The 100,093-nt window shown below is 71.2% G+C and carries 84 protein-coding genes, 3 tRNA genes and 5 pseudogenes; 37 read left to right on the top strand and 55 right to left on the bottom strand.

The genetic code is table 11. From position 1 onward, the window contains the following. The 5 genes and pseudogenes from VIW71_RS09740 to VIW71_RS09760 form a co-directional block, all read right to left on the bottom strand. Positions 1-977 (bottom strand): annotated as a pseudogene (locus tag VIW71_RS09740) (transcription-repair coupling factor); the annotation flags it as partial. A 234-nt stretch (positions 978-1,211) separates the two neighbouring features. Next, positions 1,212-3,779 (bottom strand): ABC transporter permease, encoded by a 2,568-nt coding sequence (locus VIW71_RS09745; RefSeq protein ID WP_331621674.1) that lies wholly within the window; start codon positions 3,777-3,779, stop codon positions 1,212-1,214. Then, positions 3,776-4,597 (bottom strand): ABC transporter ATP-binding protein, encoded by an 822-nt coding sequence (locus tag VIW71_RS09750; protein ID WP_331621675.1) that lies wholly within the window; start codon positions 4,595-4,597, stop codon positions 3,776-3,778. The genes VIW71_RS09745 and VIW71_RS09750 overlap by 4 nt, the downstream gene beginning before the upstream one ends. Positions 4,598-4,746: 149 nt before the next feature. Next, complete coding sequence (locus VIW71_RS09755; protein WP_331621676.1) at positions 4,747-5,268, bottom strand: SUKH-3 domain-containing protein; 522 nt, start codon at positions 5,266-5,268, stop codon at positions 4,747-4,749. Then, positions 5,265-5,774, bottom strand: a complete 510-nt coding sequence (locus tag VIW71_RS09760) for a YwqJ-related putative deaminase (protein ID WP_331621677.1) — start codon at positions 5,772-5,774, stop codon at positions 5,265-5,267. The genes VIW71_RS09755 and VIW71_RS09760 overlap by 4 nt, the downstream gene beginning before the upstream one ends. Positions 5,775-6,295: 521 nt before the next feature. On the opposite strand from VIW71_RS09760, the gene VIW71_RS09765 reads away from it, so the two are divergent. The 4 genes from VIW71_RS09765 (at position 6,296) to VIW71_RS09780 (ending at position 10,945) form a co-directional block, all read left to right on the top strand. Then, positions 6,296-6,436: a hypothetical protein gene (locus VIW71_RS09765; RefSeq protein WP_331621678.1), complete on the top strand. Its 141-nt coding sequence runs from the start codon at positions 6,296-6,298 to the stop codon at positions 6,434-6,436. Between the two features lie 117 nt (positions 6,437-6,553). Next, entirely contained in the window at positions 6,554-7,564 is a 1,011-nt protein-coding gene (locus VIW71_RS09770) for an SMI1/KNR4 family protein (protein ID WP_331621679.1), read from the top strand. Positions 7,565-7,572: 8 nt separating this feature from the next. Further along, positions 7,573-9,792 carry an SUKH-4 family immunity protein gene (locus VIW71_RS09775; RefSeq protein ID WP_331621680.1) on the top strand — a complete coding sequence of 740 codons (2,220 nt, stop codon included), beginning with the start codon at positions 7,573-7,575 and terminating at the stop codon, positions 9,790-9,792. Between the two features lie 226 nt (positions 9,793-10,018). Next, positions 10,019-10,945 (top strand): DivIVA domain-containing protein, encoded by a 927-nt coding sequence (locus tag VIW71_RS09780; RefSeq protein ID WP_331621681.1) that lies wholly within the window; start codon positions 10,019-10,021, stop codon positions 10,943-10,945. 193 nt (positions 10,946-11,138) lie between these two features. Here VIW71_RS09780 and VIW71_RS09785 read toward each other — a convergent pair whose 3' ends face one another. Further along, on the bottom strand, positions 11,139-12,482 hold the full coding sequence (locus VIW71_RS09785; protein ID WP_331621682.1) for a sensor histidine kinase: 1,344 nt from the start codon (positions 12,480-12,482) through the stop codon (positions 11,139-11,141). Between the two features lie 309 nt (positions 12,483-12,791). Here VIW71_RS09785 and ppc point away from each other — a divergent pair, with 309 nt between their 5' ends. Then, a complete protein-coding gene (gene ppc / locus VIW71_RS09790) occupies positions 12,792-15,533 on the top strand; it encodes a phosphoenolpyruvate carboxylase (protein ID WP_331621683.1) in 2,742 nt (913 codons plus the stop codon). Positions 15,534-15,642: 109 nt separating this feature from the next. Here the strand turns inward: ppc and VIW71_RS09795 are convergent, their stop codons facing one another. Then, positions 15,643-16,245 (bottom strand): TetR family transcriptional regulator, encoded by a 603-nt coding sequence (locus VIW71_RS09795; protein WP_414720715.1) that lies wholly within the window; start codon positions 16,243-16,245, stop codon positions 15,643-15,645. 82 nt (positions 16,246-16,327) lie between these two features. Then, the gene (locus VIW71_RS09800) at positions 16,328-17,311 is read right to left on the bottom strand and encodes an acyl-CoA desaturase (RefSeq protein ID WP_331621685.1); all 984 of its coding nucleotides are present in this window, start codon (positions 17,309-17,311) and stop codon (positions 16,328-16,330) included. 239 nt (positions 17,312-17,550) lie between these two features. Here VIW71_RS09800 and VIW71_RS09805 point away from each other — a divergent pair. The 6 genes from VIW71_RS09805 (at position 17,551) to VIW71_RS09830 (ending at position 22,754) form a co-directional block, all read left to right on the top strand. Continuing rightward, positions 17,551-17,622: transfer RNA gene (locus VIW71_RS09805), tRNA-Gln, on the top strand. 189 nt (positions 17,623-17,811) lie between these two features. Continuing rightward, positions 17,812-19,314, top strand: a complete 1,503-nt coding sequence (gene glmU, locus VIW71_RS09810; protein WP_331621687.1) for a bifunctional UDP-N-acetylglucosamine diphosphorylase/glucosamine-1-phosphate N-acetyltransferase GlmU — start codon at positions 17,812-17,814, stop codon at positions 19,312-19,314. A gap of 141 nt (positions 19,315-19,455) precedes the next feature. Then, the gene (locus VIW71_RS09815; RefSeq protein WP_331621688.1) at positions 19,456-20,433 is read left to right on the top strand and encodes a ribose-phosphate diphosphokinase; all 978 of its coding nucleotides are present in this window, start codon (positions 19,456-19,458) and stop codon (positions 20,431-20,433) included. Positions 20,434-20,694: 261 nt separating this feature from the next. Next, positions 20,695-21,294: a 50S ribosomal protein L25/general stress protein Ctc gene (locus VIW71_RS09820; RefSeq protein WP_331621689.1), complete on the top strand. Its 600-nt coding sequence runs from the start codon at positions 20,695-20,697 to the stop codon at positions 21,292-21,294. A gap of 250 nt (positions 21,295-21,544) precedes the next feature. Further along, entirely contained in the window at positions 21,545-22,138 is a 594-nt protein-coding gene (gene pth / locus VIW71_RS09825; RefSeq protein WP_331621691.1) for an aminoacyl-tRNA hydrolase, read from the top strand. Positions 22,139-22,259: 121 nt separating this feature from the next. Next, positions 22,260-22,754 carry a hypothetical protein gene (locus tag VIW71_RS09830; protein WP_331621692.1) on the top strand — a complete coding sequence of 165 codons (495 nt, stop codon included), beginning with the start codon at positions 22,260-22,262 and terminating at the stop codon, positions 22,752-22,754. Between the two features lie 144 nt (positions 22,755-22,898). On the opposite strand, the pseudogene VIW71_RS09835 reads toward VIW71_RS09830, so the two are convergent. Further along, positions 22,899-23,251 (bottom strand): annotated as a pseudogene (locus tag VIW71_RS09835) (glyoxalase); the annotation flags it as partial. Then, positions 23,248-24,099, bottom strand: coding sequence for a trans-aconitate 2-methyltransferase (locus VIW71_RS09840; protein ID WP_331621693.1), 852 nt, complete (start codon positions 24,097-24,099; stop codon positions 23,248-23,250). The pseudogene VIW71_RS09835 and the gene VIW71_RS09840, both read right to left, overlap by 4 nt. 140 nt (positions 24,100-24,239) lie before the next feature. On the opposite strand from VIW71_RS09840, the gene VIW71_RS09845 reads away from it, so the two are divergent. Continuing rightward, complete coding sequence (locus tag VIW71_RS09845; protein WP_331621695.1) at positions 24,240-24,737, top strand: MarR family winged helix-turn-helix transcriptional regulator; 498 nt, start codon at positions 24,240-24,242, stop codon at positions 24,735-24,737. Here VIW71_RS09845 and VIW71_RS09850 read toward each other — a convergent pair. The 14 genes from VIW71_RS09850 to rsmI form a co-directional block, all read right to left on the bottom strand. After that, a complete protein-coding gene (locus VIW71_RS09850; RefSeq protein ID WP_331621696.1) occupies positions 24,696-25,493 on the bottom strand; it encodes a response regulator transcription factor in 798 nt (265 codons plus the stop codon). The two genes, VIW71_RS09845 and VIW71_RS09850, sit on opposite strands and share 42 nt — an antisense overlap. Positions 25,494-25,794: 301 nt before the next feature. Further along, entirely contained in the window at positions 25,795-26,052 is a 258-nt protein-coding gene (locus VIW71_RS09855; protein ID WP_331621698.1) for a type B 50S ribosomal protein L31, read from the bottom strand. A 53-nt stretch (positions 26,053-26,105) separates the two neighbouring features. Beyond that, entirely contained in the window at positions 26,106-26,270 is a 165-nt protein-coding gene (rpmG, locus tag VIW71_RS09860; protein WP_331621699.1) for a 50S ribosomal protein L33, read from the bottom strand. A 102-nt stretch (positions 26,271-26,372) separates the two neighbouring features. Then, the gene (gene galK, locus VIW71_RS09865) at positions 26,373-27,509 is read right to left on the bottom strand and encodes a galactokinase (RefSeq protein WP_331621700.1); all 1,137 of its coding nucleotides are present in this window, start codon (positions 27,507-27,509) and stop codon (positions 26,373-26,375) included. After that, positions 27,509-28,471 (bottom strand): UDP-glucose 4-epimerase GalE, encoded by a 963-nt coding sequence (gene galE / locus VIW71_RS09870; protein ID WP_414720716.1) that lies wholly within the window; start codon positions 28,469-28,471, stop codon positions 27,509-27,511. The genes galK and galE overlap by 1 nt, the downstream gene beginning before the upstream one ends. Positions 28,472-28,476: 5 nt before the next feature. Beyond that, positions 28,477-29,550: a galactose-1-phosphate uridylyltransferase gene (gene galT / locus VIW71_RS09875; RefSeq protein WP_331621702.1), complete on the bottom strand. Its 1,074-nt coding sequence runs from the start codon at positions 29,548-29,550 to the stop codon at positions 28,477-28,479. Between the two features lie 220 nt (positions 29,551-29,770). After that, on the bottom strand, positions 29,771-30,445 hold the full coding sequence (locus tag VIW71_RS09880) for a helix-turn-helix transcriptional regulator (RefSeq protein WP_331621703.1): 675 nt from the start codon (positions 30,443-30,445) through the stop codon (positions 29,771-29,773). A gap of 250 nt (positions 30,446-30,695) precedes the next feature. Then, positions 30,696-32,456: a PQQ-binding-like beta-propeller repeat protein gene (locus VIW71_RS09885; protein ID WP_331621704.1), complete on the bottom strand. Its 1,761-nt coding sequence runs from the start codon at positions 32,454-32,456 to the stop codon at positions 30,696-30,698. A 105-nt stretch (positions 32,457-32,561) separates the two neighbouring features. Beyond that, positions 32,562-34,352 carry an ABC-F family ATP-binding cassette domain-containing protein gene (locus VIW71_RS09890; protein WP_331621705.1) on the bottom strand — a complete coding sequence of 597 codons (1,791 nt, stop codon included), beginning with the start codon at positions 34,350-34,352 and terminating at the stop codon, positions 32,562-32,564. 302 nt (positions 34,353-34,654) lie between these two features. Continuing rightward, positions 34,655-35,560: a 4-(cytidine 5'-diphospho)-2-C-methyl-D-erythritol kinase gene (locus VIW71_RS09895; protein ID WP_331621706.1), complete on the bottom strand. Its 906-nt coding sequence runs from the start codon at positions 35,558-35,560 to the stop codon at positions 34,655-34,657. A 117-nt stretch (positions 35,561-35,677) separates the two neighbouring features. Beyond that, positions 35,678-36,538 carry a 16S rRNA (adenine(1518)-N(6)/adenine(1519)-N(6))-dimethyltransferase RsmA gene (rsmA, locus tag VIW71_RS09900; RefSeq protein WP_331621707.1) on the bottom strand — a complete coding sequence of 287 codons (861 nt, stop codon included), beginning with the start codon at positions 36,536-36,538 and terminating at the stop codon, positions 35,678-35,680. A gap of 147 nt (positions 36,539-36,685) precedes the next feature. Then, the gene (locus VIW71_RS09905; protein ID WP_331621708.1) at positions 36,686-37,609 is read right to left on the bottom strand and encodes a TatD family hydrolase; all 924 of its coding nucleotides are present in this window, start codon (positions 37,607-37,609) and stop codon (positions 36,686-36,688) included. 75 nt (positions 37,610-37,684) lie between these two features. Continuing rightward, positions 37,685-38,125, bottom strand: a complete 441-nt coding sequence (locus VIW71_RS09910) for a hypothetical protein (protein ID WP_331621709.1) — start codon at positions 38,123-38,125, stop codon at positions 37,685-37,687. 255 nt (positions 38,126-38,380) lie between these two features. After that, on the bottom strand, positions 38,381-39,241 hold the full coding sequence (gene rsmI, locus VIW71_RS09915) for a 16S rRNA (cytidine(1402)-2'-O)-methyltransferase (RefSeq protein ID WP_331621710.1): 861 nt from the start codon (positions 39,239-39,241) through the stop codon (positions 38,381-38,383). Between the two features lie 149 nt (positions 39,242-39,390). On the opposite strand from rsmI, the gene VIW71_RS09920 reads away from it, so the two are divergent. After that, positions 39,391-41,115 (top strand): dolichyl-phosphate-mannose--protein mannosyltransferase, encoded by a 1,725-nt coding sequence (locus VIW71_RS09920; protein WP_414720713.1) that lies wholly within the window; start codon positions 39,391-39,393, stop codon positions 41,113-41,115. Positions 41,116-41,208: 93 nt separating this feature from the next. Here the strand turns inward: VIW71_RS09920 and VIW71_RS09925 are convergent. Beyond that, positions 41,209-41,478: pseudogene (locus VIW71_RS09925) on the bottom strand (SDR family oxidoreductase); the annotation flags it as partial. 87 nt (positions 41,479-41,565) lie between these two features. Beyond that, complete coding sequence (locus VIW71_RS09930) at positions 41,566-42,744, bottom strand: serine hydrolase domain-containing protein (RefSeq protein ID WP_331621712.1); 1,179 nt, start codon at positions 42,742-42,744, stop codon at positions 41,566-41,568. Positions 42,745-43,157: 413 nt separating this feature from the next. On the opposite strand from VIW71_RS09930, the gene VIW71_RS09935 reads away from it, so the two are divergent. Next, complete coding sequence (locus tag VIW71_RS09935; protein ID WP_331621713.1) at positions 43,158-46,868, top strand: S41 family peptidase; 3,711 nt, start codon at positions 43,158-43,160, stop codon at positions 46,866-46,868. Positions 46,869-46,989: 121 nt separating this feature from the next. On the opposite strand, the gene VIW71_RS09940 is transcribed toward VIW71_RS09935, so the two are convergent. The 5 genes from VIW71_RS09940 to VIW71_RS09960 form a co-directional block, all read right to left on the bottom strand. Then, entirely contained in the window at positions 46,990-48,168 is a 1,179-nt protein-coding gene (locus tag VIW71_RS09940) for a DUF3103 family protein (RefSeq protein WP_331621714.1), read from the bottom strand. 307 nt (positions 48,169-48,475) lie between these two features. Then, positions 48,476-48,706 carry a hypothetical protein gene (locus VIW71_RS09945; protein ID WP_331621715.1) on the bottom strand — a complete coding sequence of 77 codons (231 nt, stop codon included), beginning with the start codon at positions 48,704-48,706 and terminating at the stop codon, positions 48,476-48,478. A 105-nt stretch (positions 48,707-48,811) separates the two neighbouring features. Next, entirely contained in the window at positions 48,812-49,714 is a 903-nt protein-coding gene (locus VIW71_RS09950) for an SDR family oxidoreductase (protein ID WP_331621716.1), read from the bottom strand. After that, positions 49,711-50,778, bottom strand: coding sequence for an alpha/beta fold hydrolase (locus VIW71_RS09955; protein ID WP_331621717.1), 1,068 nt, complete (start codon positions 50,776-50,778; stop codon positions 49,711-49,713). Before VIW71_RS09955 ends, VIW71_RS09950 begins: the two co-directional genes overlap by 4 nt. Continuing rightward, positions 50,775-52,280: a flavin-containing monooxygenase gene (locus VIW71_RS09960; protein WP_331621718.1), complete on the bottom strand. Its 1,506-nt coding sequence runs from the start codon at positions 52,278-52,280 to the stop codon at positions 50,775-50,777. Before VIW71_RS09960 ends, VIW71_RS09955 begins: the two co-directional genes overlap by 4 nt. A gap of 572 nt (positions 52,281-52,852) precedes the next feature. Here VIW71_RS09960 and VIW71_RS09965 point away from each other — a divergent pair. The 4 genes from VIW71_RS09965 (at position 52,853) to VIW71_RS09980 (ending at position 55,587) form a co-directional block, all read left to right on the top strand. Continuing rightward, positions 52,853-53,119, top strand: a complete 267-nt coding sequence (locus VIW71_RS09965) for a DUF2630 family protein (protein WP_331621719.1) — start codon at positions 52,853-52,855, stop codon at positions 53,117-53,119. After that, complete coding sequence (locus VIW71_RS09970; protein WP_331621721.1) at positions 53,116-53,430, top strand: GNAT family N-acetyltransferase; 315 nt, start codon at positions 53,116-53,118, stop codon at positions 53,428-53,430. Before VIW71_RS09965 ends, VIW71_RS09970 begins: the two co-directional genes overlap by 4 nt. 130 nt (positions 53,431-53,560) lie before the next feature. Then, positions 53,561-55,084, top strand: a complete 1,524-nt coding sequence (locus tag VIW71_RS09975) for an AlkA N-terminal domain-containing protein (RefSeq protein WP_331621722.1) — start codon at positions 53,561-53,563, stop codon at positions 55,082-55,084. Further along, entirely contained in the window at positions 55,081-55,587 is a 507-nt protein-coding gene (locus VIW71_RS09980) for a methylated-DNA--[protein]-cysteine S-methyltransferase (protein ID WP_331621723.1), read from the top strand. The genes VIW71_RS09975 and VIW71_RS09980 overlap by 4 nt, the downstream gene beginning before the upstream one ends. A 104-nt stretch (positions 55,588-55,691) precedes the next feature. On the opposite strand, the gene VIW71_RS09985 is transcribed toward VIW71_RS09980, so the two are convergent. The 3 genes and pseudogenes from VIW71_RS09985 to VIW71_RS09995 all read right to left on the bottom strand — a co-directional run. After that, positions 55,692-58,406 carry a YfhO family protein gene (locus VIW71_RS09985; RefSeq protein WP_331621724.1) on the bottom strand — a complete coding sequence of 905 codons (2,715 nt, stop codon included), beginning with the start codon at positions 58,404-58,406 and terminating at the stop codon, positions 55,692-55,694. A gap of 259 nt (positions 58,407-58,665) precedes the next feature. Beyond that, positions 58,666-59,262, bottom strand: a complete 597-nt coding sequence (locus VIW71_RS09990; protein WP_331621758.1) for a TetR/AcrR family transcriptional regulator — start codon at positions 59,260-59,262, stop codon at positions 58,666-58,668. 219 nt (positions 59,263-59,481) lie between these two features. Continuing rightward, positions 59,482-60,111: pseudogene (locus tag VIW71_RS09995) on the bottom strand (zinc-binding alcohol dehydrogenase family protein); the annotation flags it as partial. 107 nt (positions 60,112-60,218) lie between these two features. On the opposite strand from VIW71_RS09995, the gene VIW71_RS10000 reads away from it, so the two are divergent. Then, positions 60,219-60,575, top strand: coding sequence for a winged helix-turn-helix transcriptional regulator (locus VIW71_RS10000; RefSeq protein WP_331621725.1), 357 nt, complete (start codon positions 60,219-60,221; stop codon positions 60,573-60,575). A gap of 165 nt (positions 60,576-60,740) precedes the next feature. On the opposite strand, the gene VIW71_RS10005 is transcribed toward VIW71_RS10000, so the two are convergent. The 7 genes from VIW71_RS10005 to galU form a co-directional block, all read right to left on the bottom strand. Beyond that, a tRNA-Ala gene (locus VIW71_RS10005) sits at positions 60,741-60,814 on the bottom strand. A 91-nt stretch (positions 60,815-60,905) separates the two neighbouring features. After that, positions 60,906-61,913 carry a hypothetical protein gene (locus tag VIW71_RS10010; protein WP_331621726.1) on the bottom strand — a complete coding sequence of 336 codons (1,008 nt, stop codon included), beginning with the start codon at positions 61,911-61,913 and terminating at the stop codon, positions 60,906-60,908. Positions 61,914-62,030: 117 nt separating this feature from the next. Further along, entirely contained in the window at positions 62,031-62,651 is a 621-nt protein-coding gene (locus VIW71_RS10015) for a GNAT family N-acetyltransferase (protein ID WP_331621759.1), read from the bottom strand. Further along, a complete protein-coding gene (locus tag VIW71_RS10020) occupies positions 62,648-63,259 on the bottom strand; it encodes a MogA/MoaB family molybdenum cofactor biosynthesis protein (RefSeq protein ID WP_331621727.1) in 612 nt (203 codons plus the stop codon). The genes VIW71_RS10015 and VIW71_RS10020 overlap by 4 nt, the downstream gene beginning before the upstream one ends. Beyond that, on the bottom strand, positions 63,256-63,738 hold the full coding sequence (gene moaC / locus VIW71_RS10025) for a cyclic pyranopterin monophosphate synthase MoaC (RefSeq protein ID WP_331621728.1): 483 nt from the start codon (positions 63,736-63,738) through the stop codon (positions 63,256-63,258). Before moaC ends, VIW71_RS10020 begins: the two co-directional genes overlap by 4 nt. A gap of 90 nt (positions 63,739-63,828) precedes the next feature. Then, positions 63,829-65,151: a gephyrin-like molybdotransferase Glp gene (gene glp, locus VIW71_RS10030; protein WP_331621729.1), complete on the bottom strand. Its 1,323-nt coding sequence runs from the start codon at positions 65,149-65,151 to the stop codon at positions 63,829-63,831. Next, positions 65,148-66,056 (bottom strand): UTP--glucose-1-phosphate uridylyltransferase GalU, encoded by a 909-nt coding sequence (galU, locus tag VIW71_RS10035; RefSeq protein WP_331621730.1) that lies wholly within the window; start codon positions 66,054-66,056, stop codon positions 65,148-65,150. The genes glp and galU overlap by 4 nt, the downstream gene beginning before the upstream one ends. An 81-nt stretch (positions 66,057-66,137) precedes the next feature. On the opposite strand from galU, the gene VIW71_RS10040 reads away from it, so the two are divergent. Beyond that, on the top strand, positions 66,138-66,731 hold the full coding sequence (locus VIW71_RS10040) for a 5-formyltetrahydrofolate cyclo-ligase (RefSeq protein WP_331621731.1): 594 nt from the start codon (positions 66,138-66,140) through the stop codon (positions 66,729-66,731). 87 nt (positions 66,732-66,818) lie between these two features. Here VIW71_RS10040 and VIW71_RS10045 read toward each other — a convergent pair whose 3' ends face one another. Further along, entirely contained in the window at positions 66,819-69,533 is a 2,715-nt protein-coding gene (locus VIW71_RS10045; RefSeq protein ID WP_331621732.1) for a penicillin acylase family protein, read from the bottom strand. Between the two features lie 179 nt (positions 69,534-69,712). Here VIW71_RS10045 and VIW71_RS10050 point away from each other — a divergent pair, with 179 nt between their 5' ends. From VIW71_RS10050 to VIW71_RS10070, 5 genes are all read left to right on the top strand, one after another. Continuing rightward, the gene (locus VIW71_RS10050; RefSeq protein ID WP_331621760.1) at positions 69,713-71,206 is read left to right on the top strand and encodes a potassium/proton antiporter; all 1,494 of its coding nucleotides are present in this window, start codon (positions 69,713-69,715) and stop codon (positions 71,204-71,206) included. Between the two features lie 464 nt (positions 71,207-71,670). Beyond that, positions 71,671-71,982: an FmdB family zinc ribbon protein gene (locus tag VIW71_RS10055; RefSeq protein WP_331621733.1), complete on the top strand. Its 312-nt coding sequence runs from the start codon at positions 71,671-71,673 to the stop codon at positions 71,980-71,982. 99 nt (positions 71,983-72,081) lie between these two features. After that, on the top strand, positions 72,082-72,939 hold the full coding sequence (locus VIW71_RS10060; RefSeq protein WP_331621734.1) for an S-methyl-5'-thioadenosine phosphorylase: 858 nt from the start codon (positions 72,082-72,084) through the stop codon (positions 72,937-72,939). Positions 72,940-73,439: 500 nt separating this feature from the next. Further along, positions 73,440-73,724, top strand: a complete 285-nt coding sequence (locus VIW71_RS10065; protein WP_331621735.1) for a hypothetical protein — start codon at positions 73,440-73,442, stop codon at positions 73,722-73,724. A 102-nt stretch (positions 73,725-73,826) separates the two neighbouring features. Then, positions 73,827-74,186 carry an MscL family protein gene (locus VIW71_RS10070; RefSeq protein WP_331621736.1) on the top strand — a complete coding sequence of 120 codons (360 nt, stop codon included), beginning with the start codon at positions 73,827-73,829 and terminating at the stop codon, positions 74,184-74,186. A 184-nt stretch (positions 74,187-74,370) separates the two neighbouring features. On the opposite strand, the gene VIW71_RS10075 is transcribed toward VIW71_RS10070, so the two are convergent. Then, positions 74,371-74,634: a hypothetical protein gene (locus tag VIW71_RS10075; protein ID WP_331621737.1), complete on the bottom strand. Its 264-nt coding sequence runs from the start codon at positions 74,632-74,634 to the stop codon at positions 74,371-74,373. A gap of 113 nt (positions 74,635-74,747) precedes the next feature. Here VIW71_RS10075 and VIW71_RS10080 point away from each other — a divergent pair, with 113 nt between their 5' ends. Continuing rightward, on the top strand, positions 74,748-75,914 hold the full coding sequence (locus VIW71_RS10080; protein WP_331621738.1) for a PLP-dependent cysteine synthase family protein: 1,167 nt from the start codon (positions 74,748-74,750) through the stop codon (positions 75,912-75,914). Between the two features lie 289 nt (positions 75,915-76,203). Here VIW71_RS10080 and VIW71_RS10085 read toward each other — a convergent pair whose 3' ends face one another. Further along, the gene (locus VIW71_RS10085; protein ID WP_331621739.1) at positions 76,204-76,965 is read right to left on the bottom strand and encodes a VIT1/CCC1 transporter family protein; all 762 of its coding nucleotides are present in this window, start codon (positions 76,963-76,965) and stop codon (positions 76,204-76,206) included. A 117-nt stretch (positions 76,966-77,082) separates the two neighbouring features. Further along, positions 77,083-78,078 (bottom strand): sigma-70 family RNA polymerase sigma factor, encoded by a 996-nt coding sequence (locus VIW71_RS10090; RefSeq protein WP_331621740.1) that lies wholly within the window; start codon positions 78,076-78,078, stop codon positions 77,083-77,085. A gap of 196 nt (positions 78,079-78,274) precedes the next feature. Here VIW71_RS10090 and VIW71_RS10095 point away from each other — a divergent pair. From VIW71_RS10095 to VIW71_RS10105, 3 genes and pseudogenes are all read left to right on the top strand, one after another. Then, positions 78,275-78,729: pseudogene (locus tag VIW71_RS10095) on the top strand (GNAT family N-acetyltransferase); the annotation flags it as partial. Between the two features lie 61 nt (positions 78,730-78,790). Next, positions 78,791-79,573, top strand: a complete 783-nt coding sequence (locus tag VIW71_RS10100; RefSeq protein WP_331621741.1) for a dioxygenase — start codon at positions 78,791-78,793, stop codon at positions 79,571-79,573. 20 nt (positions 79,574-79,593) lie between these two features. Next, positions 79,594-80,199: a hypothetical protein gene (locus tag VIW71_RS10105; RefSeq protein ID WP_331621742.1), complete on the top strand. Its 606-nt coding sequence runs from the start codon at positions 79,594-79,596 to the stop codon at positions 80,197-80,199. A 190-nt stretch (positions 80,200-80,389) separates the two neighbouring features. On the opposite strand, the gene VIW71_RS10110 is transcribed toward VIW71_RS10105, so the two are convergent. The 3 genes from VIW71_RS10110 to VIW71_RS10120 form a co-directional block, all read right to left on the bottom strand. Further along, positions 80,390-81,898 carry an MFS transporter gene (locus tag VIW71_RS10110; RefSeq protein WP_331621743.1) on the bottom strand — a complete coding sequence of 503 codons (1,509 nt, stop codon included), beginning with the start codon at positions 81,896-81,898 and terminating at the stop codon, positions 80,390-80,392. Positions 81,899-82,157: 259 nt separating this feature from the next. Further along, positions 82,158-82,859: a TetR/AcrR family transcriptional regulator gene (locus VIW71_RS10115; protein ID WP_414720717.1), complete on the bottom strand. Its 702-nt coding sequence runs from the start codon at positions 82,857-82,859 to the stop codon at positions 82,158-82,160. Positions 82,860-83,066: 207 nt separating this feature from the next. Next, on the bottom strand, positions 83,067-84,602 hold the full coding sequence (locus VIW71_RS10120) for an MFS transporter (protein WP_331621745.1): 1,536 nt from the start codon (positions 84,600-84,602) through the stop codon (positions 83,067-83,069). Between the two features lie 749 nt (positions 84,603-85,351). Here VIW71_RS10120 and VIW71_RS10125 point away from each other — a divergent pair. Continuing rightward, entirely contained in the window at positions 85,352-86,680 is a 1,329-nt protein-coding gene (locus VIW71_RS10125; RefSeq protein ID WP_331621746.1) for a hypothetical protein, read from the top strand. A 183-nt stretch (positions 86,681-86,863) separates the two neighbouring features. Here VIW71_RS10125 and VIW71_RS10130 read toward each other — a convergent pair whose 3' ends face one another. Further along, positions 86,864-87,475 (bottom strand): FMN reductase, encoded by a 612-nt coding sequence (locus VIW71_RS10130; RefSeq protein WP_331621747.1) that lies wholly within the window; start codon positions 87,473-87,475, stop codon positions 86,864-86,866. Continuing rightward, positions 87,472-88,569, bottom strand: coding sequence for an LLM class flavin-dependent oxidoreductase (locus VIW71_RS10135; protein ID WP_331621748.1), 1,098 nt, complete (start codon positions 88,567-88,569; stop codon positions 87,472-87,474). Before VIW71_RS10135 ends, VIW71_RS10130 begins: the two co-directional genes overlap by 4 nt. Positions 88,570-89,297: 728 nt before the next feature. On the opposite strand from VIW71_RS10135, the gene VIW71_RS10140 reads away from it, so the two are divergent. Next, positions 89,298-89,370 (top strand) — tRNA-Arg (locus VIW71_RS10140). A gap of 47 nt (positions 89,371-89,417) precedes the next feature. On the opposite strand, the gene VIW71_RS10145 is transcribed toward VIW71_RS10140, so the two are convergent. Then, complete coding sequence (locus tag VIW71_RS10145) at positions 89,418-91,097, bottom strand: site-specific integrase (protein ID WP_331621749.1); 1,680 nt, start codon at positions 91,095-91,097, stop codon at positions 89,418-89,420. Beyond that, a complete protein-coding gene (locus tag VIW71_RS10150) occupies positions 91,094-91,747 on the bottom strand; it encodes a helix-turn-helix domain-containing protein (RefSeq protein WP_331621750.1) in 654 nt (217 codons plus the stop codon). The genes VIW71_RS10145 and VIW71_RS10150 overlap by 4 nt, the downstream gene beginning before the upstream one ends. Before the next feature lie 94 nt (positions 91,748-91,841). Here VIW71_RS10150 and VIW71_RS10155 point away from each other — a divergent pair, with 94 nt between their 5' ends. The 4 genes from VIW71_RS10155 (at position 91,842) to VIW71_RS10170 (ending at position 96,441) form a co-directional block, all read left to right on the top strand. After that, on the top strand, positions 91,842-92,090 hold the full coding sequence (locus tag VIW71_RS10155) for a hypothetical protein (protein WP_331621751.1): 249 nt from the start codon (positions 91,842-91,844) through the stop codon (positions 92,088-92,090). A gap of 229 nt (positions 92,091-92,319) precedes the next feature. Then, entirely contained in the window at positions 92,320-93,756 is a 1,437-nt protein-coding gene (locus tag VIW71_RS10160; RefSeq protein ID WP_414720714.1) for a DUF3631 domain-containing protein, read from the top strand. Positions 93,757-93,941: 185 nt separating this feature from the next. Beyond that, complete coding sequence (locus VIW71_RS10165; protein WP_331621752.1) at positions 93,942-94,697, top strand: MobC family plasmid mobilization relaxosome protein; 756 nt, start codon at positions 93,942-93,944, stop codon at positions 94,695-94,697. Next, positions 94,687-96,441 carry a relaxase/mobilization nuclease domain-containing protein gene (locus VIW71_RS10170; RefSeq protein ID WP_331621753.1) on the top strand — a complete coding sequence of 585 codons (1,755 nt, stop codon included), beginning with the start codon at positions 94,687-94,689 and terminating at the stop codon, positions 96,439-96,441. The genes VIW71_RS10165 and VIW71_RS10170 overlap by 11 nt, the downstream gene beginning before the upstream one ends. A gap of 115 nt (positions 96,442-96,556) precedes the next feature. On the opposite strand, the gene VIW71_RS10175 is transcribed toward VIW71_RS10170, so the two are convergent. The 3 genes from VIW71_RS10175 to VIW71_RS10185 are packed head-to-tail and all read right to left on the bottom strand — an operon-like array spanning position 96,557 to position 99,081. Next, on the bottom strand, positions 96,557-97,339 hold the full coding sequence (locus VIW71_RS10175; RefSeq protein WP_331621754.1) for a WbqC family protein: 783 nt from the start codon (positions 97,337-97,339) through the stop codon (positions 96,557-96,559). Next, the gene (locus VIW71_RS10180) at positions 97,302-97,970 is read right to left on the bottom strand and encodes a YdcF family protein (protein ID WP_331621755.1); all 669 of its coding nucleotides are present in this window, start codon (positions 97,968-97,970) and stop codon (positions 97,302-97,304) included. The genes VIW71_RS10175 and VIW71_RS10180 overlap by 38 nt, the downstream gene beginning before the upstream one ends. 13 nt (positions 97,971-97,983) lie before the next feature. Next, positions 97,984-99,081, bottom strand: a complete 1,098-nt coding sequence (locus VIW71_RS10185) for a hypothetical protein (RefSeq protein WP_331621762.1) — start codon at positions 99,079-99,081, stop codon at positions 97,984-97,986. A 166-nt stretch (positions 99,082-99,247) separates the two neighbouring features. Between VIW71_RS10185 and VIW71_RS10190 the strand changes: the two genes are divergently transcribed. Both VIW71_RS10190 and VIW71_RS10195 read left to right on the top strand, forming a co-directional pair. Then, entirely contained in the window at positions 99,248-99,676 is a 429-nt protein-coding gene (locus VIW71_RS10190) for a hypothetical protein (RefSeq protein ID WP_331621756.1), read from the top strand. Continuing rightward, positions 99,673-100,092, top strand: coding sequence for an ATP-binding protein (locus tag VIW71_RS10195; protein ID WP_331621757.1), 420 nt, complete (start codon positions 99,673-99,675; stop codon positions 100,090-100,092). Before VIW71_RS10190 ends, VIW71_RS10195 begins: the two co-directional genes overlap by 4 nt. Position 100,093: the final 1 nt, after the last annotated feature.

Consider the following 100,093-nt stretch of genomic DNA (forward strand, 5'->3'; position numbering starts at 1 on the left):
GCCCAGGACGCGGCCAGGAACTCCTCGCTGGTCGCGACCAGGTCGTGGGCGCGGGCCCGGGCACGCTCCGGGTCGAGCACGACCACGTGGGTGTCGACGGGCAGCAGGTCGACCAGCAGCTCCATGTCGTCCACGAGCGCCGGGGCGAGCGACTCCATCCCCTCGACGGCGATGCCCGCGGCCAGCTTGTCGGTCAGCTCGACGAGCTGCGGGTGCTCGCGGCCCAGGGCCGCGGCGCGTGCGCACACCTCGTCGGTGAGCAGCAGCTCGCGGCAGGGTGGTGCCCACAGCCGCTCGACGGCCTCGAGGGTGCGCTGGTCGGCCACCGCGAAGGCGCGGATCTCCTCGACGTCGTCGCCCCAGAACTCCACCCGCAGCGGGTGCTCCTCGGTCGGCGGGAAGACGTCCAGGATGCCGCCGCGCACCGCGAACTCGCCGCGCTTCTCGACCAGCTCCACCCGCGCGTACGCGGCTGCCGCCAGGCCGTCCACCACGCTGCCGAGGTCCGCGCTCTGCCCGCTCCTCAAGAACACCGGCTCCAGGTCGCCCAGCCCCTTGACCTGCGGTTGCAGCACGGAACGGATCGGGGCCACCACGACCTGCACCGGTCCGGCCGCCGGGTCGTCGGCCCGCGGGTGGGCGAGGCGGCGCAGGACGGCCAGGCGCCGGCCCACGGTGTCGCTGCGCGGGGAGAGCCGCTCGTGCGGCAGTGTCTCCCACGCCGGGTACTCCACCACCCCGTCCGGGGGCAGCAGCGAGCGCAGCGCGGCGGCCAGGTCCTCGGCCTCCCGGCCGGTCGCGGTCACCGCGAGTACGGTACGGCGGGCGCGGGCGGCCAGCGCCGCGATCGCCAGCGGACGGGCGGCGGGCGGCCCGACGAGGTCCACCCGTGGCCGGGCGCCGGACGCGGCGGCCTCCACCGCCTCCGCGAGGGCGGCGTCCTCGACGACGACGTCGACCAGACCGTTCAGACTCATGAGGTTCCGTCCCGGGGAATGAGCACATGGGGGGCGCCGCCCCGAGAGGGCAACGCGAACCGCCCGACACGTGTCACGGGCCGGGAGAGGTCCAGCCTACGACGTACCGCCGACACTCAGCGCCGGGACGGCCGTACGACCCCGCGCACGACCGTCCCGGTACGGGGCCCGGCCCCCGTTGCTCCCCGTACGGTCCCTGCCCCGGCCCTGCCCCCGCCTCACAGGGCGATACGCCTAGTCCGTCGCGATCGCGTTCAGCACGTTCATCCGCGCCGCCCGGAACGCCGGCAGCAGCGCCGCCAGCAGCCCGACCACCGCCGAGGCGATGAAGACCGTCACGATCGTGGACCACGGGACGCGGAGGATGCCGAGCCCCTGGGAGGCGAGCACCTGCTGGCCGGTGGCGCCCCAGCCCAGGCCCAGGCCCAGGCCGACGACCGCGCCGAACAGGGCGATCACCACCGACTCCAGGCGGATCATCCGCCGCAGCTGCCGCCGCGACATGCCGATCGCCCGCAGCAGGCCGATCTCCCGGGTGCGCTCGACCACCGACAGGGCGAGGGTGTTCACCACGCCCAGGACGGCGACGATGATCGCGAGGCCGAGCAGCGCGTAGATCATGTAGAGCAGCTGGTTGACCTGCTTGTGGATCAGCTCCTTGTAGTCCGACTGGTCGCGGACCGTGAGCTGCGGGTAGTCCTTGACCGCTGCGGCGAGCGACGCGGCGGCCTGCTTCTGCTCACCGTCCACGGCCTTGGCGAACACGAACAGGTCGAGCGGCTGCCTGTCCGCCGGGAGGTACCGCCGGGCGGTGGCGATGTCGGTGTAGAGGGCGCCGTGGTCGACGGCGGTGTCGTCGCTGGTGATGGCGTTGACCGTGAGCCTGGCGGGCCGGCCGCCGATCATCGTCACGGTCAGCTCGTCACCGATCGCGATGCCGTGGTCCTTGGCGTACCCCTCGTTGACGGACATCGCGTCCTTGGCGTAGGCGTCGGTGAGCCTGCCCTCGACGGTCTTCAGGCGCAGGTCGTCGGCGTAGCTGGGGCTGACCGCGCTGAGCTGCTTGGTGCTCGTCGTGCCGTCGGGGTTGCTGATCCGGGCGCTGACGCCGGCGTACTCGGTGAAGTGCTCGATGTGGGAGGCGGACTTGATCGCCGTGACGAGGGCCGGGGTCAGCGGCTGCTGGCCGTCGGGCTGGAGGATGAAGTCCGCGCCGACCGACTTGTCGAGCTGGTCGTCCGCGGAGGCCACCATCGAGGAGGCGACCACCGACATGCCGGCCACCAGCGCCAGGCCGATCATCAGTGCGGAGGCAGTGGCTCCGGTACGGCGGGGGTTGCGCAGGGCGTTGCGCTCGGCGAGCCGGCCGACGGGGCCGAAGAACCGCAGGACGACCGCGCTCACCGCGGTCACGATCGCACCGGCCAGCAGCGGGCCGACGATCACGAAGCCGATCAGGGTGAGCAGCACGCCCAGGCCCAGCAGGCCGCCGCCCGCGGACGCCCCGCCCGCCTGCCCGGCGCCGGCCAGGGCGAGCGCGCCGGCCGCGCTGACCAGGACGCCGATCGCGGCACGGATCCGGCCCGCCCTGCCGTCGGCGGGGGTGCCCGCGTCCCGCAGCGCGGCCATCGGGGAGATCTTCCCGGCCCGGCGGGCGGGAATGTACGCGGAGATCACCGTGACGACGACGCCGATGGCCAGACCGACGACCGGGGTGGTGGCCCTGATGGTCAGCTGGGAGGTGTCGAGGTGCATGCCGGCCTTGCCCATCAGCTTCATCAGGCCGACGGCCAGACCGATGCCGCCGCCGATACCGAGCACCGAGCCGGTGACGCCGAGCAGGACCGCCTCGATCAGCACCGACCGGTTGACCTGCCGGCGGCTGGAGCCCAGGGCCCGCATCAGGCCGATCTCACGGGTGCGCTGGGCGACCAGCATCGAGAAGGTGTTGACGATCAGGAAGACGCCGACCAGGACGGAGATGCCGGCGAAGCCGAGCATCGCGTACTTCATGAAGTTCAGGAAGCCGCCGACGTCGTCCTGGCCCTTCTTCTTGGTCTCGGCCGCGGTGTCGACGGTGTAGCCGCCGCCGATGGCCGCCTTGACCGCTGACTGGAGCTGCTCGTCGGTGACGCCCTTGGCTGCGGTCAGGCCGAAGCCGGTGTACGCGTCGGTCCGGCCGAGCAGCCCGGTCTGGGCGGTGGCGGTGTCGACGTAGATCACGGCGGCGCCGGGGTTGGTGGTCTTGAAGGTCGCGATGCCGGAGACGGTGACGTCGAAGTCGCCGGGCGCCGCGATGATCCGCAGGGTGTCGCCGAGCCCCAGATGGTGCTTGCCGGCGGTGTCCGCGTCCAGCACCGCCTCGGCCGGGCCGCGCGGGGGGTGGCCGGAGGAGATGTCGACCGCCCTGGTCTCGGTCGGGTCCCAGTTGCTGACGAAGGTGGGGGCGCCGGAGGACGGGCTGATGCTCTTGTTGTTCTTCGCGTCGGCGACCGTGACGTACTCGCTGGTGACGTCGGGGACAGAGGCGGCGGCCCCCGGCAGGCGGGTCAGCGTGCGCTGGAGCGAGGCCGGTACGGAGTCGGGCACGCCGGTCTTCTGCGCGTTGTCGACCTCCTTGGCGCTGATGGTGACGTCGGAGGCGGTGGAGCCGAAGAGCCGGTCGAAGGTGGCGGTCATGGTGTCGGTGAACACCAGCGTGCCGCAGACGAACGCCACCGAGAGCAGGACGGCGATCATGGAGAGCGCCATCCGGCCCTTGTGCGCGAGGAAGTTGCGCACCGAGGTCTTCAGGACGGTCACGACGTCCTCCCTCGACCGTCGAAGGAGCCGACGGTCCGGGAGTCGTCGCCCGAGAAACGCAGCATGCGCTCGAGGACGGACTCCGCGGTCGGACTGGCCATCTCGTCCACGATCCGGCCGTCCGCCAGGTACAGCACGCGGTCGGCGTAGGAGGCCGCGACCGGGTCGTGGGTCACCATCACGATCGTCTGGCCGAGTTCGTCCACCGACGTGCGCAGGAAGCCGAGCACCTCGGCGCCGGCCCGCGAGTCAAGGTTCCCGGTCGGTTCGTCGCCGAAGATGATCTCGGGGCGGGCGGCGAGCGCCCGGGCCACCGCCACGCGCTGCTGCTGGCCGCCGGAGAGCTGGGTCGGGCGGTGGCCCAGGCGGTCGCCGAGACCGACCGTCTCCACCACGCGGTCCAGCCAGTCGCGGTCCACCTTGCGGCCGGCGATGTCCATCGGCAGCGTGATGTTCTCCGCCGCGTTCAGCGTCGGCAGCAGGTTGAACGACTGGAAGATGAAGCCGATCTTGTCGCGTCGCAACTGGGTGAGCTTCTTGTCCTTCAGACCGGTGATCTCGGTGTCACCGATCCAGATCTGGCCCTCGGTGACCGTGTCCAGACCGGCCAGGCAGTGCATCAGGGTGGACTTGCCGGAACCGGAGGGGCCCATGATCGCGGTGAAGCGGCCCCGCGCGATGTCGACGTCCACGCTGTCCAGTGCGAGCACCCGGGTCTCGCCGGAGCCGTACGCCTTGGTCACCGCGCGGCCCGCCGCTGCAACGGCCGAACGTTCTTCGCTGCCCCCGGCCTTGGAAGGCGTCACTGCCGTTGTCACTCGTCACTCCTGGTGTCTCGGACTGCTCGATGTACGGGGGTAGTGTCCCCATCCCGCCCTATGACCGTATGGACCGGGCGAGGCGGGATCGTCATCCGCCGGTACGAACCGGGGGCCGCCGGAAGTAGGTGTCTCCCCCTAGGGGTCTGCTACCTCGGGCTGGTACCGGCGTCGGGGTGCAGGGTCAGGCGGACCGGCTGGACGCCGCCCACCAGGTCGGTGAGGGAGCGGTCGATGTCGGGGCCGGCGTACCAGTCGCCGGTGTGGTCGATCGTGTAGACCCGGCCCTCCGTGTCGATGGCGAGCAGCGCGCCGGAGCCGGGTTCCTCGCCGAGCGGGCTGATCTCGGTCTCCAGGGCACGGCCGAGGTCGCCGAAGGTACGGGCCAGGTACAGGCCGCTCATCGGGTCCACGACGACGCCGGAGGGCGCGATCTGGCGGCCGGGCCCGGCGGCGCCCGGGATGGCGAGGCCGCCGAACTCGGCCCACGCCTCGACCGCGGCCGGGAACACCGCGTGCCGGTGGCCGCCGGGCGACACGTACGCGCGCAGCCGGTCGGCCCACTCCTCGGCCTGCTTGATGTCCCAGCGGCCCGGCCGCCACCCCGCGGCGCGCAGCGCGGCGTCCACGCCGGCCGGGAAACGGGTGCCGCCCGCCATGCCGGTGGTCATGCCCCTGCCGCGCCGGGATCGACGGGCCGCACGCCGAAGTGGGCGAGCAGCGGGCCGCAGGAGCGGCAGGGCGGGGCGTAGGCGCCGTGGGCGGGGTCGCCGTCCTCACGGATCCGGCGGGCCGTCAGTTTCGCGCCGCGCAGCGCCTTGCGGGCCTCGGACTGGGTGAGCGGCCTGCGGGAGGCCCGTTTGCTGCGGCTCGCCTCGACGGCGGTCAGGTGGCGGGAGATCAGCACCGCTTCCGGACAGCGCCCGGTGAACCGCTCGCGCTGGCCGACCGGCAGTGCGTCCAGGAACTCCCGCACGATCGGGTGGAGATCGGGCGGCTGCTCGCCCTTCGAACCGGTGCAGGTCAGCACCTCGTCGCGGATGGAGAGCGCGGCTGCGACCGCGGGCAGGATGCTGTCCCTGCGGTGCCGCAGGGGCGGCGGGCCCGCGGGGTCCCGTGCGGTGCTCCAGCTCAGCCTGGGGTCGGCGACCCCCGCCGCCGGTGGGTGAGTCGTCATGGTGTGCGCGCATCCCTCCATCCGCCCGCCGGGGCGGGCGATCCCCCGTGTGCCGATCAGACTGCCAAACGCGCGGTCGGCTGGGGAAGCGGAACACGGTCTCCCATCCCTCCCGTGTGGGCCATGTCACCGTCGCGTGACGGAATGGCGGGGGGTGGGCACAGGACGTACACAGCCACCCGTACGAGGGGTACGGCGGGCACCGCGCTGGCGTACCGCCCGGCGTACGGGAAGGACCCGCAGTCGGCCCGCGACGCGGGTCCCCCCACCCGCCGAACCAGGGAAGGTGACCCATGCGCAAGACCCTCGTACGCCCCTCCCGTCCGCGCGTCACGCCTGCGCACGCCCCCGTCCGCACCCCGCACGTCCGCGTACCCGTATGCGTGACGCCTGTCCGGCCGCCGCGGCGCTGACCGGTCTGCTGCTCGCCGCCGCCCGCTTCTCCGGCTCCTCGGAGGACCAGCGGCGACCAGCAGGTCACCTGCACCGTCGCCGACGCCGCGACCGGGCCGGCCGGCGTCGTGCTGGTCACCGTCGTCCGCACCGGCGAGACCACCGCCGCGTACGAGACGCCGCGCGCGGACCACCGGCCGCCCACCCTGCGCCCGGACATCCCGCGCACGCAGTCCGCGAAGCTCCGCGAGGCAGCGAGGGGCGACTGAGCCCGGGGCCGCGGGCGCACGACGCTGACCTGGCGGGACGGGGGACGGGGCGGGTGCCGGGGTGGCCGGACCCCCTAGGCTGTCGTCATCAGCCAGACGCAGCAGGGGGCAACCGCCATGACGACAGGTCGGCAAGGGCTGGGAGCACCTCCCGGCCCCGGGGCCGGGGGACAGTCCGCGCCACCCAACGCGGCCTACGCCGGACAGGTCGTGCACTTTCCCGATCCGGTACGGGCGGCCCGGCACCCGCGGGGCGTACGGGTGGACGACCGCGGCTACCCCGACTTCTCGCCGTACGCGCGGGCGGCGGCCGAGATCGCCGAACCCCCGGAGGGCTTCGGCGTGGACGAACTGCGGCTGACCGACTACGTGTCCGCGAACGCCGCCCTGCACGCGGCCGGCCACGAACTGTGGGGCAGCCTGACCCCGGTGGCCACCCCGCACGGCTGGACCTGGCACCACGTCCACGGCACGCGCCGCCTCGAACTGATCCCTGTCGAGGTCAAGGCGCTGCTGCGGCACCACGGCGGTCTGGCGACCTCGACCGCCGACCAGGGCAAGCGCGGCACCCGGCCGCTCCAGGAGACCCGGCCGGTGCACTTCCGGCTGCCCAAGGAACCCGTCTCCGTCACCGAGACGCAGGTGCGCGACGTGGAGGAGGAGTTGGGGTACCGGCTGCCCGGCGCGTACCGCACCTTCCTCAAGGCGGCCGGCGGCTGCGCGCCCAAGGGCGTCGCGCTCGACCCGGAGCTCGGACTCCTGGTCGACCAGCCCTTCTTCACCGTCCGCGAGGACGCCGCCGTCAACGACCTGGTCTACGTCAACAAGTGCCTGCGCGACCACCTCACCAAGGAGTACCTGGCGATCGCGTATGTGCAGGGCGGCGTGCTCGCCGTCAAGGTGAAGGGCGAGCGGACCGGTTCCGTCTGGTTCTGCGCGTACGACGACGCGCGGGACGGCGATCGCTGGGACACCCCGGCGGACCGCGTCGCCGAACTGCTGCTGCCGTGCGGCGACACGCTCGACGCCTTCCTGCTCCGGCTCGCGGGCAATCCGCCCGAGCTGGAGACGGTGGCGAACCTGATGGTCGACGGCGGTTTCGCCGAGGCCGTACCGGTGGAGGGGTGAGGCGGCCGATGGTCACTTTCGCACAGGCGCAGGAGCGGGCCGAACGCTGGGTCAACGCGGACGTCCCGGCGTACCAGACCCGCGAGGTCCGGGTCCGCGAGTTCGATCTCGGCTTCGTGGTCTGGTCCGAGGCGCGGGAGGACGGGCCGTCCTCCGACGACGGCGCGGTCCGCGTCGTGATCGCCCGCGACAGCGGCGAGGCCACGCTCTGGCCGGGCCTGCCCATCGGCGAGCTGATCCGCCGTTACGAGGAGGAGTACGGCCCCGTCCCCAGCGACGCCGTCCCCGAACCGCCGCAGCGCGTCGACCTGGAGGCGACCTCCTTCCTGCTGAGCCCCCCGCAGTGGCTCCAGGACGCGGCGGACCGCATCGGCATCCCGGACCGGCGAAACCCGGCGGAGGACGGGGGCTCTGACGCGCCGTCCGGTTCCGGCGGGCTTTCCGGCGCGCCCTCCACGGGCGCCGGTACGCCTTCGGGCGCGGGGTCCGGGGTGGGTTACGGCACCGGCCCCGGTACGGACGAGGGCTCGGCAGCGGCGGCGGGTGCGGCGCGGGACGCGGAGCCCGACAGGGACAGCTGGGCCGGAAAGACGGTCAGCGACTCGGGGGAAGGGCAGTCCGTCGCCGTACCCGCGACCGTGTTCGCCCCGCCGCTCATCGGTGCGGACGAGCCGGAGGACGCACCCCCGGGCGCCGAGGCGAAGACGGAGCTGCTGCCGGGCGGCAGTGGGCTGCCGAGGACCGTGCTCGCTCCGGCGGAGGAGCCGGCGGTGCCGGCACCGGGGGCGGCGGGACCCGGGGCGCCGAATCCCGGCGTGCCGCACACCGTCGGCGGTTCGCCGTACCCGCCGCCGGCCGGGGCCCCCGTACCGCTGCCGCCGCCGGCCGGGGTGCGGCCCGGGGCCGCGGACATCGCGGACCTGGAGACGGCCAGGGCGGCGCCGCGCGGCAGCGTGCCACCGCCCGCCGGTGCGCCGGTCCGCAGCCCGGACGCGCCTCCACCGCCGCCCGGGCCGGGACCGCACTACGCGGCGACGATGCTCGCCGGACCCACCGTCCCGCCACCACCCGGAACCGGCACTCCCCCGCCGCCCCCCGGGCCGGTGGCTCCCGGCGCACCCGGCGACCCCCACTACGCCGCCACCATGCTCGCCGGACCCACCGGTGCGCCGCCGCCTCCGCCTTCCGGGGCGATGGCGCCGCCACCGCCGCCCGCGTACGGCTACCCGCAGCCGGTGAGCGTGCCGACCGTCGGCCCCGGCTACATGGCGGTCCTCCGCTACCGCGGCCAGGACGGCAGCGAGCAGCAGCTCATCCGGCGGTCCGCGCCGGGCACTCCGCATCCGGAATGGCAGATCCTGCACGAGCTGCGGTCGCTGCACGTACGGCCCGAGCAGGTGCTCGAGCTGCACACCGAACTGGAGTCGTGCGACCTGCCCGGCGGCTACTGCACGCGGATGATCCGCGAGACCTGGCCGCAGGTGCGGATCAGCCACACCGCGCCCTACGGCCGGGACCACGCGGGCCGACGGCAGGGCGTGCGGCATCTGCTCACCCACCAGGGCGAGCTGCACCAGGTGGCGGGCGCGCCGGCCCGCCCGCAGCCGCAGCGGGTGCCGATGCCGGACCCGCACACGGTGCTGCGGGTGCCGCCGGTGCCGCTGGACGTGATCGGGCAGGAGCTGGCGGGGGCGTTCGGACCGCAGGGCGTCTTCCGGTTCGACCAGCGGGCGGTCGCCCGGCAGGGCGTGCCGGACATCGTCGCGCAGACCCTGGTGTGGGCGGGGCTCCCGGTGGACTTCGGACCGTTCTTCTGGGCACAGGCCCAGCCGGGCCAGCCGGTGCCGACCCTGGCCGAACTCGCGGCCCAGCGGGGCGTCCAGCCGGCCGCGGACGCAGGCTCGTACCTCGTCATGGGCAATGACTTCGGCCGCCAGCTGTGCGTGCAGTACGGCACCGCGCACATCGTGGCGGTGCCGTTGGAGGCGGGGCCGGGCGGTCAGCCGGTGGCGCCGCAGTTCGTCAACTCCAGCCTGCCGGAGTTCGCCCGCTGCCTGGCGCTGCTGGGCCGGATGTGGCGGCTGCGGATCGGGCTGACGCCGGACCAGGCCGGTCGCTGGACAGTCGACTTCCAGGCGCAGCTCGCCGCGCAGGACCCGGCGGCGATCGCGTCGCCGGACAACTGGTGGTCGGTGCTGATCGAGCAGATGTGGGACGGGCTGTTGTAACGGCGGCGGCTGCGTACGGCTGCGGGCCGGACGGAGGGGAGACCCTTCCGTCCGGCCCGCAGCAGTTTTCCCGCCCGCGCAGTTTTTCCCGCCCGCAGCAGTTTTCGGGGTAGGAGAAAGGTCGGAGTGTCGACGCCCTTACAATTCGGACATAAGCGAAAAATAGCTATCGCAGAACGGCCATGACCCGGAGCGGCCCGACGGCGGACGACGAGGGGCGAAAGCGATGAGCAGTAATACGACCGCGGCGGCGGCACGCGGGCGGTTCGACAGCGTGCGCGGGCGCGGCTACCGCCCCGAGCAGGTGGACCGATTCCTGGACGAGTTGTCCGAGGACCGGGACGCCGCATGGGAGCGGGCCGCCCGGCTGACCGTACTCGCCAACGAGATGGAGGCGGAGTGCGCGGCGCTGCGGCAGCAGGTGGAGGCGCTGGGCGCGACCGCCTTCGACGCGCTCGGGCCCGGCGCGCAGGAGCTGCTGCGGCTGGTCGAGGAGGAGGCCGCGGCGGTACGGGACCACGCCGAGGCCGAGGCACAGCACGCGCGGGACGCTGCGGAGACCGCCCGCCGCACCCTCCAGGACGAGGCGCGCGCGGCGGCCTCCGCACGGCTCGCCGCGGCGGAGCGCCAGGCCGAACAGGTGCTGGACGAGGCGTGCGCCCGCGCCGCGGAGATCCTCGGCGAGGCGCGGGAGGAGGCGCAGGCGGTCCGCGGCGACGCCCAGCGAGCGCTGGAGGCGATGCGCCAGCACGTCGACCGCGACCTCCATGCGGCCGAGCAGGACCGGCGCGCGCGGCTGGAGGCCCTGCAGCACGAACTCGCCGAGCGCGAGGCGGGCGTCGACAGCAGGCTCGCGGACCTGCTCGCCGACGCGGAACGGCGGCTGGAGGAGGCCCACCGCGAGCGCGCCGCGGCGGAGGACGCGTTGCGCGCGGAGCAGAACGAGGCGGAGGAGCGCGCCGCGGCCCTCCTCGCCGAGGCCCGCGTCCAGGAGGAGCGGGTACGCCGGGAGGCGGAGCGCTCCTTGCGGGAACACGAGCAGCACCGCGACGAGATCCGGGCCCACCTCTCCCACATCCGCACCACCCTCGCGTCACTGACCGGCCGCACCTTCCCGGATCCCCACCCGGGCCCGGCTGACGACTCCCCCTGACCCGCGTGTGACGGCACGGGGGCGGCGCCCCGCCCCGCGGGGTCGTTCCCACCCCCGCACCCGTGCGCATCGGACGTGCCGGCTCTTTGCCGGGTCCCGTCACTCGTCCCTTCCCACTCGTCCGCACAGGTGGTGCGGGTACTGCGGGCGCTGCGGGCGGGAACGCTCCCGCGCCGCGGCCGAAGGCGGTGCGTCAGTCGCCCCGGAGAGGGATCGGGAGCATCGCGGAGACGCGGAAGCCGCCTTCCGGAGTGGGGCCCGCGGCGAAGCCGCCACCGTGGGCGGTGACGCGTTCGCGCATGCCGAGCAGGCCGTGACCGCCGCTGGGAAGCGGTGTCGGCGAGGACCCGTCGGAAGGACCGTTGGTGATGAGCACCGCGATCTCCGCGTCGCGGTAGGCGAGCCGTACGTGCGCCTTCGCCCCCGCCGCGTGCTTGTGCACGTTGGTGAGCGCTTCCTGGACCACCCGGTAGACCGTCGCCTCCACCCGCGGCCCGCACGGCCGCTCCTCCCCCTCGACGGTCAGCTGCACGCTGATCCCGGCCGCCTGCGACTCCTCCACCAGCGCCGCGAGCTGGTCCAGGCCGGGCCCGTCGTCGGGCTCGGGTCCGGGCGCGGGCCCGAGCCCCGACCCGGCGGTCCCCAGCGCGGGACGTGGTCCGGTCACCACCGCCGGCACCGTGGGCGCCGCCTGGGACGCCGTCCGCAGGACGCCCAGCATCTGACGGAGTTCGGTGAGCGCCTGGCGCCCCATGTCGCCCAGCAGCTCCGCGCTCGCGGACGCCTTCTGCGGGTCCTTCAGGGCCACCGCCTTGAGCGCCGCCGCGTGCACCACCATCAGGCTGACCCGGTGCGCCACCACGTCGTGCATCTCGCGGGCGATCCGGGTGCGTTCGTCGGCGCGGGCCCGCTCGGCCCGCTCCAGCGCCTTCTCCGCGAGGAGTTCCAGTTCCCGTTCGAGCCCGTCGGCCCGCTCCCGCAGGCTCTCCACCAGTCGGCGCCGGGCCCGTACGTACAGCCCGAGGAGCACAGGCGGGGCGGTGAGGCCGATCGCCATCAGGGCGGCGACGATCAAGGTGACCGGCACCGACATGGTGTCGGCGTCGCTGGAGTCGCGCAGGTCGTCCTGGAAGTTGAGGAAGGCGACCAGCATGGTGCCGAAACCGTTCATCCCGGCGAGCGCCGCGGTGATCCGGCGGGGCACCTCGGAGGCGGCCAGCGTGTAGAGGCCGACCAGCGACAGACAGATCCCCATCTGCGCCGGGGTCACCGCGATACCGACCAGCACCACGGCCACCGGCCAGCGCCGCCGCAGCAGCAGCACCGAGCCGACCAGCACCCCCAGCAGCGCCCCCGCGCCCGGCACGATCCCCGTCTTGTCCGCGAAGGTGGCCCCCTCGAACGCCGCCTCCACCGCCGAGAACGCGGCCAGACCCGCGTCCAGCACGAAACCGCGCCGCCTCGTCCACCACCACCAGCCGGCGCGGGGCCGTCCTCCAGCCCCGTCGTCCGGTACGTCCGCCCCCCTCGTACTCATGGCGTCCAGACTAGGCGGTACGTCCCACGGCGTACGGGCCCCGCCCACGTGTCCACCACGGTCTCGGCCGACGCCCGGCCGAGGTCCTGCCCGGCGTCCCGGCGGACGTCCTGCCCGGCGTCCCGGCCGACGCCTCCACCCGGGCCTGGGCCCGGGGCCGCGCGCCCCTGTCCGCCCCTGGTGTCCGCCAGGTGGGCTGGCGGTCTCGCGTGCAGGACGTCGACCTATCCTGGACCGGTCGGACAGCGAAGTCCGTGCCCACACCGCTGTACGCCGTCGCCACCGTCCCTGCATCGAGGAGCCGCACCTGTGAGCAGCGCCGACATCGCCCCGGCCGCCCCGGACGCCAGTACCGCCCTGCGAGCCGACATCCGGCGCCTGGGCGAACTGCTGGGCGGCACCCTGGTGAGACAGGAGGGCAAGGACCTCCTCGATCTCGTGGAGAAGGTGCGCGCCCTGACCCGCAGCGACGGCGAGGCCGCCGCCGCGCTGCTGGGCGAGACCGATCTGGAGACCGCCGCGAAGCTGGTCCGGGCCTTCTCCACCTACTTCCACCTCGCGAACGTCACCGAGCAGGTGCACCGGGGCCGCGCGCTGCGGGGCCGCCGCGCCCGCGAGGGCGGCCTGCTCGCCCAGACCGCCGACCTGCTGAAGGAGGGCGACCCCGAGCACGTACGCGAGACCGTCAAGCGCCTCAACGTGCGGCCGGTCTTCACCGCGCACCCCACCGAGGCCGCCCGCCGTTCGGTGCTGAACAAGCTGCGCCGGATCGCCGAGCTGCTGGAGGAGACCGACCGCGAGAGCGGCGACCGGCGCCGCACCGACCTGCGGCTGGCCGAGAACATCGACCTGCTGTGGCAGACCGACGAGCTGCGGGTGGTGCGCCCCGAGCCGGCCGACGAGGCCCGCAACGCCATCTACTACCTGGACGAGCTGCACGCCGGCGCGGTCGGCGCCGTCCTGGAGGAGCTGGCAGCCGAGCTGGAGCGGGTCGGGGTGCCGCTGCCGCCCCAGACCCGCCCGCTGACCTTCGGCACCTGGATCGGCGGCGACCGCGACGGCAACCCCAACGTGACGCCCGAGGTCACCTGGGAGGTGCTGATCCTCCAGCACGAGCACGGCATCACCGACGCGCTGGAACTGGTCGACCAGCTGCGCGGCGCCCTGTCCAACTCCATCCGCAACTCCGGCGCGAGCCAGGAACTGCTGGACTCCCTGTCCAACGACCTGGTCGCCCTGCCGGAGATCAGCCCGCGCTACAAGCGGCTGAACGCCGAGGAGCCGTACCGGCTCAAGGCCACCTGCATCCGGCAGAAGCTCGTCAACACCCGGGAACGCCTGGCCGGCGGCACTCCGCACGTCCCCGGCCGCGACTACCTGGGCACCGCCGAGCTGCTGCACGACCTCCGGCTCATCCAGGACTCCCTGCGCGCCCACCGCGGCGGGCTGATCGCCGACGGCCGGATGGACCGTACGATCCGCACCCTGTCGGCGTTCGGGCTCCAGCTCGCGACGATGGACGTGCGCGAGCACGCCGAGGCCCACCACCACGCGCTGGGACAGCTCTTCGACCGGCTCGGCGAGGAGTCCTGGCGGTACGCGGACATGCCACGCGACTACCGGCGCAAGCTGCTCGCCAAGGAGCTGCGCTCGCGCCGCCCGCTGGCCTCGACCCCGGCGCCGCTGGACGAGGCGGGCGCCAAGACGCTGGGCGTCTTCCACACCATCCGGGAGGCGTTCGAGCGGTTCGGCCCGGAGGTCGTGGAGTCGTACATCATCTCCATGTGCCTCGGTTCGGACGACGTGTTCGCCGCCGCCGTGCTGGCCCGCGAGGCCGGGCTGATCGACCTGCACGCCGGAGTCGCCAAGATCGGCATCGTGCCGCTGCTGGAGACCACCGACGAGCTGAAGATCGCGGACAAGCTGCTGGACGAGATGCTGTCCGACCCCTCGTACCGGCGGCTGGTCTCGCTGCGCGGCGACGTCCAGGAGGTCATGCTCGGGTACTCCGACTCCTCGAAGTTCGGCGGCATCACCACCTCGCAGTGGGAGATCCACCGGGCACAGCGGCGGCTGCGTGACGTGGCCCACCGGCACGGGGTGCGGCTGCGGCTCTTCCACGGCCGCGGCGGCACGGTCGGCCGCGGCGGCGGCCCCTCGCACACCGCGGTCCTGGCGCAGCCGTGGGGCACGCTGGAGGGCGCGATCAAGGTGACCGAGCAGGGCGAGGTGATCTCGGACAAGTACCTGATCCCCTCGCTGGCCCGGGAGAACCTGGAACTGACGGTCGCCGCGACCCTCCAGGCGTCGGCCCTGCACACCGCGCCGCGCCAGTCCGACGAGGCGCTGGCCCGCTGGGACGCGGCGATGGACGTCGTCTCGGAGGCCGCGCACGCCGCCTACCGCAAGCTGGTCGAGGACCCGGACCTGCCGGCGTACTTCTTCGCCTCCACCCCGGTCGACCAGCTCGCCGAGCTGCACCTCGGCTCGCGCCCGTCCCGCCGCCCCGACTCCGACGCAGGCCTCGACGGCCTGCGCGCCATCCCGTGGGTCTTCGGCTGGACCCAGTCCCGGCAGATCGTCCCCGGCTGGTACGGGGTCGGCTCCGGCCTCCGCGCGGCCCGCGAGGCGGGGCTCGACACGGTCATCGACGAGGCGTACGGGCAGTGGCACTTCTTCCGCAACTTCCTGTCCAACGTGGAGATGACCCTCGCCAAGACCGATCTGCGGATCGCCCGCCACTACGTGGACACGCTCGTGCCCGACCACCTCAAGCACGTCTTCGCGAGGATCGAGGCCGAGCACGCGCTCACCGTGCGGGAGGTGCTGCGGATCACCGGCGAGTCCGAACTCCTCGACGCCAGCCCGGCCCTGTCCCGCACCCTGCACATCCGTGACCAGTACCTCGACCCGATCTCCTACCTCCAGGTCACCCTGCTGGCCCGCCAGCGCGAAGCCGCCGCCCGCGGCGAGACCCCGGACCCCCTGCTGTCCCGCGCCCTCCTCCTCACCGTCAACGGCGTGGCGGCCGGCCTGCGCAACACGGGCTGATCCGCGGCCTTCCTTCCGCGCCCACCCGCCGGCCGGGGCGGCGGGTGGGCAGGAGAAGGCGCGGCCGTCGCGGTGTGCTCCGGGGTCGGCTCCTGCCATGCCCGAGGGGTCAGCTCTTGCGGTGCCCGATCAGCCGCGGCTTCGGCTCCAGGCCGGAGAGCCCGTTCCACGACAGGTTCACCAGGTGCGCGACGACCTGTGCCTTCTTCGGGCGCCGCGCGTCCAGCCACCACTGGCCGGTGAGGGCGACCATACCGACCAGCGCCTGGGCGTAGAGGGGCGCGAGTTTGGGGTCGAAGCCGCGCTGGCTGAACTCGTGGCCCAGGATGTCCTCGACCTGGGTGGCGATGTCGCTGATCAGGGAGGCGAAGGACCCGGTGGACTGGGCGAACGGGGAGTCGCGGACCAGGATGCGGAAGCCGTCCGTGTACTGCTCGATGTAGTCGAGGAGGGCGAAGGCGGCCTGTTCGAGGAGTTCGCGGGGGTGGCCGCCGGTGAGCGCACCGGTGACCATGTCCAGCAGGCACCGCATCTCGCGCTCGACCACGACGGCGTACAGGCCTTCCTTGCCGCCGAAGTGCTCGTAGACCACCGGCTTGGACACGCCCGCCTTGTGGGCGATCTCCTCGACGGACGTGCCCTCGAAGCCGCGTTCCGCGAAGAGCGTGCGGCCGATGTCCAGGAGTTGTTCGCGGCGCTCCTTGCCGGTCATCCGGACCCGCCGCGCCCGGCGCGCGGTCGGGCCCGGGGTGGAGACCGTCGGCCTGCCGTCTGTTGCGTCGCTCACCGGACAATCATGCCGGTTGTTCGACGCTCTCCTTACGCCGGGCGGCGATCCGGTCCGCGTCCGGCCAGCGGACGTCGTACGCCCAGCCCGCAGCCTCGAACCAGCGGATGACGCGGGCACTGGAGTCGACCTGGCCGCGGAGCACGCCGTGGCGGGCGGAGGTGGGGTCGGCGTGGTGGAGGTTGTGCCACGACTCCCCGCAGGACAGCACGGCCAGCCACCACACGTTGCCGGAGCGGTCGCGGGACTTGAAGGGGCGCTTGCCGACCGCGTGGCAGATCGAGTTGATGGACCAGGTGACGTGGTGCAGCAACGCCACCCGAACGAGCGAACCCCAGAAGAACGCGGTGAACGCCCCGTACCACGACATCGTGGCCAGACCGCCGACCAGCGGCGGCAGCAGCAGCGAGACCATGGTCCAGAACCAGAAGTCGCGGGAGATCCGGCGGATCGCCGGGTCCTTGATCAGGTCGGGCGCGTACTTCTGCTGCGGGGTCTGCTCCTCGTCGAAGAGCCAGCCCATGTGTGCCCACCACAGGCCCTTCATCAGGGCGGGCAGCGTGTCGCCGTACCGCCAGGGGCTGTGCGGGTCGCCCTCGGCGTCGCTGAACTTGTGGTGCCTGCGGTGGTCGGCGACCCAGCGGACGATCGGGCCCTCGACGGCCAGCGAGCCGGCGACCGCCAGCGCGATCCGCAGCGGGCGCTTGGCCTTGAACGAGCCGTGGGTGAAGTACCGGTGGAAGCCGATGGTGATGCCATGACAGCCCAGGAAGTACATCCCGACCATCAGGCCGATGTCCAGCCAGCTCAGGCCCCGGCCCCAGGCCAGCGGCACGGCTGCGGCGAGCGCCACGAAGGGGATGATGATGAAGAGCAACAGCGCGATCTGCTCGATCGAGCGCTTGTTGTCACCACCCCGGGTGCCCAACGGTTGCTGTCCCGAGCGCCCGGGTTCCCGGGACTCTGTGATCACGTCCGTCTGTGTGGTCATGTCTGTCCCTCGTCGGATCAGTGGGTGGGGCTGGGTCGCGCCGGTGACGTCCGGAACCTACGGCTCCGTAAGTATTGCAGTGGCGGGCGCCGCGCGACAGGACCGCCTCGTGCGGGACCCCGAGCCATCCTTACCCCGGATCGTCCCGGATCACCGTCGCGTGGGGGCGTGGTCGTACGGCATGATGGTGACGTCCAGCCCGGCGGAGTCCGCCAAACGGGCCGGGAATGTCGGATTGATCCGCCGTGGTGTAATTGGCAGCACTGGGGCTTTTGGTGCCTTAAGTCCGGGTTCGAGTCCTGGCGGCGGAGCGATGCGCCGGTCGCGCGAGCATATGCGGGGTCACGTGTGCGCCTGGGCGGCGCACACGGTCCGCACCGTACGGTACGCGACGGCCCGGGCACGCGGTCAGGACACCCGGTCGGCGGCCGAACCGCAACGACGGCCCGACCCGTCGGTATCCTGCGGGTGTCCAACACCCGAAGCCGAGGAGTCTCCCCGTGAGCCCCAACCGCCCGGCTGCCGTCGTCATCCTCGCCGCGGGTGAGGGCACGCGCATGAAGTCGGCCACCCCGAAGGTCCTGCACGCGATCTGCGGCCGATCCCTGGTCGGCCATGTCGTCGCCGCCTCCCGCGCGCTGGCCCCCGACCATCTCGTCGTGGTGGTCGGCCACGCGCGCGAGCAGGTCGCGGAGCATCTCATCGCCCTGGACCCGCACGCGCTGATCGCCGTGCAGGCCGAGCAGAACGGCACCGGGCACGCGGTCCGCACCGGCCTGGAGGAGCTGCGGCGGCAGGGGGTCACCCCGGCCGGCACGGTGGTCGTCACCTACGGCGACACCCCGCTGCTCACCACCGAGACCCTCGCCACCCTGGTCGCCGCGCACGAGGCGGACGGCAACGCGGTCACCGTACTGACCGCCCACGTCCCCGACCCGGCGGGCTACGGGCGTATCGTCCGCGGCGCCGACGGCCGGGTCGCCGCGATCGTGGAGCAGAAGGACGCCACCGAGGCGCAGCGCGCCATCGGCGAGATCAACTCCGGGGTGTACGCGTACGACGCGGCCCTGCTCGCCGAGGCGCTGTCCCGGCTCACCACCGACAACGCGCAGGGCGAGGAGTACCTGACCGACACCCTGGCGATCCTGCGCGAGGCCGGCCACGGCGTGGGCGCGTACGTCGCGGCCGACCACCGCGAGATCGCCGGCGTGAACAACCGGGTGCAGCTCGCCGAGGCCCGCCGGGTGCTCAACGAGCACCTGCTGGTCCGGGCGATGCTGGACGGCACGACGATCGTGGACCCGGCCTCCACCTGGGTGGACGTCTCGGTGACTTTCGCGCCGGACGCCGTGGTGCATCCCAACACCCAGCTCCTGGGCACCACCAGCCTCGCCGAGGGGGCCGAGGTCGGCCCCAACTGCACGCTGACCGACACGGTGGTCGGTGCCGGCGCCCGGGTCTCCAACACCGTCGCGGACCGGGCCGAGGTCGGTGAGCAGGCGAACGTGGGCCCGTACGCCTACCTGCGGCCCGGCACCCGCCTCGGCCGCAGGTCCAAGGCGGGCACCTACGTCGAGATGAAGAACGCCTCCGTCGGGGAGGGCACCAAGGTGCCGCACCTGAGCTACGTGGGCGACGCCACCATCGGCGAGTACACCAACATCGGCGCGGCCAGCGTGTTCGTGAACTACGACGGCGAGACCAAGCACCACACCACGATCGGCAGCTACTGCAAGACCGGCTCGGACAACATGTTCATCGCGCCGGTGGTGGTCGGGGACGGCGCGTACACCGCGGCCGGCTCGGTGATCACCAAGGACGTACCGGCCGGATCACTGGCCGTCGCCCGCGGGCAGCAGCGCAACATCGAGGGTTGGGTGGCCCGTAAACGCCCTGGCAGTGCGGCTGCGAAGGCGGCCGAACAGGCCGGCGAGCAGGCGGCCGAAGGGGAGGCCGGAGGCGGACGGCGGCCCGGCGGGCCGACCGGGCCGACCGGTGCGTGAGCGACGTCTCACCGCCCGCCACCGAGGTGCACGGGTGCGCCGGATGGGGCGTACCGTGTGTGGTGCACACAATTCCGCCAGCACGCCCGACTTCGGGCGACGCTGTGTCGAACACCAGTCGAACACCAAGGAGACGGTGCAGTGACCGGGATCAAGACGACCGGTGAGAGGAAGCTGATGCTCTTCTCCGGCCGCGCCCACCCCGATCTGGCGGAGGCGGTGGCACATCAACTCGGCGTAGAGCTGGTGCCGACCCGCGCTTTCGACTTCGCCAACGGCGAGATCTACGTGCGGTTCGAGGAATCGGCGCGTGGCGCCGACTGCTTCCTCATCCAGAGCCACACCAGCCCGATCAACCAGTGGATCATGGAACAGCTCATCATGATCGACGCGCTGAAACGGGCCTCGGCGCGGAGCATCACCGTGATCGCGCCGTTCTACGGCTACGCCCGGCAGGACAAGAAGCACCGCGGCCGGGAGCCGATCTCGGCGCGGCTGATCGCGGACCTGCTCAAGACCGCGGGCGCCGACCGCATCCTCACCGTCGATCTGCACACCGACCAGATCCAGGGCTTCTTCGACGGCCCGGTGGACCACCTGTTCGCGCTGCCGGTGCTCGCCGACTACGTGAGCGCCAAGGTGGACCGCGCCAAGCTCACCGTGGTCTCCCCGGACGCCGGCCGGGTACGGGTCGCCGACCGCTGGTGCGACCGGCTGGGCGCGCCGCTGGCCATCGTGCACAAGCGCCGCGACCCGGACGTCGCCAACGAGGTGAAGGTCCACGAGGTGGTCGGCGACGTCAAGGGCCGGGTCTGCGTCCTGGTCGACGACATGATCGACACCGGCGGTACGATCTGCGCCGCCGCGGACGCGCTGTTCGCCAACGGCGCTGAGGACGTCATCGTGACCGCCACCCACGGTGTGCTCTCCGGCCCGGCCGCGGACCGGCTGAAGAACTCCAAGGTGAGCGAGTTCATCTTCACCGACACGCTGCCGACCCCCAGCGAGACCGACCTCGACAAGATCACCGTGCTGTCGATGGCGCCGACCATCGCCAACGCGGTCCGCGAGGTGTTCGAGGACGGCTCGGTGACCAGCCTCTTCGAGGACTCCCACTGAGGCCGGGCCGCCCGCCGGTTCCGGGAGCGACTGAAGAATCGGTACGCCTGCCCACCTGATGTGATCGATTTCGTCCGGGGCCTTCCCGCCGGTTACGCTGTCCGCGTTGCTCGGCGAGGGAGGCCCCGGCGTCATGTCCGGGAGCCGCCGTTATCGACGCGCTCCCCGTAACCGGTCTCCGCGTGAGCGGAGACGAGTCGTGGAACGGCCCGTCGTGGGTCGGGCGACCGTACTGTCTTCCGTTACGAGGAGTTGAGCACCATGGCCGAGGTCAAGATCGCCGCCGTGCCGCGGACCGAGTTCGGCAAGGGCGCCGCCCGCCGCGTGCGCCGCGCCCACCAGGTCCCCGCCGTCATCTACGGCCACGGCGCCGAGCCCAAGCACGTCTCCGTCCCCGGCCACGAGCTGCTGCTCGCGCTGCGCACCCCGAACGTGCTGATCTCCCTGGAGATCGACGGCACGTCCGAGCTGGTCATCCCCAAGGCCGTGCAGCGCGACCCGCTCAAGGGCTTCCTGGAGCACGTGGACCTGCTGGCCGTGAAGCGCGGCGAGAAGGTCACCGTCGAGATCCCGGTCACCCCCGAGGGCGAACTGGCCCCGGGCGGCAACCTGCTGGAGCACGTGCTCAGCGCGCTCCCGGTCGAGGCCGAGGCGACTCACATCCCCGAGGGTGTCACCGTCTCCGTCGAGGGCCTGGAGGCCGGTGCCTCCATCCTCGCCAAGGACATCACGCTGCCGAACGGCACCGTGCTGGCCGTCGACGAGGAAGCCGTCGTCATCCAGGTCGTCTCCGCGCAGGCCGAGGCCCCGGCGGAGGGCGAGGCCGAGGAGGCCGCTGCGGCGGAGGCGTCCGAGGCCTGATCCCCGCGGGGGCCGGGTCCGAACCCGCGGGGGCCGGGGTCGGGGGTCCGGCCGCGCACCGTCCGGCACCTGGTCCCCGGACTGTCCGGCCTTTCGGCCGGTCTTCCTGCTCGCTCCCTGCGCGGGTGGCCTCGTTCCTCGGCCACCCACTCCAGGAGCTCGGGCGTCAGCCCTCCGGGCCGCCGTCGTACCCTCCCTCCGGGGGTGCGGCGGCGGCCGTTTTCCGGTTCCTCCCGATACGGAGACGTGGATGAGCGACAACACAGGGCCCTGGCTGATCGTGGGCCTGGGCAATCCCGGCCCCGAGTACGCGGGGAACCGGCACAACGTCGGATTCATGGTGGCCGACCTGCTGGCCGAGCGGATCGGCGGCCGGTTCAAGCGGGCGCAGAAGGCGCAGGCGCAGGTGGTCGAGGGGCGGATCGGCCCGCCCGGACCGGCCGGCCGCCGCGTGGTGCTCGCCAAACCGATGTCGTACATGAACCTTTCCGGCGGCCCGGTGACCGCGCTCAGGGACTTCTACAAGGTGCCGACCGATCAGATCGTCGCCGTCCACGACGAGCTGGACATCGGTTACGGCGCCCTGCGGCTCAAGCTGGGGGGCGGCGACAACGGCCACAACGGGCTGAAGTCGATCACCAAGTCGCTGGGCGCGGACTATCTGCGGGTGCGGGCCGGGATCGGCCGGCCGCCAGGCCGGATGGACGTGGCCGCGTTCGTGCTCAAGGACTTCTCGGCGGCCGAGCGCAAGGAGCTGGACTGGTTCGTGGACCGCGCGGCCGACGCGGTGGAGGCACTGGTCACCGAGGGGCTGGAGCGCGCGCAGAGCACGTACAACGGCTGAGCGCGGCGGCGCGTCGGGCCCGGCGGCACCGGTGGGTCCACCGTGACGGCGGGCCGGATGTACGACCGCGCGGGCGGCCGGGAGTTGACCGGACGGCGTGCCATGGCCAAAGATCGCCCGCATGGTGACACGGAGCCGTTCACGCCGGACCGCCGAGGGCCCCCGGGGGCTGGTGCTGCTGGTCCGCGTGGTGGGCGTGTGGGCGCTCACGGCGCTGATCCTCGTCTCGGGCGCGTGGGACTCCTGGCACACGGCGCAGCACGTGATGCTCGCCAAGGGCCGCGAACACGGCACGGTGACCCTGGCCGCCTGCGGCGACTCCGCCTGCACCGGCCCGTTCACGCCCGAGGACACCGCGACCGCGCGCCCGAAGGTCACCGTCAGCCTGCCGGTACGCCATCACGTCGGCGATCACGTACCGGTCGTCCTGGAGCCGGGCACGGACACCGCGGTACGGTCCGGCTGGGGCGGACTGCTCTTCGCCTGGGTGCCGCTCGGCGGGGCGCTGCTGCTCGCCGCGGTCGTCGTCGCGGGCGGCCTGCGGATGCCGCGCACCGCGTGGGCGCTGGCCACCGCGGGCGCGGCCCTGCTCGGCGGGGCGTTCCTGACCCTGTGAGGGCCGGGGCGTCCGCGGCCTGACGCCGCGCCGGCCGCTCGGCCGACGCCGGCCCCGCCGGGGTGGAGCCCGGCCAGCGTGAGGCCCCGCCAGCGTGAACGGGTGCCGGGCCTCCCCCACGGGTACGGGGCGTCGGTTCACCGTCGGCTGCAGGAACTCCAGCCGGTTGCCGACCGGGTCCTCGGAGTGGAACCGCTCGTGGCCCGGCAGGTCGTGGTCCCAGGCGACCTTCGCGCCGCGCGCCGCAGCCGCTCCGCGAACTCGTGGATCCCGGTGACGCGGATACCCGGACGGGCCTTGCGCGCGGGCCGGAAGTCCTCTTCGACGCCGAGGTGCGGTACGGCGGCGCCGGCGCCGGACCAGCAGCCGCCGCGGCTCGCGAGCACCGGCGGCTTCGCCGGCTCGGTCATCCCGGGCACCCCGACGCGGTACGCGCGCGGGTCCGGTTCGCTGCCGGGCGGTGCGGCGGGCTGGACGTGGTCGACGGCGGCGATCACGCGGTGGGCTCCTCGCCGGGACGGCGGACGGCGGCGGGTGACCTCCGGGCGACCGCGCAGATGCGGCGGAAGGGGAAGACGGTGCCGTGCGGGCCTGCCGGGTAGGCCTTGCGCAGCAGGTCGCGGTACTCGCCGACGAACTCCCTGACCGCCGCCCGGTCGTCGTCGAGCGCGGTGAGCACCGGCCGCAGCGCGGTGCCCTTCGTCCACTCCAGCACCGGGTCCTCGCCCTGCAGCAACTGCACGTAGGTGGACTCCCAGACGTCCACCACGTCGCAGCCGAGCACGGAGAGCCGTTCCAGGTAGTCGGAGGCGCCGAGGATGTGGACGTAGTGGCGGCCGTGGCCACCGAGGCGGGAGCGCCACCTCGGGGCGTCGCACAGCTCGGCCAGCAACGCGTGGCTGGGGGCGTCGAAGTTGCCCGGGACCTGGAAGGCCAGGGTGCCGCCGGGGGTGACGCGGTCCAGCCAGGCGGGGAAGCGGTCGGCGTGCCCCGGCACCCACTGGAGCGCGGCGTTGGACACGATCAGGTCGTACGGCTCCTCGGGCGTCCAGGTGGCCGCGTCGGCGTGCCGGAAGTCGAGTGCGCCGCCGCCGTGGGTGGGTCCCGCGTGGTCCGCCGCCGCCCGGAGCATCTCGCGTGAGTTGTCGAACCCGGTGATGCGCGCGCCCGGCCAGCGGTCGGCGAGCAGCGCGGTGACGTTGCCCGGACCGCAGCCGATGTCAGCGATGCGGGGTGCTCCGTCACCGGGCAGTTCGGTGATCCGGGCGAGCAGGTCGAGCAACGGGCGGGTGCGGTGGGTCGAATGCCGGAGATACTGTTGCGGGTCCCATGTAGGCGCTTGCATCGTTCGTACTCCCTGGGCTGGTACGGAGCCGGTACCGCATACGGAGGGCGATGTTCTGCCCACTGCCCCGTCAAGGCTCCTCCCCCAGATATCTTGATGTCAAGAGACTTCATATCGACAGACCTACTACACTGATCGTCATGGAGGACGAGGTCGATCGGCTGGTCGCTGCATGGCGCCGGGAGCGCCCCGACCTCGACGTTGAACCGCTTGAGGTGCTCAGCCGGGTCAGCAGGCTCGCCCGGCATCTGGACCGGGCCCGGCGGCTGGCCTTCGCGGAACACAGCCTGGAGCCGTGGGAGTTCGACGTGCTCACCTCGCTGCGCCGCGCGGGGCCGCCGTACCAGCTCTCCCCGGGTCAGCTGCTCACCCAGACGCTGGTCACCTCGGGCACCATGACCAACCGCATCGACCGGCTCGCCAAGAAGCAGCTCGTCGAGCGGCTGCCCGATCCCACCGACCGGCGCGGGGTGCTGGTCCGGCTCACCCCGGAGGGCCAGGACCGCGCCGACCAGGCGCTGGCCGGGCTGCTCGCCCAGGAGCGGGCCATCCTGGTCGAGCTGAGCGAACGGCAGCGCGTTGAACTGGCTGCCCTGCTACGACAGCTGACCGCGCCGTTCGACAACGTCCCCGGCTGACGGCACCAGTTCCACCGGCCCGACCCCGGCCCTGCGGGCCAGGGCGACCGCGGCAAGCGTGGAGTGCACGCCCAGCTTGCCCAGTACGTTCTGCATGTGGGTCCGCACGGTGTGCGGGGAGAGGAACAGCCGCTCGGCGACCGCCTTGCGGCCGAGCCCGGCGACCATGCAGCGCAGCACTTCCTGCTCACGCGGCGTCAGCGACTCCACCAGCCGCTCGCTCTCGGTGCGGTGCCGCCGCGCCGCGGTCAGCTCCCGCAGCACCCCGGTGAGCAGCGCGGGCGGCAGATGTGTCTCGTCGCGCAGCACGCCGCGGACCACCGCGAGCAGCCGGGAGAGCGAGCAGTCCTTGGCGACCCAGCCGGAGGCCCCGGCCTGCAGTGCGCGGGCCGCCCGCATGGGGTCGTCCCGCTCGGCCAGCACGACGGTGCGCGTCCAGGGATACTCCGCGCGCACCCGCTCCACCAGTGCGAGCCCGTCCAGTACGGGGTCGCGGGGCTCCACCGGCCGCTGCTCGGTCAGCGGCGGCACCGCGGCCAGGGTGACCGGCGGCCGGGGCCCCGCGCCCAGGTCCGCGTCGACCAGCAGGACGTCGTAACGCCGGTTGTCGAGCAGCGACCGGTCCAGGCAGCGCTGTGCCGCGGGACCGCTCCCCGCGGCCGAGACGTCGACGTCGGGTTCCGCCGCGAGGGCGGCGGCAAGCGACTCGGCGAAGATGCGATGGTCATCCACGACGAGAACGCGGATTCGTCCCACGGACACCACTCCCGGTTAGGGCACTCCCCCAGTGGCGGGGCGCCTTTCGCGTGGGATCCGGCACCCGGACCGGGACCGCCGCCCCTTCGTCCGGGTGCCGAACCCCTTGCGTCTCGCCCCCTGATGAGCGCCGGCCCCCACCGGCGCTGTGGGAAAAGAGTAGGCGTTCTCACCAGGATTGGCGCCGTCTTGGCAGAAGTTCCCCGGCGGGCGGTCCGGCCCCGGCGACAGGTGGGACGGCGGTGACGTGAGCCGCCTCCCGGGTCGGCTCTCCGGTCCGGGAGGCGGCTCATCCACCAGCTCAGCTCCGGGCGGGCGTCGTGCCGTAGCGGCGGTGGAACCGCTCGACGCGGCCGGCGGTGTCCAGGACGCGGGCCGAGCCCGTGTAGAAGGGGTGGCTCGCCGAGGAGATCTCGACGTCGACGACCGGGTAGGTGTGGCCGTCCTCCCAGGCGACGGTGCGGTCGCCGGTGGCCGTGGAGCGCGTGAGGAAGGCGAAGCCGCCGGCGTTGTCACGGAAGACGACGGGACGGTAGGCGGGGTGGATGGCGTGCTTCATGGTCGTCCTCGTCTCAGGGGTTACGGGATCGGAAGGGTCTGGCGCGCGGTTCGTCAGCGCGCTTCGCGGTACGGCACGTGGCGGCGGACCACCGGGTCGTACTTCAGCAGGACCAGCCTGTCCGGGTGGGTTCGCCGGTTCTTCCGCGTGGCGTAGCTGTGGCCTGTCCCCGCGGTCGAACGGAGCGTGACGACCGGTCGCACTTCGCTGCGGGCCATCGGACCTCCTCGATTGGAACGGTTTTCATGTTCGCTCCGACCAACGCAAGGGACTCCGCGCGCATTCCCGCGGTGCCCGGCCCGCCCGGACCGGGAGGCGCCTCACCGGAGCCGCCGCGCCCCCGCCCCCGGCGTGGTCGGGAACTGCCGGGCCTGAGGGAGGGCCGCGGCGATCGCCGTGGTGACCGCGTCCGCGGCGGATTCGGTGACGAGGACGATCGCCGAGCCGCCGAAGCCGCCGCCGGTCATGCGGGCGCCGAGGGCGCCGGTGGCGAGGGCGGCGTCGACGACGAGGTCGAGTTCGGGGCAGGAGACTCGGAAGTCGTCGCGCAGGGAGGCGTGGCCGGCGGTGAGGAGGGGACCGATCTCCGGGGTGCGGCCGGCGTCGAGGAGGGCGATGACGTCCTGGACGCGGCGGTTCTCGGTGACGACGTGGCGGGTGAGACGGCGCAGGCGGTCGTCGGGGAGTGCGGCCAGCGCCGCGTCCAGGCCGTCGTGGGGGAGGTCACGCAGGGCGGGCAGGCCGAGCAGGGCGGCGGCCTCCTCGCAGCCGGCCCGGAGCCGGCCGTAGGCGCCGTCCGCGTGGGCGTGCTTGACGCGGGTGTCCACGACGAGGAGGCGCAGGCCCTCGGCGGCGAGGTCGAAGGGGACCTGGCGCTGGGCGAGGGCGCGGACGTCGAGGTGGAGCGCGTGGCCCTGGGTGCAGCACGCGGAGGCGGTCTGGTCCATGACGCCCACGGGCGCGCCGACGTAGTCGTTTTCGGCGCGCTGGCAGAGCAGGGCGAGCTCCTGCCGGGGCAGGTCCACCTCGTGGAGTTCGGTGAGGGCGAGGGCGGTGGCGACCTGGAGGGCGGCCGAGGAGGACAGGCCCCCGCCGACCGGGACCGTGCTGTCGTAGTGGATGTCGGCGCCGCCGACGGGGTGGCCGGCCTCGCGAAGCGTCCACAGGACGGCGGCCGGATAGCGGGCCCAGCCGGGGGTGGCGCCGGGGGCGAGTTCGTCGAGGCGGAGTTCGACCACGCCGTCGTCCATGGCGGCGGAGTGCAGCCGCAGGATGCCGTCGTCACGGCGGGCGACCGCGGCCCTGGTGGTGTGCGGGAGGGCGAACGGCATGACGTAGCCGTCGTTGTAGTCGGTGTGCTCGCCGATGAGGTTGACCCGGCCGGGCGCGGCCCACGCGCCTTCCGGCGCCCGGCCGAAAACGTGTCTGAACGCGATCTCGAACAAGGTTTCCGTCATCAGTCCCCCTGCGTCGTTGCGAAGGTCCAGGCGTCGCGGATGATCTCCGCCAGGTCGGTTCGGGTGGGCCGCCAGCCGAGCACCTCGCGGGCGCGGTCGGCGGAGGCCACCAGGACGGCGGGGTCGCCGGCCCGGCGCGCCACGGTGGTGGCCGGGACGGGGTGGCCGGTGACCCGGCGGGCGGTCTCGATGACCTCGCGGACGGAGAAGCCGCTGCCGTTGCCGAGGTTGCAGATCAGGTGCTCTCCCCGCGGCGCCTTGTCGAGGGCGAGCAGGTGGGCCTCGGCGAGGTCGGCGACGTGGATGTAGTCGCGCACGCAGGTGCCGTCGGGCGTCGGGTAGTCGTCGCCGTAGACGGAGATCGCGGCGCGGCGGCCCTGCGCGACCTGCAGCACCAGCGGGATGAGGTGGGACTCGGGGTCGTGCCGCTCGCCGTGCTTCCCGTACGCGCCCGCGACGTTGAAGTACCGCAAGCTGACCGCGGACAGGCCGTGGGCGGCGCACTCGCCGCCGATCATGTGGTCGACGGCGAGCTTGCTCGCGCCGTACGGGTTGGTGGGCGCGGTCGCCGCGGATTCGGTGATGGGGATCGCGGCGGGTTCGCCGTAGGTGGCGGCGGTGGAGGAGAAGACCAGGGTACGGACCCCCGACTCGCGCATGGCGGCGAGGAGTTCGAGGGTGCCGGCCACGTTGTTGCGCCAGTACTTCTCGGGGTCGGCGACGGACTCGCCGACCTGCGAGGAGGCGGCGAAGTGCAGCACCGCGTCGTAGGAGCCGTCGAGGATCTTGGCGGCGTCCTGCACCCGGCCCTCGACGAAGTCGGCGCCCCGGGGCACGCCGTCCCGCAGGCCGGTGGACAGGTCGTCCAGAACGGTCACCCGGTGGCCGGCCTCGATCAGGTGGGCGGCCACCACCCCGCCGACGTATCCGGCTCCGCCGGTGACCAGCAGCTTCTTCCGCAGGGTGCTCAACTACTCGCTACCTCTCGCAATCGCAACGCGGCGGACTCCGGCGGCACGTCGTTGACGAAAGCGCTCATTCCGGATTCGGAGCCCGCGAGGAACTTCAGTTTGCCCGACGTACGTCTGATCGTGAAAAGCTCCAGATGCAGCGCGAAGTCGCGGCGGTCTGGGGCGGGAAAGCCGGGCACGGTGAGCCCGTCCCCGGTGAACGGCGCCTGGTGCCAGCCCGAGACGTACGGCGTCGGCGGCTGCCCCTCCCCGAAGATCCGGTCGAAGCGGCGCAGCAACTCCAGGTACAGGTGGGGGAATTCGGCGCGCGCGTCCTCGTCGAGGCCGAGCAGGTCGGGTACCCGGCGGTTGGGATAGAGGTGCACCTCGTACGGCCAGTGCGCCGCGTACGGCACGAAGGCCGTCCAGTGGTCGCCGGTCAGCACGATCCGGCTGCCGTCCGCGATCTCGTCGGCGAGGACGTCGTCGAAGAGGTTGCGGCCGGTGCGCCCGCGGTGGGCGGTCAGGGAGCGCAGCATCCGGTCGGTGCGCGGGGTGGTGAACGGGTACGCGTAGATCTGGCCGTGCGGGTGGCCGAGGGTGACGCCGATCTCCTCGCCGCGGTTCTCGAACGGGTAGACCTGGACGACGCCGGGCAGCTGGGACAGCTCGCGGGTGCGGTCGGTCCAGGCGTCGAGCACCAGGCGGGCGCCGGCCGGGGTGAGACCGGCGAAGGACGCGTCGTGGTCGGAGGTGAAGCAGACCACCTCGCAGCGGCCCCGCGTGCCGGCCAGGGACGGAAAGCGGTTCTCGAAGACCGCCACCTCGTAGTCGGCGGCCGGGATCTCGCTGGGCCGCCCGGGTCTCGACGGGCACAGCGGGCACTGGTCGGCGGGCGGGTGGTAGGTGCGGCCCTGCCGGTGCGAGGCGATGGCGACGGTGTCGCCGAGCAGCCGGTCGTGGCGGATCTCGGAGGTGGTGGCGACGCGCTCCAGCGGGCGCTGATCGACGGAGTCGCGGACGACCGCGTCGGCGGAATCGTAGTAGATCAGCTCGCGGCCGTCCGCGAGCAGCGTCGTCGTCTTCTTCACCCGGGGGCACCTCACACTGCAAGCCGCAAGCCGCAATCAACAGAACCGCACACAATGAACCACAACAGAACAGTGCAGTCAATGCGCGGCGCAGTATGAAGTTCTCGCGGGACAGGTCGGCGCGCCAGAGGGCCTCCACCGGGTCATCAAACAAAGTCGCACAGATTACAACGGCAGGTGCGCGGCACAGGGCCCCGCCCCGGTCCCGCCGCCCGGACGGTTACTCCGGCTCCCCCGCCGCCCGCTCCAGCAGCCCCGTACGGGCCGCGAGCGCCGCCGCCTCGAGCCGGGACCCCACGCCCAGCTTCATCAGCACCCGCTGCACATGGGTGCGGGCGGTGCTCGGCGCTATCCGCATCCCGGCCGCGATCACCCGGGTGTCCTCGCCCTCCGCGACCCGGACCAGCACCTCGATCTCGCGCGGGGTGAGGATCTCCAGCAGCCGCGCGCCCTCGTCGTCCGGCTGCCGCGCCGGGTTGAGCAGCTCGGCGAACGCGCCCTGGAGCAGTGGCTGCGCCACCGCAACCTCTCCGGCCCGTGCCTTGGCCATCGCCCGCTCGACGCCCTCGATGCGCTCGTCATGGCGTACGTACCCCGACGCGCCCGCCGCGAAGGCCGCCGCGATGCCCCGCGGGTCGGGCACCGGACCCAGCACCACCACGGCCACCACCGGCCGCTCCCGTTTGATCCGGGCCACCGCGTCGAAGGCCCCGGGCTCGGCCGGCGCCGCGGTGCCGAACAGGCACACCTCGGGCGACCTGCTGAGCACCAGTTCCGCCGCGCCCGCGGCCGGAGCCGCCGCGGCCAGCACACGATGGCCGCGCAGCTTCAGCGCCGAGGCCAGTGCCTCGGCAAGCAGCCGGTGGTCGTCGACCACGACGAGCCGTACGCCCATGTCGGGTATCCCCAATCCCCCCGGAGCCCGGACTGCCGCCGGCCCCGTCCCCTGCGCATAGCGCGACCCGACGAGTCCCCACCGCGCCCCTACGGCCGCAACCCGCCCATTGGGCGCGAAGCTACACGCTCTCTGACACGCGTGCGCCCCCAACCGCGCAGATCGCCCCGGCAATTCCGGAGTGCCTGCCGTCCGGGGGTGAACCGGCCCGCTTCCGGTCCCGGCGCGGCGGCCGGGACCGGACCCCCGGTCAGCCGAAGGTCACCAGGTACTTCTGGTCGGAGGAGGACGCGTAGATCCGCTTCGTCACCATGTAGAAGCGGCCGTCGTGCCACACCGGATAGCTGTGCATGGCCGCGTCGTCCAGCCGGTCGTACGCGTCCTCGGAGAACGTCGCGTACGGGCTGATGGCGCCGGTCGCGGGGTCGAGGGTGACGAGCCGGCCGCGCGCCTCGTAGTCCGGCGGCTCGTACGCCAGCACCTTGCCGTCCTGGAAGTCCAGGCCGCTGATCTCCTGCTTGCTGCCGGGCTTGGCGACCCACTTCTGCCTGCCGTCGCTGAGGTTGAACGCGACGATGCCGCTGAGCACGTTGCCGTTGCCGTCGCTCTTGCCACGCAGCGTCAGGTAGAGCGAGTCGTTGCTGACCAGCACGTTGTGCACGGCCTGCTTCTCGGTGCCGTCGTCGTCGATGTCGTACTTGTCGGTGCCGAGCGACACCCGGGACTGCAGGCGGCCGTTGACGATGGTCGCCACGTCGGTGAAGGTCTCGCCCTGGGTGCCGAGCAGCACCACCACCGGGTCGGTGGAGACGATCGCGTTGACCTCGGTGCCGACCGGCGCCGGCCAGGACCACTTCGGGGCGCCGTTCCTGGCGGGGTCGATGACCTGCACCTTGTAGGTCTTGTAGTCGCAGTTCACCACGGCGACGAACTGCTTGCCGCCCGCGTAGCCGTCGTCCTCGCAGTCGCCGTCGCCGGCCCGCCACAGCACCTTCTGGTCGCTCAGCCGGTAGGCGATCGAGCCCTCCAGCCAGTCCACGCCGACCGTGTCGCCGCTGACCGCCATCTCGGTGTAGTCGAAGTCCGCCGAGGCCCCGCCGGCCCCGGGCAGGGTGGCCGTCCACTTCGGCTGCCCCGCCGCGAGGTCGATCGCCATGATCTTCTCGCAGTTCACACCGTACTGGATGGCCGTCAGGTTGTTGTACGTGTCGCGGGCCGCGGTGCAGTCGCCGCGCCCGGGTGCCGGGATCGTCCAGGCCTGCGTGCCGGTGGCGGCGTCGTACGCCACCACCTTGTCGATCTGGTTCTTCACCACGTAGGTGCCGGTGAACCAGATCCCGAGCGCGTCCTTCAGGTTGTCCTTCTCGGCCACCGCGTCCGCGGCCTTGTCCCACCCGAAGGACAGGGCGGAGTCGTGCGGCTTCGCGGTGTCCGTACCGCCGCTGGGGCCGCCCGAGGTGGCCTGCGGCTCCGGCTCGGGGTCGCCGCCGCCCCGGGTGGTGAGGAACACGCCCCCGCCGATCACCAGCACGGCCGCGACGACGGCGGCGACGATCACCAGCAGCTTGCTGTTCGACCGCCCGCCGGGCGCGCCCCGGTACGGCGGCTGGTTCCCGTACGGGCCCGGCGGCGGCATCTGCGGTCCGTAGCCGAACGGGGTCTGGGGCGGCGGGGCCGGCTGCCCGTACTGCTGCGGGCCGTAGCCCTGTTGCCGGCCCGGGTAGCCGTGGCCCGGCGGGGGCGGCGCAGTCTGGACCTGCTGGGCCCCGGGGAACTGGGCCTGCGGGAAAGCGGGTTGGGTCGGTGCGGAGGCGTACGGGTTCTGTGCGGGGGGTACGGGTGCCGCGTACGGGTTCTCGGCGGGCGGCGCGCCCGGTGCCGGATAGCCGTAACCGCCGGGCGGGGCCTGCGGTGCCGCCTGCGGGGGGCCCTGCGGAGGAGGCGGCGGCACGGCTCCGTCGGACTTCCCGAACTGCGGCGGGTTTCCGGGCGGCGGGGGCGGCTGCGACATGGCAGGTCCTCTTCGTGCAGGTGGTGCGGGTCGGGTGAGCGGAAAATCTTTCTATCACCCGGCCTACTTGACGCCGTCAGCCGCCGCTCTTCCGTTACCGGGCCATTACACGTCCTCCGCGAGCTCCAGCCACCGCATCTCCAGTTCCTCCCGCTCCTCCCGCAACGCCCGCAGCTCCGCGTCCAGCGCCGCGACCTTCTCGAAATCGGTGGCGTTGTCGGCGATGCTCACGTGCAGCTTGCTCTCCCGCTCGCCCACCTTGTCCAACTGCCGCTCGATCCGCTGGAGTTCCTTCTTCGCCGCACGGGTGTCGACCGCGGGCTTCTCCTTCACCGGAGGCGGGGGCGGCACCGCGGCCTGAACCGCCTTGCGGCGCCGCTCCAGGTACTCGTCCACCCCGCGCGGCAGCATCCGCAGGGTCGCGTCGCCGAGCAGCGCGAACACCCGGTCGGTGGTGCGCTCCAGGAAGTAGCGGTCGTGGCTGATCACCACCATCGATCCGGGCCAGCCGTCGAGCAGGTCCTCCAGCTGGGTCAGCGTCTCGATGTCGAGGTCGTTGGTCGGCTCGTCCAGGAACAGCACGTTCGGCTCGTCCATCAGCAGCCGCAGGACCTGGAGCCGGCGGCGCTCACCACCGGAGAGGTCGCCGACCGGCGTCCACTGCTTCTCCTTGGTGAAGCCGAACTTCTCGCACAGCTGCCCGGCGGTCATCTCCCGGCCCTTGCCGAGGTCCACCCGCTGCCGCACCGACTCCACGGCCTGCAGCACACGCTGGGCGGGGTCCAGCTCGGCCACCTCCTGGGACAGGTAGGCGAGCTTCACGGTCTTGCCGACGACGACCCGGCCCTGGGCGGGCTGCCGGTCACCGCCGGTCACCGCCGCGTCGGCCAGCGCCCGCAGGAACGAGGTCTTCCCCGCGCCGTTCACACCGACCAGCCCGATCCGGTCGCCGGGCCCGAGCTGCCAGGAGATGTGCTTCAACAGCACCTTCGGGCCCGCGGCGACCGTCACGTCCTCCAGGTCGAAAACGGTCTTCCCCAGGCGCGAGTTGGCGAACCTCATCAGCTCCGCGGTGTCCCGCGGCGGCGGCACGTCCTCGATCAGGGCGTTCGCCGCCTCGATCCGGAAGCGCGGCTTGGAGGTGCGGGCGGGGGCGCCGCGGCGCAGCCACGCCAGCTCCTTGCGGACCAGGTTCTGCCGCTTGACCTCCTCGGTGGCGGCGATCCGCTCCCGCTCGGCGCGGGCGAACACGTAGTCGCTGTAGCCGCCCTCGTACTCGTGGACCGCGCCGCGCTGCACGTCCCACATCCGGGTGCACACCTGGTCCAGGAACCAGCGGTCGTGCGTGACGACCACCAGCGCGGAGCGGCGGGCCCGCAGGTGGCCGGCGAGCCACGCGATGCCCTCCACGTCCAGGTGGTTGGTCGGCTCGTCCAGGACGATCAGGTCCTGCTCGTCGATGAGGAGTTTCGCCAGCGCGATACGGCGCCGCTCCCCACCCGACAGCGGCCCGATCACGGTGTCCAGGCCCTCCGCGAACCCCGGCAGGTCCAGCGCCCCGAACAGCCCGGTCAGCACGTCCCGGACCTTCGCGTCCCCGGCCCACGCGTGGTCCGGACGGTCCCCGACGATCTCCTGCCGGATGGTCGCCCCGGGGTCCAGCGCGTCGTGCTGCGTCAGCACCCCCAGGCGCAGCCCGCCCTGATGCGTCACCCGCCCGGAGTCCGGCTCCTCCAGCCGCGCCAGGATCCGGACGAGCGTCGTCTTCCCGTCCCCGTTCCGGCCCACCACCCCGATACGGTCACCCTCCGAAACCCCGAGCGAGATCCCTTCGAGCAGCGCCCGCGTCCCGTACGTCTTGCCGACGGTCTCGACGTTGACCAGATTGACGGCCACTTCCGTTTTTCTCCCGCTGAGCTAGGGGGTGCAGCTGTCCAGAGTAGTCGGGCGGAGGCAAGGCCACGTGCGGGCGGACGCCGACGGCGGGGAAGCCCCCACGGGAAAACGCGTACTCGCCCAGGATCCGCACGGGTGGCGCGGCCGGGAAACCCACCCGCGATCCACACCGGTGGCCCGCCCGGAAAACACCCCGCGGACGGGTGGGCGAACGCCGGCGCCGCGCAACCCGCACCGGGGACCCGCACCCGACATCGAACCCGCACGGGTGAGCGAGGCCGGGAAGGCCCCGCCGGGTGCGGCTACGGGAGGAGGGTGGCCCCGGGAGCCGGGGAGGGGGCAACCCTCGCACCGCCGCCGAGCGTGGCAGCGATCTTGCCCGCGCTGTCCGCGTCGGGAGCGAGAAAGGCACACGTGGGCCCGGACCCGGAAACGAGGGAAGCCAGCGCCCCCGCCTCCCTGCCGGAGGCCAGCGTCGCCGCGAGCCCCGGGCGCAGCGAGACCGCCGCCGCCTGAAGGTCGTTCGCCAGCACCCCGGCCAGGGCATACGGATCCCCGTCCCGCAGCGCGGCGACCAACGCGGGGTCCACCACGGGTTCTGGCACATCGGAAACGGAGTCCCCACCCCCCGCGGCCCGGCGCAGCCGGTCGCACTCGGCGTACACCGCCGGCGTCGACAGCCCCGCGTCCGCCACCGCGAAGACCCAGTGGAAGGCCCCCCCGACCTCCAGCCCGGTCAGCACCTCTCCCCGCCCGACCCCGAGCGCCGCGCCCCCCAGCAGGCTGAACGGCACGTCGCTGCCGAGCTCCGCGCACAGGGCGAGCAGCTCGTCCCGGGAGGACCCCAGCCCCCACAGCGCGTCGCAGGCCAGCAGCGCCCCCGCCGCGTCGGCGGACCCGCCGGCCATGCCACCGGCCACGGGGATGTCCTTCTCGATGTGCAGACGGACCTTCGGCTCGATCCCGTGCCGCGCGGCCAGCGCCACCGCCGCCCGGACCGCGAGGTTCGACCCGTCGAGCGGAATCCCCGCCACGTCCCGCCCCTCCGCCGTGACCCGCAGCTCTCCCGCCGCGGTCGCCGTCACCCGGTCGTAGAGCCCGACGGCGAGAAACACACTGGCCAGGTCGTGGAACCCGTCCGGCCGCCGTCCGCCCACGGCGAGCTGCACATTGACCTTGGCGGGTACACGTACGGTGACGGCGTTCACGGGCGGGGACTCCTCATCGGCACGGGATCGGCGCGGACACCACCGGGTACGGCGCACGCGCAGGGCGGGAAGCGGACAGACGCGCACGGGAGCGCGTACGGGAAAACGTAACCTCCATCACGCCGACCGGTGCTCGGCGATCGCCGCGAACTCCGCCACCGTCAGCGCCTCGCCGCGCGCCTGCGGCGACACCCCGGCCGCGACGAGCGCCGCCTCCGCGGCCGCCGCGGACCCGGCCCACCCGGCGAGCGCCGCCCGCAGCGTCTTGCGCCGCTGCGCGAACGCGGCGTCCACCGCGGCGAACACCTCGTCCCGCGACGCCGACGTCCGCGGCGGCTCGCGCCGTACCAGCGACACCAGGCCGGAGTCCACGTTGGGCGCGGGCCAGAAGACGTTACGGCCGATCGACCCGGCCCGCTTCACCTCCGCGTACCAGTTCGCCTTCACCGAAGGCACCCCGTACACCTTGCTGCCGGGCCCCGCCGCGAGCCGGTCCGCGACCTCGGCCTGCACCATGACCAGCGTCCGCTCGATGCTGGGGAACGTCGCCAGCATGTGCAGCAGCACGGGTACGGCCACGTTGTACGGCAGGTTCGCCACCAGCGCGGTCGGCGCCGGCCCCGGCAGCTCGGTGACCCGCATCGCGTCGCTGTGCACCAGCGCGAACCGCTCGGCCCGCCCCGGCATCCGCGCCGCGACCGTCGAGGGCAGCGCGTCGGCCAGTACGTCGTCGATCTCGATCGCGGTGACCCGGTCCGCCACCTCCAGCAGCGCCAGCGTCAGCGACCCGAGCCCCGGCCCGACCTCCACGACTGTGTCGTCTGGCCGTACCCCGGCGGTCCTGACGATCCGCCGCACGGTGTTCGCGTCGATCACGAAGTTCTGGCCGCGCTGCTTGGTGGGGCGTACGCCCAGCGCGGCGGCCAGCTCGCGGATGTCGGCGGGCCCGAGCAGGGCGTCGGGGTCTGTCGTACTCACAGCGGCAAGGCTATCGGCCGCGCGAGGGTGCGCCCTCCGCGTCGGCCGGGGCGACCGACGCCCTGAGAACTTCTCAGTGTCCCGTCAGCACCCCCTCGGCACCCCTGAGCACCCCCGTCCCCCTTCAGCACCCCCCGTAGTACCCCCTCAGTACCCGAACGCCCGCGCCGTGTTGCCCGCCACCGCCGCGGCGAGGGTGTCCTCGTCCACGCCTCGCGCCGCGGCCATCGCCCGCAGCGTGACGGGGATGAGGTACGGCGCGTTCGGCCGCCCCCGGTGCGGTACGGGCGTCAGGAACGGCGCGTCGGTCTCCACCAGGAGCCGGTCGAGCGGCGCGACGGCGACGGCGTCCCGCAGGTTCTGCGCGGACTTGTAGCTGACGTTGCCCGCGAACGACAGGTAGTACCCGCGCTCGGCACAGACCTTGGCCATCTCGGCGTCGCCGGAGAAGCAGTGGAAGACGACCGTCTCCGGGGCTCCCTCCTCGGCCAGGATCCGCAGCACGTCGTCGTGGGCCTCCCGGTCGTGGATGACCAGCGCCTTCCCCTCCCGCTTGGCGATCTCCACGTGCCGCCGGAACGAGTGCTGCTGCGCGGCCACCCCCTCGGGCCCGGTGCGGAAGTAGTCCAGGCCCGTCTCGCCCACGCCGCGGACCTGCGGGAGGGCGGCGAGGGCGGCGATCTCGTCGATGGCGGCGTCCAGCGCCGCCATGCCGCCCGGCTGCCGGGCCCCCGGCCGCGACCGCCCTCCCCCAGTCCCCTGGGGCTGGGGCGTGCCCCCGGGATCCCCGTGCACGATCCGGGGCGCCTCGTTGGGGTGCAGGGCCACCGTGGCCCATATGTTCTCGTACTGCTCGGCGGTCTGTGCCGCCCACCGCGACCCGGCGAGGTCGCAGCCGACCTGGATGAGGGTGCCGACACCGACGGCGGCGGCCTGCTCGATCGCCTCCGGGACCGTACCGGACTGCATGTCCAGGTGGGTGTGGGAATCGGCGACCGCGATCCGCAGCGGCTCGGGCGCCGGCGGCGCCGTGTTCGTGGCCGCGCTGTCCGTGTTCTTGTTCGTCGGCATGCGTCCGATCCTAGGGACGGGGACTGGCCCCTGGACCGTGGCCCGTGGCCGCGGGCCCGTCCGGGCGGGTCGGCGTCAGCCGGAGTGCGCCTCCCCCTGCCCGCGGTGGTGGTGCAGGAAGCGCAGGGCGGACCAGCGCTCCGTACGGCGCTCGCCGCGCGGCTCCGCCCACCGGGCGGCGAGGTCGGCCACCAGTCCCGAGCGCATGATGCGCACGTGGTGGCCGTCGCAGTTCCGGCAGGTGGGACGGGTCAGCGGTGACGGCACCTTCACACCGTCCGCCAGATAGGTGACGAAGGGACGGCCGAACGTGTCCGCGTGGTGCTCTATCTCGTACGCCTGCTCCCAGCCGAAGCCGCAGTTCATGCAGGCGAAGGAGTACGCCTCGGTGGTGTTGGGGCCGGCCGCGGTGTTCCGGTCGCCGATGGTGTTCCGGTCGCCGATGTCCCCGTTGCCGGCGCCTCCGGGCGCGCCCGCGCTTCCGGCCGTACTCGCGCTTCCGATGGTCTCGCTCATGGCAGCTCCTGCGTGCCCTCCGGGCGACGCGCCCGGACCGGGACTTCCCACCACCAGCGAACGCCTCATCCCCGGTTACCGCACCAGAGGTGCCCCACTCTTGGGGGAGATTTGGGTTCCTTGTGGGTGATGGCCGTTATTGCTTTGCCATGTCCCAAGTTTAGGCCGGGTGACCCTTGTCACACAGTCCTTTCATCGGACCGTGGGACCGGTTCCGCCCATCGGTGTGACCCCTCTCCCGGGCCCTGTTCCCCCTCACCCGCCCGCGTGTTTCGCCGCCACCACCGCGTCGAACACCTCCCGTTTCGGCAGCCCCGCCTCGGCCGCGACTGCCGCGATCGCCTCCTTGCGGCGCTCCCCCGCGGCCTCCCGCTCCTGGACCCGCCGCACCAGCTCGTCCGGCCCGAGATCCGCCGGGCCGGGTTCCGGCGCGCCTTCGACCACTACGGTGATCTCGCCCCGCACCCCGGCCGCCGCCCACTGCGCCAGCTCCTTCAGCGGCCCCCGCCGCACTTCCTCGTAGGTCTTGGTCAGCTCCCGGCACACCGCGGCCCGCCGCTCGCCCCCGAACGCCTCCGCCATCGCCCCCAGCGTGTCGTCGATCCGGTGCGGCGCCTCGAAATACACCAGGGTCCTGCGGTCCCCCGCCACCTCCCTGAGCCGGGCCAGCCGCTCCCCCGCCTTCCGCGGCAGGAAACCCTCGAAGCAGAACCGGTCCACCGGCAGCCCCGACACGGCCAGCGCGGTCAGCACGGCGGACGGCCCCGGTACCGCCGTCACGGTGATCCCGTGCTCCACCGCAGCCGCGACCAGCCGGTACCCCGGGTCCGACACCGAGGGCATCCCCGCGTCCGTCACCAGCACCACCCGGGCGCCGCCCGCCAGCGCCTCCACCAGCTCGGGCGTGCGCCCCGCCTCGTTCCCCTCGAAGTACGACACCACACGCCCCGGCACCTCGACGCCGAGCGCCTGTGTCAGCCGCCGCAGCCGCCGCGTGTCCTCCGCGGCCACGATGTCGGCCCCCGCCAGTTCGGCCCCCAGTCGCGGCGGCGCGTCCGCGGGGTCGCCGATGGGAGTTCCGGCCAATACGAGGACGCCTGGGGCTGAGCTGGTCACGGCATCAGTTTCCCACTCCCGGATCGTGCGGGTTTCCGCTGCCCCGGAGCCCTCCTCCGCCTCGGAACGCCGGGCGGACCGGGTCGTGCCGCCCGCACCGCATCGGCACACCACGTCGCGATGGCAGGCCCTTTCCCTACGATGGCCCGGTGATGAGTGAGACGGCGACGGAATACCGGGCCGACGAGGGCGTTCGGGCGCAGGCGGGGCGCAGCGCGTGGGCGCGGCGGCTGCGCGGGTTCGGTTATGCCGAGCGTCCGCGCAAGGACACGCGTGAGCGGTTGGTCCCGCCGTTCCCCGAGCCGGGGACCCGGATGTGGGAGGCGCTGGGGCTGCGGCCGGTCCTGGCGTACCGCCTGGCGAGGTGGATCGGGTGGCTCGGCCCGCTGCTGGTCGCCGCCGTCGCCGGGGGTATCCGGTTCTGGCACCTCGGCCGCCCGCGCGAGGTCGTCTTCGACGAGACGTACTACGCCAAGGACGCCTGGTCGCTGCTGAAGCTCGGGTACGAGGGGACGTGGCCCGACGGCAAGGTCGCCAATCCGCAGCTCCTCGCGCACCCGCAGACGATCCCGCTCTCCGACGCGCCCGGGTACGTCGTGCACCCGCCGGCCGGGAAGTGGGTGATCGCGGTCGGGGAGTGGATGTTCGGCCTGAACCCCTTCGGCTGGCGGTTCATGACCGCGGTGCTGGGCACGCTGTCGGTGCTGATGCTGTGCCGGATAGGGCGGCGGCTGTTCCGTTCCACCGCGCTGGGCTGCGTCGCGGGCACCCTGCTCGCGGTGGACGGGCTGCACTACGTGATGAGCCGCATCGCCCTGCTCGACCTGGTCATCATGTTCTTCGCGCTGGCCGCGTTCGGCTGTCTGCTCATCGACCGCGACCGGGCCCGTGCCCGGCTGGCCGCGGCCCTCCCGGTCGACGAGACCGGGTTCGCCGGGCCCGACCAGCACACCGGCGACCGCGCGGGCATGGGCCCGCGCCCCTGGCGGATCGCGGCCGGCGTCTTCCTGGGCCTGGCCGCCTCCAGTAAGTGGAACGGCCTGTACTTCCTGGCGTTCTTCGCGCTTCTGACCGTCGCCTGGGACATCGGTGCCCGCCGGATGGCCGGCGCCCGCCGCCCGTACCTCGCGGTGCTCCGCAAGGACCTCGGCTGGTCGGTCCTGTCGATCCTGCCGACCGCCCTGGTCACGTACCTGCTGACCTGGACCGGCTGGTTCCTGTCCGACAAGGCCTACGGCCGCCACTGGGCCGACGGCCGCGGCGGCACCTGGTCCTGGATCCCGGCCCCCCTGCGCAGCCTGTGGCACTACGAAGTGCAGGTCTACGACTTCAACGTCCACCTGCACGATTCCCACCCCTACCAGTCCAACCCGTGGAGCTGGATGGTCCTCGGCCGCCCGGTCCTGTACTACTTCCAGTCCCCGAAGAACGGCCAGGACGGCTGCCACACCGCCGCCGGCTGCTCCCGCGCCGTCCTCGCTCTCGGCACCCCCCTGCTGTGGTGGGCGGCCTGCTTCGCCCTGGTCTACCTCCTGTACCGCTGGGCGATGCGCCGGGACTGGCGGGCGGGCGCCGTCCTCTGCGCGGCCGGCGCCGGCTACCTCCCCTGGTTCGCCTTCCAGGACCGCACGATCTTCTACTTCTACGCGGTCTCCTTCGTGCCCTACCTGTGCCTCGCGGTCGCCATGATGGTCGGCGCCTTCCTCGGCCCCCCGGGCGCCTCCGAGACCCGCCGCATGTGGGGCGCGGTCGGCGCGGGCACCCTGGTTCTGCTCATCGTCTGGAACTTCATCTACTTCTTCCCCATTTACACCGGCCAGACGATCCCGTACAGCGCCTGGCAGGCCAGGATGTGGTTCGACTCCTGGATCTGAGCAGGCGGTCCGGAGCGGATCGGGGTCCGTGCGAACGCGCCCCGGGATGCTCCGCGCCGTGCGCCCGGCAGGCAGCGCGCGGGCCGCCCGCGGTCAGTCCGCAGCCGCTTCCGCCGCCGCCGTGAACACCGGGTTGCTGATCAGGATTCCGCCCTCGGCCGGCAGCGTCACGCCGGTGATCCAGGCCGCGTCCGTGGAGGCCAGGAAGGTCACCGCGGCGGCGATGTCGGCGGGTTCACGCACCCGGCCGAGGGGGTACGCGCGGGCCGCCGCGTCGAGTGCGGCCTCCTGGCCGCCCCGGGCGGGGGTAAGGACCGTGCCGGGCGCGACGAGGTTGGCGCGTACGCCGGCGGGTGCCGCGTGGATGCGAACCGGTGAGCCGTCGCCTCTCCGATCCCACACGCCGCACCCGTCACCACAGCACCGTAGGTGTCGAATCGTCCCACACGGTCAGCGTATGCACTCCCGGACGGCTCTGACCAGAGCCTGCGCACGGGGATCGGCGGTGACGTTCTTCTGCATGCCGTTGGTGACGTAGCCGAAGCCGATCCCGGTGGCGGGGTCGGCGAAGGCAAGCGAACCGCCGCGCCCGGGGTGGCCGAAGGAACCGGGGCCGAGCAGCGGGGACGCCGGGCCGTGCAGCATGTACCCGAGCCCGAACCGGGTGTTGACCACCAGCACCCGGTCCGGCCCCTCCGCCTCCACCGTGCGGGCGGCGGTCAGCGTGGCGGGCACGAACAACCGCCGGCCGCCGCCGTCCACGTCACCGATCAGCGCGGCGTAGAAACGCGCGAGCGCCCGGGCGGTGGCGATCCCGCCGGACCCGGCCAGCTCGCCGGCCCGGTACGCGGGGTCGTTCTCGTCCGGCGGCGGGGTGATCGCGGCGAAGGCGCGGCGGGTCAGCGACGCCGGGTCGGCATACGCGTCGTGCACCGACTGCTTGGTGCGCGCCCGCAGGCCGCCGGGCGCGGGCGGCTCGGGCGTGGCGATGTCACCGATCCGACCCACCCGGTGCGCCTGCTCCGGCGGCAGCCCCACCCACAGGTCGAGCCCGAGCGGCCGGGCGATCTCGTCGGCGACAAAACGGCCGATCGTACGGCCGCAGGCCCGTAGCACCAGCTCGCCCAGCAGCCAGCTGTACGTCTGGGCGTGGTAGCCGTGCGCGGCGCCGGGAGGGAACAGCGGCGGCTGGGCGGCGACCGCCCGCGGCCCGGACACCCCGTCGAGCGCCTGAGCCGGCGTCAGCGGCGTGTCGAGCGCGGGCACCCCCGCCCGGTGCGCCAGCACGTCCCGTACGGTCACCCGCTCCTTGCCGCGCGCCTTGAACTCCGACCAGTACGCCCCCACCGGCGCGTCCAGATCGAGCTGTCCGCGCTGGTGCAGCAGGAGCAGGCAGGCCGCGGCCACCCCCTTGGTGGCCGAGCGCACGGTCTGCGCGGTCCGCTCCTCCCAGGCCGCGCCGCCGTCGTACTCGACGGTGCCCGCCCACAGGTCCACCACCGCCCGACCCTCCCGGTAGACCGCCACCGCGGCCCCCCGCTCCCCCCGGCCCGAGAAGTTGCGCGCGAAGGCGTCCCGGACGGGCTCCCAGCCCCCCTCCGTACTCCCCTGGACGTCCCCGAAGCCCATGAGCGATGCCCTCCCGCGATCCGAACTCTCCCGGCACCCATGGTGCACGACGGGTACGACAACGCCCCCCGGCCCCCCGGGTACCGCCCCTCGGCCAACCGCTCCTGCGCGGCGGCCGGTCACGCCGGCGGCCGGTCGCGGCTGAGCACGGCCCAGCACGGCCGGGAACTCGAAGAGGCGCAGTCCGACCGTGCGGTGCACCGGAGCAGGCGGCCACCAAGGCGTGCGGGGGGGTGTCCGTAGGTACTCGCCGTCGAGTGCGGTGAGCCCCCTGACGTCGAGGAACGCGGCGGACCCGGTGGAGGCCCACCGCCCTGAGCGCCGCAGGGCGCCCGGGGGCGCTTTGAGGGCGCGTTGAGGCGTCGGGGCGCGAAAAGTTGCCCGCGCCTGCGGGGAGTCGAACCATGGGAGAGATGAGCGATGGCGCGTACCTCCGGTTCCCGCACCTCCACGGCGACCTGCTCTGCTTCGCCGCCGAGGACGACATCTGGGTGGCTCCGCTCGGGCCGCCCGGCCGCTCCCCGGAGCGCGCCTGGCGGGTGACGGCGGACCGTACGCGGGTGGGGCCGCCGCGTATCTCACCCGACGGTACGACGATCGCCTTCACGAACTGGCGCAGTCTCGACCCTGAGGTGTACCTCGTTCCGGTGGACGGCGGCACCACGCGCCGCCTCACGTACTGGGGCAGCTCCGACACCCGGGTGTGTTCCTGGACGCCGGACGGTCATGTGCTGGCCGTATCGTCACACGGTCAGCCGTTCGCTTATCACACCTGGGCGCACCGTGTGCCGGCCGAATCCGGTCCCGGCGGACCGCTGCCCTGGGGACCGGTCTCCGACATCGCCGTGCACGACGGGGACGACGGGGAACGGCGCACTCTCCTGCTCACCGGCACCCCGCCGCACGAGCCGCACGCCTGGAAGCGGTACCGCGGCGGCGCGATGGGCCGCCTGTGGCTGCACGGCGAACGCCTCGTCCCCGACGTGGAGGGGCACCTGTCGTCCCCGATGTTCGTCGCAGGCCGGATCGCCTTCCTCTCCGACCACGAGGGCATCGGCAACCTCTACTCGTGCCGCCACGACGGTACGGACCTGCGCCGGCACACCGATCACGCCGAGTTCTACGCCCGCAGCGCGGCCACCGACGGGGAGCGGGTGGTGTACCAGTGCGCGGGCGAAGTGTGGCTGGTGGAGGACCTGGCCTCGCCCGACGCCCGACCGCGCCGCCTCGGCCTGCGGCTCGGCGGCCCGCGCAGTGGCCGCCGCCCCTACCAGGTACCGGCCGCCGCCCACCTCGACGGCCTGGCCATGGACGGTACCGGCCGGGCGAGCGCCGTCTGCGTGCGCGGCAGCCTGTACTGGCTCACCCACCGCGACGGCCCCGCCCGTACGATCTCCGACCGGCCGGGGGCGCGGGTGCGGCTGCCGGAGATGCTGGGGGACACCGGCCTGGTCGCGTACGTCACGGACGCGGAGGGCGAGGACGGGATCGAGCTGGCGAGGCTGCCGGGGCGAGCGTCGCGGGTGCCGGCCCGGGGGCCGGACGAGGCCGGGGACGTACCGGCGGACCGACCGGCGGACGTACTGGCGGAAATGGTGGGCGCCGGCCTGTCCGCGGGCGCGGACGCGATACCCGTACGGACGGGGTCCACGCGGTGGGAGAGCGGCGAGGACGGTGGTGGTGACGACCAGGGCACGGCGGCAGCCGAGACTTCCGTACAAGCGCCCGTACAGTCACCCGTACGACTGACGGACGGCACGGATGACGCGCCGCGCCCCGACAGCACGTCCGGTACGGACATCGGATCTTCCGACGACAGCTCGCGTGATTCCGGGGGGACCGACGCAGAGGCGCCGGGCGGGAGGGGCGACGCCTCTGCGTCGACCCGAACGGGCGATCCCCTGGTCCGGCTGGCCGTCGGCCGCCTCGGCCGCGTCCTGGAGCTGATCTCCTCCCCCGACGGCGGCATGCTGGCCGTCGCCGCGCACGACGGCCGCCTGCTGCTGGTCACGACGGGCCAGGGCGAGGACGCCACGGCGACCGGTCCCGGTGAACCGCCGGACGCGACCGCCGACGCGTACTCCGGCGAGCCGCCCGAGGACGGTACCGGCCCACGCGTCCCTGGCACCGTGGACGAACTCATCCGCTCCACCAACGGCCCGGTCCGCGACCTCTCCTTCTCACCCGACTCGGCATGGCTGACCTGGTCGCATCCGGGGGTGGGCCGGTCGCTGCGTTCCATCAAGATCGCCCGACTGTCCGACCATACGATCATCGATGTCACCAATGGCCGTTTTGAGGATGAACAGCCTGTCTTCACGCGCGACGGCCGCTACCTCGCGTTCCTGTCGTGGCGCGGTTTCGACCCGGTGTACGACGTTCATACCGGCGACCTGTCGTTCCCGCTCGGCTGCCGCCCCCACCTCGTACCGCTGAACTCGGCGACCCCGTCACCCCTCGCACTGAGCGCGGACGGCAGCCCGGTCGGGGCCGGCCTCGACCCGGGCGAGGGCATCGGCGACGGCCCGGTGGTGGTGGAGGCGGAGGGCCTGCCCAGCCGCGTGACCCCCTTCCCGGTGGCGGCGTCGAAGTACTCCTCCCTCACGCCCGTTCAGGGCGGCCTGGTCTGGCTGCGGTGGCCGATCTCCGGCGCGCTGGGCGAGACCTTCGTCAACCCGGCCGACCCCTCGGCCCGCCCCACCCTTGAGTTCTTCAACCTCGGCAAGTCCCGGCGCACCGAGCTCGTCCACCACATGGACTGGTACGCCGTCAGCGGCGACGGCCGGCGCCTCGCCGTCTTCGACGACGGCGAACTCGCGGTCGTGCCCGCCACGGAACGCGGCGACGACGACACCACCGTCTATGTCGACATGCGGCGCATCCTGCACCAGGCCGAACCGGCGGCGGAGTGGCGGCAGTCGTACGCGGAGGCCGGCCGCCTCATCCGCGACTACTTCTGGGCGTCCGACATGTGCGGCGTGGACTGGCCGGCCGTCCTCGACCAGTACCGGCCGCTGGTCGACCGCGTCGCCACCCCCGACGAGTTCGCCGACCTGCTCCGCGAGGTGCTCGGCGAACTCGGCACCTCCCACGCGTACGTCCAGCCCGCCCGCCGTAACGAGGGCCCGCCGCACTACCAGCGCCCCATCGGCCTGCTCGGCGCGGACTTCCAGCACAACAAGGACGGTACGTGGACGGTCGCCCGGATCCTGCCGGGCGAGTCCTCGGACTCCAAGGCCCGTTCCCCGCTGGCCGGTACCGGCATCCGGGAGGGTGCGGTCCTCACCCACGTCGACGGCCGCGCCGTCGATCCGCACGCCGGCCCGTACCCGCTGCTCGCGGGCGCGGGCGGCACCACCGTGGAACTCACCTTCGCTCTGCCGGACCGCCGGGGCGCCCCCCGCCGGGTCGCCGTCGTCCCGCTGATCGACGAGCGTCCGCTGCGCTACCAGCACTGGGTGGCCCGCCGGCGTTCCGTCGTGCGCCACCTCAGCGGTGGCCGCTGCGGCTATCTGCACATCCCGGACATGGGCGGTTCCGGCTGGGCTCAGTTCAACCGCGACCTGCGCAAGGAGGTCGCGTACGACGCCCTGATCGTCGACGTCCGCGGCAATGCGGGCGGCAACATCAGCGAGCTCGTCGTCGAGAAACTCAGCCGCACGGTGCTCGGGTGGGACCTGACCCGCAACGCCCAGCCCGTGTCGTACGCGGGCAGCGCCCCGCGCGGCCCGGTGGTGGCGATCGCCGACGAGGCGACCTCCTCCGACGGCGACATGATCACCGCAGCCTTCAAACTCCTCGGCCTGGGGCCGGTGGTGGGCCTGCGCACATGGGGTGGGGTGGTCGGCATGACCGGCCGTCACCGCTTGGGTGACGGGACCGTCATCACGGTCCCCATGAACGCCGCCTGGTTCGACGCATACGGCTGGTCCGTCGAGAACCACGGGGTCGCCCCCGACATCGAGTGCCAGCGCACACCCCTCGACTGGGCTGAGGGCCGCCACGGCCAGCTCACCGTCGCCGTCCGCACCGCCCTCTCCCTCCTCGCCGACCACCCCGCCGCCGTTCCCCCGGACCTCTCTACCCGCCCCACCCGCGCCCGACCTCCGCTCCCACCGCGCTGACGCCGCTGACGCCGCCGGCGGCAGCGGGCGCAGGCGGGCTGGGCGCAGGCGGGCGCAGACGCGATAAGGGGCACCCCCGGACGGGGTGCCCCTTACTCGTTTCTCACTCGCCCGGGATGGATCAGAACTGCTGGACGAAGTACGGGGTGACCGTCATCCAGCCGTTGCCGCGAGCGCCGTTGAGGCGGCCGTTGGAGGACTGGGCGAGGGTGTACCAGGAGTCCACGTAGTCGGGGTCGTTGGTCCACCAGGACGTGGGGATCGCGTCGAGGATGGCGTTGACGAGGGGGGTGTAGGCGCCCTGGTCGGTGATGTAGAGCAGGGCGTCCGCGATGGCCTTGGCGAGGGAGGAGTAGTTGGTGTCGCCGTCGTCCTCCATCATCACGACGTCGGCCAGGTTGTACTTGTAGGACGACCAGTTGACCAGAATCTGGTTGGGGTAGTACGTGGTGTGGTCGTTGTCGAGGTACGGCATGGTGACCGTGTCGACCCGCACCTTGCCGTCGAAGCCGAAGCCGCTGACGATCGAGAAGACCTCGGCGTCGCCGGAGGTCCAGGGCTCCTCGTCGTCGTTGAGGTAGACCGAAGTGATCTTGGTGGTCCAGAAACCGCCGGCCGCCGCGGCCTTGGGCGAGACCTCACCCGTCGCGGTCTTGCCGGTCGTCGTCTTGCCGGTCGTCGCGGCCGGCGCGGTGAGACCGCTCTTCGCGAACTGCTGGTCCACCTGTGCCAGGCCCAGGGCCATCGCCTTCGACACATCGATGTCGACGACGTAGACCGGCTGCCGCGGGGTCTGCCGGGCGCTGAGCGTGTGCGCGCGGCCCGAACTGTCGTACGCGGTCACGGTGGTCGCCGAGTCGTCGTTGCCGGCGACGGCCACCAGCGGTACGGCGGAGGGCGTGAGCGCCGCACGCATCGAGTCGGCGCCGAGCCGCAGCCGTAGCAGCGAACCGGTCTTCGTACCGAGGCCCTTGGCGGCCGCGATGCGCTGATCGGCGCCGGCCACTGCGGATTCGAGCCCTGCGGGGGCGCCGGTACGGGCGGTGAGCGCGCCGAGGTCGACGTGCTCGGAACCGAGCGCGGCGCTCCGTACCTGCGCCCGCCAGGCGGGGTCGGCGAGCGAGGCGGCGAACGTACGGGCAGTGGCCGTCTCGATGCTGCCGACCGGCGAGGCGGAGGCGGAGGCGGAGCTGGGGGTCGAGGCGTGGGCGGCCGGCAGGGTGAGGCCCTGGAGCGCGGTGGCGGACGCGGCGCACAGGGCGAGGGCTATCGCGCCCCGGCGCACGGGGGTGAGGTGCACGGGTTCCTCCTGGAGGCGTGCCGCAGCCACTTCATGGGCGGCGGGCGGCGGGTGGGGGCGTTCAGGTGGAGCCGGATCTATGCGGGTAGAACCTGCACCTCAGCAGAATGTCTGTAGCATGCCAATAAAGCAAGGGTGCCCTCGGCGCGAAGCGAGTGCGGACCGGCCCGGAATCCGGCGGTCCGACGGGGCGTCAGGCACGTCAGGGCACATGGAGAAGGGGCGCCCGAGGGGCACCCCTTCCCGTGTCACGGTGTTCGCCCGGCGTCAGCGCACGCGCGACGCCGGCATCAGCTCAAGACCGGCGTCAGGCCCAGTCGTTCTCGTCCAGGCCGGACTCCGCGTCCCGCATGCGCTGCGGCGCACGCTTCTCGGAGTCGGAACCGCGGCCGCGCTGGTCCTGCCGCATGCCGCGCTCGGCACCCATCTGCTCCGGACCCTGGGCGGCGCCGCCCTTGCGGCGCTTTTTACCGAGGGCTTCCTTGGCCTGGTCCGCGACCTTCTCGGACTGGTCCTTGAACTGGTCGAAAGCACCCATGGTTACTCCTCCTGGAGTTGTGGGGATGGGGCCTCGACAAGACTTACATGAGGGGATGATGCTCGCACCCTGGGACAATAACCCCAGGTCAGCAGGCGGTTACGGTCACGGAGTGTGATGCATCGACGATCGCGCCGCCTCGTCTGCGGCCCCTCCGCGGCCGACAAGACCCCGCCGCACACCCGCGTTGCGCGCCAGCGCCGGTTCCGCGCGCCGCATTTCGCGCTGTACGAGCGCACCGCCGAGCAGCGCCGGCAGGTAGCCGCGTACGGACTGCATGCCGCGCAGCCACCACTGCGTGTACACATGAGGCGATCGTCGTACGATTCCGGCCACGAGGCGGTCGACTGCGGGGTCCAGGGGGTAGGTACGGTTGGCCGGCCACGGCAGCCGGGCGCGCAAGTGGCGCAGCGCCTCGTCCTCGTCGGCCCCGCGCACCATGTCGGTGTCGGTCCAACTCAGGTAGGCAACGCCGACCTTGACACCCTTGTACCCGACTTCCGCACGCAGGCAGTGTGCGAAAGCCTCCACGCCCGACTTGCTCGCGCAGTACGCGGCCATCATCGGCGCGGGGGTGATCGCGGCGAGCGATGCTATCTGCAGAAGGTAGCCGCGCGAGGCGATCAGCGCGGGCAGGAACGCGCGGGCGGTGACGACGCTGCCCAGCAGGTTGACGTGGATCACCCGGTCGAACGCGACGGGGTCGGAGTCGAGGAACGGACCGCCGGTCGCCACCCCGGCGTTGGCGACGACGACGTCGACACGGCCGAAGTGCGCGACAACCTCCCCGGCGACCTTCGTCATCGTCTCCCGGTCGGTGACATCCGCGGTCCACGTGGCCACGTCGGCGCCGAGTGACGCGGCGACGTTCCTCAGTTCATCGGGTTCCAGGCCGACCAGGGCGAGGCGGGCGCCACGAGCGGCGAGTTTGCGCGCGAGCAGCGCACCCACTCCGCGAGCCGCACCGGTGACCACCACGACCTGACCGTCCAACGATGATCCGCTCATGCGCTTTTCTCCTCCTCGTCGGGCGTGGCTTCGGTCACGGCCGCGGCGGCGGTTCCAGCCGCGACTGCGGCGGCAGCCGGGGCAGAACCGCCGACCTGACCGCCGGGCAACGTCATCCGGTCCGGCTTCGTACGATCCGACGTACGACCAGCCGACTTCGGATGGTCCGATGTCAGGTGATCGGACACCAGTTTCCGTATCGCCGCCTCGACCGCCGACGCGTCCTCGATCGGCGTCATGTGGCCGAGGCCAGGCAGTTCGGTCAGGCCCACGCAGTCGGGGAGGGCCGCTGCCATTCCACGGGCGTGCGCTTGGGGGGTGAGTCTGTCGGCGGTGCCGACCAGGACCGCGGTGGGAGCGGTGAGCGCCCCGAGTTCTGCGTCCAGGTCGAGTACGGCGAGTACCCGGCCCCATGCCGACCGCTGCCGCGCCTGGCAGGCGTGCACGATCCGCGCCGTGAACGCCACCTGCTCGGACGTCGATCCGGCGGCCAGCACGCCGTACTTCAGTGCCGCCTTGGACAGCCGAGTCACCGGTCCGAGCGGCATGCGCGAAACCAGCAGTTGACGGTGGAAGAACCGTCGCAGCCACCGAGAACCGAAGCGCGGAGGCAGTACTTCGGCCGCACCGAGGAGCCGCCCGCTGCCGGTGCTGGCGAGAAGCACCGCGGCCGTGCGGCTACGGACGGCCGCGCGTCCGGACGCCGCCATGATCGTCATACCGCCCATGGAGTGACCCGCGAGCACGGCCCGTTCACCGTCCGGGAGGGTGACCTCCAGCACGGCTTGCAGATCATCGGCCAATAAGCCGGTTCCGTAACCCTGGCGGGTGGCGGGCGCAGCGCTGCGACCGTGACCACGCTGGTCATATGCGACAACCCGGAAATCGGCCGACAGCGCGCGGACGATCGGCGCCCAGAAAAGCGTGGAGCAGGTCCATCCATGTGACAGTACGACCGTCGGACTGTCGGGCCGCCCGTACTCCTCCACATGAATACGGGTTCCGTCCGCGGAGACCGCGGTCAGTTCGCAGCGTGCGGGCACCCGCTCGTACGGCACGCTCATGACACCACCCCAGAGGCTTTGGCGCGGTCGTCGGCCGGGACCAGCAGTTCGTACTCCGAGAGCTTCACCTGCCGGGTAGCCCGCCGGAACTCCGCTGTCGTGCCCGGCCACGCGGTGGTGTTGCGACCGTTCGCGTCCAGGTACCAGCTCGTGCAGCCGCCGGTGTTCCACACCGTACGGACGGCGCGGCGCCGCATCTCGGAGTTCCACGCGGCGACCGCAGCCGGCTTGGCGTCCAGCGCCGCCGCCCCCGTGCGCGACAACGTACGCAGATAATCGGCGACGTAGTTGAGCGATGATTCGATCATCAGAATCATCGAGCTGTTCCCGAGGCCGGTGTTGGGCCCGATGATGAACAGAAGATTCGGAAACCCGTCGACAGCGCAGCCGCGCAGCGCGGCCATGCCGTCCTTCCAGTGCTCGGCGAGCGTCCGGCCGTCCGCGCCGATCACCCGGTCGGCGATCGGCATGTCGGTCACGTGGAAGCCGGTTCCGAAGATGATCGCATCGACTTCCCGCTCGGTGCCGTCCGCCGTCACCACCGACGAGCCGCGCACCTCGGCCAGTGCCGACGTGACGACCTCGGTGTTCGGCTGCACGAGCGCCGGATAATACGCATTCGACAGCAGTATGCGCTTGCAGCCGATCGTGTAGTCGGGCGTGAGCCGCGCCCGCAGCGCCGGGTCCTCGATGGACCGCCGCAGATGGTTGCGGGCGATCCGCTCCGCAGCCTTCATCAGTCCCGGCCGCCTGACAAACGCGCCGACCTGGAACTCCCGGATCGCCCAGAGCAGGCCGCGCCGCGCCTTGGCCGTGCTGGGGATCCTGCCGTGCAGCCAGCGTTCGGCGGCACCGATCGGCCGGTCCACACGCGGCATCACCCACGGCGGCGTGCGCTGGATGACAGTCAGTCTCCCCACCTCGGGCTGGATGGACGGCACGATCTGGATCGCCGAGGCGCCCGTACCCACCATCGCCACCCGCTTGCCCCGCAGGTCGTAGTCGTGGTCCCAGCGCGAGGAGTGGAAGACCCGCCCCGGGAAGTTCTCGATCCCCGGTATGTCCGGGATCTTCGGGTCGGACAGCGGCCCGGTGGCGGACACCACGATGTCGGCGGTCAGTTCTCCGGCCGCCGTCGCCAGGTGCCAGCGCTGTGCGTCACCGTCCCAGCGGGCCCGCTGCACCTCGGCGCCGAACCGCAGGTGTGGCCGCAGCCCGAACGTGTCCGTCACCCGTTCGAGGTACGCGCGGATGTGCTCCTGCCCCGAGAAGGCCCGGGGCCATTCCGGGTTGGGCGCGAAGGAGAAGGAGTAGAGGTGGGAGGGTACGTCGCAGGCGCAGCCCGGGTAGCCGTTGTCCCGCCAGGTACCGCCGACCGAGTCGGCGCGTTCCAGGATCACGAATTCCGTGACTCCCTCCCGCCGCAGCTTCACCGCGGCCCCCAGACCACCGAACCCGGACCCGATCACTGCCACCCGCACGTGTTCCAAGCCGCCGTCCATGGCACCACCCTTCCTCGCGTCCCGCGATCGCCGCCTCCCGTGCCCACCGTGAGGTATCCCACCGGTCACCCCGCCGGTCAATCCACCGGCGGCCCCGGTCCACCGCCGGTCAACCCGCCACGGATGGTCCCCACGGCCGGCGGACCGGTCAATCCACCGATCAACCGCACCAGCAACCACTGGCACACAGTCGGACTGTAGGCCACCTGGAGTTACCCACGGTAGTGGCTGGTTCGAAGTTGCTACCGACCGGTAGGACACGCGGCACCCGTTTCCCCGGCACACAGGCTGGCCGCGTGGACGAAAACGGGACCGGGGAACGGCATACCGCGTGGAGGAGCTGGCCGAGGCGTCCGGCACCCCCGTCAGCACTGCGCTTCTCACGCAAGCGCCGCCTCCTGCCCGCGCCGCGACGGCCGCGTCGCCTGGCACCCCGAGAGCCACCTCGCCCGCCTCCGCACCATCGCCGCACTCCCGCCCCCGCGAGGAATGGGCCTCCGCGCCCCCGCGCCGAGCGCCACGCCGCACGACCTGCGAGAGTGGAGCCGTAACACCGGATCGGGAGGACCACCGTGCAACAGCCTCATGACGCCGACGCCGAACACGCCATCCTCGACCGAATCAGCAAGATGGTCGCTGACGAGAAGATGCTGCGTGAACTGCTCGCCGAAGGCGGCATCGACGGCGCCACAGAACACGAACGGCTCGCCGACCTCGAACGCGAGCTCGACCAGTGCTGGGACCTGCTCCGCCAGCGCCGCGCCCTGACCGAGGCGGGCGAGGACCCGGGCGCCGCCCGCGTACGCCCCTCCTCCACCGTGGAGGGCTACCGCTCATGACCGGCGACCGCGATGTCACCGTCGTCGACGTCCCGCACCATCGGCAGTACGAGGCCAGGATCGGCGGGGACGTCGCGGGCGTGGCCACGTACATCCGCACCCCAGAGCTGATCGCGTTCATCCACACCGAGGTCGGCGAGGCGTACGAGGGGCGCGGCATCGGCTCCACGCTGGCCCGTACCGCCCTGGACCAGGCGCGCGTCCAGGGCCTGCAGGTGATCGCGATCTGCCCGTTCGTCCAGGGCTGGCTGGCCAAGCACCCCGAGTACCAGGACCTGGAGTACGAACCGGCAAGCCAGGTGACCGACTGACGGGCCGCTTGACCGACCGCCCGGCCTCCCGACCACCCGGCCTCCCGACCGGGCGACCGACTTTCCACCGCCCACGTCCACGTCGGATTTCCGCCAGACCGGCCGCGTGACGAGGGGCGATCCTGGTGAGGTGCATACGGACTTCGATGCCTGCGTACGCGCCGTCCGGTCGAAGGACGCCCGGTTCGACGGGTGGTTCTTCACAGCGGTGCTGACGACACGTGTCTACTGCCGGCCGAGTTGTCCGGTCGTACCGCCGAAGGTCGGCCATATGACCTTCTACCCGAGTGCGGCTGCCGCGCAGCAGGCCGGTTTCCGCGCCTGCAAGCGCTGCCGCCCGGATGCCAGCCCCGGCTCACCGCAGTGGAACGAGCGCGCCGACCTCGTCGCCCGCGCGATGCGACTGATCGCCGACGGGGTGGTGGACCGCGACGGCGTACCGGGGCTGGCCGCGCGCCTGGGCTACAGCGAGCGCCAGGTCGAACGGCAGCTCCTGACCGAACTCGGCGCCGGTCCCCTCGCTCTCGCGCGGTCGCAGCGCGCGCAGACCGCCCGGCTGCTGATCGAGACCACGTCACTGCCGATGGGCGAGATCGCCTTCGCGGCCGGTTTTACCAGCATCCGCGCCTTCAACGACACCGTCCGCGAGGTCTTCGCCCTCTCCCCGAGCGAGCTGCGTACCCGTGTCGCCAAGGGTCGCCCGACCGCCACGACCGGCACGCTCGCGCTGCGGCTGCCCTTCCGTCGCCCCCTTACCCCCGACAACCTGTTCGGACACCTGGTGGCCACCGCCGTTCCCGGCGTGGAGGAGTGGTACGGGGGCGCATACCGGCGCACTCTGCGCCTCCCGCACGGCACCGGCATCGCTTCACTGCGGCCGGAACCCGACCACATCGCCTGCCGGCTCTGGCTCGCCGACTGGCGCGACCTCGGGCAGGCGATCAGCCGCTGCCGCCGCGTGCTCGACCTCGACGCCGACCCGCTCGCGGTGGACGCGGCGCTCGGCGCGGACCCGGTGCTGGCGCCGCTGGTCGCCAAGGCACCGGGGCGGCGGGTGCCGCGGGTCGCGGACGGCCCGGAGTTCGCGGTGCGCGCCGTCCTCGGCCAACAGGTCTCGACGGCGGCGGCCCGTACCCTCGCGGCCCGGCTGGTCCGCGCGTACGGCGAACCGGTCGCCGATCCCGTCGGCGGCCTCACCCACCTCTTCCCCTCCCCCGAGGCGCTGGCCGACCACGACCCGGCCGAGCTGGCGATGCCGCAGACCCGCAGAAACACCCTGGCCACGCTGGTACGGGCGCTGGTCGGCGGCGAACTCGACCTGGATGTCGGCAGCGACTGGCAGCGAGCCCGCGCACACCTCGCCGCACTGCCCGGCTTCGGTCCGTGGACCGTCGAGGCGATCGCGATGCGCGCGCTCGGCGACCCCGACGCCTTCCTGCCGACCGATCTGGGCGTACGTCACGCCGCCCGCGCCTTGGGGCTGCCGACCACGCCCGCGGCCCTCACCGGACATGCCGCCGCCTGGCAGCCGTGGCGCGCGTACGCCACGCAGTATCTGTGGGCGACGGGCGATCACCCCATCAACACTCTGCCGGGCGACGATGTCACCCTTCTGTCCTCCGGTTCACCCACCCTGAAAGGCACTTCGCGATGACGACCACCGTCCACACGGTCGTGGACAGCCCCTGTGGCCCGCTCACCCTCGCCGCCCGGGACGGCGCGCTCGCCGGGCTCTACATGACCAGCCAGCGCCACCGCCCCGCCCAGGAGACCTTCGGTCCGCGCGACGACAGCCTGCCCGCCTTCGCCGAGGCCGCGCGGCAGCTCGACGCCTACTTCGCCGGCGACCGCACCAGCTTCGACCTCGAACTGACGCTCTCGGGCACGCCGTTCCAGCAACGCGTGTGGGCGGCGCTGTGCGAGATCCCGTACGGCGCGACGGTCTCGTACGGCGAACTCGCCGTGTCCCTCGGGCAACCGAGCGCCTCCCGCGCGGTCGGCCTGGCCAACGGCAAGAACCCGATCAGCATCATCGTGCCGTGCCACCGCGTGATCGGTGCCAACGGCAGCATGACCGGATACGGCGGCGGCCTCGAGCGCAAGCGCTGGCTGCTGAGCTTCGAACGCGGCGGCCCGCAGCAGCCGGTGCTGGCCTGACGGCCAAGTCACTCTCCTGTGATGTCGCATCACTCTTCGGAGCGGCGTCGCATCACTCCGTGGGGTGAGCCGGGGTCACCCCACGGAGTGACCCCGGCTCACCCTCAGACCACGCGGTCCTCGACCAGCGCCCCCGCCCTCCGCGGTGTGGCATCGTCCTCCGCGCCGCTCACCGAACCACCGCTCACCGAACCACCGCTCACCGAACCACCGCTCGCCGAACCGCCGGCGTTCCAGCCACCGTCATCCGTGCCGCCGGCCCCGGAAGACCGCCGCCGCGCCCGCCGCCACCACTCGTACGCCGCCAGCCCCGCTACCCCGAGCAGCGACGCCCCGCACGCCGCCTCACCCAGGCGCAGCCCGGGCGGCGTGAACGTGCACGACACGCGTGTCGTACGCCCGTCCAGCGGCACCGACAGCAGGCCGAGGTACGACTCCACCCGATGCGAGGCACCGTCGGCCGCGCAGCCCCACCCCTTGATGGACGGCGTGGAGATCACCGCGAAACCGCGGGAGCCCGGGGGCAGTTGCGCGCTGATCCCGTCATCCGTGACATCCACCCGCGTCGCCGCGCCCGCCGCGAGCCCCCGTTCCGCCGCCGCCAGCCGCCTCAGATCCAGGCAGCCGATGCCGTCGGCCTCCAGCGTGCCGGGCTCCAGCACCCGAACCCACGCGGTGAACCGCCCGTTGGCCGGGGCCGTACCGAGCGGCTGCACCGGCGCCCGGTGCGATGGTGCGCGCCCCACGAACCGCACCGGCTGCTCCCTGGTGAGATGCACGTTGCCCATCAGGTTCGGCGACCACAGGAAGATCCGATCACCCGCCGGACACGACGCTTCCAGCTTGTACATGCTGCTCTTCCAGTCACCATGGCTGCCGGTGACCCGGAACCCGTCCGGACCGCTGTCCACAGCACGGCCCTGGCTGTCGTGCAGCCGGAAAGCGCCGGGCGTGGTGTAGACGCGGCTGCCGAGCAGCAGCTCCTGGTTGCGGTACGGCGACCGGCCGTACGGGGCGGTGGCCGGCGCGTGCACGGTGACCAGCGGCGGGACCTGCTCCCGGGTCACGGTCGGCGGGGCGGTCTGCGGCGCGGCGCCACGCTGGTGGGGGTCGATCGGGGAGTGCAGCCGGGCGCCGACCGAGAACAGCACGTCCGTGACGGGGTTGTCCAGGTTCTGCAGGGACCGGCCGCGTGACGTCCAGCCGCCGCCGAGTGCGGTCAGCGTGCGCGTCCACACCTCGGGAGTGTGACTGCTGTAGTACTGCGCTCCCTGACCGCCGACCACCAGCGGGTCGTTGCCGACGGTCTGTTCGCGTCCCGGCTCGGTTCGGTACGCCGGCCAGCCATCGGCCGCGGCGATCGTCTCGTACTGCCACTGGTGGCGCTGGCCCCACACCGCGTAGTCGTCGAAGGCGGCCTCGCGCTTGCCGTCCGTCCAGGCGTTGCTGAGCGCGGACTGTGCGAACTGGGTGGTGAACAGCAGGCCGATGCCGATCGCCGCCGGCAGCGTGCGCCGTACCCGCTCGGCGCGGCGCAGCAGCAGGAGCGCGCCCACCACGGCCACCAGGCCCAGCGCGGCACCAGGGTACGCACCCACGCCGGCCAGACCGCGCTCGGCTCCGATCGCGCCGATGCCCACGAGGGCGGTCATCACCCCGGCGCCACAGGCGACCTGGCGCCTGCCGGGCAGTCCGTGCGCGACCGCCAGCCAGGCGACGATCACCAGCACTCCGCTGAGCACGAAGGTCTGCCGGTACTGGCTGCCGTTGGGCGAGGTGAAAGCGTGCCAGAACGCATGCGTCGGCCCCCACTGCAACGACCCGGTGACCGCGACCGCCAGGACCGTCCACACGGCACGGGTGCGGCGCGGCACCGCCGGGTGAAAAGGCAGCACGAGAGCGAGCAGCAGCGCCCCGGTGTCGATGTACGTGGAGGGGGTCTCGAAACCGTACGTCCCCGGCAGTAGGCGGGTCAGCAGGTCGTACCACGAGGTCGGCTCGAACTCCTCCACCGGCAGGGGGTATGCGAGGTGCGCGCCCTCGACGATGGGGAGCAGCAGGGGGGCCGTCAGGCCGATGCCGAGGACGAGGCTGATCGCGGCCCGCCCGGCGGAGGACAGCTTGCGGCGAGTGGCGGATCCGGTGTCGGTGAGCAGGCGGGCGATGAACACCAGGCCGGCGCCGACCGTGGCCATGTAAGCGGAATAGAAGTTGGCGGTCCAGCACAGGGCGACCACCAGAACCGACACGATCGGCCGCCGCCCGGCCCTGGCCCACTCCCCCACCAGGCACAGCAGCGGGAAGGCGATCAGGCCGTCCAGCCACATGGGGTTGTACGAGGCCAGCATCAGCGTCCAGCCGCACAGCGCGTACGAGGTGCCGAGCAGGCCGGCCGCCCACCAGCGGCCGGGGCGCAGCGCCAGCAGTAAGCAGGTCATCGCGGCGGCGGCCGACGCCGTCTTCAGCACGGTGATGACGTAGAGCGCGAGATCGATGCGATCACGCGGGAAGACACCGACCAGCAGTGCGAAGGGGCTGGTGAGGTACGTGCCCAGGTCCGGCAGGAAGCTGGTGCCGTAACCGGACTGCCAGTTGAGCAGCAAGCCGCCGTCAGCCTTGCCGTGCAGCAGGTCCCACAGATGGACGTGGTACGGGACGTACTGGTTGCCGAGGTCGTTCACATTGCGCGTGCGCCACCCGAACGGGTACTGCCGCGCGATCGCATCCCCCACGCAGAACGCCAGCGCCGCGACGCAGGCCGCCACGACCGCCGCCCGCAGCCGCTCGGCGGCGCCCGGGGGAAGTGTCTTCGGTGCCATCGGTTTCCCCCGGTGCACATGATTCCCGTGATGTCACCAGATGCTAAACCGAATTTCGCGGTGCAATGGCCGCTTGCGGCCGCTGTGAGGTGAACGTGACGTCCCCGCACGCTAATTGACACCGATGGGCAGAACCTTGACTCAATTGTGAACACACAGCTGGAACCGGGCCTGGCGAATTCCCATCGGGGGCGGCGCGGACATGTCGGCGTTCATCACGCTGGTACGGGTGACGATCGCGTGCGCCGGTCCTGTCGTCCTACGACAGCCGCAGCGCGGGTACGACCACCGCATCGATGTACCGGTGGCTGTACTCGGGATCCGCGTCCACGCCTTCGATGATCGGGCGTGCGAGCGTACTGCCGAACAGCATGTGCGGGATGAACTCACCCGCCGCGTTGTCCGCGGCCAGTTCACCGCGGTCCACGGCGCGCTGCACCAACGCCCGGAAGCTGGCCAGTTCCGGCTCGATGAGCAGTTCGCGCAGCGCGCGGAACAGGTCCTCGTTCTGGAACGCGGCGTGCGCAAGGCCGCGCATCAGCTGCTGGTCCCGCTTGACGTCGTTCTCGTCGTGACAGCGGATGAGTTCATGCAGGTCGCCGGCGAGCGATCCGGTGTCGATGTCCGAGGAGGACACCTGCTTGGAGTGCCGCAGCGCGGTGGCGACCAGTTCCGGCTTGCCCTTCCACTGACGGTAGAGGGTGGCTTTGCTGGACCGGGTACGGGCGGCGATCGCGTCCATGGTGAGCGCCTCGTACCCGACCTCCCGCAGGAGCTCGACCACCGCCTCGTACAGTTCCCGCTCGCGTTCGGGAGTCAGGCGCGTACGACGCGGAGCGGGTGCTTCGGTCGGCATGCCCCGCCTCCTTCTCCTGCTCGACCCTGCTTGTTCGCGCCGGCTGGCCTGTGCTCGTGCGCGCTGGTCGGGTTGTCCGTACCGGTGGCACTGTCCTTGCCGGTTACGCGAAGGGCGAAACGTATTCGTACACATGAAGGGTAGCCGCCCTAACATCGAAACGCTACCGTTTCGGTAGTGGGCCCCATCACCTCCGTGACACCGAGAGTCCACACCGTCGGGGGCGAGCGCGCGCACCTCGTCGACCAGGTGGCGGTGGTCGATCACGTGGTGCGCGCCCATGTCGAGGGCCCAGGCGCGGGATTCGGGGCGGGACGCGGTGGCGATGACGGTGAGCCCGGTCAGGGCGCGGGCGAGCTGGATGAGGACGGACCCCACCCCACCGGCGCCGGCCAGTACGAGGAGCGTGCCGGTGCTCTCACTGTTCAGCCGGAAACGGTCGAACAGCGTCTCGTACGCGGTGATCGCCGCGAGGGGCAGCGCGGCGGCCTCGGGAAACGACAGGCTGCGCGGCTTGTGGCCGGTGATGCGCTCATCCACCACGTGGTACTGCGCGTACGTGCCGGGCCGGTCGATCGAACCGGCGTAGTACACCTCGTCGCCCGGGCTGAACAGCGTCACCCCGTCGCCGACCGCGATCACCACGCCCGCCGCGTCGTAGCCGAGCACCTTCGGCCCGCCGCCGGGATCGGCGTTGGCGCGCACCTTGACGTCGGCGGGATTGATCGAGATCGCCTCGATCCGGACGAGCAGGTCGCGGGGACCGGGCGTGGGCACCGGGAGTTCGGCGTCCTCCAGGCTGGCCGGATCGGCGATGGGCAGCGACTTGCGGTAGACGACGGCGCTCATGGTCTGCTTTGTGGCGTGATGCGTGGTCTCGTTCACGTCCTCCACGGTAGGCAATGGGAACTGGTTACCCACAAGGGCCACAAGTTCCCATTGGGTACCATCACAGCATGAAGCCTGATTCCTCGCGCGGACCCCTCGACGTCTACGCCGCCGCGTGCCCCTGCCGCGACATGCTCGACCTCCTCGCCAACAAGTGGAGCGCCCTCGCCCTCGGGGCCCTGGAAACCGGCCCCCAGCGCTTCGGCGCCCTACGCGCCCGCCTCCAGGGCATCAGCCCGAAAGTCCTCACCCAGACCCTCCGCCGCCTTGAGGACCACGGCCTGATCACCCGCGAGGTCTTCCCCGAAGTCCCCCTCCGGGTCGAGTACGACCTCACTCCCCTCGGTAAGGACGCGTGCGTACCTCTCGCCCACCTGCGCTCCTGGGTGGAGGGCAACATCGACCGCTTCCCGGCGGAGGTGTGAGCGGTTCGTACGGGCGGGTCGGCCCGCACGCCGGAGCCGGACGGCGGATTGCGCTGAGGCCGGGCAGCCAAACCGCAGATGCGACAAATCCCGCCCGATCTGATGATCGGACGGGATTTCGTCATACAAGCCGTTGAGCAGAAGTTGTAGTTATTTGTTTAATTGTGGACCTGAGGGGATTCGAACCCCTGACCCCCTCGATGCGAACGAGGTGCGCTACCGGACTGCGCCACAGGCCCTTGCAACGAGGAAAACTCTAGCATCCCGGCGAGGGTGGTCGTGAACGCGATTCGGCTGGTGGGCGAGGGGCGCTCGACCGGTACGGCGGGCTCACTCGTTGGCGGCGCGGGGGCGGTCGGGGTCGGCGTACTGGTCGAAGAGGGGCGTGCGGGAGGTACGCGGGCGCCGAGTGGGCGGCTGCTGGCCGCCGCCGCGGGGCGGGGCCGGCTCAGCGGGCGTCGTGCCGGAGCGCGCCGAACTCCAGGTGTCGGGGGCGCCGAGATCGATGCCGCCGGGGGCTCGGGGGGCAACCGGCGCGGTGACGTAGGTGGGGAGCGGTACCGGTACGGGGTCCCAGCCGTCGTCACCGGTCTGCTGGGCGCGCTGCTGGTCGACCCACTCGGCATGGTCGGTCTGCTCTACCAGGGCGCGGCGGTCGGCGGTACGCGGCGAGGGGGCGGCTGAGGTCGTCTCGGGGGTGGGGGGCGACGCGGCGGGTTCGCGCTCCTCGGACGCGGGCGGGGCTGCGGCCGGCGCGCGCCGGGCCCGCAGCCGTCGCGCGGCCTCCGCGGCGTGCCGCTGGTCGAGCCGGACCTCGTAGCGCCGCCGCTCCTGGCGCCGCATCTGACCGATGTAGAGGGAGAGCAGCACTGCGGGGACGGCGGGTGCCCAGAGCAGGGCGACGCCGCCGACGGCCGCGGCGATGGCGCCGGCGGTGAAGGCGAGGAAGAGCAGGGTGGTCGTGCGGCGGCGGCGCGCGAGGACCTTGGCGCGGGGGTTCGGCGCGTTCTGGGACGCGGTCGGCAGCGCCGGGGCCGGGCGTGCAGCGGGGCGCCGCACCTCGGTCGCGGGCACGGCGAGGCTGCGGACGTCCACGTACCCGGCCGGTACCGGGTCGTCGTCCTCGACTGCGTCGGCTGGGGGCTCGACGGTCTCACCTCGCGCCTTCGCGACACGCCGCTCCATCGCCGCTCGCCCGGACAGGAGCCGGATGGCGGTACTGAAGCGTTCCGTCGGACGCGCTTCGTTGAGCTCGTCCTGCCTACGGAGCCACATCGGCACCAAGTAGGCAGCCCAGGCCCCGACGATGACTGCGTAGATGAGGCCGCTACTGCTCACTCGCTACACGTTAGGGGTGATCGAGACACGCCATACGGAATTTGGGCCGGTGTGTCGCACGATCTGGCTGATATACCGAGAATTTTTTCCGATTGAGTTCATCTTCGAACAAAAGTTTTATTTCCGCGTGGCGTCCGGCCTTGCCTGGTGCCAGCGGTTCAGCAACCCCTCCGGTACTTCCTCGGCTGTCAGCGCGTAGACCAGATGGTCGCGCCAGCCGCCGTCGATATGCAGATAACGCGGGCGCAGCCCTTCCTCGCGGAAGCCGAGCTTTTCCGCCACACGGCGGCTGGGGGTGTTCTCCGGGCGAACGCACACCTCCACGCGGTGCAGCCCCACCCGGCGGAAGCAGTGGTCCACGGCGAGCGCCACCGCGGTGGGCATCACCCCGCGACCGGCGACCGCCTCGTCCACCCAGTAACCGATGTGCGCCGAGCACATCGAGCCCCAGGTGATTCCGGCTACGGTGAGTTGACCAGCCAGCCGCCCCTGGTACTCGATGACGAACGGCAGCATGCGTCCGGCGCTGGCCTCGCCGCGCAGATGTCGGACCATCTGACGATAGGTGGGTCGCTGCGCCACATGACCGGGCGGCGCGGGCGGGACAGTCGCCTCCCAGGGACGCAACCACTCGCGGTTGCGCCGGTTGACCTCGCGCCAGGCGCGCTGATCGCGCATCCGGATCGGGCGGAGGGTGACGTCACCGTCCACCAGCTCGGCCGGCCAGGACCCGTTCAGCTCGGTCTCCCAGTGACGGAATTCGGATGATCCTTTGTCGGATGATCGTTCCTACGATCATCCGGTTGCCCCTTCGGGTGATCGTGCGGGCGGTGACGCGGGTGGTCGCCCACGTGCTCGTTGGGGTGATCGCCACCGCGGATCTGATCAACGGCATGTACGACGAGCGGGGCGAGTACGGCCAGGCCGTCCTTCACTCCTCCGGTGGAACCGGGCAGGTTCACCACCAGGGTGCGACTACTGACCCCAGCGACGCCACGGGACAGCACAGCGGTCGGTACCTTCTCGCGCCCCGCCGCGCGGATCGCCTCCGCGATGCCGGGAATCTCGTAGTCCAGCACCGCCCGGGTCACCTCGGGCGTGCGATCGGTCGGTGAGATGCCGGTACCGCCGGTGGTGACCACCACGTCGTACGCCGCGGCTACCGCCTCCCGCAGCACCTCCCCGACCGGCTCGCCGTCCGGCACGACCCGCGGGCCGTCCACCGCAAAGCCAAGCTTCTCCAGGGCGGCGACGATCAACGGCCCGCCGCGGTCCTCGTACACCCCGGCGGCGGCACGGTTGGACGCGGTGACGGCGAGCGCCCGCAAACCCGCTACGACGGTCATGACCGGTGCCAGTCGCCGGACTTCCCGCCAGTCTTCTCCTCGATCCGGATGTCGGTGATCACCGCCGCCTTGTCGACGGCCTTCACCATGTCGACCACCGTGAGCGCGGCGACACCGACCGCGGTCAGCGCCTCCATCTCGACGCCTGTGCGGTCGCTGGTCTTCACCGTCGCGGTGATCTCCACGGCGTCGTCGGTGACCGTGAGGTCGACGGTGACGCCGGAGACGGCCAGCGGGTGGCAGAGCGGAATCAGCTCGGGAGTGCGCTTGGCACCCATGATGCCGGCGATCCGCGCGGTGGCGAGGGCGTCACCCTTGGGTACCCCTGCGCCACGCAGGAGCTCGACGACGCGGGGGGCGACGAGGACGCGTCCCGTGGCCCTGGCGGTGCGCGCGGTGACGTTCTTGCCCGAGACGTCGACCATGCGCGCCGCGCCGGCCTCGTCGAGGTGGGTGAGGTGCTGCTGGGCGCTGCTCATGGTTCTCCCGGTGCGGTCTTCTTGGGCAGACACCGTACCGGCACGCAGCAGTGCCCGGCCCGCTGGCCCACCAGCCCGGGGTCCGCGGTTCTAGTCCAGCAGGATGACGTCGACTTCGCCGCCCGCAGCGACCGAGGTGACCGATTCCGGTACGACCATCAGCGCATCGGCGTGTGCGAGCGCCTTCACCAGGTGAGAGCCGGAGCCACCCACAGGAGTGACCGTACCGGTCGTACGGTCATATCGCCCGCGCAGGAACTGCCGCTTGCCCTCCGGTGACCCCTCGACCGCCGTCGCACACACAGCTCGTACGACTTCCCGATGAACGGCGCCTGCACCCATCAGCGTGCGGATCGCCGGTCGGACGAACAGCTCAAAGGAAACGTAGGCACTGACAGGATTACCGGGCAGGGCGAGCAGCGGAATGCGGTCCGGGCCGATCCGGCCGAAGCCCTGCGGTTTACCCGGCTGCATGGCGAGCCTCCGGAACTCCACGTGCCCGGCGGTACCCTCCGCGTCCTGCCCGAAGGAGTCGCCGAGCGTCGACAGTGCCTCCTTCACCACGTCGTACGCGCCGACGCTGACCCCACCGCTGGTGACGATGATGTCGGCGCGGACGAGCTGGTCCTCGATGGTGGCACGCAGCGTCTCGACCTCATCGGCGACGGCGCCGACCCGGTACGCGATGGCACCGGCGGCACGCGCGGCGGCGGTGAGCGCGAAGCTGTTGGCGTCGTGGATGCTGCCGGGACCGAGGGGGTCGCCCGGCTGCACGAGTTCGCTCCCGGTGGAGAGCACCACCGCCCGCGGACGCGGCCGTACGGTGACGGTACCGCGGCCGATCGCGGCCAGCAGTCCGATCTGTGGCGGGCCGAGCACGGTGCCGGCCGCGAGCGCCAGTTCGCCCGCGGCGACATCGCTGCCGCGGGCCCGTACGAACTGACGGGCCTCCGCGGGCCGGTGCACGCGCACCTCACCGCTCGCCCCCGCCGGGTCGGCGCTACTCGGAGCCATGCCGGTGACGGGCCCCTGCCCGGTACCGCCGTCGGTCCACTCGACCGGCACGACCGCCTCGGCGCCGGGCGGCAGCGGGGCGCCTGTCATGATCCTGGCGGCTTGACCGGGTCCCACAGTCGGCAACGCGCCACTGCCGGCCGCGACATCACCGATCACGTCCAGTACAGCGGGGTGCTCGCGCGTCGCGGCCGTCACGTCGGCGACCCGAACCGCGTATCCGTCCATGGAACTGTTCGCGAACGGCGGCAGTGCGACAGGCACCGTGACGTCCTCAACCAGTACGCATCCCTGAGCGTCGAGCAGTTGGAGCTCGATCGGGTCCAGCGGGGTGAGCTGCCCCAGGATGCTTTCCAGATGTTCGGTGACGGACCATACGCGGTCGGCGCCGTGACTCACTCTTGCATCTCCTCGGTGACGTACGAACGCAGCCAGGTCCGAAAATCGGGCCCGAGGTCATCACGTTCGCACGCCAGTCGGACAATCGCCCGCAGATAGTCGCCGCGGTCACCGGTGTCGTAACGGCGCCCCCCGAAGACGACGCCGTGCACCGGTCCGCCGCTGTCGTCGCGGCGCGACAGCTCGCGCAGGGCGTCGGTGAGCTGGATCTCACCGTTCCTGCCGGGTTCGGTCTTCTTGAGGGCTTCGAAGACCGCGGGGTCGAGGACGTAACGGCCGATGATGGCGTACGAGGACGGCGCCTGGCTCACCTCGGGCTTCTCGACGAGGTCGGTGACGCGGACCACGTCCTCCTCGTCGGTGGGCACTATCGCGGCGGAACCGTAGAGGTGGATCTGCGACGGGTCGACTTCCATGAGGGCGACGATGCTGCCGCCGTGCCGCTCCTGGACGTCGATCATGCGGGCGAGCAGCGGGTCGCGGGGGTCGATGAGGTCGTCGCCCAGGAGCACGGCGAAAGGTAGGTCACCCACGTGCGGTTCGGCGCAGAGCACGGCATGTCCGAGACCCTTGGGGTCCCCCTGACGCACGTAGTGCATCGTGGCGAGTTCACTGGACTCGCGCACCCGGGCGAGGCGGGACTCGTCACCCTTGCGGGTGAGCGCCTCTTCGAGCTCGTAGTTGCGGTCGAAGTGATCTTCCAGCGGCCGCTTGTTGCGGCCGGTGATCATCAAGACATCCGACAGCCCTGCGGAAACGGCTTCCTCGACGACGTACTGGATCGCCGGTTTGTCAACTACCGGCAGCATCTCCTTGGGCGTCGCCTTGGTCGCCGGCAGGAAGCGCGTGCCGAGTCCGGCCGCAGGGATGACAGCTTTGCTGATCCGAGTACGTGATTGCATCATGACGTGCACCATAGCGGTCAAGTATGTGCGGAAGATGAAAGACTGGTTGATTGTGACGGATAGGCGACCGTTGTGCGTGCTATGAGCGACGCCCGAGCGCGGAAGGCAGAACTGCGGGCCCACCTCTTGAAGGCCCGGCGCGGCCTCACCGCCGACGAACGCCAGGCGGCGAGCGTGGCGTTGGGGCAGAGAGTACGTGACCTGCCGGAGCTGGCAACCGCCGGGACCGTCGCGGCCTATCTCTCCATGGGCACGGAACCCGGCACTCGGCAGCTCATCGGCGCCCTGCGGAACGCCGGTACCCGCGTCCTGCTGCCGGTCCTGCTGGCCGACAACGACCTGGACTGGGCCGAGTACCGCGGCCCGGGCACGCTGGAACGCACTCCCCGCGGTCTTCTGGAACCCACCGGCGAACGCCTCGGCCCCCACAGCATCACCGAGGCGCATGTCCTGCTGCTTCCGGGGCTCGCGGTGGATGCACACGGCGCCCGGCTGGGACGCGGCGGAGGATCGTACGACCGCGTCCTCGCACGACTGCGGCGGATGGGCGCCCCTCCGCCGTTCATCCTCCTGCTGTACGCGCACGAGGTGGTCGAATCGGTGCCGCGCGAGCCGCACGACCACCTCGTGGACGCCGCGATCACGCCTGCGGCGATGCACCGCTTCACGAGGTGACGTTTTGCGACACATTTGGTGCGGTTTTTGTGTCACCAGGCGTCGCTTCCGTGCACCTGGTGACGTCTTCAAGCTCCATGTGCGCGATTACGGTGTGAGCGCCATCTTCTGCTCCGCCGCCGCGTCCACCCGGGCATCAGTGAAGTACCAGGGCAGCAACTCACCGTTGGCCCACTTCCCGGTCTGATCGGTGTAGTGCGCGTTGTAGGCGTGGCCCGAGGCACCGGTGAGATTTATCCAGCGGGACTTGTCCAGGTCCTGGAGGTTGACGACCATGCGCATGGACGGGACCCACACGACGTCGTAGCCGCCGGCCGCGTTCCAGCCGGTCGCGTCGACGGCAGCCTCGCCGCCGCTGAGCTGCCAGGGGCCGCGGTTGAGTATCCACTTCACGATGCCCGGTCCATCGGTCCCCAGCGTCTGGTTCTTCAGGTCCAGCTTGTGGAGCCGACCCCAGCTCCAGGTGCCGATGTCCTTGCCGAGCTTCGCGGTCAACTCGTAGCGGGCGTCCTTCATGGCCTGCTCGAGCAACCGGTCACGGGTGCTGTGGTGTGCCTTGTTCGTGTCGCCGGTGAAGAAGGCGGTCGGGGACATCGTCCACCAGGGGTTGTCCGGGACCTGGATGATACTGCGGACCACTTCGAACCACCGGTCGCCGCCGTCCGGCTGCGCCTCGTCCGCATCACGCTCGCCGCACTCCTGGACAGCGCCGTTGTTGCCGTCCAGGTCGTCGACGGGACCGGTCTGCCCGACGGGCGGCACCCGTAGACACTGGCCCTTCGGGCGAAGTTCCTTGGGTAGTTTGTTGCCGAATGCGAGCTTGAGGACGTTGCGCCACACGGCGTTGAAGTACGCGGCGCCGGCGGAGTCAGCGTCCTGCTTGTAATCCCATCCTTCAAGCAGCTGTTGTGCGTGGCGGACGTAGTCACCCTTGTCGTTCTTGATGTCGATCTTCAGAAGGTACGGAACGAGAAGCCTTGCGATCTCGCTGCTGTCGTCGTTCTGCATCGACTGCATGTCGTCCATCGAGACCTTGCCACCGTCCTTGATCTTGGACGCGATGAGGTCGTTGATCCGCTGGCTGCGGGTTCCGTAGCTCCAGTCGCTGGTCAGCAGGTACGGATACGTGCGCTGATCGATGACCGCCTGGTTGGCGGTGACGATGTAGCCGAGCGCCGGATCGTATGCGTACGGCATCTGCCCGGGCGGGATGTATCCGGTCCACTTGTAGCGCGGGTCCCAGCCGGGCACCGGGTAGGTGCCGTCCACGTCCTTGGCGCGGATCGGGACCTGGCCGGGCGCCTGGTAGCCGAAGTGCCCCTGGGTGTCGGCGTAGATCAGATTTTGCGACGGGACGGCGAAGTGGAATGCGGCGGCACGGAATTCCTTGAAGTTCCTCGCCCGGTCCAGTTCGAAGACGGCGTCCATGGTGTTCGACGGGTTGAGTGCGGTCCACTTCAGTGTGACCGCGTACCCGCTGTTGACGCCGCCCGGTGGATCGGCGACGGGTGCGGCCTGGCCCACGTTGCGGATCTCGTCGCTCCGGTCGGAGATCACCGGGCCGTTGTCGGTCGAGCGAACGGTGATCGTACGATCCTTCCCGCCGGCCACCTTGATGGTTTCCTGGCGGGTCTTGAACGGCTTCTGCCTGCCGCCGTAGAGATACGTACCGGCGCTGACCTTCTCCAGGTAGAGGTCGGTGACGTCGGCGCCGAGATTGGTCATGCCCCATGCGATGTTCTGGTTGTGGCCGATGATCACACCGGGCATCCCCGAGAAGGTGTAACCGGCGACGTCGAACGGGCAGGCCTCGGTCAGTGTGCGACAGTGGAGGCCCATCTGATACCAGAGCGACGGTAGCTGCGGTGCCAGATGCGGGTCGTTGGCCAGCAGCGGCTGACCGGTGGTCGTGTGCTTCCCCGACACTACCCAGGAGTTGGAGCCGATGCCGCTGCCGCTCGGCCCGAGGAGCGCCGGCATCCGGTCGATGATCTGGGAAATACCGGCGAGCTGGCTGCCCACGGACCTGTTGAGGCCCTGCGGCCCACCCGATCCTGCCGGTTCATACCGTCCGCTGATCCGATTGACCGACCCGCCGTGAACGATCGGATGATGGCGACTGTACGGATATGCCGGGTAGAGCTGTTTGATCTGCGCCTGGCTCAGGCGGCTGGTCATCAGGGCACGGTCGATCTCGTCCTGCATGTTGCCTCGCAGATCCCATGCCATCGCTTTGAGCCAGGCAACGGAGTCGACCGGCGTCCAGGGCTGCGGTTTGTAGTTGCTCCGGAAGGACAGGGCCGCGTACTCGACGGAGAGCGCCGCGCCACTGTGGTCCTTCAAGTACGCGTTGACACCGTCGGTGTACGCCTGGAGGTACCTCTTCGTGCCGGGGCCGAGCTTGCTGTCGTACTCCCGCTGGGCGACGCCGTGCCAGTCGAGGGTGCGAAGGAAGGCGTCGGTCTCGACCTGTCCCTTGCCGAACATCTCCGACAGCCGCCCGGAGGTGAGGTGGCGGCGCACATCCATCTCGTAGAAGCGGTCCTGCGCCTGGACGAATCCCTGCGCGCGGAAGAGGTCCGCCGCGGTGTCGGCGTAGATCTGCGGGATGCCGTTACCGTCACGCTTGACGTCGACCGGCGCGGACAGGCCCTTGAGCTTCAGGGAGCCGGAGGTCTGCGGGAAGGAGGCGCGCACCGTGCTGACGCTCCAGTACGACCCGTATCCGGCGCCCCCCACCAGCAGCAGCACGATCGCGATCACGATGAGGCGTACTCGGCGGGACTTCTTCCGTGCGGGCATCGCTGTCCTTCGAGGGGCAGGGCGGACCGGTGATCATGGTGCTCGTTGTGCAAGGGCAACCATAGGCGCACGCTTTGCTGCCGTCGGACGCGGCGTCTGGGTGACCATGAAGTGGACCATGGAACGTCAAGAGAGAGTAAAATATTAGGTAAGGCAACGAAGTTGAAAGGACCAACCCCCTGACTGTCCACCACCTCAACGAGATCCTGCTGATCGGCACCGCGGTGCTCCTGGTCGCTGTCGTCGCTGTGCGGCTCGCTTCGCGCAGCGGCTTGCCGACGCTGCTCATCTACCTCGGCATCGGCGTCGCGATCGGGCAGGACGGCCTGTTCGGCTTCACCTTCGATGACGTTCAGCTCACCCAGGTGCTGGGCTACGCCGCACTTGTGGTGATTCTGGCCGAAGGTGGGCTCGGCACGAGGTGGGAGGAGATCAAACCCGTGATGCCGGCCGCCGCCGTGCTCTCCACGGTCGGCCTCCTGGTAAGTGTGTTCATCACAGCAGGTGCCGCGCACTACCTGGTGGGACTCGAATGGCGCCAGTCACTGATCATCGGTGCGGTGGTCTCGTCGACGGACGCCGCCGCGGTGTTCTCCGTACTGCGAAACGTTTCGCTGCCGAAGCGGGTGATCGGCGTCCTCGAGGCCGAGTCCGGCTTCAACGACGCACCGGTGGTGATCCTGGTGGTGGCGTTCTCCGCCACGGGTCCCGTCGCTCCTTGGTACGAGCTGGTCGGCGAGGTGGCCTTGGAACTGGCGATCGGCGCGGCGATCGGCATAGCGATCGGGTGGGTCGGCGCCTACGGTCTCAAACGGGTGGCGCTGCCCGCCTCCGGCCTTTATCCGATCGCCGTACTGGCCATCGCCGTCGGCGCGTACGCGGCCGGCGCCATCGCGCACGGCTCCGGCTTCCTCGCCGTCTACATCGCCTCCCTCGTGCTGGGCAACGCCAAGCTGCCGCACCGGCCGGCGACCCGCGGTTTCGCCGAAGGCCTCGGCTGGATCGCGCAGATCGGCCTGTTCGTGCTCCTCGGCCTCCTGGTCACCCCGCACGAACTCGGTGACGACATCGTGCCCGCGATTGTCATCGGGCTGTTCCTCACGGTGGTCGCGCGGCCCGCTTCCGTGGTGATCAGCCTGCTGCCGTTTCGGGTGCTCTGGCGTGAGCAGGCGCTGATGTCGTGGGCGGGACTGCGGGGCGCGGTGCCTATCGTGCTCGCCACCATTCCGATGGTGGCCGGCGTCGCCGACAGCAGGCGGATCTTCAACATCGTCTTCGTACTTGTGATTTTCTACACACTGGTGCAGGGTCCGACGCTGCCCTGGCTGGCGAAGTGGCTGCGGCTCGGCGAGGGTGTGGCGAGCGACGCCGCCGACCTCGGCATCGAATCCGCCCCCCTGGAACGGCTCCAGGGCCACCTGCTGTCCGTCGCCATCCCGGACGGCTCTCGTATGCACGGCGTCGAGGTGGACGAACTGCGGTTGCCCGCCGGCGCGGCAGTCACCCTTGTGGTACGTGACGGCACAAGTTTCGTCCCACTGCCGACGACCGTGCTGCGGCGGGGCGACGAGTTGCTCGTCGTGGCCACCGACCCGGTACGGGACGCCGCGGAGAACCGACTGCGGGCGGTGGGGCGGGGCGGCAAGCTGGCGGGGTGGCTGGGCGAGCACTAGAACATGGGGAAAGCGATGACCACGCTCCTAGCCGACCTGTGCACGAAGTTGCCTGGTGCACGCCGGGCCTGCTGGGCGCGCTCGCCCGGACAACAGACCCGTGCGTCGTCCCCTGTTCTGATCGCCGACTGTGCTCAGGCCGATGCCTGGGTAGCGTCGGCACCGCACCGAAGCAATAGCCTGACTGTAAGGATCGGTCGGATTCGGTCAGACAGTGGCAATTACGACGGCCGGGCTGCTCACCCGATCGGGTGGGATCGCACGCGGGTTGTCGTGCCACTTTTCGACACCACGCAGGTCTGGCGGCGCTCAGAGGGCTGCACGGGCGGCTGATGTCACCCTCGCACGTAGTGGTCCCGAGTGTGATCAGTCACCGTCCGCCGGTCGCGGTGGACTGGCGGCTGGAAATACTGCACTATTGAAGCTCGTTAGCACTCAACGAGTGAGAGTGCCAGGAGGAGCAAGTGCCGACGTACCAGTACCAGTGCACCGAGTGCGGCGAGGGCCTCGAGGCGGTGCAGAAGTTCAGCGACGACGCGCTGACCGTATGCCCCAACTGCGGCGGACGCCTGCGCAAGGTCTTCTCGGCCGTGGGTGTGGTGTTCAAGGGCTCCGGCTTCTACCGGACCGACAGCCGCGGCTCGTCTTCAGCCAGCACCCCGGCGGCCAAGAGCGGCAGCACCTCGGACACCAAGTCCTCCGACAGCAGCAGCACGTCGTCGGGTTCTTCGTCCGGCACGTCATCCTCGTCTTCGAGCAGCACCTCGGCGGCATGAGCGGCACCTGACGCTCCTCCGGCGGCCGAAGATCCTGAGCCCCCGTCGTTTCGGCGACGGGGGTTCATAGCGTTCCTGTGCCCGGAATAGGGTGAGCGCATGGTGCAGAGCAGCAGTGGGACACAGGTACAAGCCGAGATCGGCGTCATCGGCGGGTCAGGCTTTTATTCATTTCTTGATGATGTGATGGAAATCACGGTCGACACGCCCTATGGCCCTCCGAGCGACTCGCTGTTCATCGGCGACGTGGCCGGCCGCAGGGTGGCCTTTCTGCCGCGCCACGGCCGCAAACACCACTTGCCGCCGCACAGGATCAATTACCGGGCCAACCTGTGGGCGCTCGCCTCGGTCGGCGCACGCCAGGTACTCGGTCCGTGTGCGGTCGGCGGCCTGCGCGCCGATTACGGCCCCGGCACCCTCTTGGTGCCCGACCAGCTCGTGGACCGCACTAAGTCACGCGCGCAGTCGTACTTCGATGGTGAACCGCGAGCCGACGGCAAGGTGCCGAACGTGGTTCATGTGACGTTCGCCGACCCGTACTGCCCGGTGGGGCGGCGGGCGGCAGTGGATACGGCACGGATCGGCGGGTGGGAGGCGGTGGACGGCGGGACGCTCGTCGTCGTCGAGGGGCCGCGTTTCTCGACCCGCGCCGAGTCGCTGTGGCACGCGGCGCAGGGCTGGTCGGTCGTCGGGATGACGGGGCATCCCGAGGCGGTGCTCGCCCGCGAACTCGGACTCTGCTACACGTCGATGACGTTGGTCACCGATTTGGACGCGGGCGCCGACACCGGCGAGGGCGTTTCTCACGAGGAGGTCCTGGAGGTGTTCGCGGCCAACGTCGGGCGCCTGCGCGGGGTGCTCTTCAACGTGATCCGCGCACTGCCGGACAGCGACGAGCGGAACTGTCTGTGCGTGAATCCACTGGGTGGACAGGATCCGGGAATCTCTCTGCCGTAGCGGGGCACGCAGACCCGGCGGGGGGAGTGTGAGCCGTTGACCGTTCACGCTTGCGGGCGGCCGGTTTTTCCACAACCGCCGGGTTGTCCACAGCGCTCCCGGGGTTGTCCGGGAGATGCGCGATGGTGGATGCGTCGACTGGTGTGCGGTCGTCCCCTCTCGTGTCAGGCGGTGTTCTCGTGCATGCGTTCGTTCCCTCTTCGCCCTCAGCCCTGTCCTCCTCTCCAGAGGGGGGATCCACCATGGCCGGTGGCCCCGGTCTCACCGCGCCCCAGCCGTATACGCCACCGCGCTGTGACGTGCCTGCCTTCCCACCGATTCGGGCAGGCGGCCGGGGCAGCAGACGCCTCCTGCGCCGGGCGTTACGGCGTAGGGGGCGATCGGTAGCGGCCCTGCTCACAGTGACGGCCGCGGTACTGGCGGCGTCCGCCGCTCAAGGTGCCGCGCCCCGGCATCCGTCGGCCGCGCCCCGTGGCCCTGCGACCGCCGCCGTCCACCACATGGCCCGCGATCTCGTCAAAGCGCCGGTACGCATCGCGGACGCGGCGGTCGTGGCGCTGCTCCACCCCGGCGACCGCGTGGACGTACTGGCCAGGGCACGGATCGTGGCCACGGGTGTCACCGTGGTCGCATTGCCAGGACGGCCCGTGCCCTCTCCTGCCGTCGATCTCCCCGAGGGCAGCCAGGCGAGCGGCGCACTGGTCGTACTCGCCGTGCCGCGCGGTACGGCCGCCGCGCTCTCCGGAGCTGCGGCGTCGTCGCCCTTGGCGGTGACGTTGTGCTGAATCAGCCGTTCGTGGAAGGGGATTGGACACCACGATCCCCGACTGTCCCGGATGGCGGAACCCATCGTTCCGACACACCGGCCTCCGGTGAGAGGCACTTCGATGACCGACACGAGCAAGCCGCGCCTGGTGGCAGGGTTCAAGGAATTCGTCATACGCGGGAACGTGATCGATCCGGCGGTCGCGATCGTCATCGGTGCGGCGTTCACCGACGTCGTGAACTCGGTAATCAACGGCGCGAGCAACCCGCTCGTCGGAGCATTCGGTATGAGGGACCTCGCTGGGTACTCGTCCTGTCTCAAAAGCCGGTGCACGGTGAACGACAAGGGCGAGTTGGTAGCTGGCGTTCGGATCCAGCGGGGTTCGGTGGTGAGCGCGAGCCCGACCTTTCCGGTCACGGCGGTCGTGTACTTCCCGATGGTCCTGCCGATGTCTCGCTACCTGGCGCGGCAGGCGGCCTAGAGGAAGCCAGCGGAGGTGAAGGAGAAGGCGGCCGAAGTCGAGGAGATCACACTACGGCGCGACATCTGCGACGCTCCGGTGGCGCCGCGCGCCGGTACCGGGAACCACTCGGTGGCGTCGTCGGGACGGCGTTCCCGGCGGCGGCAGACGGGCCGGAACGTTCTGATCGGAATACGACGCGGATTCAGAGGTGGTGGGGCGGCTTCTCGTTGAGGAAGCGGGCGAAGTCGTCGTCCATGGTTCCGACCCCGGAGAGCCCCTCCCCCCAGCCGCGGTCGGAGTCGTCAGCCGAGGGCCGGTCCAGCGGGTCGTCGAAGACAAGTCCGGCGGTCGGCGCGGGACGTGGAGAAGAGAGCACGGCTTCGGCTGCGACCGGCGGATCTTCACGGCCGGTTTCTGTGACGGAGTCGGCGCCCAGCGGGCTTTCCGGGCCGGGGACGGTGGTCATGCCTCCAGAGTACGACCGCCGAGCCATCGCAGGTTCGCTGCCCGCGTCCAAGCCGGTGTACGGAGATACCTCAAGTGTCCGTTTGAGGCAGTCGAGCGGATATACCTGGCCTCATGCACAGAACCGAGCAGACCCCGCCCGCCGCGCCACCGGCCCTGGACGCGGAGGAACTGGACATCGACCGAAGCGATCCAGGGTACCGCCGCTGGTTGAGCGAGGCTGTGGCGAAGGTCCATGCCGACGCCAATCGGTCCGCAGATACCCATTTGCTGTCAGTGCCGCTCCCGGCGGACTGGGGCGTCGACCTCTATCTGAAGGACGAATCGACACATCCGACGGGCTCGCTGAAGCATCGCCTGGCCCGCTCACTGTTCCTGTACGCCCTGTGCAACGGATGGATCCGACCGGGTCGTCCGGTGATCGAGGCGTCCAGCGGGTCGACGGCTGTCTCGGAGGCCTACTTCGCTCGACTGATCGGTGTCCCCTTTGTGGCCGTGATGGCCCGCGGGACGGTACGGGCGAAGGTCGAGCTGATCGAGTTCCAGGGCGGCAGGTGCCACCTGGTGGACGACCCGTCCGGAGTGTACGAGACAGCGACGCGGCTGGCCCGGGAAACGGGCGGCCACTACATGGACCAGTTCACGTACGCGGAGAGGGCGACGGACTGGCGGGGCAACAACAACATCGCGGAGTCGATCTTCCGGCAGATGACCGCGGAGCGTCATCCCGTGCCGAGCTGGATCGTGGCCACGGCGGGGACGGGGGGCACATCGGCGACGCTGGCCCGCTACGTACGGTACGCACAGGCGACAACCGGGATCTGCGTGGCCGATCCGGAGAATTCGGCGTTCTTCCCGGGATGGCGCGACGGCGACCCGCAGGCGACGACCGGCACGGGCTCGAGGATCGAGGGTATCGGGCGGCAGCGAGTGGAGCCGAGCTTCGTACCAGGAGCGATCGACCGGATGATGCGGGTCCCGGACGCGGCGTCGATCGCGTGCGTACGCGTCCTGGAGCGCCTCCTGGGACGCCGGGCGGGCGCCTCCACCGGAACCGGTCTGTGGGCGGCGTTCCGGATCATCTCCGAGATGCGTGAGCGCGGTGAGCAGGGCAGCGTGGTCGGCCTGCTGTGCGATCCGGGCGAGCGCTATGTGGAGAAGTACTACGCGGACGACTGGCTGACCGCGCAGGGAATCGACATCGGCCCGTACCTGGAGCGCGTGGAAAGGTTTCTGACCACGGGCACATTGGACGGGCCGAAGCCGATCGGAGCCCCGTGACAGGCGTAATCCGCCAGCCGGGGAGCCGGGTTCCGTCGGGCGAGGATAACGGCGCTGCGCGCCGCGGTCTGTTTGACTGCTTCACTCTCGGCACTCCAGGCGCGACGTGGTGCAGCAACTCATTCTCCCCGTAACCGTGTTGGCCGTTCTGACCTGCAACGTCGCAGGCTCGCACGCAGCGCTGCGGGCCGGGCTGGTGCGTGCGGTCGCCGTTGCGCTGGCGTGTTGCTGCCCGAGGCGGAGGGCCGGGTGACCTCGCGCTTGGGAAGCGGGCGTGAAGGCGTATCGGTCACACACCGGTAGCACCCAGCAGCGCGCCGGCCGCGTAAGTCACTGTCATCGCGATGGCGCCGCCGGCTGCGTTGCGGATGATTGCGGGGCGGGCTGGTGCGTTGCCGAGACGGGCGCTGCCCCAGCCGCAGCCGACGAGCGCGATCAGTACGGACACGACGGTGACAGGTAGCCGCCAGTCCGGCGGCGGCAGCACGATCGCGAGCAGGGGCAGCAGCGCGCCGGCGGTGAAGGAGATGAAACTGGCCCACGCGGCGTGCCAGGGGTTGGCGAGTTCGTCGGGGTCGATGCCGAGTTCGACGCGGGCGTGGGCGCCGAGTGCGTCGCGTTCGGTGAGCTGTTCGGCGACTTCGCGGGCGAGGTCGTGGCTGATGCCGCGGTCCTGGAGGAGGCCGGCGAGCTCGTCGAGTTCGGCCTGCGGGGTGGTGGCGAGCTCTTCGCGTTCCAGGGCGAGGGCAGCCTGTTCGGAGTCGCGCTGGGTACTGACGGAGACGTATTCACCCGCCGCCATCGACAAGGAGCCCGCCAGCAACCCGGCGAGGCCTGCGGTGAGCAGCGCCGAGCGGGAGTCAGTGGCCCCGGCCACGCCGACGACGAGCCCGGCGGTGGAGACGACACCATCGTTTACGCCGAGGACAGCAGCCCGCAGCCAGTTCAGCCGGGTGCCAAGGCCTTCCTCGTGCGGTTCCTCCGCGTGCGGTCCGGCCCTGCCCGCCCTGTCTGCGGGCGCCTTACGCGAGGGCCCCGTGTCGTCGTTCATGGGGCGCAGCGTCTCACCCCGCACCGTGCCCAGTGTGCGGGACAAGCCGAACCCCGGCACGGGGGGATGCACCGGGGTTCGGGTCTGGAGGGGGCCACCATGGGCCCGGAATCATTTCTACGCGGCTTCGTACTCGAGTCCTGTACCCCGCGCCATGCGCTTGAGGTCGGCGAGGGCGTGCTTCTCGATCTGGCGGATGCGTTCGCGGGTGAGGCCGTGCTCCTTGCCGACCTCGGTGAGGGTGCGTTCGCGACCGTCCACGATGCCGTAGCGGGCACGGATGATGGAGGCGGTGCGGTCGTCCAGGCGGTCGATCAGCCCGTCCAGTTCCTCTCGGCGGAGCATGACGAGCACGGAGTCCTCCGGGGACGGCGCGGCGCCGTCCTCCACCAGGTCGCCGAACTCGGTCTCGCCCTCGGCGTCCACCGACATGTTGAGGGACACCGGGTCGCGGGCCCAGTCCAGAACGTCGGCGACACGCTCTGCGGTGGAGCTCAGCTCGACGGCGATCTCCACCGGTTCCGCGTCGCGCCCGTGCTCACGGCTGAACTCGCGCTGCACACGCCGGATCCGGCCCAGTTCCTCGACAAGGTGCACGGGCAGCCGGATCGTACGGGACTGGTCGGCGATGGACCGGGTGATGGCCTGGCGGATCCACCAGGTCGCGTAGGTGGAGAACTTGAAGCCCTTGGCGTAGTCGAACTTCTCGACAGCGCGGACGAGCCCCGCGTTCCCCTCCTGGATGAGGTCGAGGAGCGGCAGGCCGCTGCGCGGGTAGCGACGGGCGACAGCGACGACGAGGCGCAGGTTGGACCGGATGAAGATGTCCTTGGCGCGTTCGCCGGCGGCGACGACGGCTTCCAGCTCCTCGCGCTTGGCGTCGCCGCCCGCGTCGGCGGGCAGGTCGACGTCGGCGGCAAGTATGCGCTCTGCGTAGACGCCGGCTTCGATGTCCCGGGACAGCTCGACCTCCCGGGCGGCATCGAGCAGCGGTGTGCGCGCGATCTCGTCCAGGTACATGCCGACGAGGTCGCGGTCGGCGACTTCCCCGCCTGCGGCGCGAACGCTGCTGGTCCCGCCTGCTTGACGACGGGCGACGGCACGGGTTGCCATGCGTGCTCCCTTACGAAAGTGCGGTCGGTCTCGGTCGGATCAGGCTGCCGCGTCGGTTACCACCGTCGGCGGCTCCTGACTTTCGGCTGCCCCATCCGATCGGGATAACGACTGGAATCCGGACACAATTCCCATGTCGTCACCTGTTTTTTATGATCATGCAGTACCCTGTCCCGCCACGCAGTGAGGTCGTTTGATGCCAGAACGTATGGAAGTGCAGGTCAGTCCGGGCAAAGAGGATGACCTGGCCGCACTGACCAACATCTACAACCCCTACGTCCGTGAGACGCCGATCACATTCGACTTCGCCCCCATTACTCCCGACGAGTGTCGGCCGTGGCTGCTCTCCCATCCGGAAGACGGCCCGCACAGTCTCCTGATTGCCCGGCCCCCCGGCCTCTCGGACAGGATCCCCGGCCACGCGGCCAGCAGCCCGTTCCATGTGAAGGCCGCGTATGCGCTATGCCAGGTCGGCCGCGGCAAGCATCTACCTGGCACCCGACGCGGACGGCCGTGGTATCGGCACATTGCTCTACAAGCAGCCTTTCGAGGCGCTTGAGAGTGAACATGCACCGCGGGTACGCCGGCGTCACCCTCCCGAATGAGGCGTCGGCACGCATCCGCTGGCGGTTCGGGTTCCGGCAGGTGGGGGTGTCACCTCGCGAGCGACGGGGCCCGATGGCGTATGATTGAAACTTCAAGGAGGTGTGCGATGACCACGGCCCCGGAGCGCATGCCCGCGCTCTACCTCTCACACGGCGCCCCGCCTCTCGCGGACGACCCCGTATGGCCCGGCGAGCTGACCGCCTGGGCGACCGACCTGCCTCGCCCCAAGGCCGTACTGATCGTCTCGGCTCACTGGGAGGAGGCCCCACTGGCGATCGGCGCGACCACGACCGTGCCGCTGGTGTACGACTTCTGGGGCTTCCCCGAGCACTACTACCAGGTGCGCTATGCGGCGCCCGGCGCGCCCACACTCGCCGAGGACGTACGCAAGCTGCTGCGCGGCACCGGCCATCCCGTACAGGACGTTCCGAACCGCGGCCTGGACCACGGGGCGTACGTACCCTTGGCGGAGATGTTCCCGGCCGCGGACATCCCGGTACTGCAGGTGTCGATGCCGACCCTGGAGCCGGAACGGCTGCTGGAGATGGGGCGGAGGCTGACGCCGCTGCGGGACGAGGGTGTGCTGATCGTCGGGAGCGGGTTCTTCACACACAACCTGGCGGCGTTGCGGCAGGCCGGTGGGCGGACGCCGAGCTGGTCGGCGGAGTTCGACGACTGGGGGCAGCGCGCCCTGGACGCACAGGACGTCGACGCGCTGCTGGACTTCGAGCATGCAGCGCCCGCCGGGCGGCTGGCTCACCCGAGGACCGAGCACTTCGCTCCGCTGTTCGTTACGCTCGGCGCCGCAGAGTCCGAACTCGGCAGTCAGCGCAGCATTATCGACGGTTTCTGGATGGGGCTCGCCAAGCGTTCCATCCAGCTCGGCTGAACAGGAAGACACCCCACCTCATGCAGAAACGACGCATCGCGATCGCCGCGGCCGTCCTGGTTGGCGCCGTGACCCTTGCCGCGTGCGGCTCGGACAGCAAGGACTCGGGCGGCTCCCCGACGGCCCCGGCCGACAACAAGCCGGCCGCCTCGTCCGTCTCGTGGCCCGCGCCCGCAGACGCCTCGGCGCGGGTGAAGGCGGCGGGGCTGCCGATGCTCGGGGAGGAGGGTCAGGTGCTGCACATCCACAGTCACCTGGACGTGTACGTGGACGGCAAGGTGGTGACGGTGCCGGCGGAGATCGGCGTCGATCTCGTCAAGCAGCAGATCAGCCCGCTGCACACGCATGACACGTCGGGGATCGTGCACGTCGAGTCCCCGGTGAAGGCCGACTTCACACTGGGCCAGTTCATGACCGAGTGGAACGTACCGATCAGCAAGGACGCACTCGGGCCGCTGAAGACCGGCAGCGGCAAGGAATTGCACGTGTACGTCAATGGCAAGGAGCAGACAGGTGACCCCACCTCCCTGAAGCTGGGGGCGCACGACGAGATCGCCGTCGTCTACGGTGCGGCGAGTGACAAGGTGCAGGTGCCGACCTCGTACAAGTGGCCGCAGGGCCTGTAAGGCGCACGTGCCGGGTTCCCATGCCCCCAGTGCCGATCTGCGTCGATAGGACAAACAAGAGGTCCCCACCCTTCCGTGTGACCCGGAGGGGGTGGGGACCTGCTGTCGTAATCGGGGGACTGCCGGATTGGCCGTTGTTCGTATGGTCCTACGCCATCTCGTAGGACCATACGATCACACGGCCGTCGCGTCAGTGCGCGATGACCGGGACCGCGAAGTCCTCGACCGACTCATCGCCGTCGGCGCGCTCCCGGGTGTTCTGAACCTGGGTATCGACCAGGACGAAGGCGAGGACCGCGGCGGCGAGCAGGATCACCGTGGCCCACCAGATAGCGACGGAATAGCCGTGCACCGCGGCCTCATTGACGAACAGCCGGTTCTTGAGGTCGGCCGGGCTCTTCAGGTGCGAACCGACCCACGAGGTGGTCGCGCTGGCCGCGAGGGTGTTCAGCAGGGCGGTGCCGATGGAGCCGCCGACCTGCTGCGAGGTGTTGACCATGGCGGACGCGACACCCGCGTCCTCCGGCCTCACTCCGTGCGTGGCCAGGCTCATCGCCGGCATGAACGCCGTACCCATGCCGAGACCCATCAGGACCAGACCGGGCAGCAGGATGACGGCGTAGCTTGAGTCGACCTTGATCTGCGCCAGGATGGCCATGCCGATCGCGGCGACCAGGAAGCCCGGGGCCATCAGCAGCCGGGGGCGGACGCGCAGCATGAGCCGGGCGCCGATCTGAGTGGAGCCCACGATCATGCCCGCGACCATTGGCAGGAAGGCGAAGCCCGACTTGAGGGCCGAGTAGCCCATGACCATCTGCAGGTAGTACGTAAGGAAGAGGAACAGGCCGAACATTCCGATGATCGCAAGACCCAGCGACAGATAGACACCACCGCGATTGCGCTCAGTGACGACACGCAGCGGCAGCAGCGGGGCCTTGACCCTGCCTTCGACCACGACGAACGCGGCGAGCAGTACCACGGAGGCGATGAAGAGTCCGATGGTCACACCAGCTGCCCAGCCGTCGGACTCGGCGCGGCTGAAGCCGTAGACGAGCGCGACCAGACCTGCACTGGCGAGGATCACACCGGGGATGTCGAGGCGGTTGGGGTTGCGGCCTTCGGCGGGCTCGTGGATGGACGAGATGGCACCCAGGACGGCGGCGACAGCGAACGCGATGTTGACGAACAGCGCCCAGCGCCAGTTCAGGTACTGGGTGAGGACGCCGCCGAGGATCAGGCCGACGGCCGCACCGGCGCCAGCGATGGCGCCGTAGATGCCGAACGCCTTGGCGCGTTCCTTGGCGTCGGTGAACATCACCGCGAGCAGCGACAGCGCGGCAGGCGCGAGGAGGGCGCCGAAGACACCCTGGAGGGCGCGGGCGCCGAGCAGCATGGCGGTGTTGACTGCGGCCCCGCCGACGGCGGAGGCCGCGGCGAAGCCGAGCAGGCCGACGATAAAGGTGTTCTTACGTCCCCACAGGTCCGCCACCCGGCCACCGAAGAGCAGGAGGCCGCCGAAGGCCAGGGTGTAGGCGGTGACGACCCACTGGCGGTTGCCGTCGGATATGTGGAGGTCAGCCTGGGCGGACGGCAGTGCGATATTCACGACGGTGGCGTCGAGGACGACCATCAACTGCGCGATCGCGATGAATGTCAGCGCTGTCCAGCGCTTCGGATCGGGCTGGAGCGTTTCAGGCATAGCGTGGTCTCACTAGTGGATGCGGAGTGACAGGACGTGGGGACGCATGTCAGCGAGAGGTCCGGCCGTGGATCGGGGTCCTGGATCCTGTGCCGGCGTCCGGGAGGACGAGCGGTCTTCTCTGACGTCGGTTGGGTTCTCGGGTCTCGGTATTGATCGGCGGTTCGGGCTTCGCTGGGTCGTACGCTCATCGCACTGGTGAGCTGGGCTGACTTGGCGAACTTGCCAACGCTATAACCCGACTGATGTGACTAGCGATCTATTTATTGCTCGCCTGCAGATCCTCCAGGGTCGCGGCGGTCCCCACGAGCACCGACCCCGCAGGGGCGCGCAGCCCGTCGAGGAAGAGTTGCAGGTGACGGTGAATGAAGGTGTCCATGCTGATGCAGTCGGTGCCGGGTAGCGGCCGGGTGAGCTGCGTCAGTGCGATCATCAGATCACCGACGGCGACATCGCCCCGCAGCTGGCCGGCGCGTTGGGCCCGGTCCATGATCGTACCGAGGGCGCTCTCGAGCCGTTCGAGCTGGACGAGAGCTGCGGGGCCCCGGTACTCGACGGCTTTGCACAGCATGGGACACAGGGCACCGATGCGTTCTTCGACGGACTCGAAGGCGAAGCGGCGCAGAGCGGAGAAGGCGTCGGGCTCCTCGGTGAGGGCGTCCTCGGCTCGCTGGGCGGTGCTCGTCATCACCGAGAGGGTCACCTGGCGGATCAGCTCGGTGCGGTCGGTGAAGTGACGATAGAGCGTGGCGTTGCCGACGCCCGCCCTGCGGGCCACTTCGTCCAGCGGCACGTCGGGGCCGCATTCAACGAGTGCCACGCGAGCGGCGGATACGATCCGTTCGCGGTTTCGGGAGGCGTCCGCGCGCAGCCGCACGGTGCGCGGCCTGTCAGCGGGGGCGGCATCGAGCGTCACGGCGGGCTCCTTTCCACTGGTCGCGATCGTATGAACGGCCGGCATCGAAGCGGAGAGCAACTCCCCGTTTCGCATCTCATCGGATTAAACGGCGAGTGAGTCCCCCGACATTTCCCGTCACGCTTGTGATGTACATCACATAATAAGCGTGGAGCCGTTGAACCGAGTAGGCCAAACGTCATCCGGCGGCACGGTCTCCAGCCCCACCGTCCACGAGAACGACCCCCGTACGGTCCGGGCAGAGCCACTGCCTCATATGGCGGCCGGCGTCGCGCTCTCCTCGGGCGCGGCCTCCGGGGCGCGAGGGACGCCGGGGCGGAAGAGCAGAAAGGTGATGAGAAACCCGAAGGTGAAGAAGGCGGCGGACCACCAATAGGCGGTGGAGTAACTGTGCAACTGGGCCTGGGCGACGACCGCAGGCGTGGGGCGCTTGCCGGAGAGGTAGTGGGTGGCGGCGCTGGTGGCGAGGGTGTTGAGCAGGGCGGTGCCGATGGAACCACCAACCTGCTGGCTGGTGTTCACGAGTGCTGAGGCCACCCCGGCGTCATGGGCGCGCACTCCGGCGGTGGCCAGGTTCAAGGAGGTGGCGAAGATCAGACCCAGGCCGAGGCCCAGCAGGAGCAGCGGCGGCATGACGTGAGCGGCGTAGGTGCTGTCGCGGTCGAGAGTGGTCATCCAGGCCATCGCGCCACCGGACAGCAACATGCCGGTGGGCACGATCGGTTTGGCGCCGAACCGGGGGACCAGCGCGTTGGTGGTCGTCATCGATGTCACCACGAGCACGGCGACGAGCGGAAGGAACGCGACACCGGTCTTCACCGGCGAGTACAGCAGCGTGCGCTGCATGTAATAGGTCAAGAAGAGGAACACGCCGAACATCCCGGCGCCCGATATGAACATCGCAAGGAAAGACGCCCCGCGGTCACGGTCGCCCACCACTCGCAATGGCAGCAGCGGATGCACGGCGCGCCGCTGCCACCAGACGAAGGCGACGAGCAGTACGACGCCGACCAGCAGAAAGCCCCAGGTACTGATCGCGCCCCATGCGTGCTGCTGAGCGTTGGAGAAACCGTAGACGATGCAGAACAGGCCCGCGGAGACCACGACCGTGCCGGGGATGTCGAGGCCGGGCCGGTCGGACGGCGCTCCCGGTCGCAGCAGCCGCAGGCCGCCGGCGAACGCTGCGAACGCGAAGATGAGGTTGACGTACAGGCACCATCGCCAGTCGAGGTACTCGGTGAGCAGGCCGCCGAGCAGCAGGCCGACTGCCGCGCCGGCGCCGGCGATGGCGCCGTAGATGCCGAATGCCTTCCCCCGTTCCCTGGGGTCGGTGAAGGACGTGGTCAGCAGCGACAGCGCGGAGGGGGCGAGCACCGCGCCGAAGGCGCCCTGCAGCGCGCGGGCCATCACCAGGATCTCGAAGTTCGGCGCAGCGCCGCCGATCGCCGATGCGACAGCGAAGCCGATCAGGCCGATCAGGAAGGTGGTCTTACGGCCGATGAGGTCGGCGAGCCGACCACCGAACAGCAGCAGCGAGCCGAACGCGAGCGCGTACGCCGTCACCACCCACTGCCGGTCGCCGTCGCTGAATCCGAGCTCCCGCTGCGCGGAGGGGAGCGCGATGTTCACGATCGTCGCATCCAGGACCACCATGAGCTGTGCGATTCCGATGATGCACAGCACCCACCACCGGTGGGCCGGGGCGCCTGCTTCGCCGCCGCGGCCGGGCTCCTGTTGGCTGCGGCTCAGCTCCGGGGTCGTGGACGGGCCGTGGGTGCTACGGACCATGGTGTGGTCTCCCTTGCGCGACTGCGCGTCCCCTGCGCCCCCTGAACCACGCTAGGCGCATCTCGGCGGGCCCGCCAAACGGGAGAGCGAGAGACACCCGCCGTGGGGTTCTGGGAGGGGCCCGCCTGCGGGTGAGGGGCCGATCCGGGATTCATGGTCCCGGACCGGTCCCTTGGGCGCGCGGCTCACGTCGGGTCGGCGGCGGCGCGGGTGCCTGGGCGGGTGGGCCAGGCCGGCGGGTTGGAGCGGCGCCGGGGTGCTGGCGCCGAGTCCGGTCCCCGTGCCGGGCGCGGTAGCGGCCACTCCCTTCATCACCCCGCCCCTGGCTGCTGATCCGATGAACGGAAGAGCTACCGCGACCGCCATCGGACGACCGTCCCTGGTGGCGATGACGGTCACGGAGTGGTCGGCCCCACCCAGCGGCAGACGAGTGTTCACGTGGTGCGCCCTTCGTGGACCTGACCGCCGCGCGACCCGCACTTCACCGGGCGTGCAGCACCAACACAACGATCAGTAACCGTCCATTCGATATGACTAACATGTCGTCACCTGTATGGCGTGACCCGATGAGCACACCGCCACGTACGGGTGTAGTCCGACTCGGTCGGTCACCCCCGGTACGCCCGTGTGCCCATATGTTCGGGTGGTCACCCCTACCCCGTACGCAGTAACACCGCGCGCGGATCGGTCCCCGTCGTCTTTTTCTGATGATCACAGGATCGGACCGCTCGGTGAGGAGGAGGGAGTACGTGCGTGGCGACAGCTCGGACGGCACCGGCGCCCGCTCCGGGCCCGGCCCCGAGCCTGCGTCGTCCCCCTCCGGGCCGCCCAACGGCGACAAGCCGGCCGAGGTGGTCGCTCCGCGCAACCGCAGCGGCCTGCGGCGGCGGCTCCGCGTATTCCTTTCCGCGCTGCTGATCACCGCCGCCGCCGTGCTCGCCCCGCTGAGCGCGATCGCCGTCTGGGTGGCCGACGAGATCGGTGTCACCGACCGTTACGTGGCGACGATGGCGCCGCTCGCGTCGGATCCCGATGTCCAGGCTGCCGTGACCGATCGGGCCACCGACGCCATCATGACGAAGGTCGATCTCGACGCCCTGCTGTCCGGCATGGCCGCCGCCGACCGGGCGCGGCTGACGGCCGCGCTCGGTGGGGCCAGCGGACCGATAACCCGGGGTGTGCGCAATTTCGTACGGGAGACGGTGGCGGCATTCGTGGCCGGCGACAGCTTCGCCGCCGTGTGGAAGCAGTTCAACCGCGAGGTGCACACCGCGGTCACCGGTGCGATCTCCGGCGACAACGACCCGGCCGTGCGGTTGCGCGACAACGCGGTCGTGCTGGACCTGGCACCCGTCGTCGCCCGGGTGAATCGGCAACTGGTCGAGCGGGGACTCGCCGTAGCATCCCGCGTCCCCCCGGTGCCCACGGAATTCACCCTGGTGAAGTCCCGGGACGCGGAGCAGGTCAGGGCTGCTTTCCGGGTGCTGCGGCTCGCCGGGAACTGGCTGCCACCTCTCACCGTGGTCCTCGCCGACGCCGGCGTCCTGCTCGCCGTGCGCCGCCGCCGCGCGCTGGTGGCGGCGGCGCTGGCGATCGCGGCAGGGGTGGCTGTGTTCGGAACCGGCCTCGCCCTGTTCCGCATCGTTTATCTGGAGCATCTGTCTGCGCATGCGAACAGCCGGGCCGCGGGTGCGGTCTATGACCAGATCGTACGTTTTCTGCAAGTGAACGTACGGACGATTGTCGTACTGGCAATCGTCGTCGCCCTCGGTGCGTGGCTGAGCGGGCCCGGGCGGTGGGCGTTGCGGGCCAGGAGGATGTGGGTGTTGGGGATCGCCGCGGCACGGGCGGCGTCAGGTCTCGCGTCCACCGGTCCGCTGGGGGCGTGGGTGCACCGTTGCCGGTGTGCGCTGCGGTGGGGTGCGGTGCTGGTCGGAGCCGTCGTCCTGGTGCTGTGGCCGTATCCGACCGTTCTGGTCACCTGCTGGATCGGGGTGGTGACGGTCGCGACGCTGGCCGTCATCGAGTTCCTTGGGGACCGGCGTCCGCCCCGCGCCGCGGGGGTGACGGCGCCGTGAGCGTTCAGCCGTCGCAGTCCCCCCGCTGTCGCGGTCATCCGCACGCGGCGGTCACCGCGCCGTGGTGGTCACCCCATCGCGGCGGTCACCCGGTTGGCCCCCGGTCACCCCCGACGTCAACCCCGCGCTCGTCACCTCACACTCCGCTCGGTCGTCTCGGTCGTCAATCCGACTCCGTGAAAGTCACCCTTCAACGGCCAACGCCGCGAGCTGCTGGGCGAACGGCACCACCTCTTCGCCGACCGCCGAGCGGGACGGCCGGGCCTCGATCAGGGCGGAGAGTTCGGCGGCGGCGCGGTCGACGCGCCCTGCCAGTGCGTCGCCGCCGCCCGTGCCCCAGTCCTCGGAGGCCGCGTAGACCGCGGTCGGTACGACCACCGACCGCAGGTAGGCGAAGAGCGGTCGCATCGCGTGTTCGAGGACCAGGGAGTGGCGGGCGGTGCCACCGGTCGCCGCGATCAGCACCGGGGTGCCGGCCAGCGCGTCCTTGTCGATGACGTCGAAGAACGACTTGAACAGGCCGCTGTAGGAGCCGGTGAAGACCGGGGTGACGGCGATCAGACCGTCCGCGGCCGTCACCGCTTCCACGGCGTCCCGCAGGTGCGGGCCGGGGAAGCCGGTCACCATGTTCTGCGCGATCTCGGTGGCCAGCTCCCGCAGCTCGATCACCCGTATGTCGACATCCGCGTCCCCGGTGATGCGCCGTCGGGTGGCGTCCGCCAGGCGGTCGGCGAGCAGCCGGGTCGAGGACGGCTTGCTCAGCCCGGCCGTGACAACGACCAGTTTCTTCGTCATGCGTGCGCCTCCAGCACTTCAGCGTCCCGGCGGGCGACCAGCGCCTCGTGGGTGGGCCCGTCCGGCACCTGCGCCGGCCGTCCCTTGGCGAACTCCTCACGCAGCACCGGTACGACCTCCTCGCCGAGGATGTCGAGCTGCTCCAGCACGGTCTTCAACGGCAGACCGGCGTGGTCCACCAGGAACAACTGCCGCTGGTAGTCGCCGAACGACTCCCGGAACGTCAGCGTCTTCTCGATGATCTCCTGCGGCGAGCCGACGGTCAGCGGCGTCTGCTCGGTGAACTCCTCCAGTGACGGGCCGTGCCCGTAGACCGGCGCGTTGTCGAAGTACGGCCGGAACTCACGCACCGCGTCCTGCGAGTTCCTGCGCATGAACACCTGTCCGCCGAGGCCGACGATCGCCTGCTCGGGCGTGCCGTGACCGTAGTGCGCGTACCGGTCGCGGTAGAGGCCGATCAGCCGCTTGAAGTGCTCCTTGGGCCAGAAGATGTTGTTCGCGAAGAAGCCGTCACCGTAGTACGCGGCCTGCTCGGCGATCTCGGGGCTGCGGATCGAGCCGTGCCAGACGAACGGGGGCACGCCGTCGAGCGGGCGCGGCGTCGAGGTGAACGACTGCAGGGGCGTACGGAACTTGCCCGCCCAGTCCACGACGTCCTCGCGCCACAGCTTGTGCAGCAGCGCGTAGTTCTCGACGGCCAGCGGTATGCCCTCGCGGATGTCCTTGCCGAACCACGGGTAGACGGGGCCGGTGTTGCCTCGTCCCATCATCACGTCAACGCGCCCGCCCGCGAGGTGCTGGAGCATCGCGAAGTCCTCGGCGATCTTCACCGGGTCGTTCGTGGTGATGAGGGTGGTCGAGGTGGAGAGGATCAGATGATCGGTGCGCGCGGCGATGTAACCGAGCATGGTCGTAGGAGACGACGGTACGAAAGGCGGATTGTGGTGTTCGCCGGTCGCGAAGACGTCCAGGCCCACTTCCTCGGCCTTCTGCGCGATGGTCACCATCGCCCTGATCCGCTCGTGCTCGCTGGGCGTCCGCCCCGTGGTCGGGTCCGTAGTGACGTCGCCGACTGTGAAGATTCCGAACTGCATCTCTCTCCACCACCCTCTTTGATTGATTGTTCAACCAATCGAACGTGGCCCGCTCCGCAGCTATTCCCGGCGCGTGGTCCGCGCCGGAAAGGGCCGGCGCGTGCTCCAGTGGGGCGAGTCCACGGGAGCCACCGCACGTGCCGGGGCCCTCGGCGAGGCGCCGTGCCGTCGCCTGAGCGGTGATCTTCAGCCGCAGGGCCGGGTGGCACGGAGCGTCGAAGCCGAGGGAGCGGTAAAGGGCCAGGCCGTGGGCGGTGGGGTTGAGGTTGACCACCCGGGCCTGGGTGTCGGTGGCGAACCAGTGCAGCAGCGCGTCCAGGCAGGCCCGGGCGTGACGGAGCTTGCGGCTGCGGGGACCGGTGCTCACGTTGAGCACGTGGCCGTGCACGCCGCTCAGGTTGGTGGGGCCCGGCGCGCGCCTGGTCGCAGGTGCCCACCGCGCTGCTGATGACGCCGAGTTCGAGCGGAAGCGCGGTGCGGGGGCAGCACCGCCCGCGCCCGAAGCCGGGCCGCCTCCGAAACCCGTGCCCCGACCACGGGCCCCGCGTCCACCCGGGGCTGGATCCGGTACCCTGTCGGTCGAGCGCTCCGAGCGGGTGCCGCGGTGTGTCGCAGGGTCGTCCCGGCGAGTACGACTGCGGCGTCGTGACCGAGTCGCTCACCGCGTCGCCTGGGAACCCGGGTACGGACTGATCACCTACTTCCGTGCACGGATTCGCACCAGCCCCGCCCCAGTAGCTCAGGGGATAGAGCACGGCTCTCCTAAAGCCGGTGTCGCAGGTTCGAATCCTGCCTGGGGCACAACACGAAACCGCTCTGACCAGGGGTTTCATCGGTGCAGCAGCCGGTCACGCGGCCTCGGATTCGTCGTCCGGGGCCGTCTGCGTGAGCGGTGCGTGAGCGGACGGGGCGCTGATCTCCGATATCCCTCCCAAAAGATCAGCACGATCCGGCATGGAAGCCTCGCGGGATCGGTCGGCATCGTCGCTGGAAATCGGCTCCGCATCGGCCGCCTTGTCCGCACGGGTGACGTTGCGGGTTCGCGGTACGAGGCGGGCCGCCGCCTCGGCGATAGCCAGGTCGGTCTCCGGCAGCAGGCTCGTGTACGTGTCCGCGGTGATGGTGATCGAGGAGTGCCCGAGCATCTCCTGGATGTCCTTCAGGTCCGCGCCCGCCGCGTGGGCCAGCGTCGCCGCGCCGTGGCGCAGGTCATGGAGCCGGATCGGCGGCAGCCCGATCTCCTCGCGCAGCTCGTTGAAGTGGCGGGTGACCTTGGCCGGGTGAAGCCAGGCCCCGTTCTCGCACGTGAAGACCCGGCCGGTCTCCACCCACCCGTCGCCCCACTCCTCCCGGTCCTTGTCCTGCTGGCTGCGGTGACGCTCCAGGACAGCGACCGTCTCGGAGTCGAGGGCGATCGTGCGCGCGCCGGCATCCGTCTTCGGGTCGTCCTCGTAGACCTCCCAGCCGTCGACCACGAGCTGCTTGGCCACGGTGATGCGGGAGGCTTCCAGGTTGGTATCGGTCCACAGCTGCCCACACGCCTCGCCGCGCCGCAGGCCCCGGAAGGCGATCAGGTGAAACAGCCCGTACAGCCGGTCGCCCGCCGCGTGGTCGAGGAACGCGCCGGTCTGCCGAGGGGTCCAGACCATGACGGCCGAGGGCTTCTCTCCTGTGCGCTCCCAGTGCGCGATCCGTTCGTCGGTCCACACCTGCGCCTTGGGCCGCTTACCGGCCGTCAGCTCGACGTGAGCAGCTGGGTTGAACGTGATGAGCTGCTGGGCGATCGCGGAGTTCAGCGCGGCCCGGAGCGTGGAGCGAATGCGCTGGCACGTGGACGGCCCGACGTTGTAGCGGAACGGCTGCATCTGCTCGATGGCCGCCTTCATCTCCTTACGACGTGTCCGGTTCTCGAATCCCTTCCACGGGACCATCGCGAGGTCGTTGATTGCTCGGCGACGGGCCGTGTTGCTCTCGGCGATCTCGACGTTGGCGTCCGCGATGGCCTCGAACATCTCCGACAGGTGCACGACGCGAAGCCGGTCCAGCCGCAGGTGGCCGATCCTCGGCGCCAGGTGGACCCGTATGCTCCGCTCGTCACGGCTGATCGCGCTCTGGCGCCCCTTCTTGCCCTTGAGCCAGGTCTCCAGCCACTCCCCCACCGTGAGGCGGCCGGTCAGGTCCTGGCCGGACCGGAAGCGTCGGCGGACCTCATCGACGTCGGGCACGGGGGCCTTTTCGTCCGCCACCTGCTCCAGCAAGTCGGTGATCTGCTCGATGCCGTCGGGGTCGTCGGCATCGGGTACGCCGAGCAGGGCGCGTATCCGGTCGAGGTCGGTCTGTGCCTCTTTGAGGGTGGTGTATCCGGCGCGGTTGAAGGCGCGGCGGGTGCCGTCGGCGCGCTGCGGCAGCTCTTGGCGTATGGAGTAGGTGCCGTGCTTGCGAGTGGTGAGCTTGGGGCAGGACTTGCCGAGCGGCTTGCCGGTGTCTGCGTCGCGGCAGTAGCAGCGGCGGTAGGTGGAGCCCTTCATTGGTCGTTCTCCTCGGGGTCGCGCGGAGTGGTCGATTCGGCGTCGATGAAAACCAGTTCGGGGGAAAGCGGCGGCGGAAGAAGCACGTCCTCACGGAGGGCGGTGCGGATGCGGCCGAGATAGGCGTGGTCGTCGGCAGAGCGTCTCTCGTACTGCTCGGCGGAGCGCAGGGCTTCGGCGCGCTCTCCGGGGTCGTCGGTGGCGGCGGCCTGGCGGCGGTGGTGCTGGGCTTTCCTGGTGGCGCGTTCGGCGCTGTCCACGACGGAGCGGTGCAGCCGGTAGAGGCTGAGGGGTTCCCCGTCACCGGTGTTCTGTTCGCCGGTGAACCAGCTCAGCGCCGTCCAGGTGTCCACAGAGTCGCGGTCGGGGAGCAGGGGCGCCTTCGGCACGTGGCCGACGGGGTAGATCAGGCAGATCGGATGGGTATGGAGGGCTTCGGCCAGCACCATGACGTCGGGCAGGGGGAGCGTGGTGCGGCGGCCGGATTCCATGTTGGCGATGACGTTGCGGGGGATGGCGTAGCCGATCTCCTCGCAGGCGTCTGCCAGGTCCTGTGCGCTCATGCCCAACTCCTTCCGCCGTCGCCGTACTTCCGCCGCCACGGTGGCGGCTACCTGGGCCTGCCACTCTGCAACGTCATCTTGTGTCATGGCGACACAATAGCTTGGTCCATCCTCATCGCCGTAGTCCGGAGCAGGCGCGGTCCCGCGTCCGCCGACGGCTTCCACGATGAAGGAGCAGCACATGAACGAGGACCGGGCCGGCCGCCGTACGACGGGGATGAGCCGGGAGGAACTGCTCGCCCTCCCCGCCGCGATTGACCTGGAGACGGGCAACAGGGCGCTCGCACTGGGGCGCAGCAAGGGCTACGAGTTGGCGCGCCGGGGGCTGTATCCGTGCCGACTGCTGCGGCTGGGGAACGCCTACCGAGTGGTGACGGCGGACCTGCACGCCGTCCTGGGCGTGGCCGAGGCCGCTCGGGAGACGGACTAGGAGCGGTTATCTGTGTCCGGCAAGCGCAAGTCGGTGGACTGGCGCGGACCCCGGACGTAATGTTCCCGGTCGCCGCCTGGGTCTGCCGCCCGGGGCGGTGGCCAGCAGACGAAGGGCCCTCGGCGCTTACGACGCCGAGGGCCCAGCGAACTCCCCTGTACGCCTTGAACGATCAACCCAGGCGGTGTCGGGCCTGCCAGCCCGGCACTGCCGGTCGAGGAGATTCACCATGCAGCCTACGACCCGCGCCGTCAGCAGCACATCCCCGAAAACGGCCTGGCCGCCGGTGGCGGTTCCCGGCCAGGCCCAATGCACCACCACGCAGCCGCTTCCCGCCGGCATCGGTGGACAGCCGACCCGGGCGGCCGGTTCGCCGTCATCCGGTGACAGGCTGACCGCACGCGCCTTGTCAGCCGCCAGCCGCGCGGCCGACGCAGGTGACCGGGTGACCGGGACCGCCGGTCAGGTGACCGGGAGCGGTGACCGGGTGACCGCGGTTGCTGACCGAAGGCCGGTCACGGACCCCGGTCAGCAGACCGGACCGGCCGCTCCGGGAGCCGGTGTCCCGGCCGCGGAGGGCGCTGACCTGCTGACCGAGCTGCGGTCAGCCATCGCCCGGTACGTGGTCATGCCCAGCAGCGAAGCCCTGGACGCGGTCACTTTGTGGGTCGCGGCCACGCACCTGCAGCCCGCGTGGCAGCACGCGCCGCGCCTTGCGGTGGTCGGTCCGGCGAAGCGGTGCGGGAAGTCGCGCCTGCTGGACGTGCTCCACGACACCGTCCACGACCCGTTCATCACGGTGAACTCGACCCCGGCGGCGATCTTCCGGTCGATCACTGAGCAGCCGCCGACCCTGCTGGTGGACGAGGCGGACACCATCTTCGGCAGCGTGAAGGTCGCGGAGAAGAACGAGGAGATGCGGGGCCTGCTCAACTCCGGCCACCAGCGCAACCGCCCCACCACCCGGGTCGTCGGCCCGGAGCACAAGCCCACCAAGTTCGCGACGTTCGCCATGGCCGCGCTGGCCGGGATCGGCGACCTGCCAGACACGATCATGGACCGTGCCGTCGTGATCCGGATGCGCAGGCGCGGACCGGGCGAGACCGTCCGGTCGTTCCGCTCCCGCTACGACACCCCGCTGCTGCACGCCCTTCGTGACCGGCTGGCGGGGTGGCTGGTGCCGTTGACCGATGCGGCGGCGGGGACGGAGCCGGTGATGCCGGTCGAGGACCGGGCGGCCGACACCTGGGAGCCGCTGGTGGCCGTCGCCGACCTCGCGGGCGGAGGGTGGCCGCAGCGGGCTCGTCACGCCTGCCGGGTGATGACCGCGCACGAGGAGGGCCAGGACCAGGAGACGGGCCTGAAGACCCGCATCCTGGCCGACATCCGCGCGGTGTTCGCCGGGCTGGGCGATCCGGACGCGTTGTCAACCGAATCCCTCCTGAGCGCCCTGAACGCGGACCCGGAGGGTCCGTGGCGCGAGTACGGCACCAGCGGCCTCACCCCGCGGGGCCTCCAACTGCTCCTGAAGGACTACGGGATCAGCTCGGCCAACCGACGCTTCCCCGGCGACACCCAGCGCCGTGGCTTCACCCGCAACCAGTTCGCCGACGCCTGGGCCCGCTACTGCCCCCGGCCCGAACCAGCGTCCCCGAGCCAGCGGTAACCCTCTCCGACTCGTACCACCCGTCCCCGTGCAGGTCAGCGCGGGGACGGGTCACTTCCCCGTGACGGGTCGACCCGCATCACCATGGCCACCCGTACCTGGGCTGACCAGCCATGCGACGGGTGGGACGGGTCGCACACCCTCACGCCAACGCAGCCATGCCCACGTTCAGGAGCACGACGACCATGAACCAGCCCCAGAAGAAGCCCGGAGTCTTCGCACGGGTCAGCCGGACACTCACTGGCCATTCAGACGGAGCAAGCTGGAGCAAAGTCCACATCGCCGGAGGCGACGCGGACTTTGCGATTGTCCCCGCCCCCGCGGGCACGGTCTCGGACCGCGCCCGAGAAGGGGAGGCCGAGCGCGGCCTTCTCCCGGGACAGGACCACGACGCCGAGCATCCCGCGCGCTTCGCAACGACCCTCACCCCCGACGTCTTCGTCCACCGCCGCGTCGCAGCGCTCGACGTCCCCGCGCTGCCGCTCGATACCGACAGCCTCGTCACGAGCCGTCGGCCGTTGAGCGAGATCCTCTACCGGCCGCGCAGCGGCATCAAGCGCGACATCCAACTGACCGCTTCCGCCGAATCGGCCGAGCGGGAGTTCATCGACCTCGCTGCCAAGGCGGCCAAGCGCTCGCGATCGGCCTTCCTGATGGACGCCGCCCTGACCTTCGCCCACGCCTACCTCGGCGACCAGCGCCCCGACGGTGTCCCGGAGCTGCCCTCACCCCAGGCGCTCCAGGACCTGACGCGCGTGTGCGGGAAACTGCTCCGCGAGATCCACCGCGTGGGAGTGAACCTCAACCAGATCGCCCGCGCCATCAACATGGGCACCCTGCCCGACAGCACCGACGACATCCTGGCCGAGGTCCACGCCCTGGCCCGCGCCGGCCGCTTGGCCCTGGAACACGTCGTTTCGGGGTGCCGCCATGGTGCCTGACGTCTCCACCGGCTCCCGCAGCCGCGGACTCCTCTCCTACCTCTTCGGCCCCGGCCGCCGCGACGAACACACCGACCCCCACATCGTGGCCGCGTTCGCCATGCCCGGCATCCCCGATCCCGGCCGCGCGCCCCTGGACCAGCACCACGCCCTCCTGAACGAACTGGCCGACTACCTCGACCAGCCCGTCCGCGTGCGCGAACAGCGCACCGGCAAGAAGGTCCCCCAGTACGTGTGGCACTGCCCCGTACGCACCGCGCCGGGCGACCGCTACCTGACCGACGAGGAATGGGCGCAGGTCGCCCGCCGGGTCGTACATGCCACCGGCATCGCGCCCGACGGCGACGACGCCGGATGCCGGTGGATCGCGGTACGCCACGCCGAGGACCACATCCACATCATGGCCACCACCGTGCGAGAGGACGGCCGCCGGCCACGCACCAACCGCGACGGCCAACGCGCCCAAGCCGAATGCCGCAAGATCGAGGCCGAACTCGGCCTGCGCCGCCTCAAGTCCGGTGACTTCACCGCAGCACCGATGCCCACCAGCGCCGAGCAGGCCAAGGCACTGCGGGCGGGCAACGCCGAGACAGCAAGGGAGTGGCTGCGCGACCAGGCGTACGCAGCGGCAGCCGCCGCACGCGACGAGGCGGAGTACTTCTCCACCCTCAGCACCCTCGGCATCGAGATCAAATACCGGCTGGGCCCGCAGACCGGCGACGTCACCGGCTACAGCCTGGCCGCACCCGACGACACCAACGGCCAAGGCGAGCCGGTCTACTTCAGCGGCTCCGCCCTAGCCTCCGACCTGTCCATCAACCGGCTGCGCGAACGCCTCGCCGCCCACGACGTCACCGACCAGCCCACGGCCGGCACCAGCGGCCCCAGCCCGTGGCACCAGGCCGACACCGTTCTGCGGGACCTCCACATCAGCCTCCTCGACCAGGAAGCCGAGGGCAGCCAGGATCGGGACGAAGTGGTCCAGGCACAGGCAGCGGCGTTCAGTGAACTCCTCCACAACGCAGCCGCCACCGCACCCGCCCACATCCGGGCCGAACTGCGAGCAGCCGCAACGTCGTTCAACCGCGCCAACCGCTCCGCCATCCGCGCCGAACACCAGAGCGCCGCAGCCCTGCGCACCGCAGCCAAGGAACTGCTCCACACCCTGGGCTCGGACAAGGACGGCGGGGCAGCCGCAGCGCTGCTGTCCACCGCGGTGCTCACACTCATCGCGCTGGCCCGCTGGAACGAGGCCCGAGGACTCCAGCAGCAGGCCGCCGCAGCCCACCAGACCCTGTTCCACCTGAAAACGGCCTACCGGCAGGCCGCCGAACCCGTTCTAGCCGACCTCGCCTCACGCACCCCCAGCCCCCAGACCGCCCAGCGCTACGCCACCGACCTACGCGCCGCCGTCCCCGACCACACGACGCGCATCCTCGCCGACCCCTCCTGGCCCGCCCTGGCCACCACCCTCGCCAAGGCCGAAAGCGCCGGCCAAAACCCCCGCCACCTCCTCGCCGAGATCGCCCGAGAACGCGAACTCGACACCGCTGACCACCCCGCCGAAGTCCTCAACTGGGGCATCCAGCACCGGACCACCGAACACCACGCCGCACGCGTCCGAGCCGCCACCACCCACCCCCACCGCAACACCCTGGCAGGCACGGCGACCGTGGACGCAGCGGGCACAACGGCCCCGCGTACCGCGCAGGCAGACCTCGGGTCCACGGCAAAGCGACGCTGACGGATCGCCTGCCGCAGGTGGGCGTCCGGACCGCGCCCGGCGATCCATCTCGGTGCCACTGATCCGCTGGGCCAGTGCCTTCTGGCGCAGGGCACCGGGTGCCGCAGCAGAGCTCTCAGGCGGTCGGGAGCCGAGGTGTGCCCTTCCACGGAGCCGTCTCAGCGAGCGCGGAAGCCAGACCGGCCGCACCCAGCTCAGAGAGCGAATACAGCGCGGACAGTCGGCGGCTGTTGCTCCAAAGGCCCTCAGTGGGCGTGAGGAACGGCTCCACACGTACATCGGCGGCCTTGAACGGACCGTGATCGAGATACCGGAGACCACCAGGGCCGCAGAGATACGTGGTCGCTCCCGTGACGGCAGCGAGATCGGCGAGCCGCTGCGAGCGCTCGCGACGGGCAGGGAGCTGGCTGCTGCGGATGATCTCGCCCCGCCAGCCGACCAGGTCGAGGAGGGCCCGGGTGGAGTTCTCCGCCACGACGCCGGTCCGGTCAGAGCCGGTGAAACCCTCGAGCACGACGTCCAGCACGGTGCTGATCTGCTGCCAGTGGCGGCTACGGCGGTAGCAGTGGCGGATCGCCTGGGCGGTCTGGTCGCGGCTGCGTTGCGGGTCAGCCAGCCGGGCGTCGCGGATCAAGGTGGCCCGGCCGCCGGGGAGATGAGTGGCCAGGCTCAGCCAGTGCACCAGGTCGGGTCGGTCGATTGGGGCGATGCGGGCGCGGTGCTGGTAGTCGCGGCGGGCGAACTGGACGTCGTCAAGGACGATCCAGTAGTCCGCCGCGAACAGCTTTGCCAGCGTGCTGAGCCGGGGGAGGAAGTTGGGCTGGTGGATCGCGCAGACCCCGCCCGGCCGGGGAAGCAGGTCAGCTGAGGAGGCGGCTGGTGAAGCCGTCGCGGACAAGGGCCTGGTAGGCGTCATGCACATCCCCCGGGACTTCCTGCTCGACGGCGAAGCCGAGCTTTGGATACTCGATCACCCGCTGCAGGTCCCCCAAGAGCATCTCGGCGACCTTGCGCTCGTCGCCCATGCCCTTGAGGTAGTCGTTGAAGTCGATCGGCTGGGAGGCGCACACGATCTCGACCTCAGGCCAGACCTTGCGGGCCGTGGCGTAGGCGCGCCGCTCCATATAGGGCATCGCGATCAGCATCAGCGTGGTCGGTCGGATGCCGGCCTGGGCCATGACCTCGCGCGAGAGGCTGATGTTCTGGCCAGTATTGGTGGCGTTCGGCTCGACGAGGATCGCCTGGGCCGGGACGCCGAGGTCGACGGCGTGCTCGCGGAAGTGGACCGCCTCGCCGCGCGGGAAGCGCTCCGGGGCGGTGGGGTTCGGGCCGCCGGAGAAGACGAGTGTCGGGAAGAGGCCGGCGCGGAACAGCTCGGCGCTGTAGGCAGGCACGCCAAGGTCATGGCTACCCAAGGCGATGGCCGCGTCGCAGTGCCGGAGCTGGTGGTGCATCTGGTGGTAGTCCCAGATCAGCTGGGCCTGCTGTCGCTGCTGGTCGGTCAGGCCGGGCTGGTCGTCGTGCCTCACGCGCTCTCCCTGGTTACCGTCGCCGGGGGCTGGGCAGTCCCCGGAATGAGGTCCTGATGCCCTCGATAGAGCGGAGTTGGTGGCTGAGGCCGAACTGGGCCGCCACCGCTGCCGCGTGGTCGAGGACGCGCAGACCATCATCTACGGTCGCCTGGTCGGAGAGCAGGATGTGCCCGTGCGCGGTGTCGAGACGCACACGCTGCATCGGCGTGTCGGTGGTGCCGGTCGTGCGGGCGGTGTCGATGAATTGCAGGGCACGGGTGAGATCGCCGGAGCCGCGGTAGGCCAGGGCCAACTTCTGCTGGGCGACGGACCAGTCGTCGGGCTCGGCGAGGTCCTCGAAGTCGCGGCTCGCCGCGACCATGACGCGGGCCGCGTAGTCCTGGTTGCCGTCCTTGCTGAGCGCGGTCCCGACCCACAGCTGGGCGCGGGCGCGGTCGCGGCGCGAGAGTCGCTCGTCGACGGCGAGGGCTTCATAGCGGTGGGCGGCAGCGTCCAGCTTGCCGGACATCTCGGCAACGACGGCCTGCGAAAGCTCGATCTGTGCGATCCGGCGCGGGATGTCGAGCTGGGTGAAGATCTGGTGGCCCTTGGTGTACGCGTTCTGTGCGGACATGGGGCCGAGGAGGGCGCCCTGGTCGCGGTACAGGTCCGCCTCCAGGACGACGGTGCGGCCGAGCAGGTACAGCCCCCGGTCGTCCAGTTCGCCGACCGGCCAGCGAGCGCTCCAGCGAGTGAGCAGGCTGTGGGCAAAGCCGAAGTTCTGCCGGTTGAGTGCCACAACGGAGCGCTCCAGATCCTCACTCCAGGTCTCGTACTCCCACAGGCGCGGACCTGCCGCCGTGACGCGCAGGTCTTGGCCTGTTGCCCCGCCGGCCTCGGAGAGAAGCACCTCGAAGCGCATGTGGACTGCCGGGTCGGCCCGAGCGAGCGCGGTGTCGAGGATGGCCTGGTTGTCCGGGTAGGGCTCGGTCGCGGCGCGATACTTCTCCCACTTGGCGACTGTGCGGGGTGCGACGCCCAGGTGCTCGGCGAAGCCCCGCACGCTCATCCGCAAGGCGGCGCGTAGGGCAGCGGCCTCAAGCCCAGTCCAACGGTGCACCGTGGCCACGTCGTTGCCTCCCTTCGCACACATGGAAGCACTGCAGACGCGCGCGGTGCGGCGGAAGTGCACCGAAAGTGCAACAGGTGGTCATTCCCGCACCAGCCGGTCAGCGGCACGCTCAAGACGTCCACCCCGAGCATCCTGCCTCTCACGGTGAAGGACGGTCTGCCCCATGGAACTGCTGACCGAGCACCGCACGATCAACGGCCCCGTCGTCTACGGGTTCCTGCACCTGGCCAAGACGCCTGCCGGACGTGCCTGCGCACTCACGGCTGCGCTCACGGAGTACTGCCGTCGGCACGAATTGCTTCTCGGCGCGGTGTTCACCGAGCGCACCACTCCCGATGTGACTGCGCTGGACGAACCCGGGCGCTGCGCCGCCTTCACCGGTCTGCTCGACGTCCTGGCCCTCCCCGACACCTACGGCGTCGTCCTGCCCGCCGCCTCCCACCTCGGCCCGCGCGCCATCGCCGCCGCCCGCCGCATACGGCTCACCGAGGCCGGCACCCGCGTCCTTCTGCTCCGGCCGCCGAGCCGAGGCCGTGAATCCGCCGACCGGGGAGCAGCCGGTCACGCGATCCGCCAACGGAGCCCGACATGATGACCGCATTCACGCTCGAGACGACCCTGCCCGCTGTGCCTGCCTCGGTCACCCAGGTTCGCCACGAGGCCATGGCCGCGGCACGTGAGCAGGGCCTGGACCGGCAACATCCCACCGTTGACGCCTGGCTGGTGGCCCTGAGCGAACTCGCGTCCAACTGCGTCCGCCACGCCGCCACCACTTCACCGACCTTTGACGTGCGTGTCGCGATCGACCAGGGCGGCCTGGCCCTCGCGGTCCACGACCGCCACCCGCATCAACCGGCCGCGCTGTCCGAGCCGCACGCCGACAACAGCGGCGGTTGGGGCCTGTTCCTGGTGCGACAGCTCGTCACCGAAGTCGGGGGCCACGCCAGCGTCGCCCCCGACACCGACGGCCAGGGCAAGACCGTCTTGGTCCGGCTCCCCCCGGTCTGAC

Source organism: Streptomyces sp. (assembly GCF_036524955.1).
In the GTDB taxonomy this organism is placed as follows: Bacteria; Actinomycetota; Actinomycetes; order Streptomycetales; family Streptomycetaceae; genus Actinacidiphila.

Coding starts and splice junctions, on each gene's coding strand:
- VIW71_RS10150 (WP_331621750.1), bottom strand. CDS start 91,747: ATGACACAAGATGACGTTGCAGAGTGGCAGGCCCAGGTAGCCGCCACC.
- VIW71_RS09855 (WP_331621698.1), bottom strand. CDS start 26,052: ATGAAGCACGCCATCCACCCCGCCTACCGTCCCGTCGTCTTCCGTGAC.
- pth (WP_331621691.1), top strand. CDS start 21,545: ATGAGCGACAACACAGGGCCCTGGCTGATCGTGGGCCTGGGCAATCCC.
- VIW71_RS09990 (WP_331621758.1), bottom strand. CDS start 59,262: ATGCCGACCGAAGCACCCGCTCCGCGTCGTACGCGCCTGACTCCCGAA.
- VIW71_RS10020 (WP_331621727.1), bottom strand. CDS start 63,259: ATGACCGTCGTAGCGGGTTTGCGGGCGCTCGCCGTCACCGCGTCCAAC.
- VIW71_RS09845 (WP_331621695.1), top strand. CDS start 24,240: ATGGAGGACGAGGTCGATCGGCTGGTCGCTGCATGGCGCCGGGAGCGC.
- VIW71_RS09955 (WP_331621717.1), bottom strand. CDS start 50,778: ATGAGCGTGCCGTACGAGCGGGTGCCCGCACGCTGCGAACTGACCGCG.
- VIW71_RS10115 (WP_414720717.1), bottom strand. CDS start 82,859: ATGCCGGCCGTTCATACGATCGCGACCAGTGGAAAGGAGCCCGCCGTG.
- VIW71_RS09910 (WP_331621709.1), bottom strand. CDS start 38,125: ATGAGCGAGACCATCGGAAGCGCGAGTACGGCCGGAAGCGCGGGCGCG.
- VIW71_RS10090 (WP_331621740.1), bottom strand. CDS start 78,078: ATGGCAACCCGTGCCGTCGCCCGTCGTCAAGCAGGCGGGACCAGCAGC.
- VIW71_RS10080 (WP_331621738.1), top strand. CDS start 74,748: ATGCACAGAACCGAGCAGACCCCGCCCGCCGCGCCACCGGCCCTGGAC.
- galU (WP_331621730.1), bottom strand. CDS start 66,056: ATGATGCAATCACGTACTCGGATCAGCAAAGCTGTCATCCCTGCGGCC.
- VIW71_RS10145 (WP_331621749.1), bottom strand. CDS start 91,097: ATGAAGGGCTCCACCTACCGCCGCTGCTACTGCCGCGACGCAGACACC.
- VIW71_RS10155 (WP_331621751.1), top strand. CDS start 91,842: ATGAACGAGGACCGGGCCGGCCGCCGTACGACGGGGATGAGCCGGGAG.
- VIW71_RS10160 (WP_414720714.1), top strand. CDS start 92,320: ATGCAGCCTACGACCCGCGCCGTCAGCAGCACATCCCCGAAAACGGCC.
- VIW71_RS10070 (WP_331621736.1), top strand. CDS start 73,827: ATGACCGACACGAGCAAGCCGCGCCTGGTGGCAGGGTTCAAGGAATTC.
- VIW71_RS10085 (WP_331621739.1), bottom strand. CDS start 76,965: ATGAACGACGACACGGGGCCCTCGCGTAAGGCGCCCGCAGACAGGGCG.
- VIW71_RS09795 (WP_414720715.1), bottom strand. CDS start 16,245: ATGACCGGCAAGGAGCGCCGCGAACAACTCCTGGACATCGGCCGCACG.
- VIW71_RS09800 (WP_331621685.1), bottom strand. CDS start 17,311: ATGACCACACAGACGGACGTGATCACAGAGTCCCGGGAACCCGGGCGC.
- VIW71_RS10135 (WP_331621748.1), bottom strand. CDS start 88,569: ATGCAGTTCGGAATCTTCACAGTCGGCGACGTCACTACGGACCCGACC.
- VIW71_RS09880 (WP_331621703.1), bottom strand. CDS start 30,445: ATGGGCGTACGGCTCGTCGTGGTCGACGACCACCGGCTGCTTGCCGAG.
- VIW71_RS10120 (WP_331621745.1), bottom strand. CDS start 84,602: ATGGTCCGTAGCACCCACGGCCCGTCCACGACCCCGGAGCTGAGCCGC.
- VIW71_RS09985 (WP_331621724.1), bottom strand. CDS start 58,406: ATGGCACCGAAGACACTTCCCCCGGGCGCCGCCGAGCGGCTGCGGGCG.
- VIW71_RS09775 (WP_331621680.1), top strand. CDS start 7,573: ATGGTCACTTTCGCACAGGCGCAGGAGCGGGCCGAACGCTGGGTCAAC.
- VIW71_RS09905 (WP_331621708.1), bottom strand. CDS start 37,609: ATGCCGACGAACAAGAACACGGACAGCGCGGCCACGAACACGGCGCCG.
- VIW71_RS10190 (WP_331621756.1), top strand. CDS start 99,248: ATGGAACTGCTGACCGAGCACCGCACGATCAACGGCCCCGTCGTCTAC.
- VIW71_RS09770 (WP_331621679.1), top strand. CDS start 6,554: ATGACGACAGGTCGGCAAGGGCTGGGAGCACCTCCCGGCCCCGGGGCC.
- VIW71_RS09830 (WP_331621692.1), top strand. CDS start 22,260: ATGGTGACACGGAGCCGTTCACGCCGGACCGCCGAGGGCCCCCGGGGG.
- VIW71_RS10110 (WP_331621743.1), bottom strand. CDS start 81,898: ATGCCTGAAACGCTCCAGCCCGATCCGAAGCGCTGGACAGCGCTGACA.
- VIW71_RS09820 (WP_331621689.1), top strand. CDS start 20,695: ATGGCCGAGGTCAAGATCGCCGCCGTGCCGCGGACCGAGTTCGGCAAG.
- VIW71_RS09780 (WP_331621681.1), top strand. CDS start 10,019: ATGAGCAGTAATACGACCGCGGCGGCGGCACGCGGGCGGTTCGACAGC.
- VIW71_RS09935 (WP_331621713.1), top strand. CDS start 43,158: ATGAGCGATGGCGCGTACCTCCGGTTCCCGCACCTCCACGGCGACCTG.
- VIW71_RS10060 (WP_331621734.1), top strand. CDS start 72,082: ATGGTGCAGAGCAGCAGTGGGACACAGGTACAAGCCGAGATCGGCGTC.
- VIW71_RS10170 (WP_331621753.1), top strand. CDS start 94,687: ATGGTGCCTGACGTCTCCACCGGCTCCCGCAGCCGCGGACTCCTCTCC.
- VIW71_RS10065 (WP_331621735.1), top strand. CDS start 73,440: ATGGCCCGCGATCTCGTCAAAGCGCCGGTACGCATCGCGGACGCGGCG.
- VIW71_RS09840 (WP_331621693.1), bottom strand. CDS start 24,099: ATGCAAGCGCCTACATGGGACCCGCAACAGTATCTCCGGCATTCGACC.
- VIW71_RS10130 (WP_331621747.1), bottom strand. CDS start 87,475: ATGACGAAGAAACTGGTCGTTGTCACGGCCGGGCTGAGCAAGCCGTCC.
- VIW71_RS09960 (WP_331621718.1), bottom strand. CDS start 52,280: ATGGACGGCGGCTTGGAACACGTGCGGGTGGCAGTGATCGGGTCCGGG.
- VIW71_RS10075 (WP_331621737.1), bottom strand. CDS start 74,634: ATGACCACCGTCCCCGGCCCGGAAAGCCCGCTGGGCGCCGACTCCGTC.
- VIW71_RS10105 (WP_331621742.1), top strand. CDS start 79,594: ATGCAGAAACGACGCATCGCGATCGCCGCGGCCGTCCTGGTTGGCGCC.
- VIW71_RS10000 (WP_331621725.1), top strand. CDS start 60,219: ATGAAGCCTGATTCCTCGCGCGGACCCCTCGACGTCTACGCCGCCGCG.
- VIW71_RS10100 (WP_331621741.1), top strand. CDS start 78,791: ATGACCACGGCCCCGGAGCGCATGCCCGCGCTCTACCTCTCACACGGC.
- VIW71_RS09755 (WP_331621676.1), bottom strand. CDS start 5,268: ATGACCACCGGCATGGCGGGCGGCACCCGTTTCCCGGCCGGCGTGGAC.
- VIW71_RS09930 (WP_331621712.1), bottom strand. CDS start 42,744: ATGGGCTTCGGGGACGTCCAGGGGAGTACGGAGGGGGGCTGGGAGCCC.
- VIW71_RS09945 (WP_331621715.1), bottom strand. CDS start 48,706: ATGGGTGCTTTCGACCAGTTCAAGGACCAGTCCGAGAAGGTCGCGGAC.
- VIW71_RS10195 (WP_331621757.1), top strand. CDS start 99,673: ATGATGACCGCATTCACGCTCGAGACGACCCTGCCCGCTGTGCCTGCC.
- VIW71_RS09785 (WP_331621682.1), bottom strand. CDS start 12,482: ATGAGTACGAGGGGGGCGGACGTACCGGACGACGGGGCTGGAGGACGG.
- VIW71_RS10045 (WP_331621732.1), bottom strand. CDS start 69,533: ATGCCCGCACGGAAGAAGTCCCGCCGAGTACGCCTCATCGTGATCGCG.
- VIW71_RS09760 (WP_331621677.1), bottom strand. CDS start 5,774: ATGACGACTCACCCACCGGCGGCGGGGGTCGCCGACCCCAGGCTGAGC.
- VIW71_RS09885 (WP_331621704.1), bottom strand. CDS start 32,456: ATGTCGCAGCCGCCCCCGCCGCCCGGAAACCCGCCGCAGTTCGGGAAG.
- moaC (WP_331621728.1), bottom strand. CDS start 63,738: ATGAGCAGCGCCCAGCAGCACCTCACCCACCTCGACGAGGCCGGCGCG.
- VIW71_RS10165 (WP_331621752.1), top strand. CDS start 93,942: ATGAACCAGCCCCAGAAGAAGCCCGGAGTCTTCGCACGGGTCAGCCGG.
- VIW71_RS10040 (WP_331621731.1), top strand. CDS start 66,138: ATGAGCGACGCCCGAGCGCGGAAGGCAGAACTGCGGGCCCACCTCTTG.
- galK (WP_331621700.1), bottom strand. CDS start 27,509: ATGACGGAAACCTTGTTCGAGATCGCGTTCAGACACGTTTTCGGCCGG.
- VIW71_RS09970 (WP_331621721.1), top strand. CDS start 53,116: ATGACCGGCGACCGCGATGTCACCGTCGTCGACGTCCCGCACCATCGG.
- VIW71_RS09980 (WP_331621723.1), top strand. CDS start 55,081: ATGACGACCACCGTCCACACGGTCGTGGACAGCCCCTGTGGCCCGCTC.
- rpmG (WP_331621699.1), bottom strand. CDS start 26,270: ATGGCCCGCAGCGAAGTGCGACCGGTCGTCACGCTCCGTTCGACCGCG.
- VIW71_RS09950 (WP_331621716.1), bottom strand. CDS start 49,714: ATGAGCGGATCATCGTTGGACGGTCAGGTCGTGGTGGTCACCGGTGCG.